Origin of the sequence: Zoogloea sp. 1C4 (assembly GCF_009469605.1) — a bacterium.
Classification (GTDB): Bacteria; Pseudomonadota; Gammaproteobacteria; order Burkholderiales; family Rhodocyclaceae; genus Zoogloea; species Zoogloea oryzae.
Genome location: NZ_SSXU01000002.1, coordinates 340,856 through 424,050, shown reverse-complemented (window position 1 = coordinate 424,050; position 83,195 = coordinate 340,856). Strand labels below are relative to the sequence as shown.

Here is an 83,195-nt window from a genome sequence, read left to right as displayed (position 1 = left end):
CGTTCAATCTGAGCCAGGATCAAACTCTTAAGTTCAATCCAAAAACTCCAGAAACCTGACGTTTCTGCAGATACTTCAATTTCTTGTGGCACCCTGGTATAAACCAGAACACCGCCTCGAAACCGAGCACCCACACCTATCGGTTGTTCGAATTTTTAAAGAACCGCTGCGCGCTGCAGCGAAGAGGTGCGCATTATACAGAGCCTTTCAGCTCCGTCAAGCATTTCGCGAAATCTTTTTAAACTTCGCTGCAAACACCTGACTGCGCCAGAACAACCCAACACCACCGGGCCACCCCCCTCAACACCGCGCTGAACAACTGCGCTGCGAAGAGGGCCGAATTATAAAGAACTATCAGAAGACGTCAAGAGGTTTGGGGAAATTAATTCAAACCAACGACACACGCGCAAACTTGCGCTTGCCGACCTGCAGCACGACGACCACCCCCGCCGCCAGCACCAGACCGCGATCCGACACCTTCTCGCCATCGAGACGAACCCCACCCTGATCGATCATCCGCAGGGATTCGGAGGTGCTCGCGGTCAGCCCTGCCTGCTTGAGCACCGCAGCGATGGTCAGACCATCCGCTCCCGCCTCAACAGAAACCTCAGGAATCTCGTCGGGAATCGCATTCCGCTGGAAGCGCGCTTCGAAATCCTCGAGCGCCGCAACCGCCGCCGCCGCACCGTGGAATCGAGCCACCAGTTCCTGGGCGAGCTTGACCTTGATATCCCGCGGATTCCGCCCCTCGGTGATCGAGTGGCGCAGCGCCTGGATCTCGGTCGCCGGCAAGAAGGACAGCAGATCGTAGTAACGCCACATGAGGTCATCGGAAACCGACATGACCTTACCGAAGATCTCGTTGGGCGGCTCGTAGATACCGATGTAGTTGCCAAGCGACTTGGACATCTTGCTAACGCCGTCCAGACCTTCCAGCAGCGGCATCGTCAGCACGCACTGGGGCGCCTGGCCGTAGTGCTTCTGCAGTTCGCGGCCAACCAGCAGGTTGAAGCGCTGATCCGTGCCACCGAGTTCGACATCCGCTTTCATCGCCACGGAGTCATACCCCTGACAGAGCGGATACAGGAATTCATGAATCGCGATCGGCTGCTGCCCGGCGTAACGTTTGGCAAAGTCATCCCGCTCAAGCATCCGCGCGACCGTGTGCTGGGCGGCCAGACGGATCATCCCGGACGCGCCGAGCGCCTCCATCCAGCTGGAGTTGAAGCACACCTCAGTCTTGGCCGGATCTAGTATCTTGAAGACCTGCTCCTGATACGTCTTAGCGTTCTCGAGCACCTGCTCGCGAGTGAGCGGCGGGCGAGTCGTGTTCTTGCCCGACGGATCACCGATCATCCCGGTGAAGTCGCCAATCAGGAACATCACCTGATGACCAAGCTCCTGAAAGTGGCGAAGCTTGTTGATCAGAACGGTATGTCCCAGGTGCAGATCCGGCGCCGTTGGGTCGAAACCGGCCTTGACCCGCAGCGGGCGGCCCGTCTTGAGCTTCTCGACGAGCTCCGCTTCGATCAGGAGCTCGTCGGCTCCGCGCGTGATGAGCTCCAGCGCTGCAGTGATTTCAGTCATATTTGTCCTCGAGCAAGTCCAAGTCGCGAACTATTTGGTAGACTTCGCGGCTTGTTTTTGCTTGGAAAGCCCGATGCTTGGAGAAAAGTCGGTAATTTTAGCGCATCTCAAAAAGCTTCGTGCAGACGACCCGGCCAAGGCCTGGCGCCTGCTGAGCGCGGGCATCGGCTCCGCGATCGGCATGGCAGCCGCCATCGCAGTAGCGCCGGGCGCCACGTCCGCTCCTACGACAACAGAAACCGTCGTCGAACAACTCACCGCTGTTCCTGCCGTCGTGCGCCGGGACGATACGCGCCCCTTCATCCGCGAAGACCGCATCAAGAATGGCGAGAGCTTTGCCAGCGCACTGCGCCGCCTGGGCGTTTCATCCAGCGCCATCACCGCACAGGCTAACAACCCCAAACTGACGCGTGAGCTAGCCGGCACTTTCCGGCCGGGCGCCACGCTCATCGTCGCCACCACCGCCGAAGGCGGCCTGCAATCCGCCTCTATCTGCCCGCCCGGCGCCGACACCAGCCTGACCGTCGAAGTGGTCGACGGAAAACTCCAGGCCAGCCAGCGCGCCCTGCCGCTGGAAACGCGTGTACACATGCAGAGTGGCGTAGTCCAGTCCTCGCTGTTTGCCGCAATGGATACCGCCGGCCTGCCCGACAGCGTGGCCGAGGAGCTATCCCGCATCTTTGGCGACGACATCGACTTCCACTCCGACCTGCGCCGGGGCGACCGCTTCAGCGTGATCTACGAAGTCGCCTACCACCAGGGGCGCGCCATCCGCACCGGCCGAATCCTCGCGGCGGAGTTCATCAACCAGGGCACCCGCCACTCGGCCTACCTATTCACCCATCCGAACGGCACCCAGGAGTACTACAACCAGGACGGCAAAAGCCACAAGGAAGGCTTCCTGCGCTCACCGCTCGAGTTCTCGCGGGTCAGCTCCGGTTTTTCGATGCGGCTTCACCCGGTTTTCGGCACCTGGCGTGAACACAAGGGCGTGGATTACGCGGCCCCTCACGGCACCGCCGTCAAGGCCACAGCCGATGGCGTGGTCGAGTTCGTCGGACAGCAGAACGGCTACGGCAACTTCATCGTCCTGCGCCATCGGGACAAATACACCACCGCCTACGGCCACCTGAGCGGCTTCGCCCGCGAAATCAAGACCGGCGCACGGATCAGCCAGGGCGCCACCATCGGCTACGTTGGCAGCACCGGCTGGGCCACCGGACCGCACCTGCACTACGAATTCCGCATCAACAACGTGCACCAGGATCCGCTCACCGTCACCCTGCCCAACTCTGCTGCGCTCACCGGCAACACGCTCAGCGCCTTCCGCCACCAGACCGACGCCCTCGCCACCCAGATCGCCCACCTCCAGCAGAGCAAGTTCGTTCAGCTCGACTGAGCGCAGCGACTGCCGCTCCAAAAAACAAGGCCCGCCATCGCAAGATGACGGGCCTTGTTCTTGTGGTGCTGCCAGCTAACGCCAGCGCACCCGCACAACCAGATCAGGCAGAGAAGGACGAACCGCAGCCGCAGGTGCTGGTGGCGTTCGGATTGCGGATCACGAACTGGGAGCCCTCCAGACCTTCGGTGTAATCGATCTCGGCGCCCACAAGGTACTGGTAGCTCATCGGGTCGATCAGCAGCATGACGCCATCTTTCTCCATCACGGTGTCGTCGTCGTTGCGGATCTCGTCGAAGGTGAAACCGTACTGGAAGCCGGAACAGCCACCGCCGGTCACGAACACCCGCAGCTTGAGGTCGGGATTGCCTTCTTCAATGATCAGATCCTTGACCTTGTTGGCGGCGCTATCGGTGAAAACCAGGGGAACGGGGGTCTCGGTTACGGCATTCATGAAACAACTCCTTCAAATTTATCGTCTGATTATGGTCAGCCTCCAGGCCTCGGTCAAGGCATGGGCATCAAATAGTCGACAAAATTACTCGTATTTAGTTCAGGGCATCAGCGGGATCTGACCCAGCCCGGCGGTTTCGTCCAGACCGAACAGGATGTTCATGTTCTGAACCGCCTGACCTGCAGCCCCCTTCACCAGATTGTCGATGACCGACAGCACGACGACCACATCACCGCCCTGAGGACGATGAACCGCGATCCGGCACATATTGGCCGAACGCACCGAGCGCGTGGACGGATGCGAGCCCTTCGGCATCACATCGACGAATGCCTCGCCGGCAAAGCGCTCTTCGAACAAGGCCTGCAGATCGACGTCCTTCTTGATGCGGCCGTACAGCGTGGCATGGATGCCGCGGATCATCGGTGTCAGGTGCGGCACGAAGGTCAGACCAACGGGCGCATTGGCGAAGCGGGACAGCCCCTGGCGGATTTCGGGCAGGTGACGATGGCCGGCAACACCATAGGCCTGGAAGTTGTCGGCAGATTCGGAGAACAGGATGTGGGTTTCGGCCTTGCGCCCGGCGCCGGAAACACCCGACTTGGCGTCCGCCACCAGATTGTCGAGCTCGATCACGCCCGCCTCGACCAGCGGCAGGAAGCCAAGCTGCACCGCCGTCGGGTAGCACCCCGGATTGGCGATCACGCGCGCCTTCTTGATGGCTTCGCGATTCACTTCGGGCAGGCCATACACTGCCTCCGCCACCAGCTCGGGGCAGGCGTGCTTCATGCCGTACCACTTCTCCCACTCGGCGATGTCCGAGATGCGGAAGTCAGCCGCGAGGTCGATCACCTTCACGCCGGCCGCCACCAGCTCGGCCGCCTGCTGCATCGCGATCCCGTTCGGGGTGGCGAAGAACACGACATCGCACGAACCGAGATCGGCCGCCTGGGGATCGACGAAACACAGATCAACCCGGCGACGCAGGCTCGGGAACATGTTTGCAACCGGAACGCCGGCATCCCCCCGGGAGGTGATCGCCTTCAGTTCGACATCCGGATGCTGCGCCAGCAAACGCAGCAACTCGACCCCGGTATAACCGGTTCCACCCACCACACCAACCTTGATCATGCTCGCCCCCAAATCAGGAAATGAACAGCCGGCACACGCCGGCCAGATGCCTTTGCTGCCGAAAGATACTACGTCCAGATGACAAAAAGCCGCCCGAAGGCGGCCTTTTGATGATGCTTGAAGCGATTAACGCTTCGAGAACTGCTTGCGACGACGCGCCTTGCGGAAGCCGACCTTCTTACGTTCGACTTCACGGGCATCGCGGGTCACGAGACCGGCCTTCTTCAGCGGGGACTTGAGTTCCGCATCGTAGTCGATCAGGGCACGGGTGATGCCGTGACGAACGGCACCAGCCTGGCCGGATTCGCCACCACCGGTCACGTTGACCAGGATGTCGAAGTGATCGGCGAAGTTGGTCAGGACCAGCGGCTGACGCACGATCATGCGGCCGGTTTCACGGGAGAAGAACTGATCAACCGGCTTGCCGTTCACGACGATGTTGCCGGTGCCCTTCTTCATGAAGACGCGGGCAACAGCCGACTTGCGACGACCGGTACCGTAGTTGTAAGTCACAGCCATTATCGGCTCCTGTTAAATCGCGAGTACTTGGGGCTGCTGGGCGGCGTGCGGATGCTCGGCGCCTGCGTAGCACTTGAGCTTCTTCAGCATGGCGTAGCCGAGCGGGCCCTTGGGCAGCATGCCCTTGACAGCCTTTTCCAGCACGCGAGCAGGGAAGCGCTGCTGCAGCTTGGTGAAGTTGGTTTCGTAGATACCGCCCGGGTAACCGGAGTGACGGTAGTACTTCTTGTCCTGGGCCTTGGTGCCGGTCACACGCAGCTTGTCGACGTTGACGACGACAATGAAGTCACCGGTATCGACGTGCGGGGTGTAAATGGCTTTATGTTTGCCGCGCAAGCGAAGCGCAACTTGGGAAGCAAGCCGACCAAGGACCAAGTCCGTCGCATCAACAACGAACCAGTCGCGCTTGACCTCATGCGGCTTGGCAGAAAACGTTTTCATGGAGATTCCTCAGACTTTTCCCGACACCGGGACCGACTATAATTCGGAAAGCCGCGGATTGTATCGCACGACTTTGACTGATGTCAAACCCCACCTGAAGATAAAAAAAAGCGCAGATCGGGGAGATCTGCGCTAAATCCACACCAAAGGAGGAGGGTGGAGGAGACACCTTTCAGCCGCTTCAAGCTACAAAAGCAACTGGACTGATTGCATTATGGCCACGCCAACCCCTGCGAGCAAGCGTTTTTTGTGCATTGCAGTATAATTTTTTTGATCTAAAAATAAATTTTACTTATTCAATAAAACCCCGGTAAGACACGGGTTTTTAGCGAAAACCAGGCACGACAAGTGCATTCAGATGGCCTGCTGCTACAAACTGGAGCAACCTTTATGTTGCAGCGCACAAATACTGCAGCGCACCACGCCGCGGCGAGCCGGCTACAATCCCGGCGTTGCGGGCGTCAGGCGATCCCGCTCTTACAAGAACAAGCTTAGGATCTAGATATGGAATGCGTAGTGAAATGGGCCGGTGGCGACAGCATGACCTTCCTGGCCGAAACGGGCTCCGGCCACCTGGTCGGGATGGATGGCGCCCCCGAGGCTGGCGGCCGCAACCTTGCGCCGCGCCCGATGGAGCTGATGCTGGCCGGTGCCGGCGGCTGCACGGCGTTTGACGTGGTGCTGATCCTCAAGCGCAGCCGGCAGGATGTGGTCGACTGCGTCGTAAGCCTCAAGGCCGACCGGGCCGAGACCGACCCGAAGGTGTTCACCCGCATCGCCTTCCACTACACAGTAAAGGGGCGCAACCTCAAGCCCGACTCGGTGGAGCGCGCGATCAAGCTGTCTTACGAGAAGTACTGCTCCGCGACGATCATGCTCGGCAAGACGGCCGAGATCACCCACACCTGGGAGATCGTCGAGATCTGATCCGGCAGTTTCATGCAGCCCCGGGCCCTGCCACACTCGCGACAGGCCCCGTGGCGGGCGCCCGATCAGACCCAGTAAGCGATCCCGGTCATGACCTTCGAGGTCGCCTTCATGGCGCTCTTGACCGGCATCGGCAGTTCGATCGCGCCAAGGCGCACCGCCGTTTCGGCGTGAGCCACCTCGTCGGTCTTCATCTGCTCGACGATCTCCCGCGAGCGCTGGTCCTGCGGCGGCAGCCGGTCCAGATGGCTCTTCAGGTGCGACTCGACCTGACGCTCGGTTTCCGCCAGGAACCCCAGATTCACCCCGTCGCCAAACCGCGCTGCCAGCATCCCGATGGCCAGCGAACCCGTGTACCACACCGGATTGAGCAGACTCTTGCGCCCACCCAGCTCGGCGATCCGCCGTTCGGTCCAGGCCAGGTGCTCGGTTTCTTCGTGGGCGGCGGATTCGAGGGCCCGCTTGATGCCCTCATCCTTCGACATCAGCGCCTGCCCCTGATAGAGCGCCTGAGCACAGATCTCGCCGCAATGATTGACGCGCATCAGCGCCGCCGCATGACGCTTTTCCTCGTCAGACAACTCCGCCTCGGGCAACTGCTCGCCCGGCGTGGGACGAACCGTGTGCGCATTGGCAAACACCGTGCGGAGCGCCTTGTCGAAGCCGATGATCAACTGGTCAAGCATGTCCTGCCACCTATCTTTTTTGTGATGTTCAACGCACGCCGCCGTCGCGGCGCAAGGAGTCGATGATCTGCCCAAGGCCCGGAGGGACGACGCCCGGCGGACAGAAATAGTCCTTGGCCAGCGCCGCATGGACGCGGTTGGCCGTCTTCTCCTCGATCTGACGCCACTCGACATTGCGCGACGCGACCCAGTCGCCGGGCTTGCGACCGATCGCATACAGCTTGCGCTCGACCGTCTCACAGCGGATGCCTTCATAGGTCACGTTCTCGGCACCGCCCTGGGTGCGCACCACGAGCGTGAAGCGCAGGACGCCATCGGCGGCCAGGCTGAGGGATTTTTCGTCGATGAAGAAGCGCGCGGTGGCGGTCGGGCCGACCTGGAGCGGAATCAGGCTGGCGTCGGTCGGATACGCCGGGAAAGGCATCTCGACCTCCTGCCACGGGGACTTGGGCTCGTTCTCAAAGAGTGCGGTTCTCTGGGCCGAAGCCGGCGCTGCAATCAGCAGCCCGGCGAGCACCGCCGGCACAAGACCGGCGGGCAGGCGAAACGGGACGGAAATCATGAAAACCCTCGGGGGAGCAGAAACGCGATTCTACAACTCCCCCGCCAGCCGGGCCAAAACCCGGCAGACAGGCTGTATTTCAGTTGGCGATGGCCGCTTCAATCTCGGCGAATGTGCGCGCGACTTCGGTGGTCTGGAGCGGGATGCCCATCTGGCGGGCGATCTGCGACGCGGAGAAGATGCCGCGCACCGCCCGGCTGCCGTCCGGCCCGTCCTCGACCACCAGCGTGTGCTGCCGGCCACAGGACTTGAGGGTCGCAACCACATGGCCAACCTCGAAGCGCAGCACATCGGACAGGGACACTGCATCGAGGTCATCCGTGGGAACCATGATGTCCCGGGCGGTGAGTTCCTCGTGGCGCATCATGCGCTCGCGGGCGACGCGGGTCGGCTTTTCGCCGAGCAGGTCGCTGGCCGTCACGATGCCGGCGACGCGCCGGTTGGCATCGGTCACGAAGAGCAGGCGCACACCGCGCAGGATCATGCTGTGATTGGTTTCGGCCAGACTGGTGTCCTGGTCGATGGTGGCGGCGGGAATCCGCCTCAGGTCGGTCATCACCTCGATGGCCGGCGACGAGAGGGTGACCCTCGCCATGCTCCAGGCGTCGGTGATGTCGCAACTGCCGCCGCTGACCCGGAACTGTTTGATCGGTTGATAGTGCAAGCGCTCCATGGTGTCTCCTCCCACATTGCCCTACGCGAAAACCGGCGCCGTCTGGCGGCTCCGGACCAAACCGGATTTTTTTGTATGGTAGCTGAGACAGGTCACCGCCCGCGGAGTTTCCGCCCAACAAAAAACCGGCCTGCAAAAGCAGGCCGGTTTTTTGTTCAGGACGACGAGCGCGGCACGTCGGAGATCGCCTGTGCCACCGCCGCCGCAGCGAGGCGGTAGCTTTCAGGGATGTCGAACAGCCTGTCGCGGAACAGCAGGCGGGACAACTCCAGCAGCGCAGACTGATACACCCCGCGCTTGAACTCGATCACCGCTTCGAGCGGCACCCAGTAATAGCTCCAGCGCCAGGCATCAAACTCCGGATGATTGCTGGCACGCAGGCAAACGTCAGAATCGCGCCCCACCAGCCGCAGCAGAAACCAGATCTGTTTCTGACCACGATAGGTGTTACGCCATTCACGCTTGATCCAATGCTTGGGCACCTCGTAGCGCAACCAGCCGCGGGTGCGGCCGATGATGCGGACGTGCTCAGGCTTCAAGCCGACTTCTTCGAAGAGCTCACGGTACATGGCCTGTTCCGGCGATTCGCCGTGCTTGATTCCGCCTTGCGGAAACTGCCAGGAATGTTCTCGTATCCGTTTGCCCCAGAAAACCTCGTTGCGCGCATTCACCAGAATGATGCCGACGTTAGGCCGATAGCCTTCACGATCGAGCATGGTGCAACCTTTAATTCATGAACTGTCTTGGATTCTTCCACATTTCCCCACGCCGTGAAAGAAGCAACCCCAAATCGGTGCATCGCAAACTGGACGCAGCCAATCCCTTAGAAGCACGCTAAAATCATGAGTTCTCTTTAGTAACGGACATCCGCCCATGCGTGCCTCCCAGTTCTTCCTCTCCACGCTCAAGGAAGCCCCGTCCGACGCCGAAGTCATCAGTCACAAGCTGATGATGCGTGCGGGGCTGATCAAACGCCTCGCCGGCGGCATCTACACATGGATGCCCCTGGGCCTGCGCGCCCTGCGCAAGGTGGAGAACATCGTGCGGGAAGAGATGAACCGTGCCGGCGCCATCGAGGTGCTGATGCCTGCCGTGCAGCCGGCCGAGCTATGGCAGGAATCCGGCCGCTGGGATTTCTACGGCCCCGAGCTGCTGCGCTTCAAGGATCGCCACGACCGCGACTTCGTGATCGGGCCAACCCACGAGGAAGTCATCACCGACGTGGTGCGCAAGGATCTGCGCAGCTATCGCCAGCTGCCCAAGCACTTCTACCAGATCCAGACCAAGTTCCGCGACGAGATCCGCCCGCGCTTCGGCGTGATGCGCGGCCGCGAATTCACGATGAAGGACGGCTACTCCTTCCACAGCTCCTTCGAGGATCTGCAGCGTGAATACCGCAACATGTACGACACCTACCACCGCATCTTCAACCGCCTGGGCCTGAAGTTCCGCGCGGTGGCGGCTGACACCGGCTCGATCGGCGGCACCGGCTCCCACGAATTCCACGTGATCGCCGAGACCGGCGAGGACGACATCGCCTACTGCCCGGATTCCGACTACGCCGCCAACGTCGAACTGGCCGAAGCCCTGGCGCCCACCACGCCGCGCCCCGCCGCTGCGGTCGCCCTCACCAAGGTGCACACCCCGGGCGTCAAGACCATCGACGAACTCGCCGCCTTCCTCAAGGTGCCGGCCACGTCCATGGTCAAGGCCATCGTCGTCGATGGCGACGAGTCCACCGGCAACCAGCCCTTGCTGCTCCTGCTGCGCGGCGACCACGAACTCAACGAGGTCAAGGCCCAGAAGATCGCCGGCGTCAAGAACCCGCTGACCTTCGCCTCCCCCGCCTCCATCCTCGCCGCCTTCGGCGCCAACGCCGGATCCCTGGGCCCGGTGGGCTTTGCCGGCCGCGTGGTGATGGATCGCAGCGTCGCGGTGATGGCCGATTTCGTCACCGGCGCCAACGAAGACGACCACCACTTCACCGGCGTCAACATCGGCCGCGACTTCCCCGAAGCCGAAGTGGCCGACCTGCGCAACGTGGTCGCCGGCGACCCGTCGCCCGACGGCAAGGGCACCCTCGAGATCTGCCGCGGCATCGAAGTCGGCCACATCTTCCAGCTGCGCACCAAGTATTCCGAAGCCCTCAACTGCAAGTTCCTCAACGAGCAGGGCAAGGAGCAGATCATGGAGATGGGCTGCTACGGCATCGGCGTGTCGCGCATCCTCGGCGCCGCCATCGAGCAGAACAACGACGCCCGCGGCATCATCTGGCCGGACGCCATCGCGCCCTTCCAGGTCGCCATCGTGCCGATGGGCTACGCCAAGTCCGAAGCCGTCCGCGAAGCCGCCGACGCGCTGTATGCCCAGCTCACCGCCGCCGGCATCGACGCCTTCCTCGACGACCGGGACGAACGTCCGGGCTCGCTCCTGGCCGACAACGAGCTGATCGGCACCCCGCACCGGGTGGTGATCGGCGACCGTGGCCTGAAGGAAGGCGTGGTCGAGTATCAAGGCCGTCGCGACGCCGAAGCCACCAAGCTGCCGGTGGCCGATGTCGGCACCACTGTCATCGCCAAGCTGAAGGGCTGATGATGCGCCGCCTGCGTTCCGTCGTCCGCACCTGCCTCGCAGCCCTGCTGCTGGGCGGCGGCGCCGCGTCGGTGCAGGCCGGCAACCAGCAGTACGAGCCCCTCGCCGCCAGCGTGCAGGCCGCCCTGCACGCCGCGGTGGCGGATCAGGCGCCCCTCGACCCGAGCTTCCAGCGCTCGCCCGAACGGGCCCGCTGGCTGGCCGAGATGTCCCAGCGCCTCGCCAAGCGCATCCCGGACGAAACCGCCCGCTCTGAGCTCCTGCGCGCGGTGCACTACGAAGCCACCCGCGCCGGGCTCGACCCGCAGCTGGTGCTGGGCCTCATCCAGGTGGAAAGCGGCTTCAAGAAGTACGCCCTGTCGCCGGTGGGCGCCCGCGGCTACATGCAGGTGATGCCCTTCTGGGCGCGCCTCATCGGCAACCAGGAAACCAACCTCTTCCACATGCGCACCAACCTGCGCTTTGGCTGCACGATCCTGCGCCACTACCTCGACATCGAGAAGGGCGATCTCTTCCGCGCCCTGGGCCGCTACAACGGCAGCCTCGGCCGTGCCGAGTACCCCAACATGGTGCGCGCCGCGTGGGAGCGCAACTGGGCCTACCCGCCCCTGCGGCTGGCCTCGAATCCCTGAGATTGCTGGCCGATCAAACAAAACGGGCGCCGCAAGGCGCCCGTTTCACATCCAGCTACAGCCGGATCACTCCATGATGATCCCGCCGCCCAGGCACACCCGGCTCTCGTAAACCACCACGCTCTGCCCCGGCGTCACCGCCCACTGGGGCTGGGCAAAGACGATCTCGGCGCGACCGCCCGACAGCACGTCGATCTCGCACGGCGCATCCGGCGTGCGGTAGCGCGGCTTGGCGGTATAGACCCAGTTGGTGCGCGGCTCACGCCCCGACACCCACGACAGCTCGCCGGCGACCAGCCGATCCTTCAGCAGCGCCGGATGGTCGTGGCCCTGCACCACGTACAGCACGTTCTTCGCCACGTCCTTCTTCGCCGCGTACCACGCGTCGTGCTCGCCGGCGTCGTCCTGGTTGCCCTTGATGCCGCCGATCTGGAGGCCCTTGCGCTGGCCCACGGTGTGGTACATCAGGCCCTGGTGCTGACCGATCACCTTGTCACCTTCCAGCGTACGGATCTCTCCCGGCTTCGCCGGCAGGTAGCGCGCGAGAAACTCGCGGAAAGGCCGCTCGCCGATAAAGCAGATGCCCGTCGAATCCTTCTTGGCGTAGACGTGCAGCCCGGCCGCCTCGGCCATCTTGCGCACGTCACGCTTGTAGAGGTGGCCGATGGGAAACAGGGTCTTGGACAGCTGGGCTTGATTGAGCCGGTACAGGAAGTAGCTCTGGTCCTTGGTGCCGTCCTCGGCTTTCATCAACTGGAATTCGGTGCGCCCGTCGTTGGTCCATTCGCGCACCTGGGCGTAGTGGCCGGTGGCGATGCGGTCGGCGCCCAGCGCCATCGCGTGGTCGAGGAAGGCGCGGAACTTGATCTCGGAGTTGCACAGGATGTCCGGGTTCGGCGTACGGCCGGCTTCGTACTCGCGCAGGAAATCGGCGAACACCCGCTCCTTGTATTCCTTCGAGAAGTTCACGACCTCCAGGTCGATCCCCAGCACGTCGGCCACCGACACCACATCCACCAGATCCTGGCGGGTGGAACAGTATTCGTCGTCATCGTCGTCCTCCCAGTTCTTCATGAACAGGCCGACCACGTCGTAGCCCTGCTGCTTGAGGAGCAGCGCGGCAACCGACGAATCCACGCCGCCGGACATGCCGACGACGACTTTTTCCTTACGAGACATCTGGTCCCTCTCCATCCAGCCAGTCTTCCAGGGGCAACACCACGGCTGGATCGCCATGTTCCCCGAACCAAGTATCCACTGCGAAACGCGCCCCTTCACCGGGCGCATCATCGGTGCCGCGCTCGCGCAGCACCGCCGAAAAATGCTGGGCCACCAGCCAGCGCACCCGCCGGCGGACGGGATCGACCGCATGGAAGCGCAGCAGGCCGCGCTCCTCGAGCATCAGCAGCAGCCGAGTCGTCGAGGTGGCGTGGTCGATGCAGTCCATCATGCCGTTCTCGCCGAAATCCAGGTAATCCCCGGGACGGTCGGCGCTGATCGGCAACTGCTCGCCGGCCCAGCGATAAAGCTGCCCGAGCACCTGCGCGACGATCGCCCGCTCGGCCACCGCCGAATCGGCCCGCAACAACCGCGCAGCCACTTCGGCAAGCTGCGCTTCGGAAAACCGCGCTTCGGCCTCGACGAGACAGCCGTAGTTGTAGCAGATCAGCACCTGCTCGTCCGCCTGCACCGGCCCCGGGGCCAGCGCGGCAATCAGCGCCAGCCCGGCGACGGCCGGGCGGAGGCGCTGGATCACGCGTCGTAGTGCCGGATCAGATCCAGCGGATAACGCCGCCCGGCCATGTAATCCTCGCAGCACTGCAGGATCAGCGGGCTGCGATGGCGCTCGCGGGTCGCCCGCAGCTCGTCCAGCGTCAGCCACACCGCGCGCACGATGCCGGTGTCGAGCTTGCGCTCCGGATCGAAGCCGGTGATCGAACCGCCAAAGGCAAAGCGCAGGTAGGTGATGTCGCCCGCCGGCCGCGGCCACTGGTAGATGCCGACCAGGAACTCCGGCTGGAACCCATGGGCGGTCTCCTCCAGCGCCTCGCGGGCGACGGCATTGACCAGCGATTCACCCCGATCGAGATGCCCGGCCGGCTGATTGAAGCGCAGCCCGTCCTCGGTCTCCTCCTCCACCACCAGAAAACGCCCGTCGCGCTCGACCACCGCTGCAACCGTGACATTTGGCTTCCAGATCCTCATGGACATCTCGTGCACGCAAAATTGTTATTTTACCCCCTTCGGGGTGGCGGTCCGCAGACCTGCGGAATGCGCTAGAATCGAAGGCTTAAATTTTCTGTATTCAGCTGGAGATCCCCACAATGTCGATGGCAGACCGCGACGGTTTCATCTGGTACGACGGCAAGCTCGTGCCGTGGCGTGAAGCGACCACCCACGTGCTCACCCACTCCCTCCACTATGGCCTGTCGGTCTTCGAGGGCGTTCGTGCCTACAACACCGTAAGCGGCACCGCGATCTTCCGCCTCGCCGAGCACACCCAGCGCCTGCTCAACTCCGGCAAGATCTACATGATGAACATTCCTTACTCCAAGGAAGAACTCATGGAAGCCCAGCTGGAAGTCGTGCGCGCCAACAAGCTCGAATCCTGCTATCTGCGCCCGATCGCCTTCTACGGCTCCGAAAAGATGGGCATCTCCACCAAGGGTGCCACGGTGCATGTCGCCATCGCCGCCTGGCCGTGGGGCGCCTACCTCGGCGAAGACGGCCTCGAGAAGGGCATCCGCGTGAAGACCTCGTCCTTCGCCCGTCACCACGTCAACGTGACCATGCCCCGCGCCAAGCTGGCCTCCACCTACGCCAACTCCATCCTGGCCAACCTGGAAGCCACCGAAGCCGGCTACGACGAAGCCCTGCTCCTCGACACCAACGGCTTCGTGGCCGAAGGCGCCGGCGAGAACCTCTTCGTGATCAAGGACGGCGCCATCTACGAACCCGAGATCGCCTCCGCGCTCACCGGCATCACCCGCTCCTCGGTGATCCAGGTTGCCAAGGAATTCGGCCTCGAAGTGATCTCCAAGCGCATCACCCGCGACGACATCTACATCGCCGACGAAGCCTTCTTCACCGGCACCGCCGCTGAAGTCACCCCGATCCGCGAGCTCGACGGCCGCGTCATCGGCGAAGGCAAGCGCGGCCCGATCACCCAGAAGCTGCAGGCCCGCTTCTTCGACATCGTGAACGGCAAGGCCCCCGAATACCAACACTGGCTTGCCTACATTTAAGCAAGGGAGATTTCCATGCCTGAAAACCAGGACAAAACCAAGCCGATCGAAGTCACCGCCAAGCAGCTTCCGCTGCACTGCCCGATGCCCGACGCCCCGTTGTGGGCTCGCCACCCGCGTGTCTTCCTCGACGTGACCTCGGAAGGCGAGGCCACCTGCCCGTATTGCGGCGCCCAGTACAAGTTCGCTGGCGAGCTGCCCAAAGGCCACCACTGACCCGGTCTGCGGTGCTGATATCAACGGGGGCGGCAACGCCCCCGTGTCACGTCCAACCCACCTGACTGCCCATGACGAGTCCGATCTTCACCTCACCCGAAGAGGCCGAAACCGCCTTCTACGCCGCCCTGTCCCGCGCCGATCTCGACGGCATGATGGCAGTGTGGTCCGAAGACGAGGAAGTCGTCTGCATCCACCCGGGCAGCATCCGCCTCGTGGGCCTCGCGGCGATCCGTGAATCCTGGCGCCAGCTCTTCGCCGCCGGCACCCGGATCATCGTGCATCCCACCCAGCCGGTGCAGTGGCTCAACGTGATGACCGCGGTGCACACCGTGCATCAGCGGGTGCACCTCGAAGGCGACCACCGCCTGCACCCGCCGATCATCGCCACCAACGTCTTCACCCGTGGCGCCATCGGCTGGCGCATGGTGCTGCACCACGCCTCGCCGGCCCCCGACATGGACAACCTGCGCGGCAGCGACAGCCCCCACGTCGTCCATTGAGCCCGTCGCCCACCGACTCCACCTACCGGGCGCCCCGCTGGCTGCCCGGCGGCCACGCCCAGACGATCTGGCCGCTGCTGCGCAAGGGCCCGATGCCCGCCTTCCAGCGCGAACGCTGGACCACCCCCGACGGCGATTTCATCGATCTCGACTGGCTGCCCCGCCGCCCCGGCGCGCCGCTGGTGGTGCTCTTCCACGGGCTGGAAGGCTCCAGCCGCTCGCCCTACGCCCGCAGCCTGATGCGCCACCTCGCAGATCTCGGCTGGAACGGCGTCGTCCCGCACTTTCGCGGCTGCTCAGGCGAGCCCAACCTCAAACCCCGCGCTTACCATTCGGGCGACGCCGACGAGATCGGCTGGATCCTCGAACGGATCGCCGCGGCCTTTCCCGACGTCCCGCGCTTTGCCGTCGGCGTGTCCCTGGGCGGCAACGCCCTGCTGCTGTGGCTCGGCACCCGGGGCGATGACGCCAGGAAACTGATCGACGGCGCGGCAGCGGTCTGCCCGCCGCTGGATCTCGCCGCCGCCGGACACAACCTCGGGCGCGGCTTCAACCGCGTCTATACCCGTCACTTCCTGGCCACCCTCAAGGAGAGCGCGCTGGCCAAGCTGGCCCGCCACCCCGGCCTGTTCGACGCCGACGCGGTGCGCGCGGCCGCCAACCTCTACCAGTTCGACAACCTCGTCACCGCCCCACTGCACGGCTACCGGGACACCGACGACTACTGGCTGCGCGCCTCCAGCAAGCCCCACCTGCAGGACATCCGGCTGCCGACGCTGGTCATCAACCCGAAAAACGACCCCTTCCTGCCCGCCCGCCACCTGCCCGGCCCGGCGGACGTCTCGACCCACGTGCGCCTGGAGCAACCCGCCGAGGGCGGCCACGTGGGTTTCGTCAGCGGATCGTGGCCCGGCCGGCTCGACTGGCTGCCCCGGCGCCTCGTGCGCTTTTTCACGGAATTCACCTGATCCACGGCGCGCCGCCAAACCCGTCTCACGGGGCTGACATCCAGCCCGCGTATAATCCACTTTTCATCATTTCCGCACCGGAGCCCTCCGCATGTTCGTCCCCGCCCCCGAGATCTTCAAGGCCTATGACATCCGCGGCATCGTCGACAAGACGCTGACCGCCGAAGCCGTGCGCGCCATCGGCCACGCCCTCGGTTCCGAAGCCGTCGCCCGTGGCCAGCAGGCCATCGCGGTGGGCCGTGACGGCCGCCTGTCGGGGCCCGAGCTCGCCGGTGCGCTCGCCGATGGCATCCGCGCCGCCGGCGTCGACGTGGTGGACGTGGGCTGCGTGCCCACCCCGCTCACCTACTTCGCCGCGTATGAACTCGGCACGAACTCCTGCGTGTCCGTCACCGGCAGCCACAACCCGCCGGACTACAACGGCCTGAAGATGGTGCTCGGCGGCCAGACCCTGTTCGGCGAACTGATCCAGGCTCTGCGCCAGCGCATCATCGACGGTGACCTGGTCACCGCCGCCGTGCCGGGCAAGCTCACCCACGCCAACGTGGTGCCGGCGTACGTCGAGAAGATCGTGGGCGACGTGAAGCTTTCCCGCCCCATGAAGGTGGTGATAGACTGCGGCAACGGCGTGGCTGGCGCGGTGGCGCCCGAGCTCTTCAAGCGCCTGGGCTGCGAGCTGGTGGAGCTGTTCTGCGAGGTGGATGGCAATTTCCCCAACCACCATCCGGACCCGTCCAAGCCCGAGAACCTCGCCGACGTGATCCGTGCGCTACGTGAAACCGACGCCGAGATCGGCCTCGCCTTCGACGGCGATGGCGACCGGCTGGGTGTGGTGACCAAGGACGGCGAGATCATCTTCCCGGATCGCCAACTGATGCTGTTTGCCGAGGATGTGCTGTCCCGCGTGCCGGGCGGCGAGATCATCTACGACGTGAAGTGCACCCGCAACCTCGCCGGCTGGATCAGGGATCGCGGCGGCAAGCCGACCATGTGGAACACCGGTCACGCGCTGGTGAAGGCCAAGCTGAAGGAAACCGGCGCCCCGCTGGCCGGCGAGATGAGCGGCCACGTGTTCTTCAAGGAGCGCTGGTACGGCTTTGACGACGGCCTCTACACCGGCGCCCGCCTGCTGGAGATCGTCTCCCGCCAGCCGGATGCAAACCCGGTGCTCAAGGGCCTGCCCAACGCCACCAGCACGCCGGAGCTCAACATCAAGATGAACGAAGGAGAGCCCTTTGCGCTGGTGGACAAGCTCAAGGCCGAGGCCAAGTTTGAAGGCGCCGAGAGCATCCTCACCATCGACGGCGTGCGCGTCGAATACGCCGACGGCTTCGGCCTCGCCCGCCCGTCCAACACCACCCCGGTGGTGGTGCTGCGCTTCGAGGCCGACAACCAGGCCGCCATCGAGCGCATCCAGGCCGACTTCCGCCGCGCCATTGAAGGCGTGTGGCCGGGGGTGAAGCTGCCGTTCTGAGCGGAATCGCAGCGCAAAAAAAACGGCGACCGGAGCAATCCTGTCGCCGTTTTTGTTTTGGGCAGCGCCGGGGCTGCCGGCAGACTGCTCAACCCATCCCGGCCCCCGCCAGCCGCAGGCCGAAACCGATGAACAACCCGCCCACGCCGCCCGTTGCCCCCGCCGACAGGCGCCGCCGACGCCGGAAGACCTCCGCCAGCCGGGTGCCGCCAAAGATCAGCGCCGACAGGTAGAGCGCGCTGAAGAACTGCACGATCACCCCGAGGATGAGGAAGGACAGCTCTGGATGGTCGTAGCCCGGTGACACGAACTGGATGAAGAAGGACACGAAGAACAGGATCGCCTTGGGGTTCATCAGGCTGATGAGCAGCGCCACCCGAAAGGGATGGGATGCATCCCGCGGCGGCTCCACGGGCGCCGCCGTGTCGGCCTCGCCCCGCCAGGTGCGCAGCCCGGCCCGCAGCAGCCCGATCCCCAGCCACACCAGATACGCCGCACCGGCGTAGCGCAGCCCCATGAACAGCGCCGGCGTGGCCTGCAGCAGCGAGGCTGCGCCGGTGGCCGACAGGATCATCAGGATCAGGTCGCCCAGGAAGATCCCGCAGGCGCCGCGATACCCCGCCGCCACGCCCCAGCGGGACGCGACGGTCATCACGTAGAGGGAATTGGGGCCTGGCAGGAGCACGATGAAGATCGTCCCCAGCACGAAGGTTGTCAGGTCGGTGATGCCGTAGAACATGGGCGAGCCCGCAAGGCAAAGCGTGGATTATCGCAGCCCGCGGCCGGTGGGCGGGCTTGCCGCACGATCAACAGCAGGCGCTCAGCCGCCGGTAACCAGCGCGTCGGGAATCTCGAAGCGGTCGCCGCTACCCAGGGTGATCACCGACGTGTCGCCGGCACGCTCCACCTCAAGGCCGGCCGGGCCGTCGGATGACACGGCCTTGCCGCCGGCAAAGGCCACGTGGCGCACGGCCCCGCCGGGCAGGGTGATCCGCACCGTGCCGGCACCCGCCTCGCGGCGCATCACGCCCGCCTCGCAGGTGGTCGGCTGGCCGCCGGCCAGCATGCAGCGGATCGACGCGGTGGCGTGGAAGGGCGTGCCCGCCACTCGCGCGTCGCTCGCCGCGGCCTTGCCCGGATGGGCGCCAGCCCGCACCGACAGGGTGTAGCGCGCCAGCTCGTTGCGGCGGGCGGCACTACGCATCAGATAGACGCGGACGAGATAGTCACCGCTCACCGGGGCAACGGTCTCGAAACGGTTGCCCGAGGTGCTGCCGATGAACATCGCGCCATCGGTGGCGCCCGGGGCATCCACATTGAAGTAGCCGCTCGGGTTGCTCGTCCTGAGCTGCATCACCACCGACTGGCCGGCCTCGAGCGGGATCAGGTAATCGGCCAGCTGGTAGCCCTTGAGCTTGCCCGACAGCGCCTGGGTGGCCCCGGCCGCCACGGCCACCTTCCGGGCGGGCGGCAGATCCGGCTGGACCGGGGCGGCCAGCGCCAGCACGGCCCAGGCCATGACGACCGCCCCCAGCAATGCACGACGGGCCATCTCAGCCCCGCTGAGCTAGGTAGTCGGGCTGAAAGGCCGCCATCCGATAGGCGTCCCGATAGACACCATCGACGAAGAATTCATGGCGCAGGATCCCCTCTTCCGTGAAACCGAGTTTTCTGTAAACCGACACCGCCCGGGTGTTCTCCACATCCACCACCAGGAACAGCTTGTAGAGATTGAGCACCGTAAAGGCGTAGCCCATGGCCAGGTGGGTCGCCTGGGTGGCATAGCCGCGGCCTTGGTGATCAGGCGAGATGATGATCTGAAACTCGGCCCGGCGGTGGATGTGGTTGATCTCCACCAGCTCCACCAGGCCCACCCGAAGGCCTTCGCGCTCGACGATGAAGCGCCGCTCGCTCTGGTCGTGGATGTGCTTGTCGTAGAGGTCGCAGAGTTCGACAAAAGCCTCGTAGGGCTCCTCGAACCAGTAGTGCATCACCGTCTCGTTGTTGTCCAGCTCGTGGACGAAGCGCAGGTCTTCCCGCTCCAGGGGTCTCAGTTTGAGTTGATCGTTCATACCGGCATCACACCGTGTTGTGCAAGGTTGGCGGCCCCGCGGGGCCCGGATTGTTCTGACCCCGCGCCCGGCCGACAGTTCGCCCGGATGGTCATGCCGGACGGGTGATCCGTCAAGCATCGCGGCCCGAACGAAGAAAAGGGCTGTCGCACCTGCGGCAGCCCTTTCCGGGGTGATGCGGCCCTGCGCGGGGCCGCGGCAAGGTCGGTCAGCCGGCGCTCACCGTCAGCCTGGGCTTGCGACCTTCGGCCACCCAGGCCAGCACCGTGCCGTACATGTCGGCCAGCGCCGGGCGGGTGGCGCGCTCCTTCTCGGCGCGGTCGGTGTAGAAAGCGAGGGATTTCTCGCGGTTGCCCGACCACTGGTAGGCCACCCACAGCGCAGCCTGGCTCTCGTCCTTGCGGCCGGAGAGGGCCAGCGCTTCGGCCAGCGGCGTCCAGGTGGAGCTGCGACGCGGGTCGAGCTGCAGGGCGGCGGTCAGCACTTCGGCGGCCTCCTGGGGCTTGCCGGCCTTGACGAGGGCGTAGCCCAGGTTGCCGGCCAGCTCCACGTCGCGGGGGTTCTCGGCGAGGCCCTTGCGGAACAGCTCGGCAGCGCGCGCCGGGTCTTCCGCCTTCAGGGCTTCCAGGCCTTCGGTGTTGAGCTTGCGCGAGACGGCCCGGTTGCCCAGCGCCGGCTTGCCCAGCTCCTCGATGCGGGCCGCCACGGCGAACACGGTAGCGGTGTCTTCCCGGGCGGCGGCGCCGAGGGTCTGGACCAGGCACTGGCGGGCCGAGGCACAGCCTGCCGCGGCCACGCCCGGCTGGGCGGGCGGCGCGAGGGGCACCGGCGGAACCGGCAGCACCGCCGGCTGGGCCGCCGGGGCGGCCACGGGCGCAGGCGCGGCGGGCGCCGCGGGCTGGGCCTCCGCCACTTCGGGCTCCTCGTCGGCGATGATCGGCGCAGGCGCCTGCAGGGAGGGGGCCGGCGCGGCGTTACGGGCCAGCTTCGGCTTGTCGAGGAAGGCGTTGAGCACCTGATCGGCGCCACCCAGGCTGGCCTGCATGGCGCTGCCATCGAAGATCCGGCCGTTGGTGCGCAGCACGCCCTCGGCGTACTCGAAGCTGCCCTTCAGGCTGCCGTCCGGGCCCTGGGTGAAACCCATGGCCTGCATCGTCTGCAGCTTGCCGGCATCCAGCACCTTGCCCTTCAGCACCATCTCGCCGGAGGCCTTGAGCATGTTCGCCAGGGAGATCGGCGCCGACGCCGACATGGACTTGCGGGCCTCGACCATCAGCTTGCCGTCCAGGCTGCCCTGGCCCACCGTGCCGGCGAGCTTGGGGATGCCGAAGGAGAAGCCCTGGGTCATCAGGGTGCGCAGGGCCTTGCGGAAGGTCTCGTCCTCGTCCGCGGTCATGTTCTGCAGGCCGCAGGTGTCGCCAAACAGGCGGCTGATGGTTTCGATGCTGCGCTTGTCGAGATCGCGGATCGCCATCTCGAGGGTCAGATCCTTCACCGTCTCGCCGCCGAAGGACGCGGCACGCAGGCTCTCGGTGACCTGGGCGTTGAGGCGCTCGCCGTCTTCGGTCACCAGCGTGGCGTGGCGGAAGCCTTCGGCCGAGCCGTGGCTGGTGGCGATGCGCTCGATGGAGAGCGACGATGAGCCGGTACCCAGATAGCGGTTCTTCAGATCCACGTCGAGGGCGATCTTGCCCAGTTCGACGGCTTCGCCGTTGCCACGGGTGAGCAGCTTGTCGATGCCCCAATTGACCGCCAGCGCAGTCTTGCCAACCGCGAGGCTGCCGCTGGAAGGCGCAATGGTGAGCTTCTGGCCACCCTGGTCGAGGGCGAGTTCGGGCAGTGACATGGCCGAGCGGAAATCGCCGCCGTAGCTCACGTCGCCGTTGCCCTGCAGCTTGAGGCTGGGGCCGAAGAGTTCAGCCAGCGCGGCGGCGAGTTCGCCGGTGGGCTTGGCGCTCCAGGTCACGCGCAGGGGCGCGGAGGGCAGCACCAGATTGGCGAGGGAATACTCCACCTCCAGCGCCGGGCTCTGGCCGCCCTCGCCGCTGGAACACTGGTCCACCACCTCCAGCCCGAAGGAGCCCGTGGCGGAGAACAGCCCGCTGCTGTGCTGAAGGTTGCGGACGCGCACCCCGGTCTCGGACGAGGGTTTGGCGGCGAAAGCCCGTATCTCCCGTTCGGCCACGCTGCCCACATAAACGCTGGCGCCCAGCCAGCCCGCCACAACGAAGCCGAGGCCGCCTGCGGCGATGAGAATTTTCTTGTTGTCCTTGCTCATGTCGTTCTCCCGCCGAGGGTCGGCGTAAATGGAAAGATCGCGTACGAAAACGCACGAGAGAAGGCGCACGGGCGGCAGACGCGCGCGGACGGCCGGATCGACAAAACACGAGGAGGAAGGTGCGGACAGCACGGAAAACCGACGCGGGTGCGAACACACCCACGCTGAGGGAACCCGGCCATCCTTCCTGCGTGCAGGTTAGGATCCGAAGCTTTGCGTCCGGGGTTCTCACCCCGTTTGCCTTTTTCTCGTAACTTGATCTTACAACTTGTGGCGCAGCCGCGGGCTGACTTTTGTCACGAACAGCCCGGCGGCGCCATGCAATCAGCCTGCGGCCAGCCCATCCAGATGATGGACGATCTCGTCGAAACCCGGCCGCAGCGCCGGCACCGCCCCGAGGCAACGGGCCGCGAGGTCCGCCAGCCCGTCGCGCAGCACACCGGGCGCCGTACGCTCGGCCAGCTCTTCGAGCAGACAGCCGCAGGCACGCACCTCCACCTGCTCAAGCCGTCGGGCCCGGGCAGGGTCGGTCGGTAGAACGAAGGATGCCGCGCCGAAATCACCGAGAAAAACCCGCCCCTCACCGTCGTGCAGGATGTTGTGGGCGTACAGATCGCCATGCACGATGCCCCGCTGATGCAAATGCGCAGCGGCGGCGGCGATGCCCCGGGCGATGGCGAGGGCCGTGGCCGGCTTGAAGCGGGCATCTGCCGGGTACACGTCGCGAGTGCAGGTGTCGAGGCTTGGCGGGCCGGCGAGGCTGCGGAAGGCGGGGTCGATCAGCGCCATCACCAGCCCGGCGGTATCGGCCGGATGGCCGGTCACCTCGCCGAGCACCGGGATCAGCTGCGGGTGGCCGCCCGCCCCCACGCAGGCGGCCCCCACGCAGGCGGCCCGCTCGCTGGCCGGCAGGCCGTCGCTGGTCACTTCGCCCTTGAAGAGCTTCACCGCCACCGACCGCGCGCCTTCCGGCGCCGACCACGCCGCCCGGTGGATCACCCCGGACGCGCCTTCGCCGAGAATGCCGTCCGTCGCCAGCGCCGCCCACGGCACCGGCCGGGTGTGGGCCTCGGCCTGCCAGGCGGCGTCGAGCGTTGCGCAAAAGGGATTGCCGGCGTAGGCCAGCCACGCCAGCCGGGGCAGATCGAGTAGCCAGTCGGGGAACGTGGCGATGCGGTTGGCGGCGATGCGCAGCAGCTCCAGCGACGTGCACGCTGCCATCTCCGGTGGCAGCGCGGTGAGCCGGTTGCCCGCCAGCGCCAGCTTGCGCAGCCCGGTGCACCGGCCGATGCCGGCGGGCAGGGTTTCGATGCGGTTGTCGGTGAGGATCAGCCAGCGCAGGGTGGGCGGCAGGGCGGCGTCCGGCACGGTGTGCAGCCGGCACGACTTGAAGCCGATCATCTGCAGCGCGGGGCAGCGGCCCAGCACCTCGGGCAGGACCTCGAAGGGGTTGCCCGAGCAGAACAGCACCCGCAGCCGGGTGAGCCGCGGCAGGTCGTCCGGCAGGGTGGTGAGTTCATTGCCCGCCAGGTCGAGGATCTCCAGCGTATCGGCGAGCTCGAAGATCTCCCGCGGGAATTCGCGCAGCCCGCAGGCGAGCTTGAGGTGACGGGCGCCGGCGAGCGTGCCTGCGCGCAGCTGTTCGAGGGTGTGCATCAGGGGAGAGGATGACGGCGTAGTGGGCGAGGGGCGATTCTAGCGGTCAGTCGGTTACCAGACGCTCGACAATTGCCCACATCCGGCGCCTTGGGCGCTCCGTTCAGGCCCCCTGGCCGACCAGCTTGCGCGTCACCCGGGCGCGGCTCTCGCGCTCTTCATGCTGGGCGCGGGCCAGCATGCTCTCCTCGACGAAGGTCATGTGGCAGCGCACCGCCGCCTGGGCGGCCACCGGGTCGCGGCGCTTCACGGCGTCCCAGATGGCCGCGTGCTGGCCGCGCAGCTCCTGCCAGTCGTCCTCCAGCCGGCGCAGGTGGCGCAGGTTGCGGTCGATGTGGTCGTGAGTCACACGGAACAGGCTGGCCGTGAGGTGGCCGATCATCACGTTGTGGGCGGCTTCGGCGATGGCCTGGTGGAAGGCCAGATCGGCCCGCACCTGTTCATCGAAGACCTCGGCCGACGGCCCCTGGGCGAACAGCCCCTCGACCCGCGCGTAGGCCTCGCCGATGCGCTGGATGTCGGCGTCAGTGGCGCGGCGGGCGGCCAACGCGGCGGCTTCGGATTCGAGCATGCCGCGAAACTCCAGCAGGTCCGCCTGGATGTTGGGATGCTGGCGGAGCATCTCGCCCCACGGGTCGGTGAAGCCGGCGTCGAGCCGGTCGGTCACATACGTGCCGCCACCCTGGCGGCTGTGGAGCAGGCCCTTGGACACCAGCTTCTGGATCGCCTCGCGGAGCGACGGGCGCGACACGCCCAGTTCGGCCGCCAGCTCGCGCTCGGGCTGAAGGCGATCGCCGGGCTTCAGGGCGCCTTCGAGGATGCGCCGTTCGAGTTCGTGGGCAATGGTGTCGGAGAGCCGCTGGACGGCAATTTTTCCGATGGTCATGTCTACCTCGACAATTGGTCTGACCAAAATACTAACCCCAAGTCTTGATGAACCTCAAGCCAGCAGGGCGGAAAACCTAGTCGTTTACCCCTAGATCACCCAAAAATCAGTGGTTTGACTTATGTAGAGGATTGACTTCGACGGGGCGCGCGGGTAAATTTTTCCTCAGCGGTTTAATTGGTCTTACCAATTTACCGACACCATCCAGAATCATCTGGCCAATAGCCGCAGCGACGGAACAGAATTCCGTTTCCAAGCGGCAAGGACTGGAGGAGACCCATGAGCAGACCGACCCACGGCGCCGGACACTCCGCGCGCACTTACCCCCCGCGCCCGCAGGCGGTGTATTTCTACGCCACCTGTCTGGTGGATCTTTTCGTGCCCGAGGCGGGCATGGACGCCATCACCCTGCTCGAGCGGGAAGGCATCCGGGTGATCTTCCCCGACAACCAGACCTGCTGCGGCCAGCCGGCCTTCACCAGCGGCTTTCCGGCCGAGGCGCGCGAAGTCGTCGCCGCCCAGCTCGATCTCTTCCCCGAGGACTACCCCATCGTGGTGCCCTCCGGCTCCTGCGCCGGGATGATCCGCTGGCACTGGGAGAAGGTCATCGGCGACGACGCCGGCCTTGCCGCCCGCGCCGCCGCCATCTCGGCCCGCACCTTCGAACTCGCCGAGTTCCTGGTGCATGTGCTGGACTTCAAGCGCCCCGACCAGGGCGAGCCGACCACCGTCGCGCTGCACACCTCCTGCTCGGCCCGCCGCGAGATGGGCACCCTGCTGGTGGGTCGCGAGCTGCTGTCGCGCCTGGGCAACGTCAGTCTGGCGATCCACGATCACGAATCCGAATGCTGCGGCTTCGGCGGCAGCTTCTCCCTCAAGCACCCCGACATCTCCACCGCGATGGTCACCGACAAGGTCGCCTCGCTGAAGGCCACCGGCGCCCGCCAGATGGTGACGGCCGACTGTGGCTGCATGCTCAACATCACCAAGCGCGCCGCCCTCGAAGACCAGAACGCCGGCCGCGCCGCGCCGTCGCTGCCGGGCGAGCACCTTGCCACCTTCCTGCTGCGCCGCACTGGAGGAAAGCAATCATGACCGCCCGCGACCGCATCCTCGCCAAGCTGCGCGGCGCCCAGCCGGCCACGCCGAACCCGCTGCCCAGCCTCGACGAACACTACGCGCCCCGCGCCCGCGGCGAATCCGTCGCCGAGCGCGCCGCCCGCTTCAAGGCCGGTATCGAGGCCTTCCACGCCGACGTCCACTTTTCCACCGACGCCGACTGGCCCGCGCTGCTGGCCCGGCTGTGCGTCGAGAAGGCCGTCGGCACCCTGCTCTACGGCGGTGACACCCCCGCCGGCCGCCGCCTGGACGCCGCCACCTTCGCCGGCACTACGCTGCGCCCGTGGGCTGGCCAGGTCGAGGAGATCAAGGCCGATCTGTTCCACCGCGTCGGCGCAGGCTTCACCCAGGCCCGCGGCGCCATCGCCGAAACCGGCAGCCTGATCCTGTGGCCGTCCGACGCCGAGCCGCGCACCCTGTCGCTGGTGCCGCCGGTGCACTTCGCGCTGCTCGACGCCCGCACCATCCAGCCCACCTTCTTTGACGCGATCCGTGCCGAAGGCTGGTCGGCCGGCATGCCCACCAACGCGCTGCTGATCTCCGGCCCGTCCAAGACCGCCGACATCCAGCAGACCCTCGCCTACGGCGCCCACGGCCCGAAGGAACTCATCGTGATCGTCACCCACGCCGAAGGAGAGCCCCAATGAGCGCCCCCAACGCCAGTGCCGACACCGGCAAGCCGATCGCCTTCGTCTCCGCCAAGCAGCTTCGGGAGCGGATGCACGATGCGGTGAACGACCCCCACCTGCGCAGCAGCTTCCGCGGCGCGATGGACTTCCTGATGGCCAAGCGCGCCGCCCAGTTCCCCGACGCGGACGAGCTGGATTCCCTGCGCAGCCTCTCCGAGGGCATCCGCCAGTACAGCCTCACCCGCCTGCCGGATCTGCTCGAACAGCTCGAAGCCAACCTCACCCGTAACGGCGTGAAGGTGCACTGGGCCGAGACGCCCGAAGAAGCCAACGCCATCATGCTCGGCATCGCCCAGCGCCATCAGGCCAGACTGATCGTCAAGGGCAAGTCGATGGTGAGCGAGGAGATCGAGTTCAACCACGCCATGGAAGCCGCCGGCGTGGGCGCCCTCGAATCCGACATGGGCGAATACATCGTCCAGCTGGCCGGCGAGAAGCCCTCGCACATCATCATGCCGGCGATCCACCAGACCAAGCAGCAGATCGCCAAGCTGTTCGCCGAGCACATCCCCGGCGTGAGCTACACCGACAACGTGGACGCGCTGATCCAGATCGGCCGCCGCGTGCTGCGCGAGAAGTTCGAGATCGCTGACATCGGCCTCTCCGGCGTCAATTTCGCGGTGGCCGAAACCGGCACCCTGTGCCTCGTCGAGAACGAAGGCAACGGCCGCATGTGCACCACGGTGCCCAAGGTGCACATCGCCATCACCGGCATCGAGAAGGTCGTCGAGAAGCTGGAGCACGTCGCGCCGCTGTTCTCCATCCTCACCCGCTCGGCCACCGGCCAGGCGGTGTCCACCTACTTCAACATGATCTCCGGCCCGCGCAAGGCCAATGAGAAGGACGGCCCCGAAGAGGTGCACCTTGTGCTCCTCGACAACGGCCGCTCCCAGGCCTACGCCGACGAACAGCTGCGCAAGACGCTGCAGTGCATTCGCTGCGGCGCCTGCATGAACCACTGCCCGGTCTACACCCGGATCGGCGGTCACGCCTATGGCACCACCTACCCCGGTCCCATCGGCAAGATCGTCTCGCCCCACATGATGGGGCTGGAGCAGACCCACCTGCTGCCCACCGCCTCCACCCTGTGCGGTGCCTGCGGCGAGGTCTGCCCGGTGAAGATCCCCATCCCCGAGCTGCTCATCCGCCTGCGGGGCGAAGCCCAGTCCGAACCCCACGCCAACCCGGCGATGGTCGGCCAGGGCGCGGGCTACAGCGGGCTGACCACCTTCGTCTGGCGGATGTGGGCCCGCGTGTACAGCCGCCCCGGCAGCTACCGGGCCTTCAGCTGGCTGGCGAGCCGCTTCCGCGCCCTTGCGCCGAAGAATCAGGCCGGCTGGACCGCCGCCCGCACGCCCCTGACACCCGCTCCGCGGCGCCTGAGGGACATGGTCCGCGACCGACGCTAGCGGCCTGATCCGCCCCGGGGCGACACCCGTCGCCCCGCCCCCAACCACGTACCGAATCAAACCTCATCCCTGACGGGAGGACCCGCCATGTCCGCTCTCATCGACGTCCTGCGCCAACGGCTGCCCGCCCACCGCGTGATTACCGACGAACTGCGCCGCCTTGCCTACGGCACCGACGGCAGCTTCTACCGCCTGATCCCCGAGGTCGTGGCGGTGGTGGAAGATGAAGACGAAGTCCGCGACGTGGTGGATCTGGCCCGCAACCACAACCGGCCCGTCACCTTCCGCGCCGCCGGCACCAGCCTGTGCGGGCAAGCCGTCACCGACGGTGTGCTGGTGCTGCTGGGCGAAGGCCTCGCCACCTGCCGCATCGCCCCGGACGGCGCCACCGTCAAGGTCGGCCCGGCGATTGTCGGCGCCGAAGTGAATCGCCGCCTGGCCCCGCTGGGCCGCAAGATCGGTCCCGACCCCGCGTCGATCAACGCCGCCAAGATCGGCGGGATCGCCGCCAACAACAGCTCCGGCATGTGCTGCGGCACCGCCCAGAACAGCTACCGCACGCTCGCCTCGATCCGCGTGCTGCTGGCCGACGGCACCGTGCTCGACACCGGCGACGCTGCCAGCCGCGCGGCCTTCCACGCCAGCCACGGCATGCTACTCGACAGCCTCGCCCGGCTCTCCGACGAAGTGCGCGCCAACCACGCCCTCGCCGAGCGCATCCGCACCAAATACAAGATCAAGAACACCACCGGCTACAGCCTCAACGCCCTGGTGGATTACTCCGACCCGATCGACATCCTGTCGCACCTGATGATCGGCTCGGAAGGCACCCTCGGCTTCATCTCCGAAGTCACCTACCAGACCGTGCCCGAATACGCCCACAAGGCCAGCGCCCTGGTGTTCTTCGCCGACATGGAAACCGCCTGCCGCGCGGTGGTCGGCCTCAAGCAGCAGCCGGTGGATGCGGTCGAGCTGCTCGACCGCGCCTCGCTGCGCGCCGTGGCCGACAAGCCCGGCATGCCCCCGCTCCTCAAGACCCTGGCCGACGGCGCCACCGCGCTGCTGATCGAAACCCGCGCGCCGGACGCCGCCGATCTCCAGCGCCGCATCGACGCGGTGCTGGCCGAGCTCGCCCAGTATCCGCTGATCGAGGCCCCCTCCTTCACCACCAACCCGGCCGAGATCGACCGCCTGTGGAACGTGCGCAAGGGCACCTTCCCGGCCGTGGGCGCGGTGCGCAAGCCCGGCACCACCGTCATCATCGAGGACGTGGCCGTGGCGGTGCCCGATCTCGCCGCCGCCTGCCTGGATCTGCAGGCGCTCTTTGCCAGGCACGGCTATACCGAGGCGATCATCTTCGGCCACGCGCTGGAGGGGAACGTCCACTTCGTATTCACCCAGGATTTCGGCATCGAGTCCGAAGTCGCCCGCTACGCCGCCTTCATGGACGACGTGTGCGCGATGCTGGTCGAGAAGTACGACGGCTCGCTGAAGGCCGAGCACGGCACCGGCCGCAACATGGCGCCCTTCGTCGAGCTGGAATGGGGCACCCAGGCCTACGGCCTGATGAAGGAGATCAAGGCCCTGTTCGACCCGGAAGGCCTGCTCAACCCCGGCGTGATCATCAACGACGATCCCCAGGCCCACCTCAAGCACCTCAAGCCCATGCCCGCCGCCGGCCAGCTCTACTCGCCGGTGGATCGCTGCATCGAATGCGGCTTCTGCGAGCCCCAGTGCCCGTCCCACGGCCTCACCCTGTCGCCGCGCCAGCGCATCGTCGGCTGGCGTGAGCTGTCGCGCCGACAGGCCGCCGGCGAGGCGCCGGGCCAGCTGGGCGAGGACTACCTCTACATGGGCCTCGACACCTGCGCCACCTGCGGGCTGTGCTCCACCGCCTGCCCGGTGGGCATCGAGACCGGCGCCCTGACCCGCGCCGTGCGCGGCGAGAACCTCTCCGGCGTGGCCCGCCAGCTGGGCAAGCTCGCTGCCGACCACTTCGGCGCCACCCAGGCACTGGCCCGCACCGCGCTCAAGGCCGGGCATCTGGCCGAAGCCATCATCGGGCCCAAGGCCCTGGGCCGGATCACCGGCGGCAAGTGGAAGGAAGGCATGCCCACGCCGCAGCCCCTCACCGCCCGCGCCACCCGCAGCGACGGCGACAAGGTGGTGTACTTCCCCACCTGCGCCGGCCGGATGTTTGGCGCCGACACGCCCGAGCACGCCCTCTCGGCCACCGTCATCCGCGTGCTGGAACGCGCCGGCTACGCCCCGATCATCCCCGAGGGCGTCAATGAGCTGTGCTGCGGCCAGTCCTTCGCCAGCAAGGGCATGGCCGATGACGCCGACCGCAAGTCGGCCGAACTCGAAGCCGCGCTGCGCAAAGCCAGCGACAACGGCAAGTACCCCATCGTGCTCGACGCCAGCGCCTGCAGCCTGCGCATGAAGACCTTCCTCGCCGAGCGCCTGCCGGTGTTCGACCTGGTGGAGTTTGCCCACGACGCGCTGCTGCCGCGCCTGATGCTGCAGAAGAAGTCCGACCCGGTGCTGATCCACCTCAACTGCTCGGCCCGCCGCATGGGCTTCGAGGGCAAGTTGAAGCAGCTCGCCGCCGCCTGCGCCGTGCAACCCGTGATGCCGCCCGAGGTGAAGTGCTGCGGCTTCGGCGGCGACCGGGGCTTCGTGGTGCCCGAACTCAACGCCTACGCCCTGCGCAAGCTCGAGGTGCCCGCCGGCTGCTGCGGCGGCTATTCGAGCAACCAGACCTGCGAGATCGGCCTCACCAACGCCACCGGCCTGCCCTACCGCTCCATCGTCCATCTGCTCGACGAATGCAGCGAGGAGGCCGCGCGCCTCGCCACCTGCTGATCCCCGACCACCGAAACCAACCGCCTCACCCCAAACAGAAACACCCCCGCATTCACCAAAGGAGGAATTACCGAATGCAAACCTGGATGCAGATTTACGACCCCGCGGGCAACCTATGGTTGTCCTCGCTGGTCGCCGCGCTGCCGATCATCTTCTTCTTCGTGGCCCTCGCGGTGCTGCGGATGAAGGGGCACATCGCCGGCACCATCACCGTCGCCATCGCCCTGGCGGTGGCCATCTTCTTCTACAAGATGCCGGTGGAAATGGCATTGGCGTCGGCCGGCTACGGCTTCCTGTACGGCCTGTGGCCAATCGCGTGGATCATCATCGCGGCGGTGTTCCTCTACAAGATCACCGTCAAGACCGGGCAGTTCGACATCATCCGGGCCTCGGTGGTGTCGATCACCGATGACCAGCGCCTGCAGATGCTGCTCGTCGGCTTCTCCTTCGGTGCCTTCCTGGAAGGCGCGGCCGGCTTCGGCGCCCCGGTGGCGATCACCGCTGCGCTGCTGGTGGGCCTGGGCTTCAACCCCCTGTACGCCGCGGGCCTGTGCCTCATCGCCAACACCGCGCCGGTGGCCTTCGGCGCCATGGGCATCCCCATCATCGTCGGTGGTCAGGTGACCGGCATCGACCCGTTCAAGATCGGCCAGATGGCCGGCCGTCAGCTGCCGCTGCTGTCGGTGATCGTCCCGTTCTGGCTCGTCGCCATGATGGACGGCTGGCGCGGCATCAAGGAAACCTGGCCGGCGATCATCGTGGCCGGCCTGAGCTTCGCCGTCACCCAGTTCTTCACCGCCAACTACATCGGACCGGAGCTGCCGGACATCACCTCCGCGCTGGTCAGCCTGATCTGCCTCACCGTGTTCCTGAAGAACTGGAAGCCGAAGCGCATCTTCCGCTTCGACAAGCAGGCCCACGCCGATCGCCCCGCCGAGAAGCACTATGAGTTCGGCCAGATCGCCAAGGCCTGGTCGCCCTTCCTGATCCTGACCGTCATGGTCACCATCTGGAGCCTCAAGCCCTTCAAGGCCCTGTTCGCCAAGGACGGCCCGCTGTATTCGCTGGTGTTCCAGTTCCCGGTGCCGATGCTCGACAAGCTGGTCATCAAGATGGAACCCATCGTCGCCAAGGCCACGCCTTACGCCGCGGTGTACAAGCTCGACATCCTCTCCGCCACCGGCACCGCGATCTTCCTGGCCGCGCTGATCACCATGGTCGTGCTCGGCATGCGCACCAGCGAAGCCGCCAAGACCCTGAAGGAAACCGTGATCGAGCTGAAGCGCCCGATCTACTCCATCGGGATGGTGCTGGCCTTCGCCTTCGTGGCCAACTACTCCGGACTCTCCGCCACCCTGGCGCTGCTGCTTGCCGGCACCGGCGTGCTGTTCCCGTTCTTCTCGCCGTTCCTGGGCTGGCTTGGCGTGTTCCTGACCGGTTCCGATACGTCGTCCAACGCGCTGTTCTGCTCGCTGCAGGCCACCACCGCGCACCAGGTCGGCGTCTCCGACACCCTGCTGGTGGCAGCCAACACCACCGGCGGCGTCACCGGCAAGATGATCTCTCCGCAGTCCATCGCCGTCGCCTGCGCGGCCGTCGGCCTGGTGGGCAAGGAATCGGATCTGTTCCGCTTCACCCTCAAGCACAGCCTGATGTTTGCCGCCATGGTGGGCATCATCACCACGCTGCAGGCCTACGTGTTCACCTGGATGATCCCGTAAGCACAGCACCACAAGTTTCAGGATGGGGATTGCGTTCCCCTGGGAGCCTCGACGGCGGCCGGAGAAATCCGGTCGCCGTTTTTTTAATGAAGCGCGCCCGGATCGCATGGTCCCCCGGTCGCCCGGCGCGACGTGTCGCCGCCTAGCCTTCACCCGCGGGCGGTTCGTCGTAGTACGCCCGGCTGAAGAACACACCGAGCATTGCGCTCACCACGCCCTGTAGCAGGACCAGCCACGGCCGGGATTCTGTCAGCATCACCCAGGCATCGCGTTGCGCGTCGAACGCGCTGCCCAACCCAGGCGCGAACACGGTCATCACGAGCGCAAGAATGTAGGCCAGGCAGCAGAATCGGGTGAGCCTGAACAGCGCCCCATCCACCACGCGCCGGTCGGCACGGACACCTGCGTTGGCGACGATGGCGCCAACAATGAGGGTGGAAATCGGCCACACGAGCGTGCCGTACCATTCCATCACCTCGTTCTTGTGGCCATCGTAGACCGTGGAAAAAAGCGTCTGCGCCATCAGCACGAAAAAGATGAAGAGCGCGGGAGAGAACCACAGCACCGCAAGCCCGTACTGGGCACGACGAAGCGGTATGGGGGCGGGATCCAGGCTCAATTCGGCACCTCAAGGTCACGGTTCATCGCGATTGGGGGATGGGTCGGGATGTCACCGGCCAGCCTGGACAATCCAGACCACAGGCCGGCCTTCTCGAGGTGGGTCTCACAGGCGAGCTTGCCCGGCAGCAAGGCCTTCACGTTACGGCTTCCGTAGGTCTTGAACTCATAGACCAGAACGCTCATCCGGTGCCGGGCGGTCACCCGTCTGACAGCCTGCGCATCCGTGAGCCCGGCAGCCCCCCGCACGAACCACCCCTTGGCATCACCGTAGGACGGCTCATTCCCCGTCGGCGAATGCTCGTCGGTGGTCACCACGAAGATGAACATCCGGTAAAGCCCCGAGGGTGCGCCTGTCATGCCTTTGAGCACCTTCGTGAAAAACGAATCGCCCGCTCCGGGCGACTCCACATTCCAGCGCACCGACGCAGCCTTGGGGGCACCGTCGGCTTCGATCTGCTCGACGCGCGTCACCAGGGCGAAGCCTTCCGGGACCGGGAAATAGCTCCGCTCGAGATATCCCGCGGCGGTCATCGCGGCCTGGACTTGACCGGCCACATCGCCCAGCGTGAGGCCGCGCCGCTGGGCCCAGGCCCCCGTCCGGTTCGGCAGCACGAGGCGGCCGGACGGCGCAGGAAGCGGCCAGCTCAGGCCGGGCACGTCCTGAACCCAGCGCTGCAGCGCGGCGGGCGTCTTGCCAGGTTCATCGGACTCGGGCAGCGTATTCATCCTGCCTTTGCCGGACAGCGCGAACCGGCTGCCCAGCAGGCCGCCCAATGCAGAACCCGGATCTTCAATCCGGAAAACGATTCCATCGGACTCCAGACTCACCCCTGTGACCGTGGGTGCAAGCGGCACGGCCATCGGGACCGCGCCGCGCACCGCCGCCGATCGAGGCTTGACATCCGTGCCGGGCGACTCGGGAACAGCCTGCGTCTGGCCACCGTCACCAACCACGCTGGGCGCGCGACCGGCTTCCGCGGCGACCGGCGGGCGTGTCGGCGTTTCTGCGCACCCGGCGAGGACCGCAACCACGGATGCCAGCGCAGCCCACCTCATCACGATAACAATCGACGGCTCACGACACATGATGCACTTTCGCTCGATGACAAGGCTGGGCCCCCACAGGGCAAACCACCCGAAGATGCCGGAATTCAATTTATCGTCCAAGTCTAGCAGGGCTATGTAAAAGCAAGAATCCGGCCCCAAGAAATATGACGGCCTCCCGGAGTGGCCTGAATGCGAATTCCTGGGGCGGCAGGGCCAACGGTGGCAGCACCTTTCTTCATCCCGCTACGGCAAGGCGGCGCCCCGCCGGTCGTCGCCCCATCCGGCCACTTCGCCGGGCTAAACCTTGCTGGATAGCCCGCCGATACAGCAAGATGTTGAGACTCGTCCCCCCGGCGCGGCGGTCCGCCAAACCGCGATCCGGTTCAGCCCTGGGAGATTTCATGATTCTGTTCCGCCCTCCCCGCAACGCGGCTGCTTGCCCGCGACGGGCATCTACCTGAACCCGACATGCAATCCATCGATATCTTTCCGTGGAACGATAGTTTCGAGACGGGGCTGACCGACATCGATCAGCAGCACCGTCAACTCGTCGCGCTCCTCAATCTGCTGGCCAGTCAGGTCGCCTACAAAAGCGACGGCGTCCAGCTCAGGCACATCCTCGACGAGCTGATGCGCTACACCGTGTATCACTTCCAGGCCGAAGAGCACATCTGGCACAGCCATGTGGCCGGAACCGAGGAGGAGATCCGTCACCGGCAGGTGCATGCCGGCTTCATCGACACCATCCGCGGCCTCATCGATCAACAGTCGGTCAGGCCCCTCGACGAGCTGGTGCAGGAAACCCTCGCGTTTCTCGCCAGCTGGCTCGCATCGCACATCCTCGAATCCGACAAGCGCATGGCCTTCACCGTCGAGGCGATCCAAGCCGGCCTGCCGCCCGATCAGGCCCGACGTCAGGCCGCCGAGCGGATGAGCGGTGAAACGCAGACGTGGATCAACCTGATCCTGACCATCTACCGCACCCTGGCGACCAACACCGTCAACCTGATGCGCGAGATCGCCCGACACAAGGTGGTCAACGACGCCCTGAGCGCCAGCGAAGTGCGCTATCACGCCACCATCGACGCGGCGCCGGTGCCGATGGCGCTGAACGACGACAGCGGGAACATCACCTACCTCAATGCGGCCTTCACCCACGCCTTCGGCTACACACACGACGACATCCCGACGCTCCAGGCGTGGTGGAACCACGCCTACCCCGATCCGGACTATTGCCGGCACGTCATCACAGCCTGGACGGAGCGGCTGGAAAAATCGAGACGTGACGGTACGGCGTTTGTGCCCCTGGAGGTCCGGCTGCTGACCAAGGATGGCCGCCAGCGCACCGTGATGGCCTCGGCGTCGTCGCTCAATGCCGTGGCGGACAGCCTCCACCTCGTCACGCTGTACGACATCACTGAACGGGAGCAGGCCGAACAGCAGCTGCGCGAATCCCATCTCCTCCTGCAGACCGTCATCAACAACGTGCCGATGCGGGTGTTCTGGAAGGACCGGGACCTGCGCTACCTGGGCTGCAATCCGCCGTTTGCCCGCGACGCCGGCAAGTCATCGCCCGAAGAGCTCCTCGGCAAGGACGACTACCAGATGGGCTGGTCAGCGCAGGCCGGCCTGTACCAGGCCGACGACCGCTCGGTCATGGATTCGGGCCACGCCAAGCTGTCCTACGAAGAACCCCAGACCACCCCGGACGGCGCCACGATCTGGCTGCAGACCGCCAAGGTGCCGCTGCGCAACGTGGCCAACGAGATCATCGGGATCGTCGGGGTCTACGACGACATCACCGAACGCAAGCTCGCGCAGGATTCCCTCCGGCAGAGTCAGGAGCGCCTGCGCCTCGCCCTCAGCGCGGCCCGCCAGGAATGGTTCGATGTCACCGTGGAGACCGGCGAGGTCAATGTCGGCCCGACCTACGCCCAGCTGCTGGGTTACGAGCCAGACGAGTTCGAGACCAATCTGGACAACTGGCTGGCCCACGTCCACCCGGACGACCGGCCCGGCCTGCTGGCGCTGTTCGCCGATGGACACCCCACCGACCAGACCGTCGAAGTGGAATATCGGCGCATGACGAAATCCGGCGACTGGATCTGGTTCCACGCGGTGGGCAAGGTGATCGAGCGCGACGCCCGCGGCTATCCCAACCGGATCGCCGGCATCAACATGGACGTGACCGAACGCAAGCGCGCCGAGGAAGAACTGGCCCGCCATCGCCAGAACCTCGAAAACCTCGTCGAGGAACGCACCCAGCAGCTCATGGAGGCCAAGTCCGCGGCCGAAGCGGCCAACGTCGCCAAGAGCGCCTTCCTCGCCAACATGTCCCACGAGATCCGCACCCCCCTCAACGCGATCACCGGCCTCGCCCACCTCATCCGCAAGGGCGGCCTGGCGCCGGATCAGATCGAACACATGAACAAGCTGGAGGGCGCGGGCGAACACCTCCTGAGCGTGCTCAACGCCATTCTCGACCTCTCCAAGATCGAGGCCGGCAAGTTCTCGCTCGAAGAGCGCGACGTATGGATCGAAGGCCTCGTCGGCAACGTGAGCTCGATCGTCCGGGAGCGCGCCAACGGCAAGGGCCTGACGTTCACCACCGAGGTGGACCGTTTTCCCGATGGCCTGCTCGGCGATCCGACCCGCATTCAGCAGGCCCTGCTCAACTACGCGATCAACGCCATCAAATTCACCGACCACGGCCATGTCACCCTGCGCGCGAAGCGGATCGGCGACGACGCCCTCGGCACGCTCGTCCGCTTCGAGGTCGAGGACACCGGGATCGGCGTCGCACCAGACACCCTCGCCCGCCTCTTCGCCGCGTTCGAGCAGGCCGACTCCACCACCACCCGCCAGTACGGCGGAACAGGCCTCGGCCTCGCCATCACGAAGCGGCTCGCCGCGCTGATGGGCGGCGAGGTAGGCGCATCGAGCACCCCCGGCGCAGGCAGCACCTTCTGGTTCACCGTCAGGCTCAAGCAGGGGACGCCCGAAGTCCGTCGTGCCACCACCGCCTCCCCGCAGGACGCCGAGACGATCCTGAAGCAGCGGTTTGCCGGCACCCGCATCCTCCTTGCCGAGGACGAGCCGATCAATCAGGAGATCACCCAGGCGCTGCTCGAAGACGTGGGCCTGTCGGTCGACTTCGCCGACGACGGCCTCGAAGCGATTCAGCGTGTCGAAACCCAGGCTTACGCATTGATCCTCATGGACATGCAGATGCCAAAGATGGATGGCCTCGACGCAACGCGGCGCATTCGTCAGATGCCCGGAAACCAGCGCACCCCCATTCTGGCCATGACCGCCAACGCCTTTGCCGAAGACAAGGCCCGCTGCCTGGAAGCCGGCATGGACGACTTCATCACCAAGCCGGTCGTCCCGGAACGGCTCTACGCCGCGCTGGCAGAGTGGCTCATGAAGACCTGAAGGACGGCGGAGACGACGACGGGCGCATCCCGCCCCTGCTAAGCGCAGCTGGAAAGGCCGCCGGCCCCCTTCTCGCCGTGATGCTGCCGCTTGACCCGGTACATCCGGCGGTCGGCGGTCTCGAGCAGATGATCCACGTCCAGCCCATCCGCCGGCAGCGTGGCCATGCCGACGCTCGCGCTCAGGGCGTACGAATGGCCTTCGAACTGCAGTGGCCGCGCGATCTCATCCTCGATCCGGTGCATCAGCATCTCTCCCCCGTCGGGCAGATCGACCGGCGAGAAGATCATCCCGAACTCGTCGCCCCCGAGGCGGGCAACAGTGTCGGATTCCCGCGCACAGGCGGTGAGGCGACGGGCGACCTCCATGATCGCGGCGTCCCCCACCCGATGCCCGTAGGAATCGTTGAGGTGTTTCAGCCCGTCCATGTCGATCATCAGCACGCTGGCCGGGCGCTTGTCCCGCCGGTGCAGCGCCAGCGTATTGCGCAGCCGCTCGATGTAGAACGCCCGGTTGGCCAGCCCCGTCATGGCGTCGTGGGTGGCCTTGTAGAACAGCTCATCGACGTTGTACTTCGCTGCGAAATACATCACTGCGCCCACCACCTCCGACAGCAGACGCAGCGCCCGCACGTCCACATCGCGGAACTTGTCCGGCTGCCGCGACATCGCCTTCAGCACGCCGACGGTCTCGCCTTCATGCCGGAGCGGCACCACGATCATCGACCGCAGGCCCACCGCACGGCACGCGTCCCGGTCGACCCGCGGATCGCTCTCCGAATCCCGGCAATGCAGGATCTCGCCGGATCGCACGCACAGGCCGGACAAGCTCTCCCCTGCCTTCAAGCGCAAACCCAACTGGCTGGCGGCGATGCCCGCGCCGGCCCGATAGACCATCTCGTCGCCATCGGCGAGCTCGATGGCCGCACCATCCGCCTCGATCAACCCCAGCGTACGCTCGACCACCAGGGCCATCGTTGCGGTCAGATCCAGCCCAAGCCGGGCGATCTCGGCCTGGATGGCAATGATGTCCAGCAGCTGCTCTTTTGAAGGCATGCGCAATCTCTCGACGGCAAGGCTTTTCGTATGAAAACTATACACCTTTAGTCATAGAGGGTACTTGATAAGTCTCTAATGTGTCAGGGATTCACGACAGATCCCGTATCTGCGCCGCAGGCCTCGGCGGCGCGCCCTGAAGGGCGATCGCGTCCGAAAGATCCGGCGCGAAACACATTCCATCTTGCTATCCCGATGGTCTGCTCCTATACCTGATCCAGCGGACAGACCGCCGCAATCCGAACTCCCCACCCGGCGATCGCGCCGCGCCCAGCGTCATCCAACCCCAGCCAAGGAAGACCGCCATGAGCATTTACTGGAGCACAGCCGAACTCGACCGTGACCACAAGACGCCGACCATCCTCGCCATCGGCGATTCGTGGTTCTGGTACCCCTTTCCGGGCGGCAGCCTCACCAGCTACCTGGGCCCCATCGTCGACAGCAAGGAGCACGTCATCCTTGCCAAGGGAATGAACGGCGCCGAAGCCTTCGACTACGTGGATGGCAAGTACCGCAAGGACGTGATCCACGCGCTCCATTTCTACGGATCGGGCCTGTCCGCGGTGTTCATCAGCGGCGGGGGCAACGACTTCGCAGGCTTCAACGATATGCGCCCCCTGCTGAGGTTGGACTGCACCGATGCCACCACCGCAGCAGACTGCTTCAAGTCAGGCGACGGCGGTCTGTCGGACTTTCTGGAGCGCATGGAGCTCTACTACCGAACCCTTATCGGTCGCATCTACACCTACACCTCCCTCGACTGCCACATCATCACCCACAGCTACGACTACGCGATTCCCGACGGACGTGGGGTGCTCGGAAAAGCCGGTTGGCTCAAGCAGGCGCTGGTAGATGCGGGCGTCCCCGTGCATCTGCAGCAGGATTGCGTGCATTACCTGATCGATGAATTCCACAAGATGCTCGAACGCGTCTGCGCCATGGACAAGGCGCACCTGCTCATCGTCGACAGCCGCGGCACCCTCGGCCCCGACGACTGGGCCAACGAACTTCACCCCAAGGGCGAGGGCTTCAGGAAGATCGCAGAGGAACGCTGGACGCCCGTACTGCAGGCAGCAAACCTGGCCTGAGAAGACCGGGCGGGATGAACGACAACGGCGACCGAGGGTGATCCGGTCGCCGTTCTTCATCGCGGGGCACGCCGTGGCCCTGCGCTTGCAGCCCCGCCGGGCTTATCGCACCAGCCGGCAGGCCTCAGCGCCCCGGCTGCACCACGATCACCCCCATCCCCACCAGCGCGATCACCGCGCCCGCGACATCCCAGCGCGTCAGCGCGACGCCATCCACAAAGCGCAGCCACAGCAGCGCAACGCCGATGTACATGCCGCCATAGGCGGCGTAGGTGCGGCCGGCGGCGGTGGGGTGGAGGGTGAGCAGCCATGCAAACAGGCCAAGGGAAAGCGCCGCGGGCAGGAGCAGGAATGCGCTCCTGCCCTGCCGCAGCACAAGCCACGGCAGGTAGCAGCCGACGATCTCGGCAAGGGCGGTGATGGCGAAGAGAGCGCTTGCGCGTAGCAGGTCCATGGTGATCTCCGGTTGGTTGCCGGAGGCATTCTGGCATGACGAGGTGGGACGCCCCGCCTTGCGCTGGATGCGCGCCGGCCCAGGTGAAGGCCCGGGCAGCGCGCGAGCGCTTATTTGGTCGCGTCGGGCTTGCTGCGGCGCACCGGCTTGCGGTCGGATTTCTTCTTGAGGCCCACGGCGACGACTTCATCGGCATCTTCGCCGTAGATGGCAACCACCTGCTTGCGGGAGCCGACCACGGAACTGTGGAACTTGTGCTGGAAGCGGATGGTGGTATCACGGGCGGCTTCGAGGGCCTTCTCGATGCCGGATTCGACCTCCTGAGCGGCTTTGTATTCCTTGAAGTTGGCCTCGACGATTTCGAGGGTGTATTCCTTGTTGGGCGGGTTGTAGCCTTCGATGGTTCGCAGCCCATAGAGTGCGTCTTCATCTTCGAGGAGCACGGTGGTGGAGATGCGTTTGAGTGCAGAGCTGGACATGAGCGTTTCCTGACGAAAGGATTGATCGGATGGATGTGACGCCACGTGTTCAATCATACAGGCCTGCGATTCAACAATAAATATGCCATTCGATATAGAAGACGCCTGCCAGCCATGGGGCGCGGCGCCTCCCGCGGTGCGCGGCTGGCAGTTGCGTGACGGGCGGCGGGCAGGGGGCATGGCGAAGGATCGCGTCTCGGCGCTGGCGGGGTTTGCCCATCGTCTCCGGCGGGCTGCCGATCCCCACTGCCCACCATGGATTGGCACCATGTGGCGCGCGAACCCCGGTTTTCGGGGCGAGATTGGCAATCTGCGGCGTGAAAATGCCAATCTGCGCCGTGCGATTGCCAATCTCACCGTGAGATTTGAGTTCTTCGGTCGGCGATTGCCAATTGACGGGCTGCGATTGCCAATCGCGGCGCCCGATTGGCAATCGCAGCCCGTAAACTGACAATATGTCATGCCGATTCCGATTGTCAGCTGGCGCGATCCCGGTGCGCCGGCCCAAGCGCAATCCGCCAGCACCCCATGGCCTCCGCCGCGCAGCGCACGGCGCTGACCCGGCAGCACGCGTCAATCCGCCGGCCCACATTCAGCCTGTGGAACAATCGCGTCCTTTCTTTCGCCTCGCGCTTCCGGCCTTCGATCCGCAATGGTGGCTCCCTACGTGATTCCTCCCGCCTCCACCCAGCTCCTGCTGTGCATCGCCGCCGACTGGGATTCGCCCGCTGGCGAGCTGCAGTGCTTCACCCGCAGCGCTGACGGCAACTGGCAGCCGGCCTCTGCTCCGCGGCCGGTGATGCTGGGGCGCAGCGGCCTGGCGTGGGGGCGCGGGCTGCATCCGCTGATGGCCGGCACGGCCAAGCAGGAAGGCGACGGACGGGCGCCGGCGGGGGTGTTTGCGATCACCGCGCTGTTTGGCTACGCGCCCGCCGACGCCCCCCTGCCCCGCGCCGCCCGCCTGCCCTATCACCCGGCCCGGCCGGGGCTGAAGTGCGTGGATGATCCGGCGTCCGGCCACTACAACTGCATCGTGGATGCCGCACGCGTGCCCGGCGACTGGGCGAGCTGCGAAGACATGCTGCGGGACGATCTGCGCTATGAACTGGGCGCGGTGGTGGCCCACAACATGGACCCGCCGGCGCCGGGGGCAGGCTCGTGCATCTTCCTGCATGTGTGGGAGACGCCGGAGACGCCTACCTCGGGCTGCACCGCCATGGCGCTGGCCCCCATGCAGGAGATCGCCCGGTGGCTGGACGCTGCCCGGGCGCCGGTGCTGGTGCAACTGCCCGAATCCGAATACGCCCGCCACCAGCAGGCGTGGGGGCTGCCCCGGCGGTGACACCGGCCGGCTGCGCCGATAGACTCACCGCCTTTCCATCCTTCATCGGCCCCGCCATCCAATGGGCGCGGCCGGCCCTGCCATCGTGCTCAACCGCGTCTGGGTTGCCTTCGTGCTGGTCGGATTCCTCGCGACGCTGGCGCAGACCGTGCAGGGCGATCTGCAGCTGTTCTCCCGCGTGCTCACCGGGCTGTTCGACACCGCTAAAACAGGCTTCGACATCGCCATCGGGCTGGTGGGGGTGATGAGCCTGTGGCTGGGGGTGATGAAGATTGGCGAGAAGGGCGGGCTGATCCAGCTCTTCGGGCGGCTGGTGGCGCCCTTCTTCCGGCGCGTGTTTCCGGATATTCCCGCCGGTCACCCGGCGAGCGGCAGCATCGTGATGAACGTGAGCGCCAACATGCTGGGGTTGGATAACGCCGCCACGCCCCTGGGTTTGAAGGCGATGCGCGAGCTGCAGGAGATCAACCCGCACAAGGACACCGCCAGCAACCCGATGATCATGTTCCTGGTGCTCAACACGGCGGGCATCACGCTGATCCCCACCTCGGTGATCGCGATCCGCCAGAGCATGGCGGTGCAGCAGGGGCTGGTGGGCTTCAACGCGGCGGACATCTTCCTGCCCACGCTGCTGTCCACCTTCATCTCATTCTGCGCGGGGCTGATTGCGGTGGCCGCGTGGCAGCGCATCAACCTGCTGTCGGGCCCGGTGCTGGCGTTCTTTGCCGGCTTTGCGGCGCTCATGGGCGGGCTCTACGCGTGGCTCGCGCCCATGCCGCCGGAGACCATGGCGCAGATGATCGGCTTGCTGGGCAGCGGCATCATCGTGTCGATCATCGTGCTCTTCGTGGGCGTGGCGGCGCTGCGCGGCGTGGATGTGTACGAGAGCTTCGTGGAGGGCGCGAAGGAAGGTTTCGGGGTGGCGGTGCAGATCATCCCCTACCTGATCGCCATGCTGGTGGCGATCTCGATCTTTCGCACCAGCGGCTGCATGGGCTATCTGGTGGACGGCATCCGCAGCGCGGTGATCGCCCTCGGGCTCAACGCCGACTTTGTTCCGGCGCTGCCGGTGGGGCTGATGAAGACCCTATCGGGCAGCGGCGCCCGCGGATTGATGGTGGACGTGATGACCACCTATGGCGTGGATTCCTTCCAGGGCAAGCTCGCGGCGATCATCCAGGGCTCCACCGAGACCACCTTCTACGTGCTGGCGGTTTATTTTGGCAGCGTGAACATCACCAAGACCCGCTACGCGGTGGCCTGCGGGCTGATCGCCGACTTCGTGGGGCTGATCGGGGCAATTCTGGTGGGCTATCTGTTCTACCACGGGGGCTGAGATTCGTGCCGGCGGCGTGAGCTGATACACGCTCGTCGCCCCATCCACCCCACCCTGCCCCCCGGCTGGCACACGGTCTGCTTTTCTCTTGATGAATCACATATCAGGAGAAACATCATGGACAGCGGATTGGCCGAGATCATTGCGATGGCGACAGTCGGCGCCTATTCACCCCTCGCCCTGGCGATGGCATGGCGCGCCATCCGATGCACCAGGACGGGACGGAACTGAGCACCTCACGACTCATTCTTGTGCATCGCACAAACCGTCGCTCACTGACGCATCGGACCATGGCGCCGTCCGCACGAGCCGGGTGATCCGCACATCCACGGTGATGTCCAGCCGGGTGAGCGCCGCCGCTCGCGCCCGCCCCTCCGCCGTCGCCCGGTAGAGATGGGGCGTCATCACCAGCAGATCGCCGATCAGGCCGGCGCCCTCTAGCGCCGCCGGATAACGCAGGGTTTCCACGTCCAGCAACTCGAACCCCGCCGGCGCCACGAAGGCCGGCTTGGCATCTTCCTTGAGGCGCGGGTAGATGATCTCGCGCAGCTCCCGCAGGTGATCCGGCCCCGCATCCACCTGCACGATGCGCCCGCCGGGCCTGAGCACCCGGGCGAATTCCGGATACACCGGAAAACCGAACATGCACAGCAGCCGGTCGACGCTGGCCGGGAGCACTGGCAGCCGGGCGTTGGTGCCCACCACCCACGCCGGCCGCTTGTCCTGTTTGGCCGCCGCCAGCACGGCCCACTTCGAGATGTCGAGACCCAGCACCTCCAGCTGCAGATCGGGCCCGGCCGCAGCGGCCAGCTCGCGCAGGTAATAGCCTTCGCCACAGCCCGCGTCGAGGCAGCTCGCCACGCGCTCCGGCGCCAACTCCGCCAGCGCCGCCCGGGCGGTGGCCGCCGCGATGGGCTGGTAGACGCCGCTCTCCAGGTAGCGCCGCCGGGCCGCGACCATCTCCTTGCTGTCGCCCGGATCTTTCGAGCGCTTGTGCTGCACTGGCAGCAGATTGGCGTAGCCCTGGCTGGCGATGTCGAAGCTGTGGCCGGCGGCGCAGCGCCAGCTGGCGCCCTGGCGCGTGAGCGCGGCGCCGTCGAGGGGGCAGGCAAGGGCCTGGAAGGGCAGGATCATGACCAGGGGGCCCGCAACGCGCCGGGGTGGCTGCATGTCGGGCGGGATGGGAAACGGGGCAGCCGGATTGTGCCCGGAGTGGCGACCGGCGTCATCCTGCCGCCACTGGCGGGGCCGCTCAGGCGCTGGCGGCGTGCCGGGCAGGCCCGACCCCGCGCATGCCGAGCTTGGCCCGGCAGCGGGGATAGGTGGAGCAGCCCCAGAAAGGGCCATGCTTGCCCTGGCGCGGCGTCATGCTGGCGCCGCAGCTCGGGCAGGTGGGCGTGGTCCAGTCGCCCTCGGTGGCGAGCTCGAGCAGACGGCGGCTGGCGTCGTCGGGCAGGCGCTGGATCATGGCGAGGATCAGCCGGCCGTCGAGCAGGGTGATGCGGTTGATCGCGGCGAACTCCCGGGCGTTGTCGGTGAAGCCGTTGGGCGCCATGAAGAAGGCCCGCTCGATGGCTTCGTGGGCCATCACGCCGCGCAGCTCGCGCATGGTCTTGACGCCCACCGGCTGACCCCAGGCCTTGCACTGGACGATGGCGGTGCAGCAGTCGGCGTCGTCCGGATCCTGGTACAGGCGGATATCCACGCCGCCGTCGGCGCCCATCCGGGTGGTGGCGGCCTTGATGCCCTTCTCGTTGTAGAAGGCGCAGCACACGTCCTCGAAACGCTTCCATTCCATGCGGTCGATCACGTCGAGGGACCACCGGGAGGGTCGATCCGCGATGTCCCGGTGGGCGACGGGGAAAGGCACCACCCGGCCAGGGGGCTCCCGGCGCTCGCTGACGAATTCGGACAAGGGCATCACGAACTCGGACAGCGGCGCCATGAACGGCGGCTGCGGTGCGGCGCCATGATGGGCCTGGGTGGTGTAGCGGATGAAGGCCAGCACCCCGAAGACGAAGGTGCCGAACAGGAACATGCCCTGGACCACGGGCAACATGCCCTTGAGGTGGCCGTGGCCGCCCAGCACCAGCGGGGCGATGCCGACGACGATCAGCAGGCAGGCCAGGGCAAAAAGGGCGGCGGGTTTCCAGCTGGGAGGGGCCGGGCTGTCGGACGCGACCGCACCGGCAGCCCCGCCACGACGGCTGTAATCGGGCATCTTATTTCTTGAATGACAACAGAAGCCGCGATTTTAAGCGGTATTAATGCACAAGTCATTGCAAAAACATCACCCCCTCAAGGCTTCAGCCGTAGCGGGTGCGCCGGCTGCGCTCGAGACGCTGGGCGAACCTGGGGTAATCCAGCCCGGTGCGGGTACGCAGGGCCTTGGCGAGGTTGCCGATCTCGCGCCAGCGGGGGGTGAAGCCGGGCTGGCGGAAGGCGAAGACGATGTCGTTGCCGTCGGGCAGGCGGATCGACAGCAGGCGGTCGTCGAAGACCTGGGCGATCATCGCCAGGTGGTCTTCGCGACAGCCCTTGTCGCCCGCCAGGTTGGCCACCATGATGCCGCGCCCCGAGAGCGCCTCGTGCACGTCCCGATAGAAGCCGATGGAGCTCACCGAGCCGGACAGGCCGTGGCGGTCGAAGGCATCCATCATGATGATGTCCGGTCGGTCCTCCCACCCGCGGCTCCTCACCACCCAGTCGGCGCCGTCGCCTTCGATCACGGCGAGGCGGGCGTCGTCCGGCGGCAGCTCGAACTCATCCCGGAAGGCGATCACGTTGGGGTCGATCTCGACCACGGTGATCTTCGCCGAACCCACGTGGCGGTAGCAGAACTTGGCCAGCGACCCGCCCCCCAGGCCCAGCATCAGGATCTGCCGCGGGCGCTGGCAGAACAGCAGGAAGCCCATCATCGCCTGGGTGTAATCCAGCGCCAGGGCGTACGGGTCCTTCAGGTTCATGGTGCTCTGGATCAGCGACAGGGAGAAATGCAGGCTGCGGGTGGTGCCGTCGTCGATCACAAAGGGCTTGTCGTATTCGCCCGAGCGCACCTGGCGCAGCAGCCACTGGCTGTCGCAGTCGGCGGGCTCGATGAGGCGGATGGTGTCGGTGTCCGACAGGAAAGGGCTGGGCAGGACGAGGATGGAAGGCGACGAAGCGGGCACGGCGGAACTTGCGTGGGCGTGACGGGCGCCCATTGTAAGGCCACGCACCCCGGATGCGGCGTGGCGACGGATGGCAGCTTCATAGCCACCGCCCCGTCGCAGCCGAACCGGGGGAAGCGCCGGACAGTCACCACTAAAGTTGTAACACCCGGCGTCGTTACCGCCTATTAGCGCGACCTGTTGGAGGTGCTACAGGCCGCCGGAAGACTGCCCAAACACCTCTCGGGGAAAAACATGACCATCGCCAAACGCCTCATGCTGCTCGTCGGCGCCACCCTTGTCAGCCTGCTGACGCTGACCTTCATCAATTACCAGCAAATGAACAAGGTATTCGATGCTGCCAACCACGCCACCATCAACGTAGTGCCAAGCCTCGACCTCCTTATCAAGGCATCCTCGGACTACGGCCGGCTACGGGTGCGTGTCTTCCGCCATGTGCTGGCCACCGATCCCGCCGAGATGGCCGAGATCGAGAAGACGCTGGCCGAGGCCCATACATGGATCGGCCAGTCCCTGAAGAAATACGAGGAGTACATCGCCGACGCTGAGGACAAGCGCCTTCTGGAGGTCGAAAAGCAGTCGCTCGCCGAATACAACAAGGCCATCGAGGGCGTGGTGTTGCTCTCCCGAGAGAACAAGGTCGAAGAAGCGCGGGCTCTGCTGAAGCGGATTCAGAACAAGGAGGTGAAGGTTATCGACGACCTGAGAGCCCATGTGAAATACAACGAGCAAATCGCCCAACGGGCCGCGGCGGAAGCCATCGACGCCAAGCACACCGCCACCTGGATCGCCTTCGGGATCCTCGGCGTCTCCGCGATGGTGATGATCGTCATCAGCCTGCTGACGATCCGCAGCATCACCCGCCGCATCGCCGAAGCCACCGAGATGACCGCCCGCATCGCCGAAGGCGACCTGCGCCAGACCCCGCCCACCTCCGGCACCGCCGACGACGAGATCGGCCAAATCCTGACCGCCCTCGAAAAGATGCGTGCCGAGCTCGCCCAGACGATCAGTGGCGTTATCGCCAATTCCAACCAGGTGGCCAGTTCGGCCTCCGAGCTGTCGGCCACCGCGCACCAGGTTTCGGTGAGCAGCGAACAGCAGTCTTCGTCCACGGCGTCGGCTGCCGCCGCGGTGGAAGAGCTGACGGTGAGCATCGACCACGTGGGCTCCAGCGCCGACGAAGCCAACGAACGCGCCATCGAGGCCGGTCGCCAGGCGGCCAACAGCGGCGCCGAAGTGACCGCCGCCGCCGACAAGATCGGCAAGGTGGCCGATCAGGTGGAGAACACCTCCAGCCAGATCCAGCAGCTCTCCGAGCAGGTCCAGCAGATCGACAAGATCACCGTGGTGATCCGCGAGGTGGCCGACCAGACCAACCTGCTGGCCCTCAACGCCGCCATCGAAGCCGCCCGCGCCGGCGAGCAGGGCCGTGGCTTTGCGGTGGTGGCCGACGAGGTGCGCAAGCTCGCCGAACGCACCACCAGCTCGGTGCGCGAGATCAGCAACGTCATCAGTGCCATCCAGCAGGGCGCCATCGGTGCGGCGACCAGCATGCAGTCGAGCCGCACCCTGGTGGGCGAGGTGGTGTCTTCGGCCACCGCCGCCAGCAATTCGATGGGCAACATCCGTAATGGCGCCCACACGATGCAGGGCGCGATCGAGAGCATCAGCGATGCCCTGCGCGAACAGCGCGGCGCCTCCACCGAGCTGGCCCGCAACGTCGAGGCCATCGCCCAGATGTCGGAGGAAAACTCGGCTGCTGTAACGTCGGTGGCCGATACGGCTCATCGCCTGGTTGGCGTCTCGGATCAGCTCAAATCTAGCGTGGCGCGCTTCCGGGTGTAAGTCGGCCGAACTTCCAGATCGGCGGCCTCCCTTGGTGGCCGCCCGGCAGGGACAAAGCGAACTGCAGCAGCAGAAATCAATAGAAACGAAACGGACCGGCCATCGAACCCTATTGAAGCTATTTCCAGGTCATCCCTTCAAGTTCTGGCGCGGAATGCCGTTGCTGGCGACACAGCCCGCCAACAACGACACGCATTGTCGTCCGACGCAGAGAGACCTGTTATGACCATTTCCCGACGCCTGCAGCTCCTTGTTGCCATCGCCATCGCGAGCCTGCTCATCCTTGCCGGCATCAACGTTTACCAGATGAACCGCGTCTTCGATGCGGCCAGCTTTGGCAATGAGAACGTAGTCCCCAGCATCCGGCTGCTCAACACCGTGACCTCTGAAATGGGGCGTGCGCGGGTGCGCGCCTACCGCTACACCATCCAGACCGACCCCGCCGACCGGGCCAAGCTCGATACGATGCTCCAGGAAGCCCGGACCATGATGGACAAAGCGCTCAAGGATTACGAGCCTCTCGTCGCCAACGAAGAGGATCGCAAGATGCTGGAAGCGGAGCGTGCCAGCCTCGCTGAATACAACGCCCACATCGACGAAGCCCTAGCCCTCGCCCGCGCCGGCAAGAACGCAGAAGCGCAGGGGATCCTGATCAATAACGTCGGTCTGGCCCTGCGCTTTGACGAACAACTTACCGCCCACCGACACCTCAACGAGAAACTCGCCCAGGAAGCGACCGCCAACGGCCTCGCCACCAAATCGAGCGCCACCTGGATTGCTGGCGCCTTGCCCGTTTTCGCGGGGGTTCTCTTCTTGCTGTTCGGGCGGAGCATCGGCCTGAGCATCACCAATCGCCTCGACGACGCCAACCGGATGGCCGAACGGATCGCCAACGGCGACCTGACGTCCGCGGGCCCGCTCAACCACAACCGTGACGAGATCGGCCGGCTGCTGGGCGCCCTCGAAAAGATGCGTACCGAACTGTCCAGCACCATCCAGCAGGTCATCAGCAGCTCCACCGAGGTAGCCGGCTCGGCGACACAGCTGTCCACCGCAGCCCAGCAGGTCTCGGTGAGCAGCGAGCAGCAGTCGGCCGCCACCGCCTCGGCCGCCGCCGCGGTTGAAGAACTGACCGTGAGCATCGACCACGTGGGCAACAGCGCCGAGGACGCCAACCACCGCGCGGCGGAAGCCGGCAGCCGGGCCGCCGAAAGCGGCCGTGGCGTCGACGCGGCCGCCGTCAAGATCAACCAGATCGCCTCTCAGGTGGAGAGCACCGCCGAGCAGATCCAGACCCTGTCGGAGCAGGTCCGCCAGATCGACTCGATCACCGTGGTAATCCGCGAAGTGGCCGACCAGACCAACCTGCTGGCCCTCAACGCCGCCATCGAAGCCGCCCGCGCCGGCGAGCAGGGCCGTGGCTTTGCGGTGGTGGCCGACGAGGTGCGCAAGCTGGCCGAACGCACCACCAGCTCGGTGCGGGAGATCAGCAACGTCATCAGCACCATCCAGCAGGGCGCGGTGGGCGCGGTGACGAGCATGCAGTCCAACCGCGCGCTGGTCACCGAGGTGGTCGCCTCGGCCGGCGCGGCCAGCGATTCGATGGGCAGCATCCGCGACTCGGCCAGCACCATGCAGGGCGCGATCGAGAGCATCAGCGACGCCCTGCGCGAGCAGCGCGGCGCCTCCACCGAGCTGGCCCGCAACGTGGAAGCCATCGCTCAGATGTCGGAGGAGAACTCTGCCGCGGTGGCCTCGGTGGCCGGCACGGCCCACCGGCTGGTGACTGTTTCGGACAGCCTCAAGTCCAGCGTGGCACGTTTCCGCGTCTGAGCGACAGGCCTGCCAGATCAGGCTGCGACACTATGACGCACCGTTTTGGTGCATGATTTTGCGATCCATCAACCATTTCCGGTAGGCCGGGATTTAAGGTGCGCGCTCTTGCCAAATAACAGGGAGCGTCACCATGATCCGCCGTGTTCCGCACCGGCCCGCCGTCCTTCCGCTAGCCCTCGCCAGCGCCTTCGCCTGCAGCCTGCCGGCCCTCGCCGCCCAGCCCGAAACCCTCGGCCAGGTGGTCGTCACCGCCCCGGCGATGGAAGCGCCGCTCACCGTCACCACCGACCCCCGCGCGCCGCGCCAGCCGGTGCCCGCCCATGACGGCGCCGACTACCTCAAGACCATCCCTGGCTTCTCGGTGATCCGCAAGGGCGGCACCGACGGCGATCCGGTATTCCGCGGCATGGCCGCCTCGCGGCTCGGCATCCTGCTCGACGGCGAGATGATCCTCGGCGGCTGCGGCATGCGCATGGACCCGCCCACCGCCTACGTCTTCCCCGAAGCCTACGACCGCATCACCGTGCTGAAGGGCCCGCAGACCGTGAAGTACGGCCCCGGCAACAGCGCCGGCGTGGTGCGCTTCGAGCGCAGCCCCAAGGTGCGCAGCGGCTACTCGGCCTACGCCGATGCCAGCCTGCTGGTGGGCAACTTCGGGCGCAACGATCAGATGTTCGAGGCCGGCGTGGGCAACGAGCGCTTCTACGGCGAACTCACCGGCACCCACTCCCACGCCCAGGACTACCGCGACGGCAAGGGCCGCAGCGTGCATTCGGCCTACGACCGCTGGAGCACCAGCGGCGCCCTGGGCTGGACGCCGGACGCCGACACCCGCCTGGAGCTCACCTTCGCGCGCAGCGACGGCCAGGCCGCCTACGCCGACCGCTCGATGGACGGCGTCAAGTTCGACCGCAGCAACATCGGCCTCAAGCTCGAGAAGCAGCGCATCAGCCCGCTGCTCGCCAGGCTGGAGGCGCAGGTCTATCACAACTACGTGGATCACGTGATGGACAACTACACCCTGCGCACGCCGCCGATGATGAAGATGGTGAGCAACCCGGATCGCCAGACCCAGGGTGGGCGCATCGCCGCAACGCTGGATCTGTCGCCCCGCACCAGCCTCGAGACCGGCCTCGACTTCCAGCGCAACGAGCACACCCTGCGCACCGCCAGCGGCGCCGCCACAGGCACCTTTGCCAGCAAGCCCCGGGTTGCGGACATGGGCTTCAAGAGCTGGGGCGTGTTCGGCGAACTCGCCCACGAGCTGAATGCCGGCAACCGTCTGCTGGGCGGCGCGCGGGTGGACTTCAGCGAGGCCGAAGACAAGCGTTCCGGCCGCAGCACCTCCGGCCAGACCGACAAGGACACCCTCAAGGCCGGCTTCCTGCGCTGGGAGAACGCCTACGCCCCGACCACCACCCTCTTCGCCGGCCTCGGCCACAGCGAGCGCAGCGCCGACTACTGGGAGCGCAGCAAGTCGCCGGCCGCCACCGCCATGACCAGCGGCAGCGCGAGCACCTTCCTGCTCAAGCCCGAGAAGACCACCCAGCTCGACACCGGCGCCATCTACGCCGCCGGCGGGCTCCGGGCGTCCGTCTCGGCCTTCTACGCCAAGCACAAGGATTTCATCCAGATCCGCCGCATCGACGCCTACGCCAGCGACGCCAGCAACATCGACGCCACCACCTACGGCCTCGAAGGCGACCTGAGCTACCGCCTCGCCACCTTCTGGCAGACCTACGCCACCCTCGCCTGGACCCACGGCGAGAACGACTCCACCGGCAAGCCGCTGTCGCAGATCGCCCCGCTGGAGGCCCGCCTGGGCGCAGGCTACGACGACCGCACCTGGAGCGGCGGCGCCCTCCTGCGCCTGGTGCAGGGGCAGAAGCGCTACGACACCAACTACGGCAACATCGTCGGACAGGACATCGGCAGTTCGGCCGGCTTTGCGATCTTCTCGGTCAATGGCGGTTATCGTCCGGCCAAGGGCACGCTCATCAGCGCCGGCATCGACAACCTGTTCGACAAGACCTACGCCGAGTTCATCAGCCGCGGCGGCGCCAGCATCGGCGGCTTCACCCAGACCACGCGGGTGAACGAGCCCGGCCGCACCCTCTGGCTGAAGGCGAACTTCGAGCTGCGTTAGGCGGACTCGGCCGGCCTGCCCGCCAGCGGCAGGCTCACCCGGAAGGTCGTCCCCTCGCCCGGCGCGCTCGTCACTTCGATGCGGCCGCCGTGGCGGGCCACGATGTCGTAGGAGATCGACAGGCCCAGGCCCGTGCCCTTGCCCACCGGCTTGGTGGTGTAGAAGGGATCGAAGATGCGCCGCTGCACCTCGGGCGGCATCCCGACGCCGGTGTCGGCCACCTCGATCCACACCAACGCATCGTCGTGGCCCGTGCGCACGGTGATGGTTCCGCGCTCGGCGATGGCCTGGGCGGCGTTGACCAGCAGGTTCATCACCACCTGGTTGATCTGCGCCGCCAGGCAGGGCACGCGGGGCAGCGCCGGGTCATACTCGCGCACCACCTCGGCCTTGTACTTCAGCTCGTTCCAGACCACGTTGAGGGTGCACTCGATGCCGGCGTTGAGGTCGGCCTCCTGCCACTCGGCCTGATCGACCCGCGAGAAATCCTTCAGGTCGGCCACGATCTTGCGCACCCGGTCGAGCCCGTCGCGGGATTCGCCAAGCAGGGCCGGGATGTCGTCCTTCAGGTAATCGAACTCGGCCGCGGCAAAGTCCGCCTCGGTCGCCTCGCCAGTGCGGCAGCGCTCCAGCAGGGCGATCATCGCGGCGTTGTAGCCCCTGAGCGTGCCCAGATTCGAGCTCACGAAACCCACCGGGTTGTTGATCTCGTGGGCCACGCCCGCCGCCAGCACGCCGATGGACGCCATCTTCTCGGACTGCAGCAGCTGGCTGTGGGCCGCTTCCAGTTCGGCGATCTTGCCGTCCAGCTCCAGCCAGCGCCGGCGCAGCGCCTCCAGCAGCGCCCAGCCGCCCAGGAAGACCACCGCAAACGCCGCCGCGTGGGCCAGGCTCGTCTGGCGGATGCCGGCGCGGGTGGTCGCCTCGATGGGCGCGAAGCGCTGGGTGACGCTGATGCCACCGCGCACGTCGCCCAGCTTGTAGCCCTGCCTGGCATGGCAGGCGAGGCAGCTCTCCTGCACCTTCAGGGGCGCCATGTAGCGCAGCATGGGGCCCTGTGGCGCCGCCTCGATGCCGGTTACCTCCTGCTCACCGCGCTCGAAGCCCTCCAACGCCCTGCGCTCCCAAGGGTCGGCAGCGTTGGCGGGGCGGATCGGCCGCAGGCTGGTGAGGCGGAACGCCACGCCGCCATCGCTGGCCGCCATGCTGGCGATCAGGCGCGTCATGTAGGCCGGATTCACCATCGTGAGCTGCTGGCCGTCGGTGGTCGTCACGTCGCGGCGGGGGTGTTCGAGATAGGGATTGGGCGGAGTCTCGGGTGTCACCGGCACGTAGATGCCGCCGTGGGAGGCGTTCCAGTTGCGGGTGAGCATGACCATCCGGAACATGTTGCGGGCCCCCTCGATGCCCACCTGGATGGACTGCTCGCGGATGCGCGCAACCTGAACCTCCAGCGACAAACCGACCACGGCCCCCCAGACCACCAGCAGGGCCAGCCACCACACCCGCTCGCGCACGAAGCGGGAAACCCGGCGAGGGCCGGCTACCGCCTGAACGGACGGCTCTTTCATCTCAAACAGGGGCAATTCCGGTTTGGCGACCTGCGTCGCCGACGGCCGTTTAACGACATCGCGGGGCCGTTCTGAACCGCTGGCGCGTCAGCCCACCAGCGCCACCGACTTGATCTGCGCCACCACCGCCATGCCCTCGACAAGACCGAGCTGATCCTTCGACAACCGGGTGATGCGCGCGAGCAGGGGCGTGCCCGCCGCATCCAGGCGAACCAGGCACTGGGCCGGGTGGGCCGCCGGGGCAAAGCCGCAGATCCGCGCCGGCAGGCGATTGACGATGCTCGACGGATTGTCGGCGGCGAGCGCGATGCTTACATCCCGGGCCTGGATCTTGAGCCGCGCCCGGGCGCCCACCGCCAGCGCCTTGCGCGTCACCTGGATGCTACCGCCGGCAAAGGCCAGCCGGGTCAGCTGATAGGCCTCGTCGTGGGCGGCCACGGTGGTATCCACCAGCACTGCTGCCTCTTCGCCGAGAGCGATGGGCAGATCCAGCCGGGCCAGCAGTTCGCGGCACGGCCCGCTGGCCCGCACCCGGCCCTGCTCCAGCAGCACCAAGTGATCGGCCAGGCGCAGCACCTCGTCCATCGAATGGCTCACGTAGATCACCGGAATCGCCAGCTCGTCGTGGAGGCGCTCCAGATACGGCAGGATCTCCTGCTTGCGGGATGCATCCAGCGCCGCCAGCGGCTCGTCCATCAGCAGCAGCCGCGGACTGGTGAGGAGCGCCCGGGCGATGGCCACCCGCTGCCGCTCGCCGCCGGAGAGGCGATCCGGGCTGCGGTCGAGCAGATGGCCGATGCCCAGCAGTTCCACCGCCGTGTCGTGGCTCACCCGCCGCTCGGCCGGGGCGATGCGCTTCTGGCCAAAGGCCAGGTTGTCCCGCACCGACAGGTGGGCAAACAGGCTCGCCTCCTGAAACACGTAGCCCAGCGCCCGCTTGTGGGTGGGCAGGCAGATGCGCCGGGCGTCGTCCTGCCACACCTCGCCATTCACCTCGACCCGCCCCGCCGCCCGGGCCAGCCCGGCCACGCAGCGCAGTACCGTCGTCTTGCCCGAGCCCGAAGCGCCGAACAACGCCGTCACGCCCCGCCCGGGCAGGGCCAGATCCACATCCAGTTCAAAATCGGCCAGGGGCAGCCGAGCCCGGATCGACAGCCCGCTCATGATCCGAAACCCGAGGTGTTGCGGGCGCCGCCAAAGCGGTAGAGCAGCACCAGCGTGAGGAAGGAGAAGGCCACGAGACCGGCTGCCAGCTCATGGGCCTGGGCGTACTCGAAAGCCTCCACGTGGTTGTAGATCTGCACCGACAGCACCTGGGTCTTGCCCGGAATGTTGCCGCCGATCATCAGCACCACGCCGAACTCGCCCACCGTGTGGGCAAAGCCCAGCACCGCCGCGGTGAGCAGGCCCGGCCTCGCCAGCGGCAGCGCAACCCTGAAGAATGCGGCCAGGGGCGAAGCGCGCAGGGTGGCGGCCACCTCCAGCGGACGCGCACCCATCGCCATGAACGCGTTCTGGATCGGCTGGACCACGAAGGGGAGCGAATAGAACACCGAGGCCACCACCAGCCCCGGAAAGGTGAACGGCAAGGCCCCAAGCCCGAGCGCCTCGGTCAGCCGGCCCACCGGCCCGGACGGCGCCAGCACGATCAGCAGGTAGAAACCCAGCACCGTCGGCGGCAGCACGATGGGTAGCGCCACCACGGCGCCCACCACGCTGCGCAGGGGCGAACGGGTCCGGGCCAGCCACCAGGCGATCGGCGTGCCGACGATCAGCAGCAGGACCGTCACCAGCCCCGCCAGCTTCAAGGTCAGCCAGACGGCCGACCAGTCATCGTGGGTGAGATCCATGATTCAGCGCTCGTACCCGTAAGCCCGGATGACCGCCACCGCCGCCGGCGACTTGAGATAGCCCATCAGCGCCGCGGCCGCCGCGCTGGCCTTGCCCTTGTCGAGCACCACCGCATCCTGGCGGATCGGCGTGTGGAACCTGCCCGGCACCAGCCAGTACGAGCCGTCGATGAGCTTGCCGTCCTTGTGGATCTGCGCAAACGCGATGAAGCCCAGCTCGGCATTGCCCGACACCACGAACTGCTGGGCCTGGGTGATGCTCTCGCCGGTCACCAGTTTGGGCTGCAGCGCATCGGCGAGGCCCAGCGCCTTCAGGGTTTCGACCGCCGCCAGGCCATAGGGCGCCAGCTTGGGGTTGGCGATCGACAGGTGCTCGAACCTGCCCGACTTCAGCACCTCGCCTTTGTCGTCCACAAAACCGGGCTTCGGCGACCACAGCACCAGCTTGCCGATGGCGTAGGTGAACTGGCTGCCGGCCACACCGTCGCCCTCCTTCACCAGCCGGGCCGGCGTTTCGTCGTCGGCTGCCAGCAGCACCTGGAAGGGCGCGCCGGATTTGATCTGGGCGTAGAACTTGCCAGTTGAGCCGAACACCAGCTGGGCCTTGTGGCCGGTGGCTTTCTCGAAGTCGGCAGCGATCCGCTGCATCGGTGCGGTGAAGTTGGCGGCCACCGCCACCGACACCTCGTCGGCCTGGGCCACGAAGGATGCGCCAGCCAGGGAAACGCTGAGGGCAAGGGTGCGAAGGACGGGTTTCATGATTTTCTCCGGCAGGTTGGAAGTCAGTCGAAAACGGCGAGGATCACCGACGTGGCCTGGAACACCGCGCAGGCCGGCGAGGCCACCTGCAGCTCCAGGTTGTCGATGCTGTCGTGGGTCACCACCGAGGTCACGTTGCGCCCGCCGGGCAGGGTGATCGTCACCTCCGAGCTCACCGGCCCCTCGTGGATCGCCGACACGGTGCCCCACAAGTGGTTGCGGGCGGTGGTGCGCGCGGCCGGGTCGGTGATGATGAGCACCGACGGCGCCTTGACGAAGGCGTGCACCTCCTTGCCGATGGTCAGCTCCAGGTTCTCGGCGCTGGCCCGGGTGATCACCGCCACCAGCTCGCTGGCGTCGTCGAGGCGCAGGCGCACCTCGAAGCTCACCTCGCCCTCGCGCAGGCCGGTGATCGCCCCGACAAACTGGTTGCGCGCGCTGGTGCGCATGGACATGCGCCGCAGCAGCGTCTGGAACTCGCGCACCGTGCTGCCCTCGGCGCCCCCGAGGCGCTGGGAGAGGCGGTCGATGGCTTCCTGGTATTCCTGTTCCACGGCCCGGTACATGGCGATCACCCGCCGGCCGTAATCGGTGAGGGCCGTACCGCCCCCATGCCTGCCGCCCACCGAGCGCTCCACCAGTGGCGCCTCGGCCAGGTTGTTCATGGCATCCACCGCATCCCACGCCGCCTTGTAAGAAAGCGGCACCGCCTTGGCGGCCTGGGAGATCGAGCCGTAGCGGTCGATGGCTTCCAGAAGGCGGATGCGGGTGTCGCCGAGAAAGGTGCCGAACTCGGTATCGACTGTCAGCTTTCCGACAAGCTTGTGCTGAATGGGGCGACGGGTTGTCATGAATCTACCTATATATCCAGATATACAGCGTGGCGTACTGTACTCCAGCAAATAACGGGCCACAAATGCTGCACTGCGCTATGGTTGTAACTACCCAGCTGCGGTCCATAAAGTACGAACCGATGCCCGATTGACCATCCATCCGGCAACCCTTCACCCCCGACCAGGAGCAGCAAAATGAAGATCAGCGCGCGCAATGTCTTTGATGGCACCGTCGAGGCGGTCAAGCCCGGCGCCGTCAACAGCGAAGTGGATATCGCCCTCCCCGGCGGGCTGAAGATCGTCGCCACCGTGACCAACGACAGCGTGGCCGAGCTCGGCCTGGCCGCCGGCAAGGCCGTCAAGGCGATCGTCAAAGCCTCGTCGGTGCTGGTGCTGACCGATGGCGCCGACGTGAAGCTGTCCGCCCGCAACCGCCTCGAAGGCACCGTCAGCGCCATCGTCGAAGGCCCGGTGAGCAGCAGCGTGACGATCGCCCTGCCGAGTGGCGACAGCGTGTTTGCCACCATCACCCATGAAGGCTCGATCGCCCTGGGCCTGAAGGTCGGCTCGCCGGCTGCGGCCATCTTCAAGGCTCCGTCGGTGATCGTGGGCGTCGGCATCTGAACGACAGCGGCCTCGCCACCACGGCGCGGATGGTGCAGGGCGGAACGCCAAACGGCGCGCCGCCCTGCCTTTCTATATCTGCCGCCATATAGCGCATCCGGCAGCCGGCGTCGGCAATAGCGCTCTGCTATTTCTATCAGAGATCAATTCAACTGGAGCGATTCACGGCGAAGATCGATACTTGCTTCGACACCACCGCAGAGCCGGCGCCAGTACCACAGCCGGGCCTCGACAACCGTCGACGGCGGTGTGAAAACTCTCTCGGGAGGCCCTCGCCAGCGCGAACCACCGGCACCGACCGGCGCTCAAACGCTTGCCGGGCCCATCGCCCCCGGGAGAGAACCGTGGAACGAGAACAACAAGACAGGATCGCCGCCATGCCCCGCTGCCAGGATGCCACCTCCATCGCCGCCCCCTCCGGGGATCTGCTCGCGAGCGCCGGCCGCCACGGCCTGTTCATCCTGGGCGGCATCAGCTTTGCCGTCGGCGCCGTCGGCCTCGTGCTGCCCCTGCTGCCGACCACCATCTTCTGGATCATCGCCGCCTGGGCCTGGAGCAAGAGCTGCCCACGCCTGCAGCAGCGCCTGTACGCCGTCCCCGGCGCCGGCGCCCACGTGCGGGCGTGGATCGAGGAAGGCCGCATCAGCCGGCGTGGCAAGCACTTCGCCCTGGCCGGGCTGGCCTTCGGGCTTGCCACCTGTACTTGGGCGCTTTACGCCACGCCGATATTCCTGGCGGCAGCCGGCCTGCCGCAGGTCATTGCCGGCTTCTACATCGCCAGCCGGCCGGAGTGACCCGGCCGACTCAGGCAATCCGGATCAGCGGCTACCCAGCCACACATCCAGCCCCTGGGCGTTGAGTTCCACGTCCAGGGCCAGGATGCGTCGGGTTTCGGCTTCCGACGTCTTCCAGCCGCCGCGCTTGGCCTCCTCGGCCACCAGCGCCCAGATGTCGTCCTCGATCAGCTGCTTGCGCGCCTCGCCCGCCCCGGCGTGACGCTCGGCGATCGCCACGTGGGCGTCGATCAGGCGGTGCAGATCGGCGGCCAGACGGGGCACGTCGGTGACCTGCGCGTAGTGGGTGAGATACATCGCCACCGGCTGCTCGGCCTCCATGCGGCGGATGGAGTCGTGCATCGCGTCGGGCTCGAACTGCACCGGCGTGGTGGTCGGGAAGATGCTCGGCCGGCCATCCACGTCGAACTGGCGGTAGGACAGCCCGAACGTATCGCCGGTGAAGAAGCTGCGGCTTTTGGTGTCGAGATAGCACACGTGATGGCGCGCGTGCCCCGGCGTGTCGAACACCCGGATGGTGCGCCCGGCAAGGGACAGCTCCAGCCCGTCGGTGGCCTCGATGATGCGATCGGCCGGCACCGGGATCAGCTCGCCGTAGAGCTCCTTCGCCCGCTCGGGCCCATACACCGCCGACACGCCGGCAAACAGCTTCGACGGCTCGGCCATGTGGCGCGCACCACGCGGATGCACCACCAGCCTGGCGTTGGGAAACGCCCGGATGAAGGCCCCGGCGCCGCCGGCGTGATCCAGGTGGATGTGGGTCAGCAGCACGTAATCCACCGCCTCGGGCGACAGCCCCGTCTCGGCCAGCGCCTGCTCCACATGCACCAGCGCGTCGTTGTTGCCGGTATCCACCAGCGCCGCCCGGCCGCCCTCCTCGATCAGGTGAATCGCCGCCACGTCCGTGCCGGTGTAACCCGAATCCACGGCGTAAATCCCGTTACCGAAAGCGCTCAAACCCTGCATCACGACCCCCTGACGAAAAGATTCGATTCTATCCATTCGGCAGCGTATGGCACCCAATTGCGTTACATCAATGTTTTAGTTTCAAAAAAAGCGCCCAATGTCAAGTAAGAAAAAGACTTACAAGACGAGAGGAGAAAACCCATGTTGACGCTGCAAGACTGCATCGAGCTGTCCGACCTGTCCGAGGACGAAATCCTCGCCATTGCCGAGCACGAACACATCCCAGAAATGGCCGCCGTCGAAATGGGTTGCTACCTCTGCCACACCCCCAGCGGCGAAAAACGCATCCGCCGCATGATCATCGACGACATCCACCACGCCCGCGAGAAGGGCGACACCGCCCACGCCGCCATGCTCAAGACGGTGCTCAAGCACTACGTCGCCGAGCACCACGGCACCAAAGCCTAGATCTTTCGGCATATCGCCACGCGAAGCGCGGGTTGGCATAATCCGGCGACCCGTCTTCGTTTCTCCGCTTCCATGGCAATCCTCCGTTGCAACAAATGTGGCCACGTCGCCGAAGTCCCCGGCGAACTCACCGGCCAGCAGATCGCCTGCCCGCAATGCACCCAGCCGGTGGCGGTCTACGACACCGTCCTGTTCGTACGGAAGGTACTCCAGCAGTATTTCAGCCAGCGCGACGAGCTGAATGCCCTCAAGGCCCAGCAGGCGAGCGCCTTCCCCACGCTCAATGAAAGCCCCGCCGCGGCGGCTGGCGGCACCGATCTGAACATCGACATCCACAACTCCGACCACCTGGCCAACGCGGCGCAGCACGCCGCTGTTCTCCAGTGGTTCGAGCGCCGGCAGATCCAGATCCGCGCCAACCACGACGCGGTGGACACCACCGGTTTCTTCGACGAGATCGCCATCGAGCTGGGCGACAACTACGACCAGCTCCGCGAGGTCGTGGACAAGATCCGCTGGGGCCAGCAGAAGGATGTGCCCAATTTCAGCCTCAACCTCGGCAAGCTCAGCCAGAAGGACGGGCAAACCCTCAACGCCTTCTGCAAGCGCCTCTACGACTGCGCCTTCCTGGCCAAATATTTCTACCAGAAGCAGGAGAAGATCGGCCGCGGCACCATCCAGTCGGCGCCGGCGATCCGCAGCTTCTTCGGTGGCGAATGGCTCGAGTGGTACGCCTTCATGAAGGTGCTGGGCCTGCTCCGCGAGCGCCGGCAGCGCTTCTCGTGCGCCCGCCAGCTATCGGTGATCTTCCCCAACGAAGACCTCCACGAGCTTGATGTGTTCTTCCTCATCGACGACAACACGCCCGTGTGCATCGAGTGCAAGACCGGCGAGTTCCGGCAGGACATCGACAAGTACCTGCGCCTGCGTAAGCGCCTCGGCATCGACCGCAGCCAGTTCATCCTCTGCGCCACCGGCCTCACCGACGAGCAGGCTGCCGGCCTCTCCAGCACCTACGAGCTCACTTTTGTCTCCCCGAGTGGCCTGACCACCCATCTCGCCCGGCTGTTCTGAGGCGGGGCGGGGTAAAATCCCGCCCCTATGAGCCGCGCCCGCGAAACCCTATTCCACGTCTTCGGCTACACCCAGTTCCGCGGGCCGCAGGAAGACATCGTCGAACACGTAAGCGCCGGTGGCGACGCCCTGGTGCTGATGCCTACCGGGGGCGGCAAGTCCCTGTGCTACCAGATCCCGGCGCTGCTGCGCCCCGGGGTGGCGATCGTCGTGTCGCCCCTCATCGCGCTGATGCAGGATCAGGTCTCCGCGCTGAAGGAAGTGGGCGCCGCCGCGGATTTCCTCAACTCCAGCCTGAGCTTCGACCGGGCGATGGAGATCGAGCGGGCGATGCTCGCTGGCGCGCTGGATCTCCTCTACGTGGCGCCGGAACGCCTCGTCACGCCGCGCTTCCTCGATCTGCTCGACCACCTCTACGAGGCCGGCCAGCTGGCGCTGTTCGCCATCGACGAAGCCCACTGCGTGTCCCAATGGGGCCATGATTTCCGGCCCGAATACCTCCAGCTGTCGATCCTCCAGGAGCGCTACCCGCAGATCCCGCGGATCGCCCTCACCGCCACCGCCGACGCCCAGACCCGCCGCGAGATCGCCGAGCGCCTGCGTCTGCTGGATGCGCGCGAGTTCGTCTCCAGCTTCGACCGGCCCAACATCCGCTACACCATCGTCCCCAAGGACAACCCCCGTGCCCAGCTGCTCGCCTTTATCAAGGACGGCCACCTGGGCGAAGCCGGCATCGTGTATTGCTCGTCCCGCAAGAAAGTGGACGAGACCGCCGCCTGGCTGCAGGAGAAAGGCATCGCCGCCCTGCCCTACCACGCGGGCATGGGCGCCGACGAGCGGGCGATCAACCAGGACCGCTTCCTGCGCGAGGACGGCATCGTGATGGTCGCCACCATCGCCTTCGGGATGGGTATCGACAAGCCCGACGTGCGCTTCGTGGCTCACCTGGATCTGCCCCGCTCCATCGAGGGCTACTACCAGGAAACCGGCCGCGCCGGCCGCGACGGCCAGCCCGCCGAAGCCTGGATGGCCTACAGCGTGGCCGATCTGGTGCAGCAGCGCCGCTTCATCGACCAGGGCGAGGCCAGCGACGAGGTGAAGCGCGTCGCCACCGCCAAGCTCGACGCCCTGCTGGGCCTGTGCGAGACCACCGGCTGCCGCCGCCAGCGCCTGCTCGGCTACTTCGACGAAGATTCGGCCCCCTGCGGCAACTGCGACACCTGCCTGAACCCGCCAGAAGTGCGCGACGCCAGCGAATCGGCCCGCAAGGCGCTGTCGTGCGTGTTCCGCACCGGCAGCCGCTTCGGCGCCGCCCACGTGGTGGACGTGCTGATCGGCAAGGCCACCGACAACGTCAAGAAGTGGCAGCACGACCAGGTGAGCACCTTCGGCATCGGCACCGAGCTCGACGACAAGGGCTGGCGCACCCTGATCCGCCAGCTCGTCGCCCACGGCGCCCTGGCGGTGGATCACGAACGCTACGGCGCCCTCACCCTCACCGAGGCCGCGCGGCCGATCCTGCGCGGCGAGGCCGGCTTCACCCTGCGCGTCGATCCCAGCCCGAACAAAAAGAAGAAGGACGGCACCCGCCGCAGCGCCGACTGGCCCGAGGCCACCGGCGAGGAAGCGGAGCTCCTCAACCGCCTGCGCGCCTGGCGGGCCAGCACCGCGAAAGAGCGCAACGTCCCGGCCTACGTGATCTTCCACGACGCCACCCTGCGCGACATCGCCCGCCGCCGCCCCGACAGCATCCTCGCGCTGGCCACCATCTCCGGCGTGGGCGACCGCAAGCTCGACGCCTACGGGCAGGACATCATCGCGCTGCTGGCCGAGGCCGGGTAAGGCGCCTGAAGTCAGCCCAGCAAGACAAAAGCCGCCCGGCCTTCACGGCCTGGCGGCTTTTTCATGCCCCGCACGTGGCGCGGGGCAGACCAGGCGGATCAGCTGATCACCGAGCTCACCTGGATGGTCTGGTGACCCGACCCGTAATTGGCGTTGTAGGTAATCTCCACCTCACGGGCGCCGGCAAGGGCCGTCACGGAGTTTGTACACAGGAACGCCAGCGGTCCGTTCTTCAGATCCGACAGCTGCAGGTTGCGCACCTCCCCCGTCTTCTTGTCGGTCACTCGGGCGGTCATCTGCGCAATGCCTTCGGCACCGCATTTGGCGGCCTGGATCAAGGTTATGGTCGTCATCATTTCACTCCTCGAATAGGTCTGGAATCGGATTCCAGTGAATTGCCGCATCGCTGCGGCGGGATATAAAACGGGCAGGCGATCAGATCAGCGCCTCGAAAGCCTTCGAGGAGATCACCTGGGCAAAGGCCGTCATGTCCATCACCGTGTAGCGGGCGGTGACGGCCGAGCGGGCCTGCTCCTCGATGACCGTGGCGCAGCGCTGGGCCAGGGCGTCGGGCAGGAAGCACAGCACCGGGACGAGATCGGCGTTGTTGATGACCGCCCAGAACTTCACCGAGGCCACGCTGCCCGTCCACTTCGCCAGATCCTTCGGGTCCAGCGCCAGGCTGGAGCTGCCGCCCATGGAGATCATCTGCTGCTCCTTGAGCTGCATGAGCGTGTTGTGCTTGCTCTGGCTGAGGTCGCTGTACGAATAGCCCACATCGAACTTGGCCTTGCCGGAATCGGTCTCGAACTCGCCGTTCGCCGCAAAGTTGAACTCGTTCAGCAGGCTTTCCTGGTCGCTCTTCGCGTTCGACTTCGCAACCATGCTCCGCTGCAGCTTGCCGCCCACCGTCACGCGGCACGGGTAGAAGTAGCCGAACTTCCTGAACACGTCCCGATGCAGCGCCTCGTATTGCTGGGGCAGCGAGGTGTAGGTCTCGAAGACCTTCTCGACCGCCGCCTGGAAACGCGGCGCACAGCGCAGATCGGCCTCCCTGTCGAAGAGCAGGACCACCTTGGGCACCAGCGTCTGGTTGGTCAGGAAGATGTCCGTGGTCTCCTGGCGCTGGAGCTTTTCCAGGTCGCGCCGGAACTCGGCGGCGATCCCGCAACCGGCGTAGCTCCCCGAGGCCTTGGCGGCATGCACGCTGCGCTGGCGGAACTCGTTGAGGATGCGGCTCGCGGTCGCCGTGGTCACGCTGCAGGCCGAATAGTTGGGCGGCGCCGAACGCATGATGCGGTTCTCGTGGATGTACTCCACCGGCGCATCGTCCGAGCGCCGCGTGAAATCCATGTCGAGCGGGTTCGGCCCGATGTACAGCCCCCGGTTGAGGTAGAGCATCGTGTAGAGCGCCTTGACCTGCTCCAGGCTCAGGCTGGTGAACAGCTCCGGCACCTCCACCTCGGCACCGTTGAGCTGCACCTCCAGCTCCTTCAGCAGATCGGGCGGCGAGCCCTCGTCGGGCAGCCCCCAGGCCGGCGGGCGACGGGTGGTATCGATGAAGGACGGCGTGCCCGGCTGCCCGGGGCGGACCGACGGCTTGCCGGACTTGGCCGACAGGATCCGCACACCGCCCTTCTCCGCCTCGACATCGCCCAGCGTCCAGCCCGCCTCCTGATCCGGCGCCACCTTGCCGCCGGCCTTGTCGGCAAAGTGGTCGTCCTTCTGGATCCACGCCCCCAGCGCGGTCCGCGCCGCGGCCAGGGTGTCCTCGGGCTTGAGCTTGAGGGACTTGCTCTCCTCGTCGAAGCTGCGGGTGAAGGTGAAGGGCCGCGCCTCCTGGGGCTTGGCCGCCACCGCGTCCTGCACGGCCACCACACCTTCGGCGCTGGCGATGTCCTTCAGCGCCCAGTCGCCTTCCTCGGCCACGGCGATCTCGCTGCCGTCACGCCCGAGGAAGCGGTCTTCCGTCCCCAGCCAGGCCCCCAGCGCGGTGCGCACCTCGGCCAGCGTGAGGGTGGGCTTCAGCTTGAACGCGCGCTTGCCGCCCTCGCTCTTGCGCTGGAAGGAGTACATCGCCGGCGGCAGATCCGCCGCACTCGTCCGGATCGAAAGCCGCAGCTCCGTCGCGTCCTTCGTGGCCAGCAGGCTCTCGATCTGGGTGCCCGCCTCGCTATCCTTGACGACCGCGAAGCCGTCGCTGAGAAAGACGTCGCCGTCCTTCATCAGCTGCTCCTTCACCAGCTGGGCGCGCACGTCCTGGAGGCTCTGGGTCCGTTCGAACTGCAGGACGGTGTTCTTGGTCGAATCCGTCTCGTTGATGATCTTGACGCTAATCTTGGTCATATCCGCTTTTCCCCGAAATCCGGCATTGCGCCGCTATCAGCGCGCCACCAGGAAAGTGACATGCAACACCCCGAACCGCTCCTGCGGGCTCTCCTTCTGCACCTGGATGCGCTCGAAGACCTGCTCCGCGCCCTCGTCCCGCCACAGACCACCGGCCCCCACCCCCGACGACGCCGTCGCCATGCCCAGTCCGTCGGCGAGCGGCGGCGCCGCCTGGCGCACCGGGCGCGCGGGGGGCGTGGCGAGATTGCGCGGATGCCGCTCGTCGTAGACGCGGCCCGAGATGGGGTCGAGATACTGCAGGACGGGCCACGCCTCGATGTCGCAGCTCCAGTGCGCCATCGCCTCACCGGTCGACACGCCACCGTCGATCCGGGCTCGCGCCGAGTCGATGGTGAGCAGGTCGGACGAGGACTGATAACGCCGGATCGTGGCCGTCATCATCCCGTTCTCATCTACGCGATCGACCGCGTAGAGCTTATCGACGACGGTCTCGGCGTTGCTGCGGATGGAGAAGCCGAAGCCCACCTTCGCCGCACAGCGGATCCGGATCGACAGGGCCGCGTTGGCCAGCGCGATGACCGCATGGGGAAACAGCCGCCCCTCCACCGCCGCGTTTCCGCCGGCGCTCAGGCGGACATCCGTCATCATGCGCAGGGTGGCATCCTGGTTGCGGGGCTTCGCCAGCGCGTCGGCCATGTTCAGGCCGAACTGCACTTCCATGTTCGGGTGAACCCGGAACCATTCCGTATCGGTGCCGCTACTGATCTCGATCATGGCGCCGCTCACAGCAGGTCAATGCCATAGAAGAGGGTCGTGCCGGCCGCGCGTTGTACCGCGGTGTGGCCGTTCGGCGCGTACAGGAAACTCGGCCCGCGCTTATCCACGCCGGCCACGACGCGGACGAAGATCTGCAGGCTGTCGCCCACCTCGGGCGGCTGGCCGTTGAAACGCAGGGTGCCCAGATCGATCTTCCGCCGCTGCCCGATCGGATAACGCCCGCTGTTCCAGTTCTCCCCCGCACCATCGAGGCGGCCGGCGACATCGCCCCGGTACACCTCGAAATCCATCACAAAACCGCCGTCGTTGAGGCACTCGGCGAACTGATAGTACTTTTCCACCTGACCGGATTCCGAAACCATGTCCATTTCCTTTCGTGACGTGTTGAGTTGTGCGACATACCCTGTCGCTCACCTGGCCCTGAGGCTTCATGCGCATGGCTGCTGCATCACAGCGCCCTGCCAATGCCAAAAGAGTATTCACGTCATCAGCCAAAACCGCCATAATCCGGATTGACTACGGCTAGTCCTTCCCGACTAGAGGCTGCGGCCATTGCCGCCCTTTCCGATCCCCGGTCGCGCGTTCTTCTCGTTCCCTCCCCACTGTCCCTGTAGCGCCGCGCCCCCGGCTCCGCGCGAGGAGAATCCATTGATGCAGCACTACCGATTGCTCCTGATCGACGACCACACGCTTTTCCGCACCGGCCTGCGCCTGTTGCTGGGCGACTCCCTGCCAACGTCCGACATCCTCGAAGCCGGCTCGGTCATGGAGGCCGTCGAGCAGCACGGCCGCACCGCCATCGACCTGATCCTGCTCGACCTCCAGCTGCCCGGCCTGAGCGGGCTGGAAGGGACGCAGGTGCTCCACCGGCATTTCCCGGCGGCGCGGATCATCGTCGTGTCGGGCACCACCGAGGCCTGGACGCCCGAGATGGCGACCCGCTACGGCGTCTCCGGCTTCCTGTCCAAATCGGCAACGCCGGAACAGATCGAAGCCAGCATCGCCCAGTGCCTCCAGGCCCCGCCGCCCATTGCCACGCCGCGTGCAGCGGGCCGTCCGGGCTCGCCCGGCCCGCTCACGCCACGCCAGCTGGAAGTCCTGCACCACCTCGGCCTGGGGCGCTCGAACAAGGTGATCGCCCGTCACCTGGGGCTGGCCGAGAACACCGTGCGGGTCCATGTGGCCGCCATCCTCGCCCACCTCAACGTGGCGAGCCGGATCGAGGCGGTGCTGGAAGCCCAGCGCCGCGGGCTCCTTCGCCAGACGCCATGACCTCGCCCCTGCGCCTCGACGCCCCCCACCTGCTGGCCGCCGGGATGGCGCTGATCGACCAGAGCTTCGGCATCGCCATGCTCGGCTGCTTCCTCGCCTCAGTGCTCCTCGGCAGCGCCGTCCTGCTGTCCGGCGGGCCGGCCCATGTCGGGCTGTGGTGCGCCGCGATGGGCCTCGCCTGCGCCTTCGGTCACCTGTGGCGGAGGCGCAACCCGGCACGGGTCACGCCGGCAGGTGCCCAGGACTACGCCCGGTGGATGACCGCGCTGCTGATCGTGCTCGGCAGCCTGTGGGGCTTGGCCGGCTGTGTGTACATGGATCTGGAGTCGCCCCCGTCGGTGGTCTCCGCCCTGGCCCTGATCGCCGGCATGAGCGCCGCGGCCCTGTCGATCTTCTCCCCATGCCTGCCGGTCGCCATCGGGTTCTTCTTCCCCGCAATCCTGCCGGTCTGGGCCTACGTGCTCGTTGCCGGCGGCGCCCATTACCTGTGGCTGTGGATCGGCATCCCGCTGTACCTGCTGGTGCTCACGGTGTTCGCCCGCAACTACGCGCTGGTCGCCCGCCGCTCCATCCTCCTGCGTTTCGAGAACCTGGAGCTCGTCGAGCAGCTGCGCGCCGAAACCCTGCGTGCCGAAGAGGCGAACCGCGCCAAGTCGGTCTTCCTGGCGGCGGCCAGTCACGACCTGCGCCAGCCGTTGCACGCTCTGGGGCTGTTCATCGCCTCGCTCCGCCGCACCCCGCTGGACGAAGGCCAGACCGACCTGCTGACCCACATGGACGGCGCCGCCCGGGCCGCCGGCGAGATGCTCAACACCCTGCTCGACTTCTCCCGCCTGGAAGCGGGCGTGATCGAGGCCAATCCGCAGCCCTTCCCGCTCCAGCCCATGCTCCGCAAGCTCGAAGCCGAGTTCGCCCCCCAGGCCGAACAGAAGCAGCTGGTGTTCCGCCTGCGGGACACGCCCGCCATCTGCCACACCGACCCGAGCCTCCTGGAGCTCGTGCTGCGCAACCTGATCGCCAACGCGGTCCGCTACACCGAGCGCGGCGGCCTCCTCATCGCCTGCCGAAGGCCCCGGGCGGGGCTGGCGGTGATCGAGGTGTGGGACACCGGGATCGGCATTCCCTCGTCCCAGCACGAGGCGATCTTCCAGGCTTTCCACCAGCTCGGGAATCCCGAGCGCGACCGACGCCACGGCCTCGGCCTGGGGCTCGCCATCGTCCGCCAGCTGGTCAGGACCATGGATCTGGCACTCAGCCTCGCATCCCGGCCCGGACGTGGATCGGTGTTCCGGGTGGCCATCCCGTGCCACGCCGACGCGCCCAGCCCGCCATGGCCGGCCGCCGCCACGACGGACCAGCCCCGGGATCTGCAACGGCTCCGGGTGCTCGTCATCGACGACGACCAGACCGTCCTGTGCGCCATGCGCGCGCTGCTGGAAAGCTGGAACTGCGACTGCCGGACGGCGGAATCCGAAGCCGCCGCCATCGACTGCCTGCACGACTTCGAACCGGCGGTGGTCATCACCGACTACCGCCTGCGCGGGCATCGCACCGGGCACCAGGCCCTCGACGCCATCCGGGCGTTCCTGCAGCGCCGGCCGCCGGTGATCCTGATGACCGGCGACACCGCCCCCGACCGCCTGCGCGAAGCCATGGCTGGCGGCGTGCGGCTGCTGCACAAGCCGATCAGCGCCGATGCCCTCCTCGAGGCCGTGCTGCAGCTGGCACCGGCACGCCCCGACTGAGCGTCCGGATCACCTGCACGCACGATGCGCTTGCGCCATATGGTCGGGAATCGCTCCAGAATGCCGCCGATGCTCCCGACCCGCCCGCCTCGCCAGCCGCCGACGCCCAGGTGTGCCGGGATCACGGGCCTGATCGATCCGGCTTTCAGCGCCTCGACCGCAACGGGGACGGCCGGCGCCACATCGCCCGCCGCCGGCCCGACCGCATCATCGCGCTGGCCGCCATCTCCGGCGTGGGCGATCGCGAGCTCGAGGCCTACGGGAAGGACAGCCTGACGCTCCTCACCGAAGACTGAGGCCGCGGCGCCTCAGCGGGGCAGGCCGGAGCGGATCTCCGCCGCCCGCTTCGCGGCCGCCTCGGCCTGAGCGGTGCGGCCCGCCTTGCGTTCCAGCTCGGCCAGCTGGGTCAGCGCAGCCACCATGAAGTCCGGCGCCTCGGCTACGTAGCGCTCCGCCGTGGCCTGTACCTGCCGGTTGAGCGCCAGCGCCCCGGCATCGTCTCCCTGGGCCACCCGCAAACCGGCCAGCTGGAAGCGCACGTTGGCCACTTGCAGGCTGTCCTCACCCGCCACCTCGATCCAGCGGGCCAGCGCCATCCTGCACACCGCCTCCGCATCGGCCGGGCGCGATTGCTCAGCGAGATTGCCGCACAGGTTGATCTCGGCCGCGGCAATCATCGGCGGCGTGGCAAGGGGGCTGCGCCTGAACACCTCCAGCGCCTCCCGGAACAGCACCTCCGCCTCCCGGTGGCGGTTCTGCGCGCCATACAGAAAGGCGCGGTTGTTGAGCATCCGCCCGTATTCCGGCGAATTCTTGCCCTCCCGGGCCGCCACAATCCCGAGGGCGCGCTCGTAAAGCTGATGAGCTTCGTCGTAACGGCGCTGGGCCCGATACACCGTCGCCAGGTTGTTGAGCGCGCTCGCCACCAGCGTCGAATCTGGCCCCGCAGCCTGCTCGCTTGCCGCCAGCAGGCGCTGGGCGAGCTTCTCCGCGCGGGGCTGGTCGCCGCAGCCCGAGGCCGCGCTCAAAGCCAGCCCCAGCACCTCCACACTCGTCGCGTTGCCGCCGCCGGTAGTCTTCTCTTCGATCGCCAGCGCCCGCTGGGCGTCGCGGTCGGCCTCACGAAAGCGCAGCTGCACCAGCCGCAGCTTGGCCCGCGCGGTGAGCGCCAGCCCCACAACCGGGTGTTCGGCTCCCAGCTGCCGCTCACCAATCGTCACCGCGCGCTCGATGGTGGCCTCGGCATCGGCGTTGTGGCCCAGGGCGATCTGCTCCCGGCCCAGGCCGACCAGCGCGTAGGCCAGATCGCCGCCATCCGCACCGCGCAAGGCCTCGACGAGTCTCACCACCTGCCGGTAGCCCTGTTCGGCCTCCTCATGCCGCTCCAGCCGCGCCAGGGCGTTCGACTGCACATCCAGGGCCTCGGCCAGCTGCAGCGACGTGGCCCCGCCGTCCCGCTCGATCAGGCCCCGGGCCCGCTGGGTCAGGGGCACAGCCTCGGCCGCCTGCCCCCGCTGCATTTTCACCCCGGCCAGGTGCACCAGCGGCTGGGCCAGCAACGGAGAGTCGGGCCCCGCCGCCCTCTCCACCAGGACAACACTCCGCTTTAGCACCACCTCCGCCTCGTCCAGCCGTCCCAGCGACAGCAGCGCCGGGCCCAGCACCTGCAGGCTGGCAAACACAGGCGGGCTATCCCGGCCGCCCTCCTTCTCAGCCAGATCGAGCGCCTCCAGCGCCTTGCGGCGCGAAGCCTCGAAATCGCCCTGCTGGTAGCTGGTCATGGCATCCCGCTGCAGCACCTGCCATGCCGGGCTCTGGGCCCCAGCCAGCGGCACGCCAGACGCCAGTAAAGCCGCCAGCACCGCCACCCGCGCTCGCTTCAGCATTGACATGATGGCTCTCCCCTTTCAGATGGTTGCCCGTCAATAACCCGATCAGCATCATCCTCAGCCTACACAGACGCCCGTGCTGCTGCTTTGCGCCAGCGCAAGCCCACCCACTGAACGCCCTTCACGACTCGCCTTCATCGCTCCGCGCCACAAAACACAACGGGCGCCAGTGGCGCCCGTTGTGTTTGCAGCAAGGTGCAGCTGGATTACAGCACGGCCAGCAGTTCCACCTCGAACACCAGCGTGGCGTTCGGCGGGATCACGCCGCCAGCGCCGCGCGCGCCGTAGCCCAGCTGGGGCGGAATGGTCAGCTTGCGGGTACCGCCCACCTTCATGCCCTGCACGCCTTCGTCCCAGCCGGCGATCACGCGACGGCCGCCGAGGGGGAACACGAACGGGTCGTTGCGATCCTTGCTGGAGTCGAACTTGGTGCCGTCGGTCAGCCAGCCGGTGTAATGCACCTGGACGTTCTTGCCCGCAACGGCTTCGGCGCCGGTGCCAACCTGGGTATCTTCAATGACGAGGCCGCTCGCCGTGGTTACTTGAGTCATGGAACGCTCCTGTTTGATGAACGGCGGATTCTATCAATCATCAGATGACGCGATAAGGTTTCGGTTTTCGCCCAATGACTTGAAAATTCCCATCAACGACCGCTCACCGCTACGCGCGGGCAACGTCAGGTTGAACCTGCCGCACCGGCGATCCGCGAAGGCCAGCCACCCTCTGTCAGCGATTGACGTCCACGATCACGCGGCCGCGAATCTCGCCATTGATGAGCTTCGACGCCGTGGGGATTGCATCGCTTAACGAGATCTCGGTGCTGATCATCTCCAGCTTGGAAACATCGAGGTCGGCACCCAGGCGTCGCCACGCCTCAAGGCGATCGGGGCGCGGGCACATCACGCTGTCGATACCGGCGAGTGTCACACCACGCAGGATGAACGGCGCGACCGTAGCCGGGAAATCCATTCCCCCTGCAAGTCCACATGCCGTGACCACACCGCGATATCTGGTGGTAGCGCAGATATTCGCCAACGTATGACTGCCGACGACATCAACCGCACCGGCCCAGCGCTCCTTACCCAGCGGCTTGCCCGGCGTCCCGAACTCCGCGCGATTGAGCACTTCGCTTGCACCCAGGTGTTTCAGGTAGTCCGCCTCCTCTGTCCGCCCACTGACAGCGACCACCGTATAACCCAGCTTCGCCAGCACTGCGGTTGCCACGCTGCCGACGCCACCCGCGGCGCCGGAGACCAGAATCTCGCCATGCGCGGGCGTCACACCGTGGCGCTCCAGTGCCAGCACGCAGAGCATGGCGGTATAGCCGGCCGTTCCGATCGCCATGGCCTGCTGCGGGGAAAACTGCTCGGGCAATGGCACCAGCCAGTCACCCTTCAGACGCGCCTTCTGGGCCAAGCCGCCCCAGTGCCCCTCGCCGACACCCCATCCATTCAGCAGCACACTGTCGCCGGCCTTGTATTCCGGGTGCGTACTCGATTCGACGACGCCGACCAGATCGATTCCGGGCACCATCGGAAAGCGTCGAACCACCGGCCCCTTGCCAGTGATGGCAAGGCCATCCTTGTAGTTGAGCGTGGAATGACTGACGCGGACGGTGACATCTCCATCGGGCAACTGCCCTTCGTCAATGTCCTTGATGTTGGCGCGATAGCCGGCTTCATCCTTCTCAATCAGAATACCTTTGAACATCTTTCGCTCCTCGAAATTTAGACCGATCGTCTACAAAAAATCAAAAAAATCAGGGCCTCTGCAGCCCGGCTAAAAATCCGCGAGCAAAGATTTCCAGAGGCTTGGCACTACGTTCGAGCTTGGCGCGAAGGACCGCACCTTCCCAGCCAATCCAGAAAAAGGTGGCCTGCTGCGCGCAGTCCACGACGGCGGGGATTTCGCCCGCCTCCTTCGCGGTTTCGAGACAGCACGCCAAGCGCCGCTCCCAGTCGCAAAACACCGCATTGAGCCGCGCCCGGAAACTTTCCGGCAAGGCCGCCATCTCCTGACCGAGGTTACCGATCAGACAGCCACGACGGAAATCGTGCCGCGCCATTCCACCGCGGGCGTCTTCGACAAAGGCCGATAGACGATCGAGCGGCTTCCTGGATTGATCGTTGAAATGGCGGTCGAGCTTGTAAGCAAAATAGCTCGCATACCGATCAATCAGCTCCGCCCCGAAGGCTTCCTTGCTCTCGAAATAGTGATAGAAGGACCCCTTGGGCACACCCACCCGCTTGAGCACTTCATCGATACCCGTAGCAGAGAACCCCTTTTCGGTCAGCGCCTCCAGACCGGCGCGAATCAATAGCTCTCGCGTTTCGAGCGTCTCATCGGGCCGCTTCGGCGGGCGGCCGCGCCTACGGGCAACGGGATGCTGTATCTCCATGGGCCAATATTAGACCGGTCGTCTCATTTATTGCAAGGATTATGTTTGGTCCGTAGGTTCATCCTTGACCAATCAAGGCTGTCGCTCGTGGCTGATGTTGCCAGAGGGAGTCCATCGATGCAGTGCCGGCTGAAACCATCACCCGCTGCGCGGCCGCGACGGCTGGCGTTCATCCCCGTGCTGCGCCCGGCTCACCCGCCCTTGCGACGCCCCGCAAAAGCCTTGCGAAACTTGGCCACCTTGGGCGCCACCACAAACTGGCAGTAGGGCTGGCGGCCGTTACGGGCAAAGTAGTTGTCGTGATAGGGCTCGGCCGGCCAGAAGGTGCCGGCGGGCTCGACCTCGGTGACGATGGGCGCGTCAAACTCGCCCTCGAAGGCCAGCTGCTCGATCTTGGCCCGGGCGATGGCATCCTGCTCCGGGCGGGTGGTGAAGATCGCCGAACGGTACTGGGTGCCCACATCGTTGCCCTGGCGATTGGGCGTGGTCGGATCGTGGATCGCGAAGAAGATGTCGAGCAGATCGGAATAGCCGATCACCGCCGGATCGAACTCGATGCGCACGGCCTCGGCGTGACCGGTGTCGCCGCTGCACACCTGCTCGTACGTGGGCGATTCCACGCGGCCGCCGATGTAGCCCGACTGCGCCGCGCTCACACCCTGCACCTCGAGGAACACCGCCTCGATGCACCAGAAGCAGCCGCCCGCCAGAATGGCGACCTCGTTCGTCTTTTCGCTCATTGTTGTCTCTCCAGGCTGGGGCTCCGCTCAGCCCCCGGCCGGCGGAAAGACCTGAAGATAAAGCAGATCCGACGCAAACGCGAGGCACGGCAGCGACACCAGCAGCAGCGGCGGAAACAGGATCGTGGCGATGATCGCCCCCGCCAGCAGCACCGCCCACACCAGCATCGGCGCGGGGTTGGCGAACACCCCTCGCACGCTGGCGGTCACCGCCTGCACCAGCGACGCCCGCCCATCGAACAGCAGCGGCACCGCAAATGCAGTGATGTTGAACACGATGAAGGCCAGCACCGCGCCCATCAGGCTGGTCCATAGATGAAAGCGCGCCACCTGGCCTGCATCCGGTGTCGTGCCACCGATCATGAAGCTATACACCGTGGCCGCGTCGGTGAGCCAGATCAGCAGGAGCAGGCTGCACGCCGCCGCCAGCCCCCACAAACCCCTCGGCGCCTGCCGAAAGCCCGACAGCACATCGGCAAAGCCCGCACCACGCCCCGCGGCGACAGCCCGCCGCAAAGCAAAGAACCCTGCCAGCACCGCCGGCCCCACCAGCAGAAAGCCACCGGCAAAAGGCAACATCATTGCCGACAGGCCAAAGTGGGCCAGCGCCCCGAAGATGCCCACGCCGATCAGCATGAACACCCCCGCAAACCCCGCCGCCGGCACCAGACATCGCCGATACGCCGCCCAGCCCTCTGAAACCGCCGAGAGGATGGTGCCGACAGAAATGCGACAGGGCGTGAGTTGATCGGACATCAGGCGAGCCTCCACGGGGTCAGATCATGCATCTGGCCTGATGCCGTCCGAGCGGGCAATGATTTGCGTCAAGGCCCCGAAAGCCCAGCGCGAACGGATCGAGCAAGGGGTTTTGGACGGCAAGGCGCTTCAGCTTGGCCTTGACCGCGTGCGCCGCCTACTTGAACGACAGCGTGAACACCGCGTCCAGCGCGTTTTCGCTCCCCGCCCGGCCGATGACGGCGATGCGGCGGGTGAGCTGGTAGGTGAGCTTGACGATGCTCGACGTGCCCGAGATGCTCTGCTCGAAGGAGAGCATGGCCCGGGCAGAGAGGCGCTTGCCGATGGTGATGACCTGCCCGGGCACGCTGTCGATGTTGCTGGACGAGGCGCTGGAGGCGGTGCCGGTGACGCTGCCGGTGGCGACGCTGCTGGTCTGCACCCGATTGCGGCTGTCGACGCTCGAGCCAAACGAGATTTCGTCGAAACCCAGGGCCCGGGCCAGGCCGGCCGACATGCCGGAGCCCGAATCCCCCAGCAGGGCCTGGGCCGCAGGCAGCAGCAGGGCCATTTCGCCGCCGGAGCCTTGATCGGGTGGACGGCCGAGGACGATCCAGCCGAGCTTTTCGGGGTCGGGCACGTTGGGCTCCGACACCAACCGCACCAGCGGCCGGCGGGCGGTGCCGGTGATCCCCACGCCGGCCTCGACGGTGAGGCCCTTGCGCAGCGCCACCACGTTGAGGCCCGGATTGGCCACCGGGCCGTTGAAGGTGATGATGCCTTTTTCGATGCTGAGCTTCTGGCCATAGCCTTCATACACCCCGCCCACGGTGGTGATGGTGCCGGTAGCGGCCAGGGGGCGGCCGGGGCCGGAGGTGAGCCGCAGGTCGCCGGCGAGACGGGTGTCGAGGCCGAGCGCGCGCACGTAGAGGGCGTCACCCAGGCCGATGGCCAGATCGACCGACATGCTGAAGGGGCTGGCCTGGGCCTTGGCACCTCGCGCGGGGTCGAGCACCACCACGTCCTCGCCCAGGCTGGGGGGCGGGGTGCGGGAGAGTTCGACAAAACCGGCATCGGCAGCCAGCCGGCCCTTGAGGTGGGCGGAATTCCAGCCGGTGGCAAGCTCGCCCTCGCCGCTCAGCACCAGCCATTGATCGACCCGCTGGAGGAGCGGCAGGCGGTCGGCGCGGAAGTCGAAATGGCCTTCACCGGTGGCGAGCTGCACCTGCCCCTTGGCCTTGAGGGTGCCCGGCGTGGCGGTGAGCCGCGCCAGGTCAATGCGCCCTTCGCGGGGTTTGACCCGGTTGGGCGAGACGAAGCTGAATTCCTCGAGATTGAGCCGGTCGCGGTTGAAGTCGAGCTGCAGGGTGCCCCCCGACAGGTGCAGGCCCTGGTCGGCCATCACGAAGGAGAGCTTGTCGCCCCGGATGCGGCCGGCGGCTTCGGGGCTGGCCGGGGTGCCGGCGAGGGAAAATTCGCCCTTCAGGCTGCCGTCGGTCTTGAGGTTCTGGTCGGCCAGCGGGCCGGCCCAGGCGATGGAGGGGATGTCGAGCCGCGCAGAGCCCAGCAGGGGCGCGCCGGGCACCAGCCGCACGGTGCCGTCGGCGGTGCGCTCGGCCAGCGCAGTGCCGGCGCCCGATGCGCTGCCCAGCCGGCTGCCGTGGGCCGAAAAGCCGAAGGCGATGCGGTTGGACGCGGCGCTCACGGTGAGCTGCAGCTCGTCCAGCCCCAGCTGCACCGGCGAATCGCCCTGCAGTTCAAGATCGCCGCTTTCGCGGAAGACGCGCACGAGACCATTCACCTGCTCGCCGATGTCCACGTTCCATTCGCCGCCGATCTGCAGCGAGTTGCCGCGGGACTGCACCTTTCGGGTGGCCGGATCGAGATTCACCCCGACCTGCACGCCGCTGACGCTGCCCCGGGCGACCAGATGCCGGGCCTGCCAGCGGGTTTCGTCGAGCCGGAAACGCCCGCCGGCCACGCCGCGCACTTCGGCCGCGCCCAGGGTGATCTCGTTGGCGGAGAGCAGCAGGGGCGCCGGCGCGGCAAGGGTGAGGCGATCGTCGCCACGCAGCTGGAAGCTCTCGAGCCGGCCCTGCCAGCGGGGGCCGTCGGAGAGCGCCCCGGCCAGGGTGGCAACGACGGAGGTGGAGCCGTTGGCATAGGCCTCCAGCCGGGCGGTGTTGGCGGCGCGGGAGCCATCAAAGACGAAGCTCGCCCGACGCAGCAGCGCGTCGCCGACGCTGCCGTCCTTGGCCGGCGTGCGCAGGCCGGCCACCGACAGGGCCACGGCGATGCTGCCGTTCCTGCCTTCGGCGATGCGGCCCTGGCCGTTTGCGGCGTCGATGCGAATGCCACCTGCGGCGAGCTGCTCGGCGGCGAGCTCGAAATCCCCCGCCGGGTGGTCGATGCTGCCCCGGAGCACGCCAGCCAGGCGCAGCTTGCCCCCCAGGCCGTGGCCGAGGGCGGCAAGCGCCGGGGCGTCGAGGTTCAGGTCGAGGGCATCGCCGGGCTTGCCGTAGCGGCCCTTGGCGACGAGCCGGTTGCCAGCCAGGGTGAGGGCCACGTCGGCGTCGGCGAGGCGCGTGCCCTCTACCGCCAGCACGCCGCGGCCGGCCAGGGGCTTGCCTTCGAGGGTGCTGGGCGCCAGATCGAAATCGAGCCGCCCGGCGAGCTGGGGCACGCGCCTGCCCTTGAGGGTGAAACGGGTGTTGAGGTCGGCGGTGGGCGCGGTGGTCACGAACGCGCGGGGGTCGAAGCGGTCGAGCCGGCCGGTGGCCTCGAAGGCGCCGGCGGCATCCAGCGCCAGTTTGCCGGTGGCCTCCAGCCGGGCGGCGCGGGCGGTGGCGAGGAGCTTGTCGATGGTGACGAGGCCGGCTGCGTGGCGGGCGTCGAGGCGCAGGGCGAGCTGCGGGTCGCGGAGATCCGCGCGGAGGGTCTGCGCGTCGGCGTCGGCCGTGGCGTCGATGCGGCCGGCGATGCGGGTGGTCGCGGCACGCTTGTCGAGCTTGCGGGCGTCGAGATTGCTGATGCGCAGCTCGGCATCGACCTTGCCGAAGCCGGTAGCGGTCTCGTTGCCCGTGCCGGGCTTGGGCGCCTGCCAGCGGGCCGAGCCTTCGGCGCGGCCGTTGCCGGGGAGGCGCAGGTCCACGTCTGCCAGGGCCAGCTCGCCGCCCGCCCAGCGCAGGGCGGTGGCGAGGGATTCGACCGGCAGCGCACCGCTGTCGTAACTGCCGGGAGCGCGGTTGACGATGCGCACCGGGCCGCTCACCACCCAGTCGGTGGCTGTGGGCTTGTCGGTGGCGGCGGACGGGACGAGATCGGCGTCGATGTCGAGGGTGGCGGTGGGGGCGTCCGGGTGGAAGCGCTTAGGGTCGACGCCGGTGAGGTGGGCCTTGGCCGATTGCAGCGGCAGGCTGGCAAAGGGCGTGGCGACGACGGCTGCAGTGCCATCAACACCGGCCCCGGCGATGGTGGCATCCAGCAGCAGCTTCTGCAGGTCGCCGCCGGCCTTCGCGCTCACCGTCCAGGCTTCGTCGGCGTGGCGGGTGGCGAGGCTGGCGCTGGCCTTTAGCGGGAAAGGTCGCTGGCCGTCGAGCTCAGCGTCGGCGGCCAGCTGGCCGAAGGGTGCGGTGGCCTTGAGGCCGGTCGCCCGGTGGTGGCGGCCGTCGGATTGCAGCGCGCCGGTCAGGGCGGTGAATTCGATGTCCGGCGCGGCGGGCTTGCCGTCGGTAAGTTCGCCGACCCGCAGCCGGCCGATCTCGAAGTGGTCGATGGCGATGGCGGCGGGCAGCGCGAGGCTGTCGGGCAGCGTGGAGGGCGCGTCGCTGGGGGCGCTGGCCACCTGCACGTCGGCAGCAGCGAGGCGGGCGATGTCGAGCCGGCCGCGGGTGAGCGCGGCGGGATTCCAGGTGAGGGCCAGGTCATGCACATCCACCTGCACCGTGGGCGTGCGCACCCGCAGCAGTCCCAGGCGCAGATCACCCAGCAGGTAGCCGTCGGCCTTCTCGAAGGTGACGACACCGCCCGACAGCCGGGCGACGAAATCCACCAGCATGCCAAGGCCGGAGGTGGTGCCGCCCAGCCAGCCCACCAGCACGATGGCGACGGTGATGCCGGCGATCAGCAGCGCGAGCACGCCGCGCAGGAGCCGCCGCCCCCAGCCCGGGCTAGGCGGTGGCGGGGATTGATCCTGCGGGGCCGGCCCGGACTGCTCCGGCGTCTCGCTCATCGGTCAGCCGAACAGGGCGGCGAGGCCGGCACCGGGGTCGTCGGCGCGCATGAAGGCTTCGCCCACCAGGAAGGCATTGACCTTGTGCTCGCGCATCAGGGCCACGTCGGCCGGGGCGAGGATGCCCGATTCGGTGACGACGATGCGCTCGGCCGGGATGCGCGGCAGCAGGTCCAGCGTGGTCTGCAGGCTGACTTCAAACGTGCGCAGGTTGCGGTTGTTGATGCCGATGAGGGGCGTGCGCAGGTTGAGGGCCACGTCGAGTTCGGCGCCGTCGTGGACTTCGACCAGCACGCCGAGGCCGAGGCTTTCGGCGATAGTTTCCATCTCCTGCATCTCGGCCAGCGAGAGCGCGGAGGCGATCAACAGGATGGCGTCGGCGCCCATCGCACGGGCTTCAAACACCTGGTAGGGATCGACCAGGAAATCCTTGCGCAGGGCCGGCAGGCCGCAGGCGGCGCGGGCGGCCTGGAGGTACTCGGGCGCGCCCTGGAAGAACTGGCGGTCGGTGAGCACCGACAGGCAGGCGGCGCCGGCCTTCTCGTAGCTGGCGGCGATCTCGGCGGGGCGGAAGTCGGCGCGGATCACGCCCTTGGAGGGGCTGGCCTTCTTGATCTCGGAGATGACCGCGGCGCGGCCGGCGGCGATCTTCGCGCGCATCGCGCCGACGAAATCCCGCGCGGGCGTCTGGGCGGCGGCGAGCTCGCGCACGGCGGCGTCGGACACCGCAGCGCGGGCGGCGGCGACTTCCGTGTGCTTGACGGCGAGGATCTTGTTGAGGATGTCGGACATGGAGGTTCTCTGAATGGGAGCGGCTTAGGCGAAGGACTTGCTGCAGGCGACGAATTCCTCGAGCTTGGCCCGGGCGGCGCCGGAGGCCAGCACGTCGCGGGCGCGGGCGATGCCTTCGCCGATGGAATCCACCAGATTGGCGGTGTACAGCGCGGTGCCGGCGTTGAGGGCGACGATCTCGCGGGCGGCGCCCGGCTTGTTGTCGAGCACGCCCAGCAGCATGGCCTTGGATTCGTCGGCGTCGGCCACCTTGAGGTTGCGGCTCGACATCATGGTGAGGCCGAAGTCTTCCGGGTGGATCTCGTATTCGCGGATCTGGCCGTCCTTCAGCTCGCCCACCAGGGTGGAGGCGCCCAGCGACACCTCATCCATGCTGTCGCGGCCATACACCACCAGCACGTGCTTCGCGCCCAGGCGCTCCATCACGCGTACGCAGATGCCCACCAGATCGGGGTGGAACACGCCCAGCAGGGTGTTGGGCGCGCCGGCCGGGTTGGTGAGCGGACCGAGGATGTTGAAGATGGTGCGCACGCCCATCTCGCGGCGGATCGGCGCGACGTTCTTCATCGCGCTGTGGTGGTTGGGGGCGAACATGAAGCCGATGCCGGTGCGGGCGACGCACTCGGCCACCTGCTCGGGCTTGAGATTGATGTTCACGCCCAGGCTTTCGAGCACGTCGGCGCTGCCGGACTTGCTGGAGACGCTGCGCCCGCCGTGCTTGGCAACCCGGGCGCCGGCCGCCGCGGCGACGAAGATGGTGGCGGTGGAGATGTTGAAGGTGTGGGAGCCGTCACCGCCGGTGCCCACCACGTCCAGGAAGTGATCATTGGGCGGCGGCACGATGACCTTGGTGGACAGCTCCCGCATCACGGTGGCCGCCGCGGCGATCTCGCCGATGGTTTCCTTCTTGACGCGCAGGCCGGTGAGGATGGCCGCGGTCATCACCGGCGAGATTTCGCCGGCCATGATCTGGCGCATCAGCGACAGCATCTCGTCGTAGAAGATTTCCCGATGTTCGATGGTGCGTTGCAGGGCTTCCTGGGCAGTGATGGACATGGCGGCTCCGGTCAGGCTTTGGATTGTTCGAGGAAATTGCGCAGCAGATCGTGGCCGCGCTCGGTCAGGATCGATTCGGGGTGGAACTGCACGCCTTCGACGAACAGCGTCTTGTGGCGCACGCCCATGATCTCGCCGTCATCGGTCCAGGCGGTCACTTCCAGGCAGTCGGGCAGGGATTCACGCTCGATGGCCAGCGAATGATAGCGGGTACAGGTGAGCGGGTTGGGCAGGCCCTTGAACACGCCCTTGTCGAGATGATGCACCGGCGACACCTTGCCGTGCATCAGCCGCTTGGCATGGACGATCTTTCCGCCGAAGGCCGCACCGATGCTCTGGTGGCCGAGGCACACGCCGAGCAGCGGGATCTTGCCGGCGAAGGCCTGGATGGCCGCCACCGAGATGCCCGCCTCGGCCGGCGAACAGGGCCCCGGCGAGACGACGATCTGTGCCGGCTTGAGGTTGGCGATCTGCTCGACGGTGATCTCGTCGTTGCGATACACCCGCACGTCGGCACCGAGTTCGCCGAAGTACTGGACGAGGTTGTAAGTAAAGCTGTCGTAGTTGTCGATCATCAGGAGTCTCATGATTCTAAGTCCTTGATTTCATTAATGTTTTCCATTACACAACCTCCATTACCCACTTTATTACACACATCGACAGTTGATTGCGATGGACGAAGCGCGAGCATGTGCTGGCTCAAGGTAGCAAGGGCTCCTGAGAGATGTCTTGGCGTGCGCCAGTGCGGTGTACTGACGCAGCGACGGCGCCCGCATGCCAGGGCCAAGTGCTGAGACTGGGCGGACAGACCTACCCCTCGCGGCGACACAGCGCGCGGGGCATCAGTTCTACGACGGGGCTGGGGTGCCAAGGGCATCGGGCAATCTCCTCAAATCTTGGAGCCGCCGTGCCGGGGAGCCTTCTTGAAACCTTGCCTGCCGGTACGGCGGCAAGGTGCGGTCAAGACCGCAACGACATGCCGCTTCCTATTGGAAGCGCCACCACAGAGCGATGTTGGTCGAAGCGGTACGGGTCATGGACAGACCAAAGTGTTGAATTTAAAAGCCAGAACTCGGCCCGAGTACACCCGAACGGAATTCCAAAGTAAGCCTGGGGAATTTTACCATGAGCATGTTAGGCAAAGCCACTTCCTGGAATGCCAGGGCATTCATCACCCCGCCCATCTACCTCGGACCGGACGACAACACTTCCAGTCTCGAAACCAGAGAGCAAGTAGACCAACTGCTACGGACTTGTGAGCATCGAATCTCAGGTTGGCAGTCATCTGGACCTGCGCGGGTGATGCTATATCGCTATATCAGCATCCGGGGCAGATATGACACCGCCGGATTTTCTCTGCCGACCCTAGGTCCCGGAGAACAGAAGCCGTTGATCGCAGCTTCTGAAACCATCGCCGTATCAGACCATACCAAATCGGTTTTGCGGGGAACAGCGCAGCGCATGACGCTGGTACCGTGAGCGCCAATATCGAGCTTTCGTCCTCATCGCTCGATGGGCCGGCAACCGATCGATTCTTGCACAACGAGCAAGACGAGGCCACCTACAGCGGACGCCAAACCAATCACCTCGCCCGTCTACGTTCAGGGCATCTTCCCAGGCACCCGCGGAAGGTCATAACGACACAGCAGCCCTTGGCAGGGCAAGAAAGGAGCCGGTGATGTAGCGCTTCCGAAAGGAGACGAAGACATGCACAAGGACATTCCAACATCGAAGGTGTTCTATCGTCCCATCGAGGCTGCCATACGGTGGGCCGGGTTGCTGCGGTACCTGCCGATGATCCTGGCTGCGATCGCGTCACCGCGCTTCCTGCCTCCATCGTTGAATTGCCCGCGATGGAATGAGTGCCGGCTGTACTCGGAGCGTATCTATGACGGCATCCTCAACGGGGAGCTGCCCTACGGCCAGAACGGC

General features: G+C 66.5%; 78 protein-coding genes and 1 riboswitch (1 of these 79 cut by a window edge). Of the genes, 32 read left to right on the top strand and 46 right to left on the bottom strand.

Annotated features, from left to right (window positions below):
- Positions 1–387 precede the first annotated feature (387 nt).
- Positions 388–1,587 (bottom strand): tyrosine--tRNA ligase, encoded by a 1,200-nt coding sequence (gene tyrS / locus GH681_RS04465; protein ID WP_153160224.1) that lies wholly within the window; start codon positions 1,585–1,587, stop codon positions 388–390.
- Positions 1,588–1,660: 73 nt separating this feature from the next.
- Between tyrS and GH681_RS04460 the strand changes: the two genes are divergently transcribed.
- On the top strand, positions 1,661–2,986 hold the full coding sequence (locus GH681_RS04460) for a peptidoglycan DD-metalloendopeptidase family protein (RefSeq protein ID WP_153160223.1): 1,326 nt from the start codon (positions 1,661–1,663) through the stop codon (positions 2,984–2,986).
- 103 nt (positions 2,987–3,089) lie between these two features.
- Here GH681_RS04460 and erpA read toward each other — a convergent pair whose 3' ends face one another.
- The 4 genes from erpA to rplM all read right to left on the bottom strand — a co-directional run bounded on the left by erpA (position 3,090) and on the right by rplM (position 5,528).
- On the bottom strand, positions 3,090–3,440 hold the full coding sequence (gene erpA, locus GH681_RS04455; RefSeq protein WP_153160222.1) for an iron-sulfur cluster insertion protein ErpA: 351 nt from the start codon (positions 3,438–3,440) through the stop codon (positions 3,090–3,092).
- 99 nt (positions 3,441–3,539) lie between these two features.
- Positions 3,540–4,568 carry an N-acetyl-gamma-glutamyl-phosphate reductase gene (gene argC, locus GH681_RS04450; RefSeq protein WP_153160221.1) on the bottom strand — a complete coding sequence of 343 codons (1,029 nt, stop codon included), beginning with the start codon at positions 4,566–4,568 and terminating at the stop codon, positions 3,540–3,542.
- A gap of 126 nt (positions 4,569–4,694) precedes the next feature.
- On the bottom strand, positions 4,695–5,087 hold the full coding sequence (gene rpsI, locus GH681_RS04445; RefSeq protein ID WP_153160220.1) for a 30S ribosomal protein S9: 393 nt from the start codon (positions 5,085–5,087) through the stop codon (positions 4,695–4,697).
- Positions 5,088–5,099: 12 nt separating this feature from the next.
- The gene (rplM, locus tag GH681_RS04440) at positions 5,100–5,528 is read right to left on the bottom strand and encodes a 50S ribosomal protein L13 (RefSeq protein WP_079437046.1); all 429 of its coding nucleotides are present in this window, start codon (positions 5,526–5,528) and stop codon (positions 5,100–5,102) included.
- A 504-nt stretch (positions 5,529–6,032) separates the two neighbouring features.
- Here rplM and GH681_RS04435 point away from each other — a divergent pair.
- On the top strand, positions 6,033–6,455 hold the full coding sequence (locus GH681_RS04435; RefSeq protein WP_153160219.1) for an OsmC family protein: 423 nt from the start codon (positions 6,033–6,035) through the stop codon (positions 6,453–6,455).
- Between the two features lie 65 nt (positions 6,456–6,520).
- On the opposite strand, the gene coq7 is transcribed toward GH681_RS04435, so the two are convergent.
- The 4 genes from coq7 to GH681_RS04415 all read right to left on the bottom strand — a co-directional run bounded on the left by coq7 (position 6,521) and on the right by GH681_RS04415 (position 9,092).
- On the bottom strand, positions 6,521–7,141 hold the full coding sequence (coq7, locus tag GH681_RS04430; RefSeq protein ID WP_153160218.1) for a 2-polyprenyl-3-methyl-6-methoxy-1,4-benzoquinone monooxygenase: 621 nt from the start codon (positions 7,139–7,141) through the stop codon (positions 6,521–6,523).
- Positions 7,142–7,169: 28 nt separating this feature from the next.
- Positions 7,170–7,703 carry a CNP1-like family protein gene (locus GH681_RS04425; RefSeq protein WP_153160217.1) on the bottom strand — a complete coding sequence of 178 codons (534 nt, stop codon included), beginning with the start codon at positions 7,701–7,703 and terminating at the stop codon, positions 7,170–7,172.
- A 79-nt stretch (positions 7,704–7,782) separates the two neighbouring features.
- A complete protein-coding gene (locus tag GH681_RS04420) occupies positions 7,783–8,376 on the bottom strand; it encodes a CBS domain-containing protein (RefSeq protein WP_153160216.1) in 594 nt (197 codons plus the stop codon).
- A gap of 155 nt (positions 8,377–8,531) precedes the next feature.
- Positions 8,532–9,092, bottom strand: a complete 561-nt coding sequence (locus GH681_RS04415) for an RNA pyrophosphohydrolase (protein WP_153160215.1) — start codon at positions 9,090–9,092, stop codon at positions 8,532–8,534.
- Between the two features lie 157 nt (positions 9,093–9,249).
- Here GH681_RS04415 and GH681_RS04410 point away from each other — a divergent pair, with 157 nt between their 5' ends.
- Together GH681_RS04410 and GH681_RS04405 are read left to right on the top strand one after the other, a co-directional pair.
- On the top strand, positions 9,250–10,968 hold the full coding sequence (locus tag GH681_RS04410; RefSeq protein WP_153160214.1) for a proline--tRNA ligase: 1,719 nt from the start codon (positions 9,250–9,252) through the stop codon (positions 10,966–10,968).
- 2 nt (positions 10,969–10,970) lie between these two features.
- Positions 10,971–11,600 carry a lytic transglycosylase domain-containing protein gene (locus GH681_RS04405; protein WP_153160237.1) on the top strand — a complete coding sequence of 210 codons (630 nt, stop codon included), beginning with the start codon at positions 10,971–10,973 and terminating at the stop codon, positions 11,598–11,600.
- Between the two features lie 66 nt (positions 11,601–11,666).
- On the opposite strand, the gene mnmA is transcribed toward GH681_RS04405, so the two are convergent.
- From mnmA to GH681_RS04390, 3 genes are read right to left on the bottom strand one after another with little or no spacing between them, the layout of a single operon-like run.
- Positions 11,667–12,779, bottom strand: coding sequence for a tRNA 2-thiouridine(34) synthase MnmA (gene mnmA, locus GH681_RS04400; RefSeq protein WP_153160213.1), 1,113 nt, complete (start codon positions 12,777–12,779; stop codon positions 11,667–11,669).
- Positions 12,769–13,356, bottom strand: a complete 588-nt coding sequence (locus GH681_RS04395) for a hypothetical protein (RefSeq protein WP_228111772.1) — start codon at positions 13,354–13,356, stop codon at positions 12,769–12,771. The genes mnmA and GH681_RS04395 overlap by 11 nt, the downstream gene beginning before the upstream one ends.
- Positions 13,353–13,811, bottom strand: coding sequence for an NUDIX hydrolase (locus tag GH681_RS04390; protein WP_153160212.1), 459 nt, complete (start codon positions 13,809–13,811; stop codon positions 13,353–13,355). The genes GH681_RS04395 and GH681_RS04390 overlap by 4 nt, the downstream gene beginning before the upstream one ends.
- 113 nt (positions 13,812–13,924) lie before the next feature.
- Between GH681_RS04390 and GH681_RS04385 the strand changes: the two genes are divergently transcribed.
- From GH681_RS04385 to GH681_RS04365, 5 genes are all read left to right on the top strand, one after another.
- Complete coding sequence (locus GH681_RS04385) at positions 13,925–14,845, top strand: branched-chain amino acid transaminase (RefSeq protein ID WP_153160211.1); 921 nt, start codon at positions 13,925–13,927, stop codon at positions 14,843–14,845.
- A gap of 15 nt (positions 14,846–14,860) precedes the next feature.
- On the top strand, positions 14,861–15,061 hold the full coding sequence (locus GH681_RS04380; protein WP_153160210.1) for a zinc-finger domain-containing protein: 201 nt from the start codon (positions 14,861–14,863) through the stop codon (positions 15,059–15,061).
- Between the two features lie 71 nt (positions 15,062–15,132).
- Entirely contained in the window at positions 15,133–15,564 is a 432-nt protein-coding gene (locus GH681_RS04375) for a nuclear transport factor 2 family protein (RefSeq protein ID WP_153160209.1), read from the top strand.
- Complete coding sequence (locus tag GH681_RS04370; RefSeq protein ID WP_153160208.1) at positions 15,561–16,532, top strand: hydrolase; 972 nt, start codon at positions 15,561–15,563, stop codon at positions 16,530–16,532. Before GH681_RS04375 ends, GH681_RS04370 begins: the two co-directional genes overlap by 4 nt.
- 91 nt (positions 16,533–16,623) lie before the next feature.
- Positions 16,624–18,006 (top strand): phosphomannomutase/phosphoglucomutase, encoded by a 1,383-nt coding sequence (locus GH681_RS04365; RefSeq protein WP_153160207.1) that lies wholly within the window; start codon positions 16,624–16,626, stop codon positions 18,004–18,006.
- A gap of 88 nt (positions 18,007–18,094) precedes the next feature.
- Here GH681_RS04365 and leuE read toward each other — a convergent pair whose 3' ends face one another.
- The 6 genes from leuE to GH681_RS04335 form a co-directional block, all read right to left on the bottom strand.
- Positions 18,095–18,745 (bottom strand): leucine efflux protein LeuE, encoded by a 651-nt coding sequence (leuE, locus tag GH681_RS04360; protein ID WP_153160206.1) that lies wholly within the window; start codon positions 18,743–18,745, stop codon positions 18,095–18,097.
- Positions 18,746–18,826: 81 nt separating this feature from the next.
- Complete coding sequence (locus tag GH681_RS04355) at positions 18,827–19,558, bottom strand: hypothetical protein (RefSeq protein WP_153160205.1); 732 nt, start codon at positions 19,556–19,558, stop codon at positions 18,827–18,829.
- A gap of 1 nt (position 19,559) precedes the next feature.
- Positions 19,560–20,078 (bottom strand): spermidine N1-acetyltransferase, encoded by a 519-nt coding sequence (gene speG / locus GH681_RS04350; protein WP_153160204.1) that lies wholly within the window; start codon positions 20,076–20,078, stop codon positions 19,560–19,562.
- Between the two features lie 208 nt (positions 20,079–20,286).
- Positions 20,287–22,356 (bottom strand): DUF945 family protein, encoded by a 2,070-nt coding sequence (locus tag GH681_RS04345; RefSeq protein ID WP_153160203.1) that lies wholly within the window; start codon positions 22,354–22,356, stop codon positions 20,287–20,289.
- A 165-nt stretch (positions 22,357–22,521) separates the two neighbouring features.
- A riboswitch (cyclic di-GMP riboswitch) is annotated at positions 22,522–22,608 on the bottom strand.
- A 72-nt stretch (positions 22,609–22,680) separates the two neighbouring features.
- A complete protein-coding gene (locus GH681_RS04340) occupies positions 22,681–24,012 on the bottom strand; it encodes a leucine-rich repeat-containing protein kinase family protein (protein ID WP_228111771.1) in 1,332 nt (443 codons plus the stop codon).
- Positions 24,013–24,115: 103 nt separating this feature from the next.
- Complete coding sequence (locus GH681_RS04335) at positions 24,116–24,898, bottom strand: FCD domain-containing protein (protein ID WP_153160201.1); 783 nt, start codon at positions 24,896–24,898, stop codon at positions 24,116–24,118.
- A gap of 279 nt (positions 24,899–25,177) precedes the next feature.
- Between GH681_RS04335 and GH681_RS04330 the strand changes: the two genes are divergently transcribed.
- From GH681_RS04330 to lldP, 5 genes are all read left to right on the top strand, one after another.
- A complete protein-coding gene (locus GH681_RS04330) occupies positions 25,178–25,993 on the top strand; it encodes a (Fe-S)-binding protein (protein WP_153160200.1) in 816 nt (271 codons plus the stop codon).
- A complete protein-coding gene (locus GH681_RS04325) occupies positions 25,990–26,664 on the top strand; it encodes a lactate utilization protein (RefSeq protein ID WP_153160199.1) in 675 nt (224 codons plus the stop codon). The genes GH681_RS04330 and GH681_RS04325 overlap by 4 nt, the downstream gene beginning before the upstream one ends.
- A complete protein-coding gene (locus GH681_RS04320; protein WP_153160198.1) occupies positions 26,661–28,115 on the top strand; it encodes a LutB/LldF family L-lactate oxidation iron-sulfur protein in 1,455 nt (484 codons plus the stop codon). The genes GH681_RS04325 and GH681_RS04320 overlap by 4 nt, the downstream gene beginning before the upstream one ends.
- A gap of 87 nt (positions 28,116–28,202) precedes the next feature.
- Positions 28,203–30,980, top strand: a complete 2,778-nt coding sequence (locus GH681_RS04315; protein WP_153160197.1) for an FAD-binding and (Fe-S)-binding domain-containing protein — start codon at positions 28,203–28,205, stop codon at positions 30,978–30,980.
- A 74-nt stretch (positions 30,981–31,054) separates the two neighbouring features.
- Positions 31,055–32,701, top strand: a complete 1,647-nt coding sequence (lldP, locus tag GH681_RS04310) for an L-lactate permease (protein ID WP_153160195.1) — start codon at positions 31,055–31,057, stop codon at positions 32,699–32,701.
- A 142-nt stretch (positions 32,702–32,843) separates the two neighbouring features.
- Here lldP and GH681_RS04305 read toward each other — a convergent pair whose 3' ends face one another.
- Positions 32,844–33,320 (bottom strand): hypothetical protein, encoded by a 477-nt coding sequence (locus tag GH681_RS04305; RefSeq protein WP_153160193.1) that lies wholly within the window; start codon positions 33,318–33,320, stop codon positions 32,844–32,846.
- Positions 33,317–34,477 carry a hypothetical protein gene (locus GH681_RS04300; protein WP_153160192.1) on the bottom strand — a complete coding sequence of 387 codons (1,161 nt, stop codon included), beginning with the start codon at positions 34,475–34,477 and terminating at the stop codon, positions 33,317–33,319. The genes GH681_RS04305 and GH681_RS04300 overlap by 4 nt, the downstream gene beginning before the upstream one ends.
- A gap of 360 nt (positions 34,478–34,837) precedes the next feature.
- Here GH681_RS04300 and GH681_RS04295 point away from each other — a divergent pair, with 360 nt between their 5' ends.
- Positions 34,838–37,804 carry a bacteriohemerythrin gene (locus GH681_RS04295; protein WP_153160190.1) on the top strand — a complete coding sequence of 989 codons (2,967 nt, stop codon included), beginning with the start codon at positions 34,838–34,840 and terminating at the stop codon, positions 37,802–37,804.
- Between the two features lie 38 nt (positions 37,805–37,842).
- On the opposite strand, the gene GH681_RS04290 is transcribed toward GH681_RS04295, so the two are convergent.
- The gene (locus GH681_RS04290; protein WP_153160188.1) at positions 37,843–38,859 is read right to left on the bottom strand and encodes a sensor domain-containing diguanylate cyclase; all 1,017 of its coding nucleotides are present in this window, start codon (positions 38,857–38,859) and stop codon (positions 37,843–37,845) included.
- Positions 38,860–39,164: 305 nt separating this feature from the next.
- Between GH681_RS04290 and GH681_RS04285 the strand changes: the two genes are divergently transcribed.
- Positions 39,165–39,947 carry an SGNH/GDSL hydrolase family protein gene (locus GH681_RS04285; protein WP_153160186.1) on the top strand — a complete coding sequence of 261 codons (783 nt, stop codon included), beginning with the start codon at positions 39,165–39,167 and terminating at the stop codon, positions 39,945–39,947.
- Positions 39,948–40,071: 124 nt separating this feature from the next.
- On the opposite strand, the gene GH681_RS04280 is transcribed toward GH681_RS04285, so the two are convergent.
- Both GH681_RS04280 and GH681_RS04275 read right to left on the bottom strand, forming a co-directional pair.
- Positions 40,072–40,401: a YnfA family protein gene (locus tag GH681_RS04280; protein ID WP_153160184.1), complete on the bottom strand. Its 330-nt coding sequence runs from the start codon at positions 40,399–40,401 to the stop codon at positions 40,072–40,074.
- A gap of 110 nt (positions 40,402–40,511) precedes the next feature.
- Complete coding sequence (locus GH681_RS04275; protein ID WP_153160182.1) at positions 40,512–40,880, bottom strand: hypothetical protein; 369 nt, start codon at positions 40,878–40,880, stop codon at positions 40,512–40,514.
- Between the two features lie 178 nt (positions 40,881–41,058).
- Between GH681_RS04275 and GH681_RS04270 the strand changes: the two genes are divergently transcribed.
- The 3 genes from GH681_RS04270 to GH681_RS04260 all read left to right on the top strand — a co-directional run bounded on the left by GH681_RS04270 (position 41,059) and on the right by GH681_RS04260 (position 43,558).
- Complete coding sequence (locus tag GH681_RS04270) at positions 41,059–41,331, top strand: hypothetical protein (RefSeq protein WP_153160181.1); 273 nt, start codon at positions 41,059–41,061, stop codon at positions 41,329–41,331.
- A 201-nt stretch (positions 41,332–41,532) separates the two neighbouring features.
- Positions 41,533–42,222, top strand: coding sequence for a L,D-transpeptidase (locus GH681_RS04265; RefSeq protein ID WP_153160179.1), 690 nt, complete (start codon positions 41,533–41,535; stop codon positions 42,220–42,222).
- A gap of 85 nt (positions 42,223–42,307) precedes the next feature.
- A complete protein-coding gene (locus GH681_RS04260; protein WP_228111770.1) occupies positions 42,308–43,558 on the top strand; it encodes a nucleoside recognition domain-containing protein in 1,251 nt (416 codons plus the stop codon).
- 243 nt (positions 43,559–43,801) lie between these two features.
- Here the strand turns inward: GH681_RS04260 and GH681_RS04255 are convergent, their stop codons facing one another.
- The 3 genes from GH681_RS04255 to GH681_RS04245 all read right to left on the bottom strand — a co-directional run bounded on the left by GH681_RS04255 (position 43,802) and on the right by GH681_RS04245 (position 46,728).
- Entirely contained in the window at positions 43,802–44,692 is an 891-nt protein-coding gene (locus tag GH681_RS04255; protein ID WP_153160177.1) for a putative RNA methyltransferase, read from the bottom strand.
- A 118-nt stretch (positions 44,693–44,810) separates the two neighbouring features.
- Positions 44,811–45,779 (bottom strand): restriction endonuclease, encoded by a 969-nt coding sequence (locus tag GH681_RS04250; protein ID WP_153160176.1) that lies wholly within the window; start codon positions 45,777–45,779, stop codon positions 44,811–44,813.
- Positions 45,780–45,864: 85 nt separating this feature from the next.
- Positions 45,865–46,728 (bottom strand): spermidine synthase-like protein, encoded by an 864-nt coding sequence (locus GH681_RS04245; RefSeq protein ID WP_194271127.1) that lies wholly within the window; start codon positions 46,726–46,728, stop codon positions 45,865–45,867.
- Positions 46,729–46,962: 234 nt separating this feature from the next.
- Here GH681_RS04245 and GH681_RS04240 point away from each other — a divergent pair, with 234 nt between their 5' ends.
- The 3 genes from GH681_RS04240 to GH681_RS04230 all read left to right on the top strand — a co-directional run bounded on the left by GH681_RS04240 (position 46,963) and on the right by GH681_RS04230 (position 52,558).
- A complete protein-coding gene (locus GH681_RS04240; protein ID WP_153160172.1) occupies positions 46,963–48,576 on the top strand; it encodes a methyl-accepting chemotaxis protein in 1,614 nt (537 codons plus the stop codon).
- 222 nt (positions 48,577–48,798) lie between these two features.
- Positions 48,799–50,409: a methyl-accepting chemotaxis protein gene (locus GH681_RS04235; protein WP_153160170.1), complete on the top strand. Its 1,611-nt coding sequence runs from the start codon at positions 48,799–48,801 to the stop codon at positions 50,407–50,409.
- A 133-nt stretch (positions 50,410–50,542) separates the two neighbouring features.
- Complete coding sequence (locus GH681_RS04230) at positions 50,543–52,558, top strand: TonB-dependent copper receptor (protein WP_153160167.1); 2,016 nt, start codon at positions 50,543–50,545, stop codon at positions 52,556–52,558.
- On the opposite strand, the gene GH681_RS04225 is transcribed toward GH681_RS04230, so the two are convergent.
- From GH681_RS04225 to GH681_RS04205, 5 genes are all read right to left on the bottom strand, one after another.
- Positions 52,555–54,129 (bottom strand): ATP-binding protein, encoded by a 1,575-nt coding sequence (locus tag GH681_RS04225; protein ID WP_153160165.1) that lies wholly within the window; start codon positions 54,127–54,129, stop codon positions 52,555–52,557. The two genes, GH681_RS04230 and GH681_RS04225, sit on opposite strands and share 4 nt — an antisense overlap.
- Before the next feature lie 87 nt (positions 54,130–54,216).
- Positions 54,217–55,293: a molybdenum ABC transporter ATP-binding protein gene (gene modC / locus GH681_RS04220; RefSeq protein WP_153160163.1), complete on the bottom strand. Its 1,077-nt coding sequence runs from the start codon at positions 55,291–55,293 to the stop codon at positions 54,217–54,219.
- Entirely contained in the window at positions 55,290–55,979 is a 690-nt protein-coding gene (gene modB / locus GH681_RS04215) for a molybdate ABC transporter permease subunit (RefSeq protein WP_153160162.1), read from the bottom strand. The genes modC and modB overlap by 4 nt, the downstream gene beginning before the upstream one ends.
- A gap of 3 nt (positions 55,980–55,982) precedes the next feature.
- Complete coding sequence (modA, locus tag GH681_RS04210) at positions 55,983–56,738, bottom strand: molybdate ABC transporter substrate-binding protein (protein ID WP_153160160.1); 756 nt, start codon at positions 56,736–56,738, stop codon at positions 55,983–55,985.
- Between the two features lie 23 nt (positions 56,739–56,761).
- Positions 56,762–57,589: a TOBE domain-containing protein gene (locus GH681_RS04205; protein WP_153160158.1), complete on the bottom strand. Its 828-nt coding sequence runs from the start codon at positions 57,587–57,589 to the stop codon at positions 56,762–56,764.
- Positions 57,590–57,766: 177 nt separating this feature from the next.
- Here GH681_RS04205 and GH681_RS04200 point away from each other — a divergent pair, with 177 nt between their 5' ends.
- Positions 57,767–58,195: a molybdopterin-binding protein gene (locus tag GH681_RS04200; RefSeq protein ID WP_153160156.1), complete on the top strand. Its 429-nt coding sequence runs from the start codon at positions 57,767–57,769 to the stop codon at positions 58,193–58,195.
- Positions 58,196–58,539: 344 nt separating this feature from the next.
- The gene (locus tag GH681_RS04195; protein WP_228111769.1) at positions 58,540–58,989 is read left to right on the top strand and encodes a YbaN family protein; all 450 of its coding nucleotides are present in this window, start codon (positions 58,540–58,542) and stop codon (positions 58,987–58,989) included.
- A 24-nt stretch (positions 58,990–59,013) separates the two neighbouring features.
- On the opposite strand, the gene GH681_RS04190 is transcribed toward GH681_RS04195, so the two are convergent.
- Positions 59,014–59,955 carry an MBL fold metallo-hydrolase gene (locus GH681_RS04190; protein WP_153160152.1) on the bottom strand — a complete coding sequence of 314 codons (942 nt, stop codon included), beginning with the start codon at positions 59,953–59,955 and terminating at the stop codon, positions 59,014–59,016.
- A 141-nt stretch (positions 59,956–60,096) separates the two neighbouring features.
- On the opposite strand from GH681_RS04190, the gene GH681_RS04185 reads away from it, so the two are divergent.
- The 3 genes from GH681_RS04185 to recQ all read left to right on the top strand — a co-directional run bounded on the left by GH681_RS04185 (position 60,097) and on the right by recQ (position 63,279).
- Complete coding sequence (locus GH681_RS04185; RefSeq protein ID WP_153160151.1) at positions 60,097–60,363, top strand: hypothetical protein; 267 nt, start codon at positions 60,097–60,099, stop codon at positions 60,361–60,363.
- 72 nt (positions 60,364–60,435) lie between these two features.
- Positions 60,436–61,437 carry a hypothetical protein gene (locus GH681_RS04180; RefSeq protein WP_153160149.1) on the top strand — a complete coding sequence of 334 codons (1,002 nt, stop codon included), beginning with the start codon at positions 60,436–60,438 and terminating at the stop codon, positions 61,435–61,437.
- 27 nt (positions 61,438–61,464) lie between these two features.
- Positions 61,465–63,279: a DNA helicase RecQ gene (recQ, locus tag GH681_RS04175; RefSeq protein ID WP_153160147.1), complete on the top strand. Its 1,815-nt coding sequence runs from the start codon at positions 61,465–61,467 to the stop codon at positions 63,277–63,279.
- Positions 63,280–63,377: 98 nt separating this feature from the next.
- On the opposite strand, the gene GH681_RS04170 is transcribed toward recQ, so the two are convergent.
- The 4 genes from GH681_RS04170 to GH681_RS04155 all read right to left on the bottom strand — a co-directional run bounded on the left by GH681_RS04170 (position 63,378) and on the right by GH681_RS04155 (position 66,767).
- Positions 63,378–63,632, bottom strand: coding sequence for a hypothetical protein (locus GH681_RS04170; protein ID WP_153160146.1), 255 nt, complete (start codon positions 63,630–63,632; stop codon positions 63,378–63,380).
- An 82-nt stretch (positions 63,633–63,714) separates the two neighbouring features.
- Positions 63,715–65,625, bottom strand: a complete 1,911-nt coding sequence (locus GH681_RS04165) for an MAC/perforin domain-containing protein (RefSeq protein ID WP_153160144.1) — start codon at positions 65,623–65,625, stop codon at positions 63,715–63,717.
- Positions 65,626–65,661: 36 nt separating this feature from the next.
- Entirely contained in the window at positions 65,662–66,402 is a 741-nt protein-coding gene (locus tag GH681_RS04160) for a hypothetical protein (RefSeq protein WP_153160142.1), read from the bottom strand.
- 8 nt (positions 66,403–66,410) lie between these two features.
- Positions 66,411–66,767 (bottom strand): hypothetical protein, encoded by a 357-nt coding sequence (locus GH681_RS04155; protein WP_153160141.1) that lies wholly within the window; start codon positions 66,765–66,767, stop codon positions 66,411–66,413.
- A 289-nt stretch (positions 66,768–67,056) separates the two neighbouring features.
- Between GH681_RS04155 and GH681_RS04150 the strand changes: the two genes are divergently transcribed.
- The 3 genes from GH681_RS04150 (at position 67,057) to GH681_RS04140 (ending at position 69,718) form a co-directional block, all read left to right on the top strand.
- On the top strand, positions 67,057–67,677 hold the full coding sequence (locus tag GH681_RS04150; protein WP_153160139.1) for a response regulator transcription factor: 621 nt from the start codon (positions 67,057–67,059) through the stop codon (positions 67,675–67,677).
- Positions 67,674–69,422 (top strand): hybrid sensor histidine kinase/response regulator, encoded by a 1,749-nt coding sequence (locus GH681_RS04145; RefSeq protein ID WP_153160137.1) that lies wholly within the window; start codon positions 67,674–67,676, stop codon positions 69,420–69,422. Before GH681_RS04150 ends, GH681_RS04145 begins: the two co-directional genes overlap by 4 nt.
- Positions 69,423–69,532: 110 nt before the next feature.
- Complete coding sequence (locus GH681_RS04140; RefSeq protein WP_153160134.1) at positions 69,533–69,718, top strand: HRDC domain-containing protein; 186 nt, start codon at positions 69,533–69,535, stop codon at positions 69,716–69,718.
- A 12-nt stretch (positions 69,719–69,730) separates the two neighbouring features.
- On the opposite strand, the gene GH681_RS04135 is transcribed toward GH681_RS04140, so the two are convergent.
- The 10 genes from GH681_RS04135 to GH681_RS04090 all read right to left on the bottom strand — a co-directional run bounded on the left by GH681_RS04135 (position 69,731) and on the right by GH681_RS04090 (position 81,850).
- On the bottom strand, positions 69,731–71,314 hold the full coding sequence (locus GH681_RS04135) for a tetratricopeptide repeat protein (RefSeq protein ID WP_153160133.1): 1,584 nt from the start codon (positions 71,312–71,314) through the stop codon (positions 69,731–69,733).
- Between the two features lie 203 nt (positions 71,315–71,517).
- Positions 71,518–71,862: an FKBP-type peptidyl-prolyl cis-trans isomerase gene (locus tag GH681_RS04130; RefSeq protein ID WP_153160130.1), complete on the bottom strand. Its 345-nt coding sequence runs from the start codon at positions 71,860–71,862 to the stop codon at positions 71,518–71,520.
- Between the two features lie 175 nt (positions 71,863–72,037).
- Positions 72,038–73,021 carry an MDR family oxidoreductase gene (locus tag GH681_RS04125; protein WP_153160129.1) on the bottom strand — a complete coding sequence of 328 codons (984 nt, stop codon included), beginning with the start codon at positions 73,019–73,021 and terminating at the stop codon, positions 72,038–72,040.
- Between the two features lie 49 nt (positions 73,022–73,070).
- Positions 73,071–73,709 carry a TetR/AcrR family transcriptional regulator gene (locus tag GH681_RS04120; protein ID WP_153160127.1) on the bottom strand — a complete coding sequence of 213 codons (639 nt, stop codon included), beginning with the start codon at positions 73,707–73,709 and terminating at the stop codon, positions 73,071–73,073.
- Positions 73,710–73,900: 191 nt separating this feature from the next.
- On the bottom strand, positions 73,901–74,449 hold the full coding sequence (msrA, locus tag GH681_RS04115; RefSeq protein ID WP_153160125.1) for a peptide-methionine (S)-S-oxide reductase MsrA: 549 nt from the start codon (positions 74,447–74,449) through the stop codon (positions 73,901–73,903).
- A gap of 27 nt (positions 74,450–74,476) precedes the next feature.
- Positions 74,477–75,205 carry a DUF2189 domain-containing protein gene (locus GH681_RS04110; protein WP_153160123.1) on the bottom strand — a complete coding sequence of 243 codons (729 nt, stop codon included), beginning with the start codon at positions 75,203–75,205 and terminating at the stop codon, positions 74,477–74,479.
- 157 nt (positions 75,206–75,362) lie between these two features.
- The gene (locus tag GH681_RS04105; protein WP_153160122.1) at positions 75,363–79,415 is read right to left on the bottom strand and encodes a translocation/assembly module TamB domain-containing protein; all 4,053 of its coding nucleotides are present in this window, start codon (positions 79,413–79,415) and stop codon (positions 75,363–75,365) included.
- 3 nt (positions 79,416–79,418) lie between these two features.
- Complete coding sequence (gene trpC, locus GH681_RS04100) at positions 79,419–80,207, bottom strand: indole-3-glycerol phosphate synthase TrpC (protein WP_153160120.1); 789 nt, start codon at positions 80,205–80,207, stop codon at positions 79,419–79,421.
- Positions 80,208–80,231: 24 nt separating this feature from the next.
- Positions 80,232–81,263, bottom strand: coding sequence for an anthranilate phosphoribosyltransferase (gene trpD / locus GH681_RS04095; RefSeq protein WP_153160119.1), 1,032 nt, complete (start codon positions 81,261–81,263; stop codon positions 80,232–80,234).
- An 11-nt stretch (positions 81,264–81,274) separates the two neighbouring features.
- Positions 81,275–81,850, bottom strand: coding sequence for an aminodeoxychorismate/anthranilate synthase component II (locus GH681_RS04090; RefSeq protein WP_153160117.1), 576 nt, complete (start codon positions 81,848–81,850; stop codon positions 81,275–81,277).
- Positions 81,851–82,388: 538 nt separating this feature from the next.
- Here GH681_RS04090 and GH681_RS04085 point away from each other — a divergent pair.
- Both GH681_RS04085 and GH681_RS04080 read left to right on the top strand, forming a co-directional pair.
- On the top strand, positions 82,389–82,742 hold the full coding sequence (locus GH681_RS04085) for a hypothetical protein (protein ID WP_128457255.1): 354 nt from the start codon (positions 82,389–82,391) through the stop codon (positions 82,740–82,742).
- A gap of 228 nt (positions 82,743–82,970) precedes the next feature.
- On the top strand, positions 82,971–83,195 hold the start of the coding sequence (locus GH681_RS04080) for a hypothetical protein (protein WP_003050429.1). It continues 522 nt past the right edge of the window; only the first 225 of its 747 coding nucleotides appear in the window; the start codon lies at positions 82,971–82,973; the stop codon falls past the right edge of the window.

Bases quoted from the DNA above. Each gene is read 5' to 3' on its own strand.
- GH681_RS04375 (WP_153160209.1), top strand. From the start codon at position 15,133: ATGACGAGTCCGATCTTCACCTCACCCGAAGAGGCCGAAACCGCCTTC.
- GH681_RS04150 (WP_153160139.1), top strand. From the start codon at position 67,057: ATGCAGCACTACCGATTGCTCCTGATCGACGACCACACGCTTTTCCGC.
- GH681_RS04090 (WP_153160117.1), bottom strand. From the start codon at position 81,850: ATGAGACTCCTGATGATCGACAACTACGACAGCTTTACTTACAACCTC.
- GH681_RS04105 (WP_153160122.1), bottom strand. From the start codon at position 79,415: ATGAGCGAGACGCCGGAGCAGTCCGGGCCGGCCCCGCAGGATCAATCC.
- GH681_RS04435 (WP_153160219.1), top strand. From the start codon at position 6,033: ATGGAATGCGTAGTGAAATGGGCCGGTGGCGACAGCATGACCTTCCTG.
- GH681_RS04180 (WP_153160149.1), top strand. From the start codon at position 60,436: ATGGCAATCCTCCGTTGCAACAAATGTGGCCACGTCGCCGAAGTCCCC.
- recQ (WP_153160147.1), top strand. From the start codon at position 61,465: ATGAGCCGCGCCCGCGAAACCCTATTCCACGTCTTCGGCTACACCCAG.
- GH681_RS04340 (WP_228111771.1), bottom strand. From the start codon at position 24,012: ATGCACACCCTCGAACAGCTGCGCGCAGGCACGCTCGCCGGCGCCCGT.
- GH681_RS04200 (WP_153160156.1), top strand. From the start codon at position 57,767: ATGAAGATCAGCGCGCGCAATGTCTTTGATGGCACCGTCGAGGCGGTC.
- GH681_RS04205 (WP_153160158.1), bottom strand. From the start codon at position 57,589: ATGACAACCCGTCGCCCCATTCAGCACAAGCTTGTCGGAAAGCTGACA.
- mnmA (WP_153160213.1), bottom strand. From the start codon at position 12,779: ATGTCTCGTAAGGAAAAAGTCGTCGTCGGCATGTCCGGCGGCGTGGAT.
- GH681_RS04290 (WP_153160188.1), bottom strand. From the start codon at position 38,859: ATGCCTTCAAAAGAGCAGCTGCTGGACATCATTGCCATCCAGGCCGAG.
- GH681_RS04385 (WP_153160211.1), top strand. From the start codon at position 13,925: ATGTCGATGGCAGACCGCGACGGTTTCATCTGGTACGACGGCAAGCTC.
- GH681_RS04345 (WP_153160203.1), bottom strand. From the start codon at position 22,356: ATGAGCAAGGACAACAAGAAAATTCTCATCGCCGCAGGCGGCCTCGGC.
- GH681_RS04255 (WP_153160177.1), bottom strand. From the start codon at position 44,692: ATGATCCTGCCCTTCCAGGCCCTTGCCTGCCCCCTCGACGGCGCCGCG.
- coq7 (WP_153160218.1), bottom strand. From the start codon at position 7,141: ATGCTTGACCAGTTGATCATCGGCTTCGACAAGGCGCTCCGCACGGTG.
- GH681_RS04120 (WP_153160127.1), bottom strand. From the start codon at position 73,709: ATGGAGATACAGCATCCCGTTGCCCGTAGGCGCGGCCGCCCGCCGAAG.
- GH681_RS04325 (WP_153160199.1), top strand. From the start codon at position 25,990: ATGACCGCCCGCGACCGCATCCTCGCCAAGCTGCGCGGCGCCCAGCCG.
- argC (WP_153160221.1), bottom strand. From the start codon at position 4,568: ATGATCAAGGTTGGTGTGGTGGGTGGAACCGGTTATACCGGGGTCGAG.
- GH681_RS04235 (WP_153160170.1), top strand. From the start codon at position 48,799: ATGACCATTTCCCGACGCCTGCAGCTCCTTGTTGCCATCGCCATCGCG.
- GH681_RS04265 (WP_153160179.1), top strand. From the start codon at position 41,533: ATGGTGGCTCCCTACGTGATTCCTCCCGCCTCCACCCAGCTCCTGCTG.
- GH681_RS04145 (WP_153160137.1), top strand. From the start codon at position 67,674: ATGACCTCGCCCCTGCGCCTCGACGCCCCCCACCTGCTGGCCGCCGGG.
- GH681_RS04280 (WP_153160184.1), bottom strand. From the start codon at position 40,401: ATGGACCTGCTACGCGCAAGCGCTCTCTTCGCCATCACCGCCCTTGCC.
- GH681_RS04330 (WP_153160200.1), top strand. From the start codon at position 25,178: ATGAGCAGACCGACCCACGGCGCCGGACACTCCGCGCGCACTTACCCC.
- GH681_RS04460 (WP_153160223.1), top strand. From the start codon at position 1,661: ATGCTTGGAGAAAAGTCGGTAATTTTAGCGCATCTCAAAAAGCTTCGT.
- GH681_RS04240 (WP_153160172.1), top strand. From the start codon at position 46,963: ATGACCATCGCCAAACGCCTCATGCTGCTCGTCGGCGCCACCCTTGTC.
- rplM (WP_079437046.1), bottom strand. From the start codon at position 5,528: ATGAAAACGTTTTCTGCCAAGCCGCATGAGGTCAAGCGCGACTGGTTC.
- GH681_RS04130 (WP_153160130.1), bottom strand. From the start codon at position 71,862: ATGACTCAAGTAACCACGGCGAGCGGCCTCGTCATTGAAGATACCCAG.
- trpC (WP_153160120.1), bottom strand. From the start codon at position 80,207: ATGTCCGACATCCTCAACAAGATCCTCGCCGTCAAGCACACGGAAGTC.
- leuE (WP_153160206.1), bottom strand. From the start codon at position 18,745: ATGTTCTACGGCATCACCGACCTGACAACCTTCGTGCTGGGGACGATC.
- GH681_RS04270 (WP_153160181.1), top strand. From the start codon at position 41,059: ATGGCGAAGGATCGCGTCTCGGCGCTGGCGGGGTTTGCCCATCGTCTC.
- GH681_RS04365 (WP_153160207.1), top strand. From the start codon at position 16,624: ATGTTCGTCCCCGCCCCCGAGATCTTCAAGGCCTATGACATCCGCGGC.
- modC (WP_153160163.1), bottom strand. From the start codon at position 55,293: ATGAGCGGGCTGTCGATCCGGGCTCGGCTGCCCCTGGCCGATTTTGAA.
- trpD (WP_153160119.1), bottom strand. From the start codon at position 81,263: ATGTCCATCACTGCCCAGGAAGCCCTGCAACGCACCATCGAACATCGG.
- erpA (WP_153160222.1), bottom strand. From the start codon at position 3,440: ATGAATGCCGTAACCGAGACCCCCGTTCCCCTGGTTTTCACCGATAGC.
- tyrS (WP_153160224.1), bottom strand. From the start codon at position 1,587: ATGACTGAAATCACTGCAGCGCTGGAGCTCATCACGCGCGGAGCCGAC.
- GH681_RS04315 (WP_153160197.1), top strand. From the start codon at position 28,203: ATGTCCGCTCTCATCGACGTCCTGCGCCAACGGCTGCCCGCCCACCGC.
- GH681_RS04405 (WP_153160237.1), top strand. From the start codon at position 10,971: ATGCGCCGCCTGCGTTCCGTCGTCCGCACCTGCCTCGCAGCCCTGCTG.
- GH681_RS04355 (WP_153160205.1), bottom strand. From the start codon at position 19,558: ATGGCCCGTCGTGCATTGCTGGGGGCGGTCGTCATGGCCTGGGCCGTG.
- speG (WP_153160204.1), bottom strand. From the start codon at position 20,078: ATGAACGATCAACTCAAACTGAGACCCCTGGAGCGGGAAGACCTGCGC.
- GH681_RS04190 (WP_153160152.1), bottom strand. From the start codon at position 59,955: ATGCAGGGTTTGAGCGCTTTCGGTAACGGGATTTACGCCGTGGATTCG.
- GH681_RS04380 (WP_153160210.1), top strand. From the start codon at position 14,861: ATGCCTGAAAACCAGGACAAAACCAAGCCGATCGAAGTCACCGCCAAG.
- rpsI (WP_153160220.1), bottom strand. From the start codon at position 5,087: ATGGCTGTGACTTACAACTACGGTACCGGTCGTCGCAAGTCGGCTGTT.
- GH681_RS04165 (WP_153160144.1), bottom strand. From the start codon at position 65,625: ATGACCAAGATTAGCGTCAAGATCATCAACGAGACGGATTCGACCAAG.
- GH681_RS04225 (WP_153160165.1), bottom strand. From the start codon at position 54,129: ATGAAAGAGCCGTCCGTTCAGGCGGTAGCCGGCCCTCGCCGGGTTTCC.
- GH681_RS04415 (WP_153160215.1), bottom strand. From the start codon at position 9,092: ATGCTCGATCGTGAAGGCTATCGGCCTAACGTCGGCATCATTCTGGTG.
- GH681_RS04420 (WP_153160216.1), bottom strand. From the start codon at position 8,376: ATGGAGCGCTTGCACTATCAACCGATCAAACAGTTCCGGGTCAGCGGC.
- GH681_RS04085 (WP_128457255.1), top strand. From the start codon at position 82,389: ATGAGCATGTTAGGCAAAGCCACTTCCTGGAATGCCAGGGCATTCATC.
- GH681_RS04335 (WP_153160201.1), bottom strand. From the start codon at position 24,898: ATGACCATCGGAAAAATTGCCGTCCAGCGGCTCTCCGACACCATTGCC.
- GH681_RS04390 (WP_153160212.1), bottom strand. From the start codon at position 13,811: ATGTCCATGAGGATCTGGAAGCCAAATGTCACGGTTGCAGCGGTGGTC.
- modB (WP_153160162.1), bottom strand. From the start codon at position 55,979: ATGGATCTCACCCACGATGACTGGTCGGCCGTCTGGCTGACCTTGAAG.
- GH681_RS04110 (WP_153160123.1), bottom strand. From the start codon at position 75,205: ATGTCCGATCAACTCACGCCCTGTCGCATTTCTGTCGGCACCATCCTC.
- GH681_RS04410 (WP_153160214.1), top strand. From the start codon at position 9,250: ATGCGTGCCTCCCAGTTCTTCCTCTCCACGCTCAAGGAAGCCCCGTCC.
- modA (WP_153160160.1), bottom strand. From the start codon at position 56,738: ATGAAACCCGTCCTTCGCACCCTTGCCCTCAGCGTTTCCCTGGCTGGC.
- GH681_RS04230 (WP_153160167.1), top strand. From the start codon at position 50,543: ATGATCCGCCGTGTTCCGCACCGGCCCGCCGTCCTTCCGCTAGCCCTC.
- GH681_RS04125 (WP_153160129.1), bottom strand. From the start codon at position 73,021: ATGTTCAAAGGTATTCTGATTGAGAAGGATGAAGCCGGCTATCGCGCC.
- GH681_RS04295 (WP_153160190.1), top strand. From the start codon at position 34,838: ATGCAATCCATCGATATCTTTCCGTGGAACGATAGTTTCGAGACGGGG.
- GH681_RS04135 (WP_153160133.1), bottom strand. From the start codon at position 71,314: ATGTCAATGCTGAAGCGAGCGCGGGTGGCGGTGCTGGCGGCTTTACTG.
- GH681_RS04250 (WP_153160176.1), bottom strand. From the start codon at position 45,779: ATGCCCGATTACAGCCGTCGTGGCGGGGCTGCCGGTGCGGTCGCGTCC.
- GH681_RS04320 (WP_153160198.1), top strand. From the start codon at position 26,661: ATGAGCGCCCCCAACGCCAGTGCCGACACCGGCAAGCCGATCGCCTTC.
- lldP (WP_153160195.1), top strand. From the start codon at position 31,055: ATGCAAACCTGGATGCAGATTTACGACCCCGCGGGCAACCTATGGTTG.
- GH681_RS04275 (WP_153160182.1), bottom strand. From the start codon at position 40,880: ATGTCCAGCTCTGCACTCAAACGCATCTCCACCACCGTGCTCCTCGAA.
- GH681_RS04155 (WP_153160141.1), bottom strand. From the start codon at position 66,767: ATGGTTTCGGAATCCGGTCAGGTGGAAAAGTACTATCAGTTCGCCGAG.
- GH681_RS04425 (WP_153160217.1), bottom strand. From the start codon at position 7,703: ATGATTTCCGTCCCGTTTCGCCTGCCCGCCGGTCTTGTGCCGGCGGTG.
- GH681_RS04170 (WP_153160146.1), bottom strand. From the start codon at position 63,632: ATGACGACCATAACCTTGATCCAGGCCGCCAAATGCGGTGCCGAAGGC.
- GH681_RS04285 (WP_153160186.1), top strand. From the start codon at position 39,165: ATGAGCATTTACTGGAGCACAGCCGAACTCGACCGTGACCACAAGACG.
- GH681_RS04185 (WP_153160151.1), top strand. From the start codon at position 60,097: ATGTTGACGCTGCAAGACTGCATCGAGCTGTCCGACCTGTCCGAGGAC.
- GH681_RS04160 (WP_153160142.1), bottom strand. From the start codon at position 66,402: ATGATCGAGATCAGTAGCGGCACCGATACGGAATGGTTCCGGGTTCAC.
- msrA (WP_153160125.1), bottom strand. From the start codon at position 74,449: ATGAGCGAAAAGACGAACGAGGTCGCCATTCTGGCGGGCGGCTGCTTC.